Source organism: Bacteroidales bacterium, from assembly GCA_021648725.1.
Lineage (GTDB): Bacteria > Bacteroidota > Bacteroidia > Bacteroidales > JAADGE01 > JAADGE01.
This window is the reverse complement of record JAKISF010000004.1, coordinates 1-115,343: the sequence shown is the minus strand read 5'-3', so window position 1 is coordinate 115,343 and position 115,343 is coordinate 1. Positions and strand designations below refer to the sequence as shown.

Annotated in this window: 95 protein-coding genes (1 of these 95 running past the window's edge); 56 read left to right on the top strand and 39 right to left on the bottom strand. The window is 31.3% G+C overall.

Annotated features, from left to right (window positions below):
* Together L3J35_02885 and L3J35_02880 are read right to left on the bottom strand one after the other, a co-directional pair.
* Window positions 1–1,581, bottom strand: part of the annotated coding region (locus L3J35_02885) for a proprotein convertase P-domain-containing protein (GenBank protein ID MCF6365127.1) (this coding region is incomplete at its 3' end). 2,392 nt of the annotated region lie to the left of the window's left edge; 1,581 of its 3,973 annotated nt are in view.
* Between the two features lie 308 nt (window positions 1,582–1,889).
* Window positions 1,890–8,009, bottom strand: coding sequence for a T9SS type A sorting domain-containing protein (locus tag L3J35_02880; protein ID MCF6365126.1), 6,120 nt, complete (start codon window positions 8,007–8,009; stop codon window positions 1,890–1,892).
* Window positions 8,010–8,284: 275 nt separating this feature from the next.
* On the opposite strand from L3J35_02880, the gene L3J35_02875 reads away from it, so the two are divergent.
* From L3J35_02875 to L3J35_02865, 3 genes are all read left to right on the top strand, one after another.
* On the top strand, window positions 8,285–8,953 hold the full coding sequence (locus tag L3J35_02875; protein ID MCF6365125.1) for an ATP-binding cassette domain-containing protein: 669 nt from the start codon (window positions 8,285–8,287) through the stop codon (window positions 8,951–8,953).
* A 201-nt stretch (window positions 8,954–9,154) separates the two neighbouring features.
* Window positions 9,155–9,442, top strand: coding sequence for an integration host factor subunit beta (locus tag L3J35_02870; protein MCF6365124.1), 288 nt, complete (start codon window positions 9,155–9,157; stop codon window positions 9,440–9,442).
* A gap of 218 nt (window positions 9,443–9,660) precedes the next feature.
* Window positions 9,661–11,208: an Rne/Rng family ribonuclease gene (locus tag L3J35_02865; protein MCF6365123.1), complete on the top strand. Its 1,548-nt coding sequence runs from the start codon at window positions 9,661–9,663 to the stop codon at window positions 11,206–11,208.
* A 20-nt stretch (window positions 11,209–11,228) separates the two neighbouring features.
* Here L3J35_02865 and L3J35_02860 read toward each other — a convergent pair whose 3' ends face one another.
* From L3J35_02860 to L3J35_02850, 3 genes are read right to left on the bottom strand one after another with little or no spacing between them, the layout of a single operon-like run.
* Window positions 11,229–12,971, bottom strand: coding sequence for a T9SS type A sorting domain-containing protein (locus L3J35_02860; protein ID MCF6365122.1), 1,743 nt, complete (start codon window positions 12,969–12,971; stop codon window positions 11,229–11,231).
* A gap of 9 nt (window positions 12,972–12,980) precedes the next feature.
* Complete coding sequence (lpxB, locus tag L3J35_02855; protein ID MCF6365121.1) at window positions 12,981–14,090, bottom strand: lipid-A-disaccharide synthase; 1,110 nt, start codon at window positions 14,088–14,090, stop codon at window positions 12,981–12,983.
* A 10-nt stretch (window positions 14,091–14,100) separates the two neighbouring features.
* The gene (locus L3J35_02850; GenBank protein ID MCF6365120.1) at window positions 14,101–14,421 is read right to left on the bottom strand and encodes a hypothetical protein; all 321 of its coding nucleotides are present in this window, start codon (window positions 14,419–14,421) and stop codon (window positions 14,101–14,103) included.
* A 78-nt stretch (window positions 14,422–14,499) separates the two neighbouring features.
* On the opposite strand from L3J35_02850, the gene rlmB reads away from it, so the two are divergent.
* From rlmB to L3J35_02830, 4 genes are all read left to right on the top strand, one after another.
* Window positions 14,500–15,237 (top strand): 23S rRNA (guanosine(2251)-2'-O)-methyltransferase RlmB, encoded by a 738-nt coding sequence (rlmB, locus tag L3J35_02845; GenBank protein ID MCF6365119.1) that lies wholly within the window; start codon window positions 14,500–14,502, stop codon window positions 15,235–15,237.
* Window positions 15,238–15,263: 26 nt separating this feature from the next.
* Complete coding sequence (locus L3J35_02840; GenBank protein ID MCF6365118.1) at window positions 15,264–15,662, top strand: protease inhibitor I42 family protein; 399 nt, start codon at window positions 15,264–15,266, stop codon at window positions 15,660–15,662.
* A 49-nt stretch (window positions 15,663–15,711) separates the two neighbouring features.
* Entirely contained in the window at window positions 15,712–16,401 is a 690-nt protein-coding gene (locus tag L3J35_02835; GenBank protein ID MCF6365117.1) for a PKD domain-containing protein, read from the top strand.
* A gap of 358 nt (window positions 16,402–16,759) precedes the next feature.
* Complete coding sequence (locus tag L3J35_02830) at window positions 16,760–18,871, top strand: thioredoxin family protein (GenBank protein ID MCF6365116.1); 2,112 nt, start codon at window positions 16,760–16,762, stop codon at window positions 18,869–18,871.
* 34 nt (window positions 18,872–18,905) lie between these two features.
* Here the strand turns inward: L3J35_02830 and L3J35_02825 are convergent, their stop codons facing one another.
* Complete coding sequence (locus tag L3J35_02825) at window positions 18,906–19,313, bottom strand: acyl-CoA thioesterase (protein MCF6365115.1); 408 nt, start codon at window positions 19,311–19,313, stop codon at window positions 18,906–18,908.
* Between the two features lie 83 nt (window positions 19,314–19,396).
* On the opposite strand from L3J35_02825, the gene surE reads away from it, so the two are divergent.
* The 12 genes from surE (at window position 19,397) to L3J35_02765 (ending at window position 32,788) form a co-directional block, all read left to right on the top strand.
* Window positions 19,397–20,185, top strand: coding sequence for a 5'/3'-nucleotidase SurE (surE, locus tag L3J35_02820; protein MCF6365114.1), 789 nt, complete (start codon window positions 19,397–19,399; stop codon window positions 20,183–20,185).
* 5 nt (window positions 20,186–20,190) lie between these two features.
* Window positions 20,191–21,306: a glycosyltransferase gene (locus L3J35_02815; protein MCF6365113.1), complete on the top strand. Its 1,116-nt coding sequence runs from the start codon at window positions 20,191–20,193 to the stop codon at window positions 21,304–21,306.
* Window positions 21,307–21,309: 3 nt separating this feature from the next.
* Window positions 21,310–22,644 (top strand): polysaccharide deacetylase family protein, encoded by a 1,335-nt coding sequence (locus L3J35_02810; GenBank protein ID MCF6365112.1) that lies wholly within the window; start codon window positions 21,310–21,312, stop codon window positions 22,642–22,644.
* Between the two features lie 54 nt (window positions 22,645–22,698).
* Window positions 22,699–23,340: a PIG-L family deacetylase gene (locus tag L3J35_02805; GenBank protein ID MCF6365111.1), complete on the top strand. Its 642-nt coding sequence runs from the start codon at window positions 22,699–22,701 to the stop codon at window positions 23,338–23,340.
* Between the two features lie 20 nt (window positions 23,341–23,360).
* Window positions 23,361–24,263 carry a hypothetical protein gene (locus L3J35_02800; GenBank protein MCF6365110.1) on the top strand — a complete coding sequence of 301 codons (903 nt, stop codon included), beginning with the start codon at window positions 23,361–23,363 and terminating at the stop codon, window positions 24,261–24,263.
* A gap of 136 nt (window positions 24,264–24,399) precedes the next feature.
* Window positions 24,400–25,761, top strand: a complete 1,362-nt coding sequence (locus tag L3J35_02795) for an oligosaccharide flippase family protein (protein ID MCF6365109.1) — start codon at window positions 24,400–24,402, stop codon at window positions 25,759–25,761.
* 31 nt (window positions 25,762–25,792) lie between these two features.
* Window positions 25,793–27,088: an oligosaccharide repeat unit polymerase gene (locus tag L3J35_02790; GenBank protein MCF6365108.1), complete on the top strand. Its 1,296-nt coding sequence runs from the start codon at window positions 25,793–25,795 to the stop codon at window positions 27,086–27,088.
* A complete protein-coding gene (locus L3J35_02785; protein ID MCF6365107.1) occupies window positions 27,088–28,185 on the top strand; it encodes a glycosyltransferase in 1,098 nt (365 codons plus the stop codon). Before L3J35_02790 ends, L3J35_02785 begins: the two co-directional genes overlap by 1 nt.
* The gene (wecB, locus tag L3J35_02780) at window positions 28,181–29,251 is read left to right on the top strand and encodes a UDP-N-acetylglucosamine 2-epimerase (non-hydrolyzing) (GenBank protein MCF6365106.1); all 1,071 of its coding nucleotides are present in this window, start codon (window positions 28,181–28,183) and stop codon (window positions 29,249–29,251) included. Before L3J35_02785 ends, wecB begins: the two co-directional genes overlap by 5 nt.
* Window positions 29,252–29,259: 8 nt before the next feature.
* Entirely contained in the window at window positions 29,260–30,486 is a 1,227-nt protein-coding gene (locus tag L3J35_02775; protein ID MCF6365105.1) for a glycosyltransferase family 4 protein, read from the top strand.
* On the top strand, window positions 30,483–31,466 hold the full coding sequence (locus tag L3J35_02770; protein MCF6365104.1) for a glycosyltransferase family 4 protein: 984 nt from the start codon (window positions 30,483–30,485) through the stop codon (window positions 31,464–31,466). The genes L3J35_02775 and L3J35_02770 overlap by 4 nt, the downstream gene beginning before the upstream one ends.
* Window positions 31,466–32,788 (top strand): O-antigen ligase family protein, encoded by a 1,323-nt coding sequence (locus L3J35_02765; GenBank protein MCF6365103.1) that lies wholly within the window; start codon window positions 31,466–31,468, stop codon window positions 32,786–32,788. The genes L3J35_02770 and L3J35_02765 overlap by 1 nt, the downstream gene beginning before the upstream one ends.
* Here the strand turns inward: L3J35_02765 and L3J35_02760 are convergent.
* From L3J35_02760 to L3J35_02745, 4 genes are read right to left on the bottom strand one after another with little or no spacing between them, the layout of a single operon-like run.
* Entirely contained in the window at window positions 32,778–33,644 is an 867-nt protein-coding gene (locus tag L3J35_02760; protein MCF6365102.1) for a hypothetical protein, read from the bottom strand. The two genes, L3J35_02765 and L3J35_02760, sit on opposite strands and share 11 nt — an antisense overlap.
* A gap of 53 nt (window positions 33,645–33,697) precedes the next feature.
* On the bottom strand, window positions 33,698–34,906 hold the full coding sequence (locus tag L3J35_02755; protein ID MCF6365101.1) for a tetratricopeptide repeat protein: 1,209 nt from the start codon (window positions 34,904–34,906) through the stop codon (window positions 33,698–33,700).
* 11 nt (window positions 34,907–34,917) lie between these two features.
* A complete protein-coding gene (locus L3J35_02750) occupies window positions 34,918–37,551 on the bottom strand; it encodes a gliding motility-associated C-terminal domain-containing protein (GenBank protein MCF6365100.1) in 2,634 nt (877 codons plus the stop codon).
* Window positions 37,552–37,556: 5 nt separating this feature from the next.
* Window positions 37,557–38,066 (bottom strand): hypothetical protein, encoded by a 510-nt coding sequence (locus L3J35_02745; GenBank protein MCF6365099.1) that lies wholly within the window; start codon window positions 38,064–38,066, stop codon window positions 37,557–37,559.
* A 138-nt stretch (window positions 38,067–38,204) separates the two neighbouring features.
* Between L3J35_02745 and L3J35_02740 the strand changes: the two genes are divergently transcribed.
* Window positions 38,205–38,756, top strand: coding sequence for a 1-acyl-sn-glycerol-3-phosphate acyltransferase (locus tag L3J35_02740; GenBank protein MCF6365098.1), 552 nt, complete (start codon window positions 38,205–38,207; stop codon window positions 38,754–38,756).
* Between the two features lie 52 nt (window positions 38,757–38,808).
* Complete coding sequence (locus tag L3J35_02735; GenBank protein MCF6365097.1) at window positions 38,809–39,576, top strand: amidohydrolase; 768 nt, start codon at window positions 38,809–38,811, stop codon at window positions 39,574–39,576.
* A gap of 74 nt (window positions 39,577–39,650) precedes the next feature.
* Here the strand turns inward: L3J35_02735 and L3J35_02730 are convergent, their stop codons facing one another.
* The 5 genes from L3J35_02730 to L3J35_02710 form a co-directional block, all read right to left on the bottom strand.
* Entirely contained in the window at window positions 39,651–41,432 is a 1,782-nt protein-coding gene (locus tag L3J35_02730; GenBank protein MCF6365096.1) for an acyl-CoA dehydrogenase family protein, read from the bottom strand.
* A gap of 124 nt (window positions 41,433–41,556) precedes the next feature.
* The gene (locus L3J35_02725) at window positions 41,557–44,592 is read right to left on the bottom strand and encodes a carboxypeptidase regulatory-like domain-containing protein (protein MCF6365095.1); all 3,036 of its coding nucleotides are present in this window, start codon (window positions 44,590–44,592) and stop codon (window positions 41,557–41,559) included.
* Window positions 44,593–44,647: 55 nt separating this feature from the next.
* Complete coding sequence (locus L3J35_02720) at window positions 44,648–45,958, bottom strand: UDP-N-acetylmuramoyl-tripeptide--D-alanyl-D-alanine ligase (protein MCF6365094.1); 1,311 nt, start codon at window positions 45,956–45,958, stop codon at window positions 44,648–44,650.
* Window positions 45,959–46,030: 72 nt separating this feature from the next.
* Window positions 46,031–47,548 (bottom strand): SUMF1/EgtB/PvdO family nonheme iron enzyme, encoded by a 1,518-nt coding sequence (locus L3J35_02715; GenBank protein ID MCF6365093.1) that lies wholly within the window; start codon window positions 47,546–47,548, stop codon window positions 46,031–46,033.
* Window positions 47,549–47,690: 142 nt separating this feature from the next.
* A complete protein-coding gene (locus L3J35_02710; protein MCF6365092.1) occupies window positions 47,691–48,623 on the bottom strand; it encodes a PorP/SprF family type IX secretion system membrane protein in 933 nt (310 codons plus the stop codon).
* A 66-nt stretch (window positions 48,624–48,689) separates the two neighbouring features.
* Between L3J35_02710 and porU the strand changes: the two genes are divergently transcribed.
* Genes porU through L3J35_02695 form a run of 3 tightly spaced genes read left to right on the top strand, consistent with a single transcriptional unit; the run spans window position 48,690 to window position 54,081 of the window.
* Window positions 48,690–52,469 carry a type IX secretion system sortase PorU gene (gene porU / locus L3J35_02705; protein MCF6365091.1) on the top strand — a complete coding sequence of 1,260 codons (3,780 nt, stop codon included), beginning with the start codon at window positions 48,690–48,692 and terminating at the stop codon, window positions 52,467–52,469.
* A 32-nt stretch (window positions 52,470–52,501) separates the two neighbouring features.
* Window positions 52,502–53,236, top strand: a complete 735-nt coding sequence (locus L3J35_02700; protein MCF6365090.1) for a hypothetical protein — start codon at window positions 52,502–52,504, stop codon at window positions 53,234–53,236.
* A gap of 26 nt (window positions 53,237–53,262) precedes the next feature.
* A complete protein-coding gene (locus L3J35_02695) occupies window positions 53,263–54,081 on the top strand; it encodes a formylglycine-generating enzyme family protein (GenBank protein MCF6365089.1) in 819 nt (272 codons plus the stop codon).
* Between the two features lie 24 nt (window positions 54,082–54,105).
* Here L3J35_02695 and L3J35_02690 read toward each other — a convergent pair whose 3' ends face one another.
* The 9 genes from L3J35_02690 to L3J35_02650 form a co-directional block, all read right to left on the bottom strand.
* Window positions 54,106–54,720: a DUF5063 domain-containing protein gene (locus tag L3J35_02690; GenBank protein MCF6365088.1), complete on the bottom strand. Its 615-nt coding sequence runs from the start codon at window positions 54,718–54,720 to the stop codon at window positions 54,106–54,108.
* A gap of 10 nt (window positions 54,721–54,730) precedes the next feature.
* On the bottom strand, window positions 54,731–56,248 hold the full coding sequence (locus L3J35_02685; GenBank protein MCF6365087.1) for an MBOAT family protein: 1,518 nt from the start codon (window positions 56,246–56,248) through the stop codon (window positions 54,731–54,733).
* Between the two features lie 25 nt (window positions 56,249–56,273).
* A complete protein-coding gene (locus L3J35_02680; GenBank protein ID MCF6365086.1) occupies window positions 56,274–57,506 on the bottom strand; it encodes a GDSL-type esterase/lipase family protein in 1,233 nt (410 codons plus the stop codon).
* A 22-nt stretch (window positions 57,507–57,528) separates the two neighbouring features.
* Window positions 57,529–59,043, bottom strand: coding sequence for a GDSL-type esterase/lipase family protein (locus tag L3J35_02675; protein MCF6365085.1), 1,515 nt, complete (start codon window positions 59,041–59,043; stop codon window positions 57,529–57,531).
* 66 nt (window positions 59,044–59,109) lie between these two features.
* Entirely contained in the window at window positions 59,110–60,690 is a 1,581-nt protein-coding gene (locus L3J35_02670; protein MCF6365084.1) for a transglycosylase SLT domain-containing protein, read from the bottom strand.
* 87 nt (window positions 60,691–60,777) lie between these two features.
* Window positions 60,778–61,383, bottom strand: a complete 606-nt coding sequence (locus L3J35_02665) for a DUF5683 domain-containing protein (GenBank protein MCF6365083.1) — start codon at window positions 61,381–61,383, stop codon at window positions 60,778–60,780.
* A gap of 2 nt (window positions 61,384–61,385) precedes the next feature.
* Entirely contained in the window at window positions 61,386–62,273 is an 888-nt protein-coding gene (locus tag L3J35_02660; protein MCF6365082.1) for a ParB/RepB/Spo0J family partition protein, read from the bottom strand.
* Between the two features lie 10 nt (window positions 62,274–62,283).
* Window positions 62,284–63,057: an AAA family ATPase gene (locus L3J35_02655; GenBank protein MCF6365081.1), complete on the bottom strand. Its 774-nt coding sequence runs from the start codon at window positions 63,055–63,057 to the stop codon at window positions 62,284–62,286.
* Between the two features lie 167 nt (window positions 63,058–63,224).
* Window positions 63,225–63,887 (bottom strand): hypothetical protein, encoded by a 663-nt coding sequence (locus tag L3J35_02650; protein MCF6365080.1) that lies wholly within the window; start codon window positions 63,885–63,887, stop codon window positions 63,225–63,227.
* A gap of 166 nt (window positions 63,888–64,053) precedes the next feature.
* On the opposite strand from L3J35_02650, the gene L3J35_02645 reads away from it, so the two are divergent.
* The 7 genes from L3J35_02645 to mqnE all read left to right on the top strand — a co-directional run bounded on the left by L3J35_02645 (window position 64,054) and on the right by mqnE (window position 70,458).
* Window positions 64,054–65,478 carry a leucyl aminopeptidase gene (locus L3J35_02645; GenBank protein MCF6365079.1) on the top strand — a complete coding sequence of 475 codons (1,425 nt, stop codon included), beginning with the start codon at window positions 64,054–64,056 and terminating at the stop codon, window positions 65,476–65,478.
* Between the two features lie 27 nt (window positions 65,479–65,505).
* Window positions 65,506–66,567, top strand: coding sequence for a 4-hydroxythreonine-4-phosphate dehydrogenase PdxA (pdxA, locus tag L3J35_02640; protein MCF6365078.1), 1,062 nt, complete (start codon window positions 65,506–65,508; stop codon window positions 66,565–66,567).
* Window positions 66,568–66,601: 34 nt separating this feature from the next.
* Window positions 66,602–67,702, top strand: a complete 1,101-nt coding sequence (locus tag L3J35_02635) for a glycosyltransferase (GenBank protein ID MCF6365077.1) — start codon at window positions 66,602–66,604, stop codon at window positions 67,700–67,702.
* Window positions 67,693–68,313 (top strand): sigma-70 family RNA polymerase sigma factor, encoded by a 621-nt coding sequence (locus L3J35_02630; GenBank protein MCF6365076.1) that lies wholly within the window; start codon window positions 67,693–67,695, stop codon window positions 68,311–68,313. Before L3J35_02635 ends, L3J35_02630 begins: the two co-directional genes overlap by 10 nt.
* Window positions 68,297–68,929, top strand: coding sequence for a 16S rRNA (guanine(527)-N(7))-methyltransferase RsmG (rsmG, locus tag L3J35_02625; protein MCF6365075.1), 633 nt, complete (start codon window positions 68,297–68,299; stop codon window positions 68,927–68,929). Before L3J35_02630 ends, rsmG begins: the two co-directional genes overlap by 17 nt.
* Window positions 68,930–69,038: 109 nt before the next feature.
* Entirely contained in the window at window positions 69,039–69,197 is a 159-nt protein-coding gene (gene rpmH / locus L3J35_02620; protein ID MCF6365074.1) for a 50S ribosomal protein L34, read from the top strand.
* A 133-nt stretch (window positions 69,198–69,330) separates the two neighbouring features.
* A complete protein-coding gene (gene mqnE / locus L3J35_02615) occupies window positions 69,331–70,458 on the top strand; it encodes an aminofutalosine synthase MqnE (GenBank protein MCF6365073.1) in 1,128 nt (375 codons plus the stop codon).
* A gap of 115 nt (window positions 70,459–70,573) precedes the next feature.
* Here the strand turns inward: mqnE and L3J35_02610 are convergent, their stop codons facing one another.
* Complete coding sequence (locus tag L3J35_02610) at window positions 70,574–71,074, bottom strand: hypothetical protein (protein MCF6365072.1); 501 nt, start codon at window positions 71,072–71,074, stop codon at window positions 70,574–70,576.
* A 195-nt stretch (window positions 71,075–71,269) separates the two neighbouring features.
* Here L3J35_02610 and mreD point away from each other — a divergent pair, with 195 nt between their 5' ends.
* Genes mreD through rodA form a run of 3 tightly spaced genes read left to right on the top strand, consistent with a single transcriptional unit; the run spans window position 71,270 to window position 74,998 of the window.
* Window positions 71,270–71,782 carry a rod shape-determining protein MreD gene (gene mreD, locus L3J35_02605; GenBank protein MCF6365071.1) on the top strand — a complete coding sequence of 171 codons (513 nt, stop codon included), beginning with the start codon at window positions 71,270–71,272 and terminating at the stop codon, window positions 71,780–71,782.
* A complete protein-coding gene (gene mrdA, locus L3J35_02600; protein MCF6365070.1) occupies window positions 71,783–73,570 on the top strand; it encodes a penicillin-binding protein 2 in 1,788 nt (595 codons plus the stop codon). It begins immediately after the preceding gene.
* Between the two features lie 9 nt (window positions 73,571–73,579).
* Window positions 73,580–74,998: a rod shape-determining protein RodA gene (gene rodA, locus L3J35_02595; GenBank protein ID MCF6365069.1), complete on the top strand. Its 1,419-nt coding sequence runs from the start codon at window positions 73,580–73,582 to the stop codon at window positions 74,996–74,998.
* A gap of 65 nt (window positions 74,999–75,063) precedes the next feature.
* On the opposite strand, the gene L3J35_02590 is transcribed toward rodA, so the two are convergent.
* From L3J35_02590 to L3J35_02575, 4 genes are all read right to left on the bottom strand, one after another.
* A complete protein-coding gene (locus L3J35_02590) occupies window positions 75,064–75,444 on the bottom strand; it encodes a DUF1987 domain-containing protein (GenBank protein ID MCF6365068.1) in 381 nt (126 codons plus the stop codon).
* Window positions 75,445–75,492: 48 nt separating this feature from the next.
* The gene (locus L3J35_02585; protein MCF6365067.1) at window positions 75,493–76,044 is read right to left on the bottom strand and encodes a SiaB family protein kinase; all 552 of its coding nucleotides are present in this window, start codon (window positions 76,042–76,044) and stop codon (window positions 75,493–75,495) included.
* Between the two features lie 78 nt (window positions 76,045–76,122).
* The gene (locus tag L3J35_02580) at window positions 76,123–77,268 is read right to left on the bottom strand and encodes a class I SAM-dependent RNA methyltransferase (protein MCF6365066.1); all 1,146 of its coding nucleotides are present in this window, start codon (window positions 77,266–77,268) and stop codon (window positions 76,123–76,125) included.
* Window positions 77,258–78,052, bottom strand: coding sequence for an SDR family oxidoreductase (locus L3J35_02575; protein ID MCF6365065.1), 795 nt, complete (start codon window positions 78,050–78,052; stop codon window positions 77,258–77,260). The genes L3J35_02580 and L3J35_02575 overlap by 11 nt, the downstream gene beginning before the upstream one ends.
* 74 nt (window positions 78,053–78,126) lie before the next feature.
* Between L3J35_02575 and L3J35_02570 the strand changes: the two genes are divergently transcribed.
* Window positions 78,127–78,963 carry a formylglycine-generating enzyme family protein gene (locus L3J35_02570; protein ID MCF6365064.1) on the top strand — a complete coding sequence of 279 codons (837 nt, stop codon included), beginning with the start codon at window positions 78,127–78,129 and terminating at the stop codon, window positions 78,961–78,963.
* A 1-nt stretch (window position 78,964) separates the two neighbouring features.
* Here L3J35_02570 and L3J35_02565 read toward each other — a convergent pair whose 3' ends face one another.
* On the bottom strand, window positions 78,965–80,755 hold the full coding sequence (locus L3J35_02565) for a gliding motility-associated C-terminal domain-containing protein (protein ID MCF6365063.1): 1,791 nt from the start codon (window positions 80,753–80,755) through the stop codon (window positions 78,965–78,967).
* 257 nt (window positions 80,756–81,012) lie between these two features.
* Between L3J35_02565 and L3J35_02560 the strand changes: the two genes are divergently transcribed.
* From L3J35_02560 to L3J35_02495, 14 genes are all read left to right on the top strand, one after another.
* Window positions 81,013–81,297: a hypothetical protein gene (locus L3J35_02560; protein MCF6365062.1), complete on the top strand. Its 285-nt coding sequence runs from the start codon at window positions 81,013–81,015 to the stop codon at window positions 81,295–81,297.
* A 265-nt stretch (window positions 81,298–81,562) separates the two neighbouring features.
* Window positions 81,563–82,453, top strand: a complete 891-nt coding sequence (locus tag L3J35_02555; protein MCF6365061.1) for a WYL domain-containing protein — start codon at window positions 81,563–81,565, stop codon at window positions 82,451–82,453.
* 15 nt (window positions 82,454–82,468) lie between these two features.
* Window positions 82,469–83,773 (top strand): PD-(D/E)XK nuclease family protein, encoded by a 1,305-nt coding sequence (locus L3J35_02550; protein ID MCF6365060.1) that lies wholly within the window; start codon window positions 82,469–82,471, stop codon window positions 83,771–83,773.
* A gap of 141 nt (window positions 83,774–83,914) precedes the next feature.
* The gene (locus tag L3J35_02545) at window positions 83,915–84,148 is read left to right on the top strand and encodes an NINE protein (protein ID MCF6365059.1); all 234 of its coding nucleotides are present in this window, start codon (window positions 83,915–83,917) and stop codon (window positions 84,146–84,148) included.
* Between the two features lie 126 nt (window positions 84,149–84,274).
* A complete protein-coding gene (locus L3J35_02540; protein MCF6365058.1) occupies window positions 84,275–85,945 on the top strand; it encodes an AAA family ATPase in 1,671 nt (556 codons plus the stop codon).
* 128 nt (window positions 85,946–86,073) lie between these two features.
* Window positions 86,074–86,259, top strand: coding sequence for a hypothetical protein (locus tag L3J35_02535; protein ID MCF6365057.1), 186 nt, complete (start codon window positions 86,074–86,076; stop codon window positions 86,257–86,259).
* A gap of 57 nt (window positions 86,260–86,316) precedes the next feature.
* A complete protein-coding gene (locus L3J35_02530) occupies window positions 86,317–86,832 on the top strand; it encodes a phospholipase D family protein (protein MCF6365056.1) in 516 nt (171 codons plus the stop codon).
* Window positions 86,833–87,043: 211 nt separating this feature from the next.
* Window positions 87,044–89,356: an exodeoxyribonuclease V subunit gamma gene (locus tag L3J35_02525; GenBank protein ID MCF6365055.1), complete on the top strand. Its 2,313-nt coding sequence runs from the start codon at window positions 87,044–87,046 to the stop codon at window positions 89,354–89,356.
* 84 nt (window positions 89,357–89,440) lie between these two features.
* On the top strand, window positions 89,441–90,079 hold the full coding sequence (locus L3J35_02520; protein MCF6365054.1) for a DUF4290 domain-containing protein: 639 nt from the start codon (window positions 89,441–89,443) through the stop codon (window positions 90,077–90,079).
* Window positions 90,080–90,147: 68 nt separating this feature from the next.
* Window positions 90,148–91,452, top strand: a complete 1,305-nt coding sequence (gene murA / locus L3J35_02515; GenBank protein ID MCF6365053.1) for a UDP-N-acetylglucosamine 1-carboxyvinyltransferase — start codon at window positions 90,148–90,150, stop codon at window positions 91,450–91,452.
* Window positions 91,453–91,495: 43 nt separating this feature from the next.
* A complete protein-coding gene (locus tag L3J35_02510) occupies window positions 91,496–92,458 on the top strand; it encodes a helix-turn-helix domain-containing protein (GenBank protein MCF6365052.1) in 963 nt (320 codons plus the stop codon).
* A gap of 176 nt (window positions 92,459–92,634) precedes the next feature.
* A complete protein-coding gene (locus L3J35_02505; GenBank protein ID MCF6365051.1) occupies window positions 92,635–93,567 on the top strand; it encodes a hypothetical protein in 933 nt (310 codons plus the stop codon).
* Window positions 93,568–93,832: 265 nt separating this feature from the next.
* The gene (locus L3J35_02500) at window positions 93,833–95,881 is read left to right on the top strand and encodes an ATP-binding protein (GenBank protein ID MCF6365050.1); all 2,049 of its coding nucleotides are present in this window, start codon (window positions 93,833–93,835) and stop codon (window positions 95,879–95,881) included.
* 96 nt (window positions 95,882–95,977) lie between these two features.
* Window positions 95,978–97,588 (top strand): PQQ-binding-like beta-propeller repeat protein, encoded by a 1,611-nt coding sequence (locus L3J35_02495; protein ID MCF6365049.1) that lies wholly within the window; start codon window positions 95,978–95,980, stop codon window positions 97,586–97,588.
* A 38-nt stretch (window positions 97,589–97,626) separates the two neighbouring features.
* Here L3J35_02495 and L3J35_02490 read toward each other — a convergent pair whose 3' ends face one another.
* Window positions 97,627–98,706 carry a 3-oxoacyl-ACP synthase III family protein gene (locus tag L3J35_02490; protein MCF6365048.1) on the bottom strand — a complete coding sequence of 360 codons (1,080 nt, stop codon included), beginning with the start codon at window positions 98,704–98,706 and terminating at the stop codon, window positions 97,627–97,629.
* A 184-nt stretch (window positions 98,707–98,890) separates the two neighbouring features.
* Between L3J35_02490 and miaB the strand changes: the two genes are divergently transcribed.
* From miaB to L3J35_02475, 3 genes are all read left to right on the top strand, one after another.
* Window positions 98,891–100,285, top strand: coding sequence for a tRNA (N6-isopentenyl adenosine(37)-C2)-methylthiotransferase MiaB (gene miaB / locus L3J35_02485; protein ID MCF6365047.1), 1,395 nt, complete (start codon window positions 98,891–98,893; stop codon window positions 100,283–100,285).
* 5 nt (window positions 100,286–100,290) lie between these two features.
* A complete protein-coding gene (locus L3J35_02480) occupies window positions 100,291–101,385 on the top strand; it encodes a C1 family peptidase (protein ID MCF6365046.1) in 1,095 nt (364 codons plus the stop codon).
* A 159-nt stretch (window positions 101,386–101,544) separates the two neighbouring features.
* Complete coding sequence (locus L3J35_02475) at window positions 101,545–102,885, top strand: cyclic 2,3-diphosphoglycerate synthase (protein MCF6365045.1); 1,341 nt, start codon at window positions 101,545–101,547, stop codon at window positions 102,883–102,885.
* Window positions 102,886–102,994: 109 nt separating this feature from the next.
* Here the strand turns inward: L3J35_02475 and L3J35_02470 are convergent, their stop codons facing one another.
* The 6 genes from L3J35_02470 to L3J35_02445 form a co-directional block, all read right to left on the bottom strand.
* Window positions 102,995–103,801 (bottom strand): hypothetical protein, encoded by an 807-nt coding sequence (locus tag L3J35_02470; GenBank protein ID MCF6365044.1) that lies wholly within the window; start codon window positions 103,799–103,801, stop codon window positions 102,995–102,997.
* A gap of 202 nt (window positions 103,802–104,003) precedes the next feature.
* Window positions 104,004–104,282: a hypothetical protein gene (locus tag L3J35_02465; protein ID MCF6365043.1), complete on the bottom strand. Its 279-nt coding sequence runs from the start codon at window positions 104,280–104,282 to the stop codon at window positions 104,004–104,006.
* A complete protein-coding gene (locus L3J35_02460; GenBank protein MCF6365042.1) occupies window positions 104,279–104,488 on the bottom strand; it encodes a hypothetical protein in 210 nt (69 codons plus the stop codon). Before L3J35_02460 ends, L3J35_02465 begins: the two co-directional genes overlap by 4 nt.
* A gap of 160 nt (window positions 104,489–104,648) precedes the next feature.
* Window positions 104,649–105,497 (bottom strand): Bro-N domain-containing protein, encoded by an 849-nt coding sequence (locus tag L3J35_02455; GenBank protein MCF6365041.1) that lies wholly within the window; start codon window positions 105,495–105,497, stop codon window positions 104,649–104,651.
* A gap of 376 nt (window positions 105,498–105,873) precedes the next feature.
* A complete protein-coding gene (locus L3J35_02450; protein MCF6365040.1) occupies window positions 105,874–106,191 on the bottom strand; it encodes a nucleotidyltransferase domain-containing protein in 318 nt (105 codons plus the stop codon).
* Window positions 106,170–106,568, bottom strand: coding sequence for a HEPN domain-containing protein (locus L3J35_02445; GenBank protein MCF6365039.1), 399 nt, complete (start codon window positions 106,566–106,568; stop codon window positions 106,170–106,172). Before L3J35_02445 ends, L3J35_02450 begins: the two co-directional genes overlap by 22 nt.
* A gap of 195 nt (window positions 106,569–106,763) precedes the next feature.
* Here L3J35_02445 and hypA point away from each other — a divergent pair, with 195 nt between their 5' ends.
* From hypA to L3J35_02425, 4 genes are all read left to right on the top strand, one after another.
* Window positions 106,764–107,105: a hydrogenase maturation nickel metallochaperone HypA gene (hypA, locus tag L3J35_02440; protein ID MCF6365038.1), complete on the top strand. Its 342-nt coding sequence runs from the start codon at window positions 106,764–106,766 to the stop codon at window positions 107,103–107,105.
* Window positions 107,106–107,166: 61 nt separating this feature from the next.
* On the top strand, window positions 107,167–107,946 hold the full coding sequence (hypB, locus tag L3J35_02435; GenBank protein ID MCF6365037.1) for a hydrogenase nickel incorporation protein HypB: 780 nt from the start codon (window positions 107,167–107,169) through the stop codon (window positions 107,944–107,946).
* Between the two features lie 188 nt (window positions 107,947–108,134).
* On the top strand, window positions 108,135–108,707 hold the full coding sequence (locus tag L3J35_02430) for a YdcF family protein (GenBank protein ID MCF6365036.1): 573 nt from the start codon (window positions 108,135–108,137) through the stop codon (window positions 108,705–108,707).
* 226 nt (window positions 108,708–108,933) lie between these two features.
* Window positions 108,934–109,467 carry a hypothetical protein gene (locus L3J35_02425; protein MCF6365035.1) on the top strand — a complete coding sequence of 178 codons (534 nt, stop codon included), beginning with the start codon at window positions 108,934–108,936 and terminating at the stop codon, window positions 109,465–109,467.
* A 7-nt stretch (window positions 109,468–109,474) separates the two neighbouring features.
* Here L3J35_02425 and L3J35_02420 read toward each other — a convergent pair whose 3' ends face one another.
* Complete coding sequence (locus tag L3J35_02420; protein MCF6365034.1) at window positions 109,475–111,355, bottom strand: PAS domain S-box protein; 1,881 nt, start codon at window positions 111,353–111,355, stop codon at window positions 109,475–109,477.
* Window positions 111,356–114,994 (bottom strand): PAS domain S-box protein, encoded by a 3,639-nt coding sequence (locus L3J35_02415; protein ID MCF6365033.1) that lies wholly within the window; start codon window positions 114,992–114,994, stop codon window positions 111,356–111,358. It abuts the gene before it with no gap.
* Window positions 114,995–115,343 lie beyond the last annotated feature (349 nt).

The window sequence follows — 115,343 nt, the reverse complement described above, 5'->3', positions numbered from 1 at the left end:
GGTGTAACTAGCTGTCTGATAGATGTATTCTCCTGTGTGCCAAAAAGTAGTTCCATCAGGGTCAAGGCTCGTCTGGGCATAATCACCAACTCTGTTTAATGTTGTTTGATAGCCTGCACCGGGCATTGCAATAACTTCTGTAATCGGCAAAGTTCCGAGAGGGTCGCATGACAGTCGTCCTGCATATGCCAGACTCATATATACAGTTGAAGCAACATTTGTTTTGTTATATGCTAATGCAATGTGTCCGGCATCATTCATTGCAATACTTCCCATCCAAACATTATCTGTTCCGGGAGCATAAATACCTTGTTGATATATTGACCAATTGCCTGTTGTTTGGTCTTGGCGTAATTCACTCCAAAAAATACCTCTTTGGGTTGGTGTTACTTGCACAGCCCAATTAGTAACAACGGTATTATAGCCCGACCAAGTTTTCCATTGTGTCCGAAACATCATTGCTCCGCCGATACCGTCTAACAGTTGAGTAGTTCCGGGTTGTGCAACATCATCCCATCCCGGATCATAAGAAGCATCAAATGCACTTGTGTTTAAAGATGTATTTAAGTTTACAGCCATTGTAAGTGATCCCCAATTCATAGAAGCATCATATATGTTTACTGCATCAGAGGTTACACCTGTCCATCCGTCATCTTGGTAACAAAATATCGGACAAGGGCCGGTTGTAGGGAATGTGCCGTCTGAAGCATCCGCAGCTGCCGGGACAAAGAAACCACTTTGCGGAGGACTGAATGTTTGATAAACAGCTTCTGCCGTGCCGTCACCTCCCAGCATTTTTGTTCTGTTAAAAGCATAAATCTTTTGAGCAAAATTTGCTGTCATATAATAACCGTCATGCCAAGCTGCAAATTTCAGGTAGTCAGGAAAATCAGGCGATGTCCATTTGTATGTGTACCACGAACCTGTGGGGTCAGGAGTAACTGAAACTCCTATAAAAATGTCATTACCATTACCGCCACCGGCAAATTGTGCCATAAAAAATCTATCAGCGTCTTTGTCATACAGAATGATTGGGTCACCATCGCCTCCTGCGGGAGACCACAATGCACTTATTGCTCCCGTTCCCAGTACAGTTCCTGTTTTATCCCAAATTTGATAAGTGTCTCCGTTTATGGCTTGCATATAATGGTTCGGTCCGGCTGCTCCGGTTGGGTCATGAGGGCGAAATGAACCGCTATTCATCCCATCCCAATTTTGAATGGGAGCTTTTCCGAGAGTTTTTCCTTGTTCTGTTTGAATTATTGAAGGGTCATTACCGTATTTTGCATCACCGGCTCTTACCTCAGGTCTGAATGTTTGCACCGGCATATCTCTTTTATCCGGCCATTCCGTAAAAGGGTAGCTTTTTCTTTCCAGCATAGAAGCATCCGGAACCATCATTTCTCGTAAGGGTTTTGTAATGTTAAATTGAGAACATTGTATAACATGCGATTCTGTTCCCCATTTAATGTCTAATACACTATTATCTTCTTTCTTTGTTATTTCGGTAAGTTTTTTTTGTCCGAAACTTAAAGAAAACATAAGGGCGAAAAATAAAGTTAGTAAAGTAAGATGTTTCATAAGTAATAATTTAAATTATATGATTGTATGTTGTTTACATAAAAAATCTTTATGATTTGATAAGCCGGTTATTGTTTTTATAAATCACAGTTCTTATACATAGATAAGTTTATTTTGAAAATAGTTGCAATTTCCCGAAAAAACATTAAAAAAAGTTTTTTATTTTTTAATTTTGCTAAAATAGTAATTTATTTCTAACTTTTGTTGTTTTATACGACAAAAATGTTATTTGGTTGCATAAGGTGTGGTTATTATCAAAAAAAAATCCAAGAATTTTCTTGGATTTTTTTTAAATGAAATTATGTAATTTATTCAATAATAAGCTTTTTATTAATTATTGTATTATCGAACATTTTTACTTTAATAAAGTAAATTCCTTTTGATTGATTGTTCAAATCAATTTCAGATTTTATTGAATTTTTGAATAAATTTCGATAAACTGTTTTACCTGTTATATCAGAAATTTCAACTTTGTATGAATCTATTACTTTATTAAAACTTAAATAAAATATTCCGCTGTTAGGATTCGGATAAATATTAAACCCGAATTTATTATTCATATTAATATTTGATGAGTTTTTACTGAATAATAATTCAAAACGGTTATTGTCGGATGCATCTTTTACAAAATTAAGAACTGTATTATTTGTAAGTTCATATATTTCGCTTGTTAATTTATCTCTTAAACTTACACTTATATTATTAAAATTAAATTCTTTTACATTAATATTATATGTGTCGGCAGTAAATAAAAGTTTCAGAGGAACAACAACATCCGAATTTATTTCAGGTAATGTGTTTATTGAAAGTTCTGCTGAATTATTTGTTACCGAATACATTTGAAGCATATCCGTTTCATGAGAAAATAATTTATAAGCATCAAGTTTACTGTCATGTTCTTCCGTTGCATTTACATCAAATCTTATAATTGTTTCATCTGCCATATCATTTCCCGTAATTTCTAACTTCAAGTAGTCGGCAGGAACATCTTTTGATGATTTCCAGAAAGATTGAGCATTATGTACTAATGCCCCTGCGGGAATATTTAATGTTCCGCTTGCTAAGTCAGATTTTACAAAGAAACCTTGCATTGCAGGAATAAATTGTGTGCCTCCGTTAGCTCCAACACCGTTAACCCAACTTGCATATTGAGCATTTGTACCGTCGTAATAATAAACTGCATCATCAACATTAGTTCTTACAATGCCGGCATTAGCCCAATCAATTGCTGCAGTATAAGGATTAGAAATAAGTTGCCATCCGTCAAAAAGGTTATAGTCGCTTCCGTTTGCGGCAGTTGCACCGTTATCTGTATAATTTACTGCAATAGATCCTGTTACGGTATTGTCGTTCAATAATCCGGTATAAGACAAAGTCGTAGCATAATAATTAAACAGGTAACCTGTGTTAACTGCCATATTGCCGGATGTAAAAGCAGTCCAGCCGTTTGCAGGAGAGTCGTAAGTTGCTCCTGTCCAGTAATCATCTACACTTTCTGTGTAAGTATATAAATTACTTGTTACCGGGAATACTGAAACCGTAGCAGCTGCAACAGGTGAACCTACCATGTGCCACTGATTAACCGCAGCAGCAAGATAATTATTTACGGTTGCATCTACACCTCCTGATGTGTTATGAATTAAAGAACCTGTTCCGGTTGCATCGGAATTAATAACCAATCCTGTATTTCCGGCATTATTTGTAATTGCACCTGCAACGGTCATATATCCGTCGGGATCTATTGTAACGCTTGCTCCTATATCAATTGTTATGTTGTTACAAAGAGCTACGCTTCCTGTTCCGTCATTAATAATCGGTTGGGTTGTTACGTTGGGGATGGTAACATCATCAGTAGCTGTAGGTATTGTTCCGCTGTCCCAGTTTCCTGTTGTTTGCCAATCATCACTTACTGCACCTGTCCAGTTAATTGCTGTTGCTGCAGGTGTACCTGATAGGTTGATATCATCAATTGCCATGTCAGACGTAAAATCTCCTCCCGACAAAGTTCCTGTCCATCTTATAACAACGTTATTAGAACTGACATAAGGTGTTAAATTGATACTTTGCTGAAACCAAGCATCAGTTTGATCACCTGTAAGACTCCATAAATCTGCTGACCATGAAGCACCTCCGTCTGTTGAAACTTGAACAGACATTACTCCGGACATAGTTCCGAACATATGATACCAAAAAGTTAATGTTGCATCAGATAAAGAAGTTAAATCAAAAGTGGGAGAAGTAACATAACCAATTCCGGTACATGAGCCTGATGATTCAGTATATAAATAATTACCTCCTCCTGTGTGGTCTGATGCCGGACCGGTTCCTGTTGAAGCAGTCGGACCCGGAATTACTTCCCAGTCAATACCTGCTTCTATCACATTCGTCCAACATTCTTCAAGCGTAACTGAGTTGTCCGGGGTACAACCAGCAACCGGAATACTTGTTGCCCAAGTATCAAAACTTTGTGTGTACGGAAAAGCTGAAACAGTTCCGCAAAGCGTAGTAAATGTTTCTTCATTTCCGTAAGCTGTTCCGTATGTATTTGTTGCATAAGCTCTTACATAATAAGTAGTTATTCCTGATAAGCCGGTCATATTACTTACAAAAACTCCTGTTCCTGTTCCGTCAGAAGTAGTGTTATCTGCCGTAGTCGGAGTACCTGTTGTATTCCAACAAACACCTCTTACCGTAACAGCAGAACCGTTATCAGAAGTTACATTACCTCCGCTTGTTGCCGAAGAACCTGTAATTGCAGAAACAACATCGGTTGTTACAGTCGGAGGTCCGAGTGTTGTCGTATTTCCGGTTAATTCCGTAATATTATAGCAGTGGTCAACAGCATTATATGTGTAAACTGCAAAATAATAAGTAAGTCCGGAAGTTAATCCTGTTACAGTAACCGTTCCTGTTGTTCCGTCATAAACAACATAGTTTCCGACACCTATTTGAGTACCTGTAGGAAAAACAGAATTTGCCGTATAAGTTGTTCCTGATGTAGGATCTTGATTTACGGCACTACCTTCCCTTACTACAACTATTTCAGCATCACCGTTTCCGTTTGTCCATGAGGCAGTAATTGAATTGTTTGTAACACCTGAAAAAGTAAGATTTGTTGCCTGTGTTGTCGGCTGAGAACACGCACTTACACCGCTGATATTAAAATCATCAATTGCTATATCACCGTCATAAGCAGCACCGACTGTTGATGCTAATCTTATTTGTGCATCGCTGAAACCGTCGGCAGCTGATATATCTGCTACAACTTGAAACCAGGTTTGTCCTAAGTTTCCGCTTACGCTTGTTGCGGTAACACCGTTCCAAACTGCTGAAATGCCGTTGTTCCAAGTACCGTTGTAAAATAAGTCAATTTGTAAAGAACCGCAACTTGCACCGTTTAATTGATACCAAAATGATATTTGGTTACTTGTATAATTTGTAAGGTCAAAAACGGGACTTAACAGATTAACAGGGTCTCCGAGAGTTGCACCGGAAACTTCGGTATATAAATATTTACCTCCTCCTGTGTGGTCTCCGAGAGGACCTGTTCCGCCCGAAGGTGTTTGTCCTTGCGTTACGCTCCAATCAAGAGGACTTTCTCCTGTTTCGTTTGTCCAACATCCCTCTAAAACAACAGATTCTCCGTTGTATCCTATTACCGGTGTAAAATTGTCAAATGATTGCGTATAAGGTACATCATTATTCCAAACGCTGTATGTTTTGGTTTTTGTGTCATTATCTGCATTCGAATCCGTTGAACCGTTAGGGTTTGAAACCGTTGCAACAAAATCATGAGCCCCGTAAGTTAAAGCAATGGCAGGGAAAGTAATAGTTGTTGTTGCACCTTGTGCTAAACTGCCTGTCCAGTTTTGTGTAACAGGTCCGCCTCCGTCGAGTGTGTAGCTTACGGTTGCACTTGTAAGAGTTGTTGTTCCTATATTAGCAAGTGTTACTGTGGGTGTAATATTTCCGAGAGCACAATATTCATCAGCCGGAATAGTAATATAGCTTATTGAAGCATCAAGTACCGGTGGGTCGTAACAGTCTGAAGACCAAACACCTCGACCGTAAGTTGCTGCATAAATTCGTGTATTTGCGGGTGTTGCATCATAGTAAATTTCTAAATCCGTAATACTTACGAAAGGCATGCCTGTATTAAATAATTGCCACGGAGCCGTACCGAGCCTGACATAAATACCGGCATCTGTACCGACATAAACTTCGTGCTGTGTTGTGTTTTGTTCGTTTATTACTATGGAGCCGCAAGGAACTTCCGGTAAGCCGGCAGAAATATCTGTCCATGTAGTACCTCCGTCAAAGGTTTCATAAACATTATAGCTGTCAAAACCTCCGAAGCAAAGATAAACGTGGTTGTAATCGTTTTCGTCAATTGCAATGTCGGTTACCATATCTGCGGGTAAGCCTGCTATAAGAGTATAACCGCTTCCCGTACCTCCTCCGAGAGGTGATTTCCAGCATCCTGCAGGGCTTGCTGTCCAAATCATTATATTTGCACCGTCATTAAAGATGTCAAGGGTTTTAAGATAATCCGTTGCATCAAGGCTTTGCGAAAGGTTGTCCCACAAAGTGGAAGTTCCTCTGTATTGTTTGACCATATCATCTCCTATATAAACTTCACCTCCTTGCGGGTCTGCTTCTACGGGACCTGCCCAATCGGCAGCACCTGCATTTCTGATAACAGAAAATGTTCCGCCGTCATTTGTTGATTTATATACACGCATTTGGGCGTAAGTACCGTATTGTATATTATTATCTGTAGGATTAATGGCACAGCACATTCCGTCACCGCCTATAACCTGGTCGTAATCGGTAGAAGTTGTTTTTACAAGTTTTGTTCCGTTGTCTTGAAAACCTGAAATAACTTCATTGTTTACTGTTTGAGCAACACCTATATCATATAATTGTCCTGTTACTAAACCGTCTGTTACGGAAACCCAAGTATTGGTAACACCGTAATTATTATAATAGATACCTCCGTCATTAACATCAAAAAGCAGATTGTCTGAAGCTCTGAAATAAGCATTATGATGGTCGGCATGAATAACTTCCGGTGCACCTACCGAACTGTCCCAACCGGTATAAACGGAGAAAGAAGCTCCTCCGTCAGAAGAAATGTAACTGTTAACACCCCCTACATAAACAACATTTGCGTCTGTACTTGAAACAGCCAAGGCTACATCATACCAGCCTTGCCCTCCGTCAGCTGCAGTATTATTAGCACTCCACGCGTAAAGATTATTAGTGCCTTGGTTAAAGACTTCTGTCCAAGTAACACCTCCGTCACTTGAACGGAACAATGCTTCAAAAGCCATATTGTTATCACCGTCAGCCATTATTATATATGCAACATTTGTATTTGCCGGTGTAACAGCTACGTCCATTCTAAATTGTTGTCCTGTATAAGAAGCAGCATCATAAGTAACAGTCCAAGTTCCTCCTGCGTCTGTTGTTCTGTATGCCTGAGGTTCAAATCCGTATGTTGTAGCAATTAAATTAGTAGAAGATCCCGGAATAATTTCCATATCTATAAAGTTTCCGCCTTGTTTTAATGCCCAAGTTACACCTGCATCTGTACTTTTGTATATGCCGATAGATGTTGCTGCCCACATAATATTTTTGTCGGCAGAGTCAATAATTACACGACCTATTCTTATACCTGATTTTGCTTGAAATGTTAAGCCTGTTTCAAGCCAAGTAGCACCGCCGTCAGTAGTTTTTAATATTCCGATACTGGGGTCGTCTCCTGCATCTCTGTCACCTGTTGCTATAAAAATTGTAGGATTTGTTGTTACATTATAATCCGGCGGAATAGCAATGTCGCTCACTCCGATAACAGGATTGGCATCCGTAAGGCATGTCCAAGTAGCTCCGTTATCGGTTGTTTCCCAAAGTCCTCCTGCCGGGGCTCCTGCCCAATAGTGATTGTCATCAATAGGGTCAAATAAAGCACAATTTATTCGTCCTGTTCCGCTTTCTTGAATAGAGCCTCCGTCAATGGGGTCTAAAATTGCATCTCCTCTTGAAATCCAAGTTCCGCTTACGGATTTAACGCTTTTTGTTTTGTTAAAATCTTGCCAAACTTCCCAAGCCGATTTTTCGGGGAATTCTCCTGTTTTAGGATTAACTCTGGGTCGCCAATACCATTCCCAACGTTTGTATTGCGAATAACCGGGGACACCGAATTCTTTGTTTTCGGGGTCTTTATCGAAAGCACCTTTTTGATGGGTTAATTTGTAATTGTCACAATAGCTTTCAAAAGCTTTTTGATAATCAAATAGTGTGTAATACTCTCCCTTCTCTTTTTTATTTTGAGGAAGGTATTCTGTCCAAGGTTGGGCTGAGCCGATATTTATCATTCCCGTAAAAAAGAATAAAATTAATACGGCAGCAAAGATTTTTTTCTTCATGACTGTTTTAATTTGTTTAAATAATAAAAAAGTTAAATCAAAAACATACTGATTAATAAAGTATATCTTTTAAATACCCGGTAATTATATCCAAGAAATACAACAGGTATTTAACAATTATTTTTGGTGTGTGATGCAAATATATAATTTTATTTTTTAAAACAGTAACTTTATCATAAAAAAACAAGATTTCGTCAATTATATCATATTAGTTTTTGTACTAGAGTTATTGTTTTTTTAAAATAGTTTTTTATATTTACAAAACTTTTACAGAAATGGAAGAAACTATTTTAAGGCTAAAAAATTTATCTGTTTACAGAAAAAACAATAAAATTTTATCGGGAATTAATTTTTCTGCCGATAAAGGTGAATTTATTTATCTTACAGGTAAGGTGGGAAGCGGTAAGTCAAGTTTATTGAAAATTTTATATGCAGACGAAGAAATCAGAACCGGAGAAGTGAAAGTTGCAGGTTATGATTTAACAAAAATAAAACAGAATCAAATTCATTTATTAAGGAGGAAGTTGGGTATTGTTTTTCAAGATTATAAACTACTTACCGACAGAAATGTTTACGATAATTTAAAGTTTGTATTGGAAGCTTCCGGCGAAAAATCAAAAACATTAATTAATAAAAAAATAATAAATACATTAGAAACTGTAGGATTAAAAGGCAAAGAAAAAAGAATGCCCTTTGAATTATCCGGAGGAGAGCAACAAAGTGTAGGTATCGCAAGAGCATTGATAAACAGCCCATTGTTAATATTGGCAGATGAGCCTACCGGGAATTTAGATGAAAAAAGTTCTGAGAATATAATGCATCTTTTAACAGGTGCATCAAAAAAGGGAACTACCGTATTAATGGCAACCCATGATATGGCTTTGATAAAAAAATTCCCCTCAAAAATTTTTAATGTTGAAATAAACAGTTTTGGACATAATTGATTTTTAGGTTTTTAATATAAATTAAATAGTTTTAAATAAACTTTGCTGTAACTGTAAAGAGCAGTAAGTTAGAGTGTTGTATTTTTACACATAAAAAAATATAAAAAATTAAGGATAAGAATTTTATTTATAAAAAGAAATAGTTTATATTTGCAATTCTGAAAATGATGTTAATTAATTGATAACTAAAATATACTGAAAATGACAAAAGCGGACATAGTTAATGAAATATCAAAACAAACCGGTATAGAGAAAGTAGCTGTAAAAAAAACAGTTGAAGCATTTATGGAAAATATCAAAGATTCCTTAAAGAATAATAATAATGTATATTTGAGAGGTTTCGGCAGTTTTATTGTTAAGAAAAGAGCAGAGAAAACAGCAAGAAATATTTCCAAGAATACAACCATAATTATTCCGGAGCACTTTATTCCTGCGTTTAAGCCTGCAAAGTCGTTTGTCAGTGAAGTTAAAGAGAATGTAAAATCTTAACAAGTAAATCAACAGAATATAAATATTAACAGAACAAGTTATGCCCAGCGGAAAGAAACGAAAAAGAGCAAAGATGTCAACTCATAAGCGAAAAAAGCGGTTGAGAAAAAACAGACATAAGAAAAAGAAATAATTTTTCAGTCTGTACAAGATATAACGAAAAGAGCCGGCTTAGGCTCTTTTTGGTTTATAAAAAAAAATAATAAAGCGGAAGACACGTGAGTAATGAATTAATTATAAGTGTTTCTAAAAGAGACATATCAATAGCATATACAGAGAATAAAAGACTGTCGGAACTTCACAAAGAAAAAAGTTCAAATAAGTTTACCGTCGGAGATATTTTTTTAGCAAAAGTTAAAAAAGTTATGAACGGTTTGAATGCAGCTTTTGTAGATGTAGGATTTAAAAAAGATGCATTTTTACACTATTTTGATTTAGGTCCTCAATTTGATTCCCAGCAGAAATTTATTAATACAGCTTTAAATTCTAAAAGTTCAAATGTTAAACTTCAAGATTTTAAACTGCAAAAGGATATTAATAAATACGGAAAAATATCTGAAGTTTTAAAAGGCGGACAGATTGTATTGGTTCAAATTGCAAAAGAACCTATTTCAACAAAAGGACCGAGATTAAGTGCCGAAATATCTATTGCCGGTCGAAATTTAGTTTTAATTCCGTTTTCAAATACTGTTTCTATTTCCAAAAAAATAGTTGCAGAAGAAGAACGTAAAAGATTAAAACGATTAATACAAAGTATTAAACCCGAGAATTTCGGTGTAATTGTAAGAACTGTTGCAAAAAACAGAAGAGTAGCGGTGCTGGATGAAGAATTAAGAGAATTAGTGAAAAAATGGGAAGGTACCGTAAGTAAACTTCAAGAAATAAACCCGCCCTCGGTTGCAATGGGAGAGTTAAATAAACCCGCAGCTTTATTGAGAGACATTCTTAATAACTCATTTACAAGTATTTATGTTGACAGCGAATCTGTTTATTCTCAAATGAAAAATTACGTATCCGAGATATTCCCGGATAAAGAAAAGATTGTAAAATATTATGATAAGAGAACACCTATCTTTGATTATTTCGGAATAAGCAAACAAATTAAAGCAAGTTTCGGCAAAACCGTTACGATACAAAGCGGAGCTTATTTGATAATTGAAGAAACAGAAGCCTTAACGGTTGTTGACGTAAACAGCGGTAACAGATCCAAAAAAGCTTCCGACCAAGAAACCAATGCAGTTGAAGTTAATATGTTGGCAGCCGAAGAAATTGCAAGGCAGTTGAGGTTGAGAGATATAGGAGGAATTATTGTTGTCGATTTTATTGACATGCATTCCGGGGAGAACAAACAAAAGCTTTTTCAGTATATGAAAGAAGCTATGGCAACAGACAGAACAAAACACAGTATTTTACCTCTGAGTAAATTCGGCCTTATGCAAATTACCCGACAGCGTGTAAGACCTGCCACTGATATTGAAACAAAAGAAACTTGCCCGACTTGCGAAGGAACCGGAGAAATTACACCGAGTATTATTTTTGCCGATGAGGTTGAAAATCATTTGCAATATATGATAAGTAAATACAAAGGAGCTATTGAACTCCATGTTCATCCTTTTATTGCCGGATATTTGAGATACGGGTTTAAATCTAAACTCAGAAAATGGATTTTAAAGTACAAACGTAAAATAAAAATTGTTTCGGTTGTAACGTATAATTATTTAGAATACAGATTCTACAATAAAGAAGGAGACGAACTCAAGCCGTAATCAAAAAAAGATGACATTTTTTATTTAACAACTTTGTAAGTTCCGGTAAATGTTTTTGTTGAAATTTCAATGAAATAAATACCTGAATTAAATGAACTTAAATCTAACTTAAAGTTTTTACCTTTATTATTTTCGGAAGAAAAAATATTTTGCCCCGTAATATTAAATACCTGAATTTTATTTATCTCTGTATTGTTTCGGGTGTCAATAGTAAAAAGCCCCGACGAAGAAGGATTAGGGTAAATATTTATTCCTTCGAAATCTTTTAAATCACTTACATTTTCAATTGCATCTTCAATTATAAAGTCTGTAATTTTCGGAAAATGGTCTGAAGCAAGTTCACTGTCAGAAATTAATAAGCTATATTGAGAAAGCCGTTCAGGTAACATTTTTTTTGTGTTAACAATAAAAGTTTTTGATACTGAAGAGCCTTCATCAGAACTGATTGTATAATCTATTCGTCCGGGCCAATAACTTGAAGTATTATCAAGCCATGTTAATGCTGTTCTTTCGTCTGTGTGAAAACCGATTATGTCTGTTAAGTTTGTGTTGTCCCAGTCAGGGCTGATATCTTCCCCGAATTCATAGTTATTAAGAATATCTCCGGTTAATAATGTTTTTAATTGCCGGCTGCTTCCCACTAAGTTCAAATCTCCGCTTATAACAAAAGGTGTTCCGTATGGTAAAGTTATTCCTCCTCCGGAAGATTTAACATCTCTTATAAAACTGATAATTGCATCTGCTTGCGATTGCCTTGTATTATCGTCAGAGCAACATTTAAAATGTGAATTTATTACAAGTATATCACGAGGGTATGTATCAGGCAAGTCAACTAAGTTTGCCGTTATTCTGTTAATATATGTCGGGTCTATGGTATAATAATCCGGAATATTATATTTTGAACAAGTAATATTTCCTTCATCCGCTTTTATACATGTCCATTGACCTCCCGAAACAGGCAGCCATGAATTTAATAAATTTTGTGCCTGATATTTTGTAGTACTCCAACATTCGTTAAAAGTAATGATATCCGGATTTACGGCAGTAATTATTCTTTGAAAGGCTGCAACTCTTTGTGTATTACTGCTTATTAATCCGTCATAAAGAGTATTATAAGTCATTAAGCGTACGTCTGATTCATTATTTTTTTCAAACCCGATATAATTATATGTTTCAACAGGCGTTTCGTCAAAAGTATATGAGAAAATTGTTCCCGAATTAGGCATTTTATCTCCTCCGCTTATGTTTTCAATAAAGCAAATATCAATAACGGGGTTGTTGAATAAAAGATTTGTTCCGTCAGGCATTGCAAAACGATTTATTGCAAATTCAAAAGTGTCGGAGGTTACGGTCGGAAGTTCATAAAATCCTATGTCATAGTGTGATAAATAGCTGGTGCTTCCGTCAGGTGCATTATATATAAATGTTTTGTCTCCGAAATTTATTGCTAAATCGGCACCTATTCCGTTTACCGGATATCCTGTTGAAGCATTATTATCGGCATCAATTTCCAAATAAAGATTATTGTTATAATCCAATTCAATTTCTTCTGATAATGCTATTCGAATAAACAAATATGAGCTGTCGTTTGAAACCGAAAAAGACAGTAAATCAATATTGCTTCCGTCATTTTGCGTGTCTTCAAAAGATGCGGCACCGCCCCAGTCATTATATCTTCCGTCAATTGCTATCGGTAATGCTTGCGAAAACATATTTGTAAGCGATAGTATAGATATAAATGTAATTAATAATAAATTTCTCATATTTTCTGATTAATTTAAACTTTTAACTATTATTTCGGCAGTTCTTTCAGAAGCACCTTTGCCTCCGAGCTTTTTTCTCATTTCCTCAAAGTTTTTCAACATTGTGTTTTTATATACGTCATCGTTTAATAATAGTTCCAATTCTTTTGTAATATTTTCAACGGTCATGTCGTATTGAATAAACTCTTTTATAACTTCTTTCTGCATAACAAGATTAACCAGTGAAATATAATCAACTTTTACCAGTCTTTTTGCAATTTGATAAGAAATATGCTCTCCTTTGTAACACACTAATTCAGGGATGTTTAATATTGCAGTTTCTAAAGTTGCTGTTCCGGAAGTTACGATTGCAGCTTCCGAATGTTTTAATATTTCATAAGTGTCGTTATAAATAAGCTTTATGTTTTGCTTATTTATGTATTGTTCAAAAACGTTTTTTTCTAACGAAGTTGCAGCGGCAACAATAAATTGATAATCATTAAATTTTTCAGCAACTTTTAACATTATCGGAAAATTATGTTTTATTTCTTGTTTTCTGCTGCCGGGAAGTAAAGCAATTATTTTTTTATCACTTAATTTATATTTGTCTCTGAATTTCTTAATGTCTTTTGCAGAAGAATCAATTGCATCCATTACCGGATTGCCGACATATTCAACTTCGTAATTAAATTTTTTATAAAAGTCTTTTTCAAAAGGAAAAATAATGAAAAGCTTATCAATAAATTTTTTAATTTTATGAACTCTTGATTGTTTCCATGCCCAAATTTTAGGAGAAATATAATAATACGTTTTCAGTCCTTTTTTGTGTGTAAATTCGGCAATTCTTAAATTAAAACCCGGATAATCCGTTAAAATAACAACATCGGGATTAAATTCGGCTATATCTTTTTTAATGAATTTAATGTTTTTTAAAATGGCGGGAAGATGAAAAAAAACATCTAAGAAACCCATATAAGCAGTTTCTTTAAAATGTTTTACAAGTGTTCCGCCTTGTTTTTTCATTAAATCACCGCCGAGGTATCTGAACTCAGCATTTTTATCAAATCTTTTTATTGCTTTCATTAAATTTGATGCATGCAAATCTCCCGAAGCTTCTCCTACTGTTAAGTAATATTTCAATTTTTTATTATTAAGTTAATATTCCCCAAACAACAAGAATCCCTATCAATGCAACAACAGCAATTAAACCTTTAACGGCTTTCATCATTTTTTTATTCAGAAAAAGATAAAATAAGGGTAAAACTCCTATTGCTCCGCCTTTTAACGATAATAATATTCTGGATTTAAAAAACGGGTTTTTAAAAAAGCCTTTATAGTGATCCCATACAGTTAAATCCGGCTCTTTAATATTTGCATGAACTATAATTGTTGTAATTATAAATGCGGCAATAAGTCCTGAGATTATTCCGACAAAAAAATTATCAAGATTTGAATTTTGTTTAAGTATCATAATAATTACGGTTGAATTTTGTTCTTTACAAAGAAAAAACATGCTAAATTACTAAATTATTGTATTTTTGAAAGCTATATGGCAAAAGATAATTTTATATTCGGAACACGTGCGGTTATAGAGGCAGTAAATTCTGATAAACAAATTGAAAAGGTATTAGTTACGAGAAGTAATGATAATGAACTTCAAAAAGAACTTCTGCAAGTTTTAAAAAAACATAAAATATTATTTCAGTTTGTACCGATTCAGAAAATTAATAAAATAACACGAAAAAACCATCAAGGTGTTTTAGCTTTTATTTCTCCCGTTAATTTTTATAATATTGAAGAAATTGTTACAAGAGTTTTTGAAGAAGGCAGAACTCCTTTTGTAATTGTTTTAGACGGTGTAACCGATGTAAGGAATTTCGGAGCAATTGTAAGAACGGCAGAATGTGCCGGAGCAGATGCAGTTTTAGTTCCCGAAAAAGGTTCGGCACAAATTAATGCAGATGCAGTTAAAACATCGGCAGGAGCTTTACATAAAGTTCCTATATGCAGAACTCCGAGTCTGAGAAAAACACTTGAAAATCTTAAAAACAGCGGTTTAAAAGTTGTAACGGCAAGTGAAAAAGCAGAACACAATTATTATAAAACCGATTTTAAAGTTCCGTTATTAATTGTAGTAGGAGCTGAAGATGCAGGAGTTTCAAAATCAATTATCTCATTATCAGATGAGTTTGTAAAAATCCCTGTTCTCGGAGAAATAAAATCATTAAATGTTTCAGTTGCGGCATCTATTTTGATGTATGAAACTATAAAGCAAAGAATAAATTAAATGTTTATTAAATAAAAATAGAAACTATGACTAAAAAACTCATTATTCCGGTAATTGTTTTAATTGTATTATTTGCAATGCAATCTTGTGACAGTCAGAAGGTTGTACTGAAAGATGTGCCTGAAAGTAAATTAGATAATACATATACCGTGAATTTAAATGATACTTTAAAAATAAAATTATCATCAAATCCCAGCACAGGTTATAAGTGGAAAATTGCAAGTAAAATAAAACCGGGAATTATAAAAGAAATAAGTAATGAATTTGTAAAAGAAGAAAAAACTATGAACATGGTCGGCGGCGGCGGATATGATTTATGGACTTTTTCAACAAAAAAAACAGGAATACTTTTCTTACATTTCAAATATGAACGAGAAGACGGTAAAATTAAAAATGAAAAATATATAAAAATTGAAGTTAAATAGTAACAAGGAACTATTTTAACAATATTTATTAACTAAAAATCAACGTATTATGGAAAAAATAAAATTTATTATCCCTATTTTGCTGCTTACATTCAGCAGTTGTAACAGAACACCTCATTACAATGACGTAAATGCATGTTTTGTGGTAACCGGAGATATTCATTATATAAATGAACCCGTCAGTTTTGTTGATTGCTCTCAATATGCAGAAGAATATGAATGGAATTTCGGTGACGGAACAACTTCTAACCAAAGAAATGCTAACCATGTTTATACTTTACCCGGAACATATCAAGTTTCACTAACAGCAAACGGATATAATACAACGGAAACATTTACTGATGTTGTTACTGTGTTGAACGTAATAAATTCAACAGATTTAGACATTTTAATAAAATATGAAGGTACAAATGATCCTGTTTCCGGATGCGAGGTGCAACTTTACGGAGATTCAACTAATTGGCAAAACCTTACAAACCCTGTAAGCGAAGTACTAACAACCGGAAGTGACGGAATTGTAGTTTTTACAGATTTAAACCCCGCAACATATTTTATTGATGCATATAAAAGCGTTACCGGAGGTTATTACATGAATGTTGACGGTGAAACATCTCCTTTAGACGAAGCAGTTATTAACTATTATGATGTTTTCGTTCAATATTTTACCTCAAAAAGCGGAAGAAAACATCTTTCTGTTACTCGGCTCGTGAAATCTTCAAAAGAAGAGCGAGATAAATAAAAGCATTTTTTGAAATTACCAATACTTCTAAGGGAGGCATCAATATATGATGTCTCTTTTTTAATTAGATTATTGCAACAAAAATTTATTTTTAACGTTTAACTTTATCTGTTTGGTTTTTGTGTTTATTTTATACTGTCAAATTCTTGCTGATGATTTTAATAAGTAACATAAGTCACAAAAAAAATATTTTTATATTTGTTGCTTTGTTATAAAATGCAACTTCTTTTAAAAAAATATCTGGAAAATAATTATTGAAGGACAAGCATGCAATGATAAAACAGGAATGTGCTTTATGGTTTCCGGTAAACACGTTTTTATGATTAAATAATATTAAAAAATTTTATACAATTTTAAAATGAAGGTAAAAAATATAATTTTGGCATTAACAGCATTAATGTTTACAAGTATTAATGTTAATTCTCAAATATTACAACCGGTTAAATGGACATTTTACACAAAAGTTATAAATGAAACTGAAGTAAAACTTGTTGCTAAGGCTACAATAGACAAAACTTGGCATTTGTACGGACAATACTCCGAGCCTGCCGGCGGAATTCCCGCAGAATTTATTTTTAATGAAAGTTCATCATATAAAAAAACAGGTAAAGTTTTAGAATGGCCGAAGCCTCATAAAGAATATGATGATTTGATGGAGGCAAATATTCAAACTTTTGAAAAAGAAGCATACTTTACTCAAAAAGTTAAAGTTTTATCTGATAATGATTTTACCGTTACAGTTTCTTTTTTCGGTCAGGCCTGTACAGATGAAGGAATGTGTATTCCGCTGAATGAAGATTTTGAATTTAAAGTTCCGGGTCTTAATTCAATTAAAAAACAACTGCAAAAAGAAACAAAGGATGATACAATAACGGAAGAAGTTCCGGATACAAATAAAGTTGTTACGGAAGAAGTTGATACCAATAAAACAGCTTCTGATACAAGTGCGGTTGTTGCGGAAAGTAATGACACCGGTGAAATTAATTCGGCAACTGATAAAGGCGGATTTTGGGCATTATTTATTGCTGCATTGATTGCCGGATTTGCCGCAATTTTAACTCCTTGCGTTTTTCCGATGATACCCATGACGGTTTCATTTTTTATGCACGAGAAAAAATCAAAAGCAAAGAGTAGGGCAGAAGCAATGTTTTTCTCACTTTCTATTATATTTATATATACAATTATAGGTACGTTGGTTGCCGTAACACTCGGTCCTGAATTTGCCAACTGGTTAAGCACACATTGGATTCCTAATGTTCTCTTCTTTTTGGTATTTATGATTTTTGCCGCATCATTCTTTGGGATGTTTGAAATTGTATTGCCGAGCTGGATGACTAAAAGTTCTGAAAAACAAGTTGATAAAGGCGGATTTTTTGCTCCGTTTTTTATGGCATTTTCATTAGTTGTAATTTCATTTTCTTGTACAGGACCTCTTGTCGGAACTGTTTTGGTCGAATCTGCCGGCGGTGATGTGTTAAGACCCATAATCGGGATGCTCGGATTCGGACTTGCATTTGCAATTCCTTTCGGAATTTTTGCTTTCTTCCCGCATCTTATGAATAAAATGCCGCAATCAGGCGGTTGGCTAAATTCTGTTAAGGTTGTTCTCGGGTTTATTGAACTGGCATTAGGTCTTAAATTTTTAAGTATTGCCGATTTAACTTATCATTGGGGCTTACTGAACAGAGAGATTTATCTTGCTCTTTGGATAACTATTTTTACGTTAATGGGTTTCTACCTTCTCGGAAAAATAAAATTTTCGCATGATAGTGATTTGCCTTTCTTAAAAGTACCGAGATTAGTATTTGCTATCTTAACATTTTCTTTTGTTGTCTATATGATACCGGGATTATTCGGTGCACCTTTAAAAATTCTTTCCGGTTATTTGCCGCCCATGAGTACGCATGAATTTGATATCGCAAAAGTTGTAAGAATGAATTCTGAAGGCAGCGGCGGTTCAGCAACTGAAACATTTTCAGAAAGTAATTGTTTTGAACCGAAATACGGAGATGTGCATGAAATGCCTCACGGATTACTAGGGTATTTTGATTATGAACAAGCGTTAGCATGTGCAAAAGAACAAAATAAACCCGTAATGCTTGATTTTACAGGATATGCATGCGTAAATTGTCGAAAAATGGAAGATAATGTTTGGGGAACAGAGGCTGTTTTGCCTATTTTAAAAAATGATTATGTCATTGCATCTTTATATGTTGACGACAGAACTGAGTTAGATAAAAAAGATTGGGTAACGTCAAGTTATGACGGTAAAGTTAAAAAAACACTGGGTTCAAAATATGCCGATTTTCAAATTTCTCGTTTCGGAATGAATGCACAACCGGCATACATTATTTTAGATTATAACGGAAAAGTTTTAATTAAAGACCCATATTTTTATAATCCTGATCCTGTTGCTTTTTCACGCTTTTTAAGAGAAGGTATAAAGAAATTTAAAGAAAAGCACAAATAAAAATATGAAAAAGGGAGTAAATTTCTCCCTTTTTTTATTCAAAATAGACTTTAATCTTATTTGTAAACTCTTCCGGAGGGTTTGTCGGTCTGCCTGTTTTCATATCAACAAAAACTAAAGTTGTATTACCGGTATTTATAAGTTTGTTTTGTTCGTTAAAAACTTCGTATTCAAATTCCATTTTTTTTGTCGGCATTTTTTTAACTGTTACTTTAACAGTCAGTTCATCATCGTAATATGCAGGACGTAAGTATTTAACATTCATAGAAGCAACAGGCATCATAACGCCGTTTTTCTCCATTTGACTGTATGTCCAACCGATTTTGCGTATCATATCTGTTCTTGCAACTTCATAATATAACGGATAGTTTCCGTAATAAACATATCCCATTTGGTCGGTTTCTCCGTAGCGAACTCTTATTTTTGTTTCTGTCTGCAGCATTTTTTTCGGTTAAAAATCAAAATTTATAATTCATAACTTATAATTAATTTATCTTTGTGACAAATCTAATAAAAAGAAACAGAATGACAGAAAAAAGACCATATATATTAGTAACAAACGATGACGGAATAACAGCAAAAGGATTAAGAATATTGATTGAAACGGCAAAAAAGTTCGGAGATGTTTTGGTTGTTGCCCCGGATGCCCCGCAGTCTGCAAAATCGCATTCAATTACACAAGCAATACCTATAAAAATTGATAAAGTTATTGAAACAGAGCATTATGCAGAATATTCAACTTCCGGTACTCCGGTTGACTGCGTTAAAATTGCACTACATGAAATAGCACCAAACAGAAAATTCGACTTAATACTTTCCGGAATTAATCACGGAGCCAATACATCGGTAAGCGTTTTGTATTCAGGAACTATGGCAGCAGCAATTGAGGGAGCAATGCACGATATAAAATCCGTAGGTTTCTCGGTTGACAATCATGACCCGAATGCTGATTTTGAAGATGCGGTTCCGTATATTGAAAAAATTATTTCGGAACTTATAAGAAAGGAACTTCCCGAGGGTGTTTGTTTGAATGTCAATTTTCCTGATGTTACGAAAGTTAAAATTAAAGGAGTAAAAGCAATGAAAGGAGCAAACGGAGTTTGGGGTGAGAAATTTGTAAAAGCAAACGACCCTCACAAACGTAACTTTGTTTGGATAACCGGCAAGTTGACCAATAAAGATGAAGGCAAAACCGACAATGATATTTACCAAATTGATAACGGGTATGCAACTGTAACACCAATAAAACTTGAATTTAATTATTATGATTTTATTTCAGAACTCTCGGAATGGGATTTCAACTTAAGTAATTAACTTGAATGTTTGAAAAAAAACCGAAAATAATAATTTCCGTTACTAATGACCTTGTTACCGATAATCGGGTTCATAAAGTTGCAAGTTCATTAATTAAATTTGGTTTTGAGGTTTTGCTTGTCGGAAGGAAGTTGAAAAAAAGTTTGCCTGTTAACAGAGAATATCAAACAAAACGTTTTAAACTTATTTTCAACAAAGGAGTAATGTTTTATGCTTGTTACAATATTCGTTTATTTTTCTTTTTACTTTTTGTAAAAGCAGATATTTTTCTTTCAAATGATTTGGATACTTTGCCTGCAAATTATTTGGCTTTGAAATTCAGGAAGAAGAAGTTGGTTTACGACAGTCACGAATATTTTACCGAAGTGCCGGAACTTGTGAACCGACCGAAAATAAAACGAATTTGGGAAAATATTGAAAAACGCATCTTGCCGAAAATAAAACATTCTTATACCGTATGTAGCTCAATAGCAGAGATATACAATAAAAAATACGACATTAAAATGAAAGTTGTTCGTAATATTCCTAATTGTGAACTGTTATACAAGAAGGAAAAACATGAACTTTCTTTGAAAACCAAGAATAAAAAAGTTATTTTATATCAGGGAGCTGTAAATATCGGAAGAGGAATTGAACAAACAATAAAAGCAATGCAATTTATTGATGATGCTGTTTTTTTGATAATAGGAGAGGGAGATGTAGTTTTTGAAATACAACGGCTTTCTGATAAACTTAATTTAAATGATAAAGTTATTTTTCTCGGAAAAGTTCCGTTTTATTCTCTTTATAATTATACTAAAATTGCCGACATAGGAATTTCGCTTGAAGAAAATATAGGCTTGAATTATTACTATACATTGCCCAATAAGTTATTTGATTATATAAGAGCAAATGTACCTGTTCTTGCAAGTCGTTTGCCCGAAATTGAGAATGTCGTAAAAACTTATGATATCGGTTGTTTTATAGAAAATCATAACCCCGAACATATTGCCGAAAAGATAGATTTTATGCTAAATAATGTTGAGAAACGCAAAATTTGGAAAGAAAATTTGAAAAAAGCATCGACAGAATTATGCTGGGAGAATGAAGAAAAAGTTTTGAAGGAAATATTTGAGAATTGATAAATGAATTTGAAAATCAGAATACCGAACAACAATATTCAAGAAAGAAAATACATAGTTGATATTATCTTTTCGGAGTTTCTCGGTATTAACTATAAAATTGAAATTGTTGAATTAAACTCATATAAAATTTTATTTCAAAATAAAGAAATTGAAATAAAAGATGCGTTTTTCAACAATTTTCCCGAAGATTTATCCTACCTGAAAGAAAAAAACATTCCCTATAAGGTAATTTTTGCCGAAAACCGGTTCACTTCCGAAAAAAATATTCCTGTTATCTACGGAAATGAGAAAATTGAAATTTCAGAAAATAAAATAACTTGCGGAATTGATATTTTTGCATCTTCATTTTTTATGCTGACACGTTGGGAAGAGCATGTAATTTCAGAAAAAGATAAACACAACAGAGTTCCTGATGATTTACAACTTTCTGTTAAACATAGTTTTAATGAAAGACCTGTTGTGAATGAATATCTTGAAATGTTAAGAAATATGTTTTCTTATTTAGGTCTTAAATTTGAAAATAAACATAAATATCAAGTAAAAATTACGCACGATATTGATTTTTTTGCCAGATATGATACGTTTTCAAAACTTATAAAAGCAATCGGCGGTGATATTTTTAAACGAAAAAGTTTAAAAAAAGCAATAAACACATTAAAATCATATTCAAAAATTAAAAAAGGAACAGAAAAAGACCCTTATGATACGTTTGATTATTTGATGGATTTATCAGAAAAAGCAGGTTTAAATTCACATTTTTATTTTATTCCTGCAATCATTGGAGAAGAGGATGCACAATATAATATTACTGATACAGCTGTTGTTGAGACAATACACAACATCAAGGATCGAGGACATATTGTCGGAATTCACGGAGCATATCGTTCATATATAGACTCAAAGCTTTTTAATGAAGAGTTAAAACGTTTTCCGAAAAATATAAAAATTGAAGAAGGCAGACAACACTTTTTGCGTTTTGAAAATCCTGCAACTTGGCAAATGTATGAAGATGAAGGCTTAAGAACTGACAACACAATGGGCTTTATTAATAATATAGGTTTTCGTTCAGGAACTTGTTATGAATATTCATTATTTAATATTCTTACAAGAAAAAAACTAAACATAAAAGAGCAACCGTTAATTGTAATGGACCAGGCATTACTAAAAAAGTATCCTGACAAAAATGAGTTTTATAATAAAATTATTGTCTTAAAAGATACAGTTAAAAAATATAAAGGTACTTTTGTGCTTCTGTGGCATAATAATAATTTTAATGTTGCAGAGTGGGAAGATTTAAAAGATGTTTATGAAAACATAATATCTGAAATTAATTAATATGAAAGCAATTATTTTTGCAGGAGTTTTTAATTCACGATAATATTTTATAAAATGATAAGTAAATTTAGTAAAGTTTTGGTTTTGGCACCGCATACCGATGACGGAGAGTTAGGTGCAGGCGGAACTATTGCAAAATTAATTGAAAGCGGAGCCGAAGTATATTATGCTGCTTTTTCTACTGCCGAAGAGTCAGTTCCGGAAGGTTTACCTAAAGATATTTTGAAAACGGAAGTTAAAGATGCAACTAAAAAACTTGGTATTAAACCCGATAATTTATTGATTTTTAATTATCAAGTCAGAAAATTAAGCTATGTAAGGCAAGAAATTCTTGAAGATTTAATTAAAATAAGAAAAAAAGAAAAATTTGATTTGATTTTAATGCCCAGTTTAAACGATATTCATCAAGATCATACCACTATTGCAAATGAAGGGATGAGAGCTTTTAAAAATTCAACAATTTTGGGTTATGAATTAATTTGGAATAATTTGTCTTTTCATACAACTTCATTTGTAAAACTTCAAAAATATCATATTGAAGCAAAAGTTAATGCACTTAAATCATATAAATCACAAGAAGGAAGAGATTATATGTCTAAAGAATTTATATTTTCATTGGCTAAAACTCGCGGTGTGCAGATAGGAGCAGAATACGCAGAGGCATTTGAAGTAGTAAGATGGGTTATAGAAATGTAAAACTTTTAAGAATATAAATAATGGAATATCAATTAAAAGAAATTATTGATAAAATTGAAATAGTTGAATTTACGGGAAATCCTAAAACTATTATTAAGAATCTAATCAAATTAAATCCTGACAATGAAGATGCTGAGAATTTATTTTGGTGTAACGATAAAAATTTACTTAAACTTAATAATCTGAAAGCCGGAACCGTAATTGTCAGTAATAATTTTGATAAAAAAAATGTAAATACTGATTGTAATTATATTATAACCGAAAATCCCAGAAGAACTTTTATGCAGGTTGTAAAACTCTTTTTTTATGAAAAAGAAACTGCACAAATTGCTGCATCAACTAAAATTCATGATTCAGTAAAAATCGGAAAAAATGTTTTTATCGGTGAAAACGTTGTTATTGAGAAAAAATGCACGATTGGAGATAATACACGAATTAATCATAATACCGTAATTTTTAAAGATACAATTATAGGACATAATGTTGTTATCGGTTCAAATTGTACTGTAGGCGGAATAGGGTTCGGTTATGAAAAAGATAAAGAAGGCAAATTTGAATTAATACCTCATATCGGTAATGTAATTATTGAAAATAATGTTGAAATCGGAAATAATACATGTATTGATAAAGCGGTTTTGGGAAGTACAATTTTAAAAGAAAATAGTAAAATTGATAATTTGGTTCATATTGCACACGGAGTTACAGTAGGTGAAAACTCGGTTGTAATTGCCAATGCTATGGTTGCGGGAAGTGTTATGATAGGAAAAAATGTGTGGATAGCACCGTCTGCTTCTATTCTGAATCAATTAACAATTGAAGATAATTCGTTAGTAGGTATGGCGGCAAATGTTGTTAAGAAAGTTAACGAAAGAGAGGTTGTTGCAGGTAATCCGGCTAAGTTTATAAAAAAAGTAATTGAATAAAGTACCTTTCTTAACTAAACCCGAAAAACTCTTTTGTCGGGTAAGAACATTCCAAATTCTGAGGACAGACAGCATAAGTTTTATTATAAACGTTTTACCATTATAAAAAATTATAAAAAAATAACAGGATAAATAAATGGTAAAAAAGATTAAAGAATATATTAATAAATCAGAGTTTGTAAAAAATTCGCTTACCTTATTTACCGGTACTACTATTGCTCAAATAGTTCCGCTTGTTTTATCTCCTGTTTTATCTCGTATATATACACCTGAAGATTTTGGTGTTCTTGCGTTGTATATGAGTATTGCATCAATTCTTGCCGTTTTTGCAACAGGAAGATACGAAATGGCTATAGTATTACCAAAAAAGGACAGCGATGCAATAAATATATTTTCTTTAAGTATAGTAATTTCAGTCGGATTAGCATTGCTGATTTTAGCTTCTGTTCTTTTGTTTAATTCACAGATTGCTGATATTGCAGGAAACAAAAATATATCTTTTTATCTTTATTTCTTACCGTTAACGGTATTTTCTTTGGGTTTATTTAAAGCATTAAATTATTGGTTTAACAGAAGAAATCAATTTAAAAATATTGCAAAATCTAAAGTTATTGCAAGTTCAGGGAATTCTGCAATTGCAGTAAGTATCGGTTTTTTGAAAAAAGGAAGTCTCGGGTTAGTTTTCGGATGGATTTTTGGGCAATTGAGTTCAGCTTTATATATGCTCGGAATTTTGATTTCTAAAGAAAGAAGATATTTCAGTTATATTAAAAAAGAAAAAATAATTGCAGTTTTTAAACGATATAAAAAGTTTCCTTTATTTGATACTTGGTCTGAGTTGCTCAATGTTCTTTCAGTTCAATTTCCGATAATTATATTAATGCAATATTACGGGGATAATATTACCGGTCATTATTCTTTTGCTTATAAAGTTTTGCTGTTGCCTTTTTCTTTGTTGGCATTTTCAATGGGACAAGCATTTTTTAAAAAAGCAAATGAACTTAAAAATACAGGTAAAGATGTTTCGGCTTTTACTTTCGGGGTTTTTAAAAAACTTGTTCTTATTTCTTTTTTACCGCTTGCTGTTACAGGTATTTTCGGTGATTATATTTTTCCTTTTATATTCGGAAACGAATGGATAATTGCCGGAGAATATTCCAGAATTTTCAGCCTTTGGATTTTTATAATCTTTATATCCTCACCACTTACGAACTTATTTGCCGTTTATGAAAGACAAAGAACAAATTTAATTTTTAACTTTGTAATGTTTGTCAGCAGAATAGGATTGTTGATATTTATGTCTGAAAAAGGATATGATGATTATTCTTCAATTTTTGTTTATGTTGTTTCCGGTTTTGTTTTCCGATTTTTATATTTATTATTGATAATTAAAATTGCAAAAGTTAAAATATATAATGTTTTTACGGAAATATTTAAATATGTAATTCCTGCAATTTGTATATTAATATTAATTCGTGTTTTATTATTAAAAGTTTAAATTTAAGATATTATCAAAACAGAAATAATTAATGGATAGTTCTTCTGAAAAAATATCATTAAAACAACTTAAAATAATTGTTAAGAAAGATTTTATCATAACAATTTTATTACTTATTGCAGTTAGCTTTGTATTAGAATATTATTACAAATCTTATGTTGCACATTATTATCAAAATCTTGGCGTAGTTCTTAAATTAAATATAGTAAAATATGTTGAAAGCAAATTATGGTTTATTTTTCTTATTTTAACTTCTTATTTTTTATATAAAAGAAGTAAATTTATTTATGCTCTTTATATTTTTTTATTAGTTCTTGTTTTTATTCCCGGGCATATAATGTTCTCATATTCAGATGGTTCTCGCTTGGTGTTTTATTCTGTGATTACTTTCTTTATAATTTTTGCTGTTTTTTCAACAATAAAATTTAAGATAAAAACAATTTATTTAGGCGAAACCGAAAAATATTACTTTTTAATTTTCTTTTCTGTTATTCTTTTAATACCTGTTATTGCAGATTTTAAATTTAATATTAACACTAATGTTTTCAGCTTGAAAGATGTTTATGATGTAAGAGAAGTTTATAAAGAAAATACATCTTTTTTTACCTCATATTTTTTTAATTGGTTGGCAAAAATTGCAGTTCCGGTAATACTTGTTTTTAGTTTAATCAGAAAAAATTATTTATTTGTTCTTTTTTCATTGCTTGTATTAATATATCTTTTTCTTGTTTCAGGGCATAAGAGCGTTTATTTTACTCCTGTTGTTATTTTTTTCTATTATATATTCGGAAAAAAATATAACGATAAAATTAAATTAACACTTGGTTTTCTTTTGGCATTGTTAATTCTTGTGAGTATTCCGGATTATTTTTTAAACAACAATAATATGTTTAAATCAATATTTGTAAGGAGAGTTTTTTTTGTTCCGTCATTATTAAACGAATTTTATTTTGATTTCTATAAAGATTCACACTTATACTTGTCTCACAGTATATTCAGCAGTTTTGCAGATTACCGGTATGATATGTCTCCTGCCCATACAATTGCAGATGTGTATTTTCATAAACCATTGATGAATGCTAATAACGGTATTATAAGTGACGGATTTATGAACTTCGGTTTTTTAGGTGTGATTTTATATTCTCTTATTTTTTCTTTTATTTTTGCATTGCTTAATTCAATAAAGTTAAACCCTAAATATTTCGGGTTATTTATTTTTTATATGCTGACTTTTGTAAGTTCGGCACTTTTAACCGTAATTCTTACACACGGTTTCTTTCTTGTTTTAATATTTGCGTTTATTATTTTCCCCGAAAAAAAACTATAATGAAAAGAATTTGCCATATAACAACTGTTCATACGAGATATGATGTGAGAATATTCCATAAAGAATGTAAAAGTTTATCAAAATATTATAAAGTTTATTTAATAGTTGCTGACGGATTAGGAGATGAAGTTAAAGAAGAAATAAATATTATTGACATAGGTTTACGTCAATCATCAAGGTTGAAAAGAGCAAGAGTTGATTCTGCAAAAGCATTAAAAAAAGCAAAAGAGTTGGATTGCGATTTATACCATTTTCATGATTTTGAACTTATTAAAACCGGAGTAAAATTAAAAAAGAAAGGAAAAAAGGTAATTTATGATGCTCATGAAGATTTGCCCCGACAAATATACGGGAAGCCATATTTAAAAGAATTTTTAAAACCTGTTATTTCAAAAATTATTGAATGGCAAGAAAATAAAGCATCTAAAAAATTTAGCTATATATGTACGGCAACCCCGTATATTAGAAACAGATTTTTGAATATAAATAAAAATACAATTGATATAAATAATTATCCGATTATCGGTGAATTATTGAAAAATACCGGTAAAAAGTCCAATAATTTTTGTTATACAGGAGGTATTACCTCAGTAAGAGGTATTATTAATATTGTTAAAGCTATGAAAGATATAGAATCTTTATTAATATTAGCGGGTCCTTCCGGAAAAAGTTCATATATGTCAGAAATGAAAAATCTGGATGAGTGGAAAAAAGTAAATTATCTTGGTCTTGTAGACAGAACAGAATTAGGTGAAATCATGAGTAGCAGTCTTGCAGGAATTGTAACTTTTTTGCCTTTCCCAAATCATGTTAATGCACAACCTAATAAAATATTTGAATATATGTCTGCCGGAATACCTATAATAGCATCAAATTTCCAACTTTGGAAAGATATTATAGAAAAAAATAATTGCGGAATATGTGTTAACCCTGAAAATTCAAAAGAAATATCCAAAGCAATGCAATATATGAAAGATAATCTGGAAAAAGTTAAACAAATGGGTAAAAACGGGCAAAAAATGATTAAAGAAAAATACAACTGGAATATTGAAGAAAAAAAGTTATTTAATGTTTATAAAAAAGTTTTAAATGATTAAAATTATTACAATAATCGGAGCTCGCCCTCAATTTATAAAAGCAGCAGCAGTTAGCAGAGAGATACGTAAAAGGAATAATATTAAAGAAATAATAATTCATACAGGTCAGCATTTTGATAAAAATATGAGTGATGTTTTTTTTGAAGAGATGCATATTCCTAAACCTGATTATAATCTTGGTATTAACAGCATTTCCCATGGTGCTATGACAGGTAGAATGTTAGAGGAAACAGAAAAAATATTAGTGAAAGAGAAACCTGACTATATTCTTATTTACGGCGATACAAATTCTACTTTAGCAGGTGCATTAGCGGCTAAGAAATTGCATATAAAGGTTGCACATGTTGAAGCAGGTTTACGTTCTTATAATATGAAAATGCCGGAAGAAGTGAACAGAATACTTACTGACAGAATAAGCGATATTTTACTGTGTCCTACCGATAAAGCTGTTGAAAATCTTAATAATGAAGGATATAGTGATTTTGATTGTAAAATAGTTAAATCCGGAGATGTAATGTTAGATACTGCAATATTCTATTCTGATTTTGAGAAAAAACCGGATTTTAAAGTTCCTGAAAAATTTATAATTACAACAATTCACAGAGCCGAGAATACAGATTCAAGCAAAAGATTACAAAATATTTTTGACGCTTTAAATTATATTTCTCAAAAAATACCTGTTATTTTGCCTCTGCATCCGAGAACAAAAAAAATTACGGAAGCAAACAATGTTCAAATTTCCTCGAATATTAAAATTATAAAACCTGTAGGATACCTGGAAATAGTTTATTTACTTAAAAGATGTTCACTTGTAATGACAGACAGCGGAGGTATGCAAAAAGAAGCATTTTTCTTTAAAAAACCTTGTATTACTCTCAGAAACGAAACTGAGTGGACAGAATTAACGGAAAACGGTTATAACATAATTGCAGGTGCTGATACTAATGTAATTATAAATTCATATGAAGAAATTATTAATAAAAAAGGTGATTTCAGTAAAAAACTATACGGTAACGGAAACGCTGCCGAAATAATAGTTGATGAAATATTAAAAAATCAGAAATAAAAAATTTAATGAAAATATTAATAATAAATCATTATGCCGGTTCTCCGAAAATGGGGATGGCATACCGTCCTTATTATTTAGCAAAAGAGTGGATGAAAAAAGGGCATGAGGTTATGATATTATGTGCGAATTTTTCTCACCTTCGAAAAGAAAATCCGAGAATTGAAAATGATTTTGAAATAACGTATGAAGACGGTGTAAAATATTGTTGGGTTAAAACTCCTGCATATAAAGGAAACGGAGTTAAGCGAATTATTAATATGTTCACTTTTATTTTTAAACTTCGTTTCAATATAAAAAAAATTTTAAGTATTATTTCTCCCGATGTTGTTATTTCATCTTCAACTTACCCTCTTGATAATTACATTGCAGGTCGAATTTCTAAAAAAACAAAAGCTCAACATATTTTTGAGGTTCATGACCTTTGGCCTCTTTCTCCGATGGAATTAGGGAAGATGTCAAAATACCATCCGTTTATAATAATTATGCAAGTTGCGGAAAATTTTGCATATAAATATGCCGATAAAGTTGTTTCAATGCTTCCGGCAACAAAAGAACACATGAAAGAGCACGGTTTAGATTTGAAAAAATGGTATCATATACCTAACGGAATTGTTACAGAAGATTGGAAAAACCCAAAAGAAATTCCTGATTTTCATTCTGAAATATTAAGCAATCTTAAAAAAGAAGGGAAAAAAATTGTCGGATATGCAGGCGGTCATGCAATTTCAAATTCGTTAGATACTTTAATTGAAGCGGCAAAATTATTGAAAGATAATTCTGAAATTGTTTTTGTACTGGTCGGAGACGGACAAGAAAAGAAAAATTTGACAGAATTGGCAAAAGGCTTTAAAAATATCATTTTTTTGAATTCTATATCGAAACAATCAATACCTGATTTACTTCCGTTTTTTAATGTTGCCGTAATCGGAGCTGTTGACAGTTCTCTGTATCGTTTTGGTGTAAGCCCGAATAAACTGTTTGATTATATGGTCGCAAAAATTCCGGTTATACAATATATAAATTCCGGAAATGATATTGTTTTGGATGCAAATGCCGGGATTAGTATAGAATCAGGTAATCCTAAGGCAATTGCGGATGCTGTTCAAAAACTTTTAAATATGCCGGAAAAAGACTTAAAACAAATGGGAGAAAACGGAAAAGAGTATGTATTAAAAAATCATGATTATAAAGTGCTTGCCGAGAAATTTATTAATATAATTGAAAAGGAATGATGGTAAGCCTTTTAATTGCGGTTTTTATTTTTTCATTTCTGCTGACTTTTTTCGTTAAGAAATTTGCCGAAAAAAAATCTATAGTAGATATCCCGAACGAAAGAAGTTCGCATATTGCACCCACACCTCGCGGCGGCGGTATTGCAATAGTTATTGTATGGTTTTTGGGCATAACATATTTATTCTTTAGCGAAAACATCAAATCTGATTTATATTTTGCACTTCTCGGAGGAATTCCTTTAATGATTATAGGTATTATTGATGATATTATAAATGTTAAGCCTGTAATCAGGTTGTCGGTTCAATCTTTTTCTGCAATTTTGGCTTTGTATTTTCTCGGCGGATTAACTATTGTTGATTTCGGGTGTTTCATTTTTTCAAATATTTACCTGAACAGCATTTTTATTTTTATAGTAATTCTCTGGTTTATAAATCTTTTTAATTTTATTGACGGAATTGACGGATACTTATCAACGGGAGTAATAATGTTTTGTATAGTTTTGTTTGTTCTCACAAATAATTATACCGTATTAGTTTTAGCATCTGCCGTAGCGGGTTTTTTAATTTGGAATCGGCAACCTGCAAAAATTTTCATGGGAGATGTCGGAAGTACATTATTAGGATTTAACTTTATTGTTTTTGCCGTTTATTTTCAGAATACTGAAAAACTATCTGTTTTTATTCCTATTATTTTAAGTTCTATTTTTTGGTTTGATGCAACTTTAACATTATACCGCAGATGGAGGAATAATGAAAAATTAAGTTTGCCGCATAAAAAACATGCTTACCAGAGATTGGTACAGGCAGGTTTCAGCCATCAAAAAGTTGTTTTGTTATTTGTTTTATTAAATTTGATAATAACAGGAATTGTTTTTTTAACCGATATTTTATTTCCGGAATATATATTAGCAGGGTTAACGATAACCGTTATTATTTTGTTTTTTGCGGTTAAATTTGTTGATAATAAAAAACCGTTTTAATGATTTTTCAAAAGCCTGTAAAATATTATATAAAGTATTCGGCAGTTTTTTTTGCTTTGGCTGTTTCTTTCTGGATTCCTATGTATAGGTGGGTATTGTCTTATTTTATAGGAGGATGGATTTTGTTCAGTATAATAAATGCTTTTTTTTCGGCAAAAAAGAAGTTTAAATATAATAGTGAAAATATATTTTTTCTTATCATTCAACTTCTATTGTTTACATTAATCATTATAAGTTATTTTACAAGTGAAAATAAAGAAAAAGCCGGTAATGATATTGTTCAGAAGATGTCTTTATTAATATTTCCTGTATTGTTCTTTTTTTCGGGTAATCCTCATAAAAAGTATAAAGAAGTATTTTTAAAGTTATTTGTTATTTCTGCTTTGTTTGTTTCTGTTTTGTCTTTGGTTGTTGCATTTTATAATTCGGCAGATATAACAGAAGGGAAATTATTATTTGACGCATCCGTTCTCGGTAAAAAAGGATTTACGGAATCAATAACTCACGGCGGTAATTATTTCTTTTATTCTAATTTGTCAGTGTTTCATCATCCGGCATATTTCAGTATGTATATTGTTTTTTCTGTTTCAATATTATTTTATTTTAAAGATAATTCGATATGGTTTAATCGTTCAAATCATAAAATATTATATCATATATCAATTCTTTTTTTGTTATTAACGGTTTTTCTTTTGTCGTCAAGAGCAGGTATTCTTTCGGCAGTTTTGTTAATAGCTTTCAGAATTATTTTTGTAAGTTACAGAAGCAGGAAATATTTATTATTGGCAGGTTATAGTATTGTATTTATTATATCTGTTTTTTATGTGTCAAAGCATGAAAGGGTAGCATCTTCGATTAATGATGTTAAGTATTTATTGCACGAAAATGTATCACAGACAAAGCCTCCGGCAAGAGTAGGTTTATGGAAAACAGCAATAAAAGTTACAAAAGATAATTTTTGGCTTGGAGCAGGAATCGGTGATATAAAAAAAGTGTTTTCGGAAGAATATAAAAAATATGATTTTGCCGAACCTGACAAAATAGGCTATAATGCTCATAACCAGTTTTTAGATACTTTTATGACCATTGGCGTTTTTGCTTTTATATTATTAACAGGCATTTTTGTTGCCGGATTTATCAGAGCTTTTAGGAAAAGACAGTTACTTTTTATTATATTTTTAAGCTTGACTTTTTTTAACTTCTTATTTGAATCAATGTTTAATACAATAGCCGGAGTTGTATTTTTCTTTTATTTCTTTAATTATTTTGTTTTTATTTATAATACAGAGAAAGAAAAAACAACAAATACTATTATTTCTTGATATATTGTTTTGCTTTTTTGTTAATTATAAGGAAGAATATAATAAATAAAGCTATAAAAACGAAAATGGCTACATTAATTATCAAAGCAGATTTAATACTTTTTTTAGTAGGTTTAGGTAAATAAAACCCTTCAATAATTTGTGTTTGTTTAGTTCCGGACAGTTCTTTGATAAGTTTTTCTTTTAAAGAGCTGAGCATAATGTTTTCTGCAAAAAAGGAGTTTTGTTTATATATGAAAATATCTTTTACATTGCCGCTTCTCATAAATTTTGTTTGTAAACTGTCAAGTTCGTTTATTTTAATATCAATTTTTGCAATTACTTGTTTTAAGAATATGGAATCTGATTTATTCTTTTCATTAATATAACTGTTGTTATTGATATAGTTAATTATTCCGTTTGATAAATATTTGTAAACGTCTTTATTTGTTGATACAGCATTTATTGTTACAAGATTACTTATTGCTTCGCCTTTTTTATTATTATAACTTGCAGTTATTGAACTTATTTTTTTTACTTGTTCTTCTGTTAATTCCATTCGTTTTGACAAGGCTTTCAAGTTTCCGTTTTTTCTTAGTTCGTTAGCTGAACTTATTATTTTTACGATTAATTCTCCGGGGTTTTTTTGAAATCTGTTTTGAAACTCCCTGAATGTAAAAGTGTACATAAAATCATTTTCCGATTTTGTTTTAAGCACCATTGATGAAATATATGTTGCTTTTCGCGACTTTGATTTTATTACGGTAAAAATTACTCCGATACTGATTGCAATAATCAAAACCCAAATATATTTTTTAAGGTATAAATATACTTTAATAAGAAGTTCAATTAAATCTATTTCGTTTTTATTTGACATTTTAATTAAATTTTGAGGCAAAGTAAATGAAATTTTATAGAAAATTTATTTTTTTATTTGCAATATTTCACAATATAATCACTAGCTTTATAATATCCCAACTCTGTTGCTTTATGAAAATCTGCACATGCATCTTCATTATTAAAAGCTTTAAGGTTTGCAATTCCTTTTTTGTAATAAACTTCGGGAAGTTTCGGGTTTAAATCCAATGCCATTGAATAATCTGATACTGCGTTCTCATACATTGAAACTGCCATATAAGTATCTGCTCTGCCAATAAAATATTCTGCTTTCGGTGTATTATTTTTTAAACATAAGTTGAATTTTTCTAAGGCTTCAATATATTTTCGTTTATTATATAAGATTGCTCCTGCAAGATTTAATGCTTCGGCATTATCGGGATAATATTTTAAAAATTGGTTTATTGTATTTTGTGCTTCATCGTATTTTTTTGTATTGATTTCAATTTTTGTTTTTAATAATAAAATGTCAGTTTCAAGAGGATTATTTTTAATTGCAAGATTGCAGTAGTTTATAGCTTTGTTGTATTTTTTTATTGTAAAATATGCAAGAGCTGCTTTCTTATTATATTGATAACTTTTCTTTTTTATTTCAGAAGCTAAACTGTATTCTTTTGCAGCATTTTTATATTCACCCTTATGAATAAAAATATCGCCTCTCATTGCAAGTGCTTTATGTCTTCTTTTATTTTTATGTAAAAGATAATCTGTAATATCAAATGCTTCTGTATATTTTTCTTTAGAAATCAAATATTTTGCTTCATCTAATCTTTTTTCATAGTTAGTATAGTGTTCCCCTTTCCATAAATTAATCCATGATTTTGAATTTTCGATATTTGAAAATGCCGGATTAAGTTTAATTTCAGATTGCAGAATTTTGCTATTAGTTTTTAAATATAATTTTAAATATTCAACTGCTGAAACTTCACTGTTCAGCAATGCATAACATTCGGCAATTTTATAAGAAGCAATTTTGTTGTTTAACTTCATTGCTTTTTTATATTGGTTTGCTGCTTCTGTATATTTATTTTGTTTGAAAAAAGTTTCTCCGAGTAACATATATGCTGTTTGGTCTCGGTTGTTTTCTTTAATAAGATTATTCAGTTTAGTTTTTGCGTCTTCAAATCTTTTATAATAAATGTCAGATTTTACTTCTTTGTATAAATCGATATTACTTTCTTGAGAATAAGAAACACTAAATAATAACAGCAGAAGAATTGATATAATGAGTTGTTTTTTCATTTTTCTGTAAATTATTCTTTACTTGTATTGCCTGTATTACCGAATATTCTTATAAAACCCGCAAGATTACGAACGACAATTCCTGATAATCTTTTTTCATAAACATCACAAACATAGTAATACACTCCGTCAGAAACCGGTTTTTTGGTCTTAAAATCAATTCCGTTCCAATTTATATCAGGGTCTTCTGTTTCAAAAACCGGACTTCCCCAACGGTTATAAATAGTCATATCAATTTTTTCAACAAATTTATAAGGATACGGAATGAATAAATCATTTATTCCGTCGGCATTTGGTGAAAACATATTAGGCAGTTCATAATAATTACAATTGTCAATGCAAATTCTTATAAGTTTGTCAGGTTCAATGTAGTTTCCTGCTGAGTCTTGTGCCGAAACAACATAGCAAGCTCCTAATGAATTTTCCGGAGAATGAATATAATTTCTTACGGTATTATCTTTTACGGTATCTATTAATTGAAAAGGACTGTCAATTGAATCAGAATAGAAAATTAGAAAATTGTCAATATCTTGCGAACAACTTAAATCAACAGCCCAAGTTAAATAATTTTGAAATAAATCACAATCAGATTCAAGAATCAGACTAACCGGACAAGGCGGGGTTGTATCTTGCGGTGTCAGGCAAATTTCTTGTGAATAGTTTATCAGAGGTTTCGGTATAAAACTTAAATCGTATTCTCCTATGCTTTTTACAAGATACCAATAGCTTGAATCATTTTTTAAGTTGTAATCTGTGTATTGTGCAGATGATACGGTTGTAATTGAATCATAAGTTAGTGAATTTGTATTGCACTCATTATCAGACTTTTTTCTGTAAATTACATATTCTTTATTTGTCCAAGGAGTATTGTCGTTAATATTTATTGTCATTCTTCTGTCGCCGGGAGTTCCTTCTAAAAATAGTGATGAACTGTATGAAGGACTTCCGACTTGTTCCCAATTACTTACGTTTTGGCTGAACAGGGTAACTTTATATGATTTTGCAAAATCCTTTGTGTTAATAATTGTATCAATATAACTTGTATCCGTAATTCCGAGAATTTCAACAGGGTTTGAGAAATTTTCCCAAATTTGTGTGTTGTTAGATTCCAGAACATATTTGTAAGGTCCCGGGAAAGCACCCGTATCAAATTCAGTAGGTTGCATCCAAGTGATATGAATGCTGCCGTCTTGATTATGAGTGTATGAAACACTTGTCTCTGTGATAATCGGAGCTGCTTTTATTAGTTCGGTGCAAGCTTCATTTGACACATAACTTTCTGCCCCGTCTTCAAAAAAAGCTGTAATTCTGTAACAATATTCATAACCTTGCGGTAAACCGATTCCGTTGTTATTATCGTTAAAACTTATAATATTTGAACCCGCAACGAAGGCGATTAAAGAGTAGCCGGAAGCTGCGGGAATACCGGTTTCGCAATTTGCCGGTATATATGGGAAACTGCTGTGTTTTCGGTATATGCGGAATCCTGTTGCATTAGTACAGGTATAATTATCCCATGTTAATAAAACGGAGTTACTTTCAGGCGAAACAATTAAATTTTGAGGTGCAGGAGCAACAACTTCAATGTTTGCGGTTTCATAATCTGTTAAACCGACTTCCGGATTTAAATCTTTTGCTCTGAAAAGAACATTATAAGGTTGTTTCCTGATATGCTCACATATTGTATTCCAGTTAAATGTTCCTGTAACAGGGCTTGAGCCGGTAATCTCGGGAAAAGTTGCCGGGCTGTTTGTAAATTCAAACGGACCGCCTGATGCCGAAAGTATAATGTCATCATTATCGGGGTCGGAAGCAATAACATTGAAATTAATATTATCCCCGGCAGTTATGCAAAAATCAGGTAAATCTTGAATAACGGGAGGCAGGTTATCAGTTTCTTCAACTTCAATTTGCATATCTCTGATTATACTCCCTATTTTTATTCCGTTTCTCCATTCTTCAATTTCTATTGCAACATTATATTCGCCTATCTGAACGGGAGTATTCCAAACAAAATCTCCCGTAATCGGGTCAACATATAATTCATTGCTCGCAATAGGATATGTATAACCCGGAATAGGGACACCGTTATCTCCGAGGCAAACTGTTAATTTATAAGATATGCTGTCTCCGTCGGGGTCATAAGCATTCGGGTTATGTATAAAGATTTGATTAAGAGCTGCCTTGTCAATAGGAGGATTTAACATTACCGGTGTGTTGTTATATCCGATATTGGGGTCTATTTTTAAAATTGTTCTTATTGTAAAAACAACAGTAACAGATTCCGGGATATTAATTATTCCTTCATTTCTGTTAGGGTCTGACATAACGATTACATAAGTGCCCACACCCGGGAAAGTATGTGTGCCTGTATAAGTGTTTTTTTGGATGTCTTCGGGTAAATATTCTATCGAAATCCTTTGTATATCTGAAGATGTATCATCTCCCCACTGCATTGTTAATACATCACGAGATTCGTTTGCTTGGCTCGGAGTGTAGGTATATGTAATAAGTGTTATTTTATATGTATTGCCTGAAATATGCTCATAAGTAATTTCACCTGCTCTGTTGTGTGTTGCAAAAGCATTAATTGTTATTAGCAACACTACAATAATTGAGATTATATATTTAAAAATTTGATGCATGGCTTCTACTTAATCAAGAATTCAAAGTTAGTTTTATTTTTTCCAAATTTATAGGCTTCTTGGGTATTTTTAAAAGTAAAAATAAATAAATTTTTTTGGTCATTATATAAATCATTCAAGATTGTGTTTGAAATACTTACTTTTCTTCCTGAATTATATTTGACTTTATAATATAACCATGTAGAATTTTCATCTTTATTTACTTTTTTTACAAAAACATCTGTATTAAATAAGTTCTTTTTATTTACCTTAAAAATGAAGTTCTTTTTGATATACTTGTTAATATATTTGTTACAATCTTTTGTTTCGTTTGTTTTGCCGAGGTTTATTGTTGTATTAAAATTTTTGTTTACAATTTTCTCAAAGTCGTCAGTAAACAACTTTATTGAAATTAAAAAAGTTTTTTCAGAATCTTTGTAATCAATATTAACTATTGATATATGCACAGGATGTAAGTTTGAAATTTTAAATGAACTTAACAATAAAGTGAAAAATATTGCGGCAATTGTTTTCATCAAATTGGGATATAATTATTTGCTTAACGAATCAGATTTTATCTTAGTATTAAATTGTCAGAAAGTTATGAATTTGAATTATCTCAAAATTACAATTATTTATTAAAAAAGCTATATTTGTCCTTTAAAAAAAGTATAATGGCATCATTTAAGAGATTTACGGCTAAAACATTTTTTAAAATTGTCAGGTGGAAAGTTGTAGGAGATATTCCTGACGTTCCGAAATATGTTATGGTTATTGCTCCGCATACCAGTTTCCTTGATGTAATTTACGGGAAAATGTATAATTGGTTAGTAGATATGAAAGCAACAATTATGATAAAAGAAGAATTTTTCTTTTTTCCGATGGGTGCATTGCTGAGACATTGGGGAGGTATTCCTATAAACAGAAAATATCCGGGAGGTATTATTGCTCAGATGACAGAGGAATTTAATAAATCAGAGAAAATGATTTTGTCAATTACTCCGGAAGGTACACGCTCACCAAACCCTGATTGGAAAACCGGCTTTTACAGAATTGCAGTGTCTGCAAATGTTCCTATATATTTAACTTTGATTGATTTTAAATCGAAAACATTAGGATTTCTCGGAGAACATAAAATAACGGGAGATATGAAATCAGATATTAATGCAATAAAGGAACGATACAGAGGCATGGAGGGATACAGAAAGGGCAAATTTGTTATTTAATATTTAACCTGCGGAAATAAAACCTGTTATATATTATAGATAATGATAAAAAATGAATGTAACAATTATACAATCAAATTTGATTTGGGAAGGTGTTGAAGCTAATTTAAAACACTTTTCCGAAAAAATTAATTCTGTAACTGAAGAAACCGATTTAATTGTTCTTCCGGAAATGTTTGCAACAGGTTTTTCTATGAAACCTAAAAAATTTGCAAAATATGATAATCACCAAATATATTGGCTTTCAGAACACGCAAAAAATAAAAATGCCGTAATTACAGGCAGTATTATTTCTGAAGAAAACGGTAATTTTTTTAACAGCTTAATTTGGATGCAAGCTGACGGAAACTACTTTCAATACAATAAGCGACATTTATTTACATTTGCCGGCGAAGATAAATACTACTCGGCAGGCAAAAAATCAATAATAACAAATATAAATAATTGGAAACTTAAACCGTTGATTTGTTACGATTTAAGATTTCCTGTTTGGAGCAGAAATAAACAGGATTACGATGTTTTAATTTATATTGCAAATTGGCCCGAACGCAGGAATGATGCTTGGAAAACCTTGCTTAAAGCACGAGCAATTGAAAATCAATGCTATGTTGTAGGAGTAAACAGAGTAGGCGAGGACGGAAGCGGAATTTATCATTCGGGAGATTCTGCTGTTATTGACCCCAAAGGGAATATTATAAGTAAGACTAAAGCACACCATGAATCTGTTGAAACTATTTCTTTGGATTTCGAAGAGTTAGATTCTTTCAGAAAGAAATTTCCTGTTGCAAATGATGCCGATAAGTTTGATCTTTATATTTGATAAACCTTATTGTGGTTTAATGATATAAAAAAATGCCGGTTAAACCCGGCATTAATATTTTTATTAACAACTACTTAGAATGTGTATTTATTATCATCAATAAGTTTGTCGGCAATTCTTCTTCTTGCATCTTTTACATTTACGCCTTTAACTTTGGTAAAACATCTTAAGGCTTTAATATATTTGCATTGGTCTGCTTCGTCAACAAATGAATAGATTGCTTCAAGTCCGTTTTTATATACAACATGTGACGAGTCAAATAAATAAACATCCAAAATATCTTTGTAAATACTTCCTTTTTCTCCTTTTAAATCTTGTAATTTTTGAACTCTTAAATATAAAGATTCGGCAACATAAGATTCCATAATAATATCAGAGAAATTGAATAATATTTCTTGTTCACGCGAAAGTTTACGTCCGAATTTATTTTGAGCAGCATCAATTAACATTAAAAATGCAGCTTTAAAATTTGCAACAGTCATTTTTGCATCTTCAAAATACTCTCCTTTAAATTGAGGGCTTTCAGGAATTTTATCTAATGAAGCCGTTATTTTTGCAGCTTCTTCAAAAATAGGGATTTCACCTTTTTGTCCTTTTTTAATTAAAGTATCGGCTGTAACATTTCTGTTAATCTCATTAGTTCCTTCAAAAATTCTGTTAATTCTGGAATCTCTGTAACCTCTTTCAATTGGCGTTTCGGCTGAATATCCCATGCCTCCGTGAATTTGAACACCCTCATCTACAACATAATCTAACATTTCAGAACCGAAAACTTTTATTAGTGCTGCTTCAATTGCAAATTCTCTTTGTGCTTCAACATTTGCTTGTCCTTTTTCCATTCCGTTTGCAATATTTCTTTTTACCGCATCATCAACATTTTTGCTCATACGGTAAACTGCAGCTTCGTTTGCAAATGTTTTTATAACTTGTTGAGCAAGCTTATATTTTATTGCACCGAAGTTAGAAATAAGAGTTTTAAATTGTTTCCTTTCATTAGAGTATTGAACAGATTGATTTATGGCGATTTTTGCAGCACCTATAACATTTGCTCCGAGTTTAATTCTTCCGAGGTTTAAAATATTTAAGGCAATTCTGAAACCGTCACCTCTGTTTCCGAGAAGATTTTCAACGGGAACTTCGCAATCGTTAAAGAAAATTTGGACTGTTGAAGAGCCTTTAATACCCATTTTATGTTCTTCCGTATTAAAAGTAATACCAGGATAATCTCTTTCTACAATAAATGCACTAAGAATTCTGTCATCATCAATTTTTGCAAATACTGTAAGAACATCAGCAAACCCTCCGTTGGTTATCCACATTTTGGACCCGTTAAGAATGTAGTGTGTTCCGGCTTCGTTAAGTACAGCTTTTGTTTTACCGGAATTTGCATCGGAACCTGCTCCCGGCTCAGTTAAACAATATGCTCCGAGCAATTCGCCGGTTGCCAATCCGGGTAAATATTTTTGTTTTTGCTCTTCGTTACCGTAATACATAATAGGTAAAGTTCCTATTCCTGTATCGGCAGAATAAGCAACAGAAAATGCATAACCGGCACCGAGAACATCAGCAACAAGCATAGAAGTTGTGAAATCTTGTCCGAAACCCATATATTCTTCCGGTATTGAAATTCCTAACAAACCTAATTCTCCGGCTTTTTTTAGAATTGAGGGCATTAAACCTTCTTCGTGAGCATCTAATTTGTCCAAATTAGGAATAACTTCTGCGTCTAAAAAATCTTGACATGATTGAGCAATCATTCTGGGTTCTTCTCCGAATTCTTCGGGAATAAATATTTCATTTGCCGTAGTTTCTCTGACGATGAATTCTCCGCCTTTTATTGCATCTTTTTTATCCATATTCAAATCTTTTTATATAATTAATTAAATAAGTCGGCTAAAATAAATAAATTTTCGACCGAAGCAAAAAAAAAGCTTTTAAACAACTATGCTTAAAAGCTTTATAATTTGACCGAAAAGTCAGTTATCTTATTAAAATTATTTTTTCAGATTTAGATGTTCCGGAATAAATAAGTTTGCAAAAATACAAACCGTTTGAAAGCGATTTGTTGTTTGCATCTGTTCCGTTCCATGTAACTTTATGAAGCCCGGCATTAAGGGTTTCATTAACTAATATTTTTATTAATTGACCGTTATAAGAATAAATTCCTAAGAATACAGAAGAACTTTCTTTTACTGAAAATTCAAAAGTTGTAAATTCATTAAACGGATTCGGCGAGATTTTTATGCTTGATAAAGATAATAAAACATCAACAGATACAGATGTTAAAGGAATATTCATTATAACATCTTGATTGTTTACGTCTAATTGTCCGCTGAATGTACTATAATTATTTTTTGTAATTGTGTATGCTAAATTATTACCCGGCAAAACATTGGTGAAAACTGCTTGTCCGTTTATGTCTGTTAAAATATCTTCTGTATTAAAGTTTATATTTGCATTTTCAATCGGATTTGTGCCGTCGGTAATATTAAACGTAACTGTGTATGATGTTTCTGACATTGAAACATTTTCAATAACATCATTGTCAACAACGGAAATAAAACCGTCATAAGTATTAAATCCTGATTTTGTGATTGAGTAAGGACTGTTACTTACAACATTTATGTTTGTGAAAACTGCTTGTCCGATTATATCAGTATTAACAGATTGTGAATTGAAATTGACAACAGCATTTTCAATCGGATTTGTACCGTCATCAACATTAAATGTAACTGTATATGTTACAGTTACTGTCAGAGTAACTGATTGTATAACATCTCCGTCAATAATTGTTACCGTACCGTTTTCTGTATTGTAGCCTGTTTTTGAAACAGTCCAAGGTAAATTAGAACCCGGGTTAACATTTGAAAAAATTGCTTGTCCGCTTGCATCTGTAGATATGTTTTGAGAATTAAAATTGACATTTGCACTTTGAATGGGGTTTGTTCCGTCGGTAACGTTAAATGTTACTGTATATGTTGCAGCCTGCTGGTATTCAGGGAATTCTATGAAATCAACCCAAGCACAATCACTTCCGTTTGCAGCAGAAGCATCTTTGGAATACTCCCAAGTGAAAGTATGTATTCCGGTTGATACAGCATAAGAATTTTGGCTCCAGGCAAGTTCGCCGGACCAACTTCCTTGTTCTGTTCCGTCAATATAGAATTTTAAAAAATCCCAGTTGGATTCGGAAGATACTTTTTTATAGAAACTGATATTCCCGGCAGTTGTAATATTTAGCTCTGTTTGCATAACAGAAGTTTGGTTGTCTGTAATTGCACCTGATTTCATTGAATAGATTCCGTCATAGGCTTCAGGAGTTACTCTTGTCCATGGTAAATTACCGCTGAAAGTGAATATTGAAGGAACATCGGTTTCAAAACTTATTGCATTACTGATTGACAGACTAAAATCAATTACAGTTGTTGTAGAAATATCAATAGTTTTGGTTACGGAAGTATAACCGGTTAGTGTGGCTTTAATATCATAAATATCTTCAGGTACATTATTAATAGTGTAGGTTCCGTCGGCAGCAGTATATACAGGAGTAACAGTTGTGTTAAGTATTTCAATTTTTACACCTTGCAAAGGGTTGCCTGTTCCGTTTTCGGTAACGGTTCCTGAAATATTTACATTTGCAGCTTGCAACAAAACAACATCATTAATAACTGTTGTTTTCCAAGCGGTAACAGTAATGGTGTGCACTTGAGAAATATATCCGAATGAAGAATATGTAACATCATAAGTTCCGGGAGCAATAAGCCTGTAGTAGTCACCATTTGCAGGGTCTGTAGCTACCCATGAGTTATCTTTATCATGTGCCGTTATTTCAATTTTAGCATCAAGCGGGTCGCCGTTGATGTTTTTTACTGTTCCGTTAATTCCGTAATTTGCTTCTTTGATGTAGTCTAACAGTGCTTGTTTGTTGTAGTTCCAATATGCAGGCAGTAAATCTGTTGACAGCAATTTGACAGACGATAATTCTACTGTAACTTCTTTGCAGTGTTGAAAATAAGTCATATAATCTTGTCTTCCTCCTGTAATAACATACCAATCTCCTCCTTCGGTTACTCCGTCGGCATAAGTATCTGTCATATAACTTGAGTTAATAAGTCGTGTAGTTTGAACATAATTTGTGCAAATCTGTTCAAACCAATTTGCATCAACATTTGCATTATCTGCAGTAGTCCATGTATCCCAAGGGTAGTTCATTACTTCTGCTCCGCCGTGAAAATTTGCAGACATAACAAAATGATGTGCAGAAACAAAGTCCATCATATCTTGTGTTTCTTGGCTGTAAGGTGTATTTGCTCCTATTCTCGGATCGGGAAAATCTCTGTTCGGGTCTTGTCCGTTTGCAAGGCTTCTTACTGCACTTGCAACGGTAGTATTTCCTCCGTTATATGTTCCGTCCGGATTTGCAGCAGGATTTATATATAATTCAAAATTATTTATAATATTTGTTACCTCTGTATTTGTTCCGTAGTTAGATAATAAATAATCGGCTAATCTTAAGGTTAAAACAAAACCTGTAATTTCATCACCGTGCATACTTGATGTATAGAAAAATTCAGGTTCTTGTTCGTGTGTTGCAACATTATCAGATATCTTCAGTACTAAAACTAATCGTCCGTTTTGGCTGTAACCGATTGTATCTAAATCACATAAAGCAGGAAAGTTTGTTTGGAAATCTTGCATCATTTGAACATATACGTCATAAGTAGGATATCTGTCCCAATTTGCCATTTCTGCTACGGTAGTTGCCATATTAATTACTTTGCCTTGTGAAGGGTGGGGCAATATTTCATATTTATAACCTAAAGATTTGAATTTTTCAAATTGTTTTGGATTTGCATAGGCAGTAACTTCACCGTTTTTATAATTATCAATTGAGATAACTTCAGTTAATACTTTTAGCTCTTCTTTTGAACTTACTTTGAATTTAAAGATATATTCTTGTGAGGATGCTGTGAAAGCAAAAAATAACAGTGTCAGTATAAGTAGGTTTTTCTTCATTTCATTTTAATTTAAATACAAGTATAAGATTGCTTAGTAAGACTTTGGTTGCACATTAATGTGCATTAATATATTTTATGGTTTCTTCTAATTTCATGCCTCTGGAACCTTTAATTAAAAACCAAGATTTATTAAACTTAATATTTGAAAGGTTATTTATTAATTCGTCAGTTGTTTGAAATGATTCTATGTTTTCATTTTGATATTTTTCCGAATAAACGGAACGGAAAATATTCCCGACTATATATATACGTGTTTTATTGTTTTTTTGTTTAAGTTTTACCAACTTTTTTAAAATATTTGTGTGTTCTTCTTGTGCATATTCTCCGAGCTCGAACATATCTCCTAAAATAAGAACTTTATTTTCTTGCTTAATATTTATAAAATTATCAATTGCCAAAGACATACTTGTAGGGTTAGCGTTGTATGCATCAAGTATAATATTTAAGGAGTCTTTTTTTATTATTTGAGATCTGTTATTTTCAGGAATATAATTTTCGATTGCTTGTTTTATCTTATTTATCTCAATTTTAAAATATTTTCCGATACAAGCAGCAGCTAAAATGTTTTCAAAATTAAAGCTGCCTATAAGCTTTGATTTAATTTTTACATTATCAATTATTATATTTACAAAAGGGTCAGAAGCTATTAGTTTCCCTTTGCAAAAAACATTTTTATTTGTGCCGTAATTTACGGTTTTTTGCGAGGCAAGCAGGTTTGTTAAAAGTTTATTATCTTCATTTAAAAAAATTATTCCTTTATTCTTTTCGATTGATTGATACAGTTCTTTTTTTGTATTAATAAGCCCGTTGAATGACCCGAAACCTTTGAGGTGTGCTTTTCCTATATTTGTTATTAAACCGTAATCCGGAACAGCAATATTACAAAGAGTTTCAATCTCTCCGGGGTGATTTGCTCCCATTTCAACAACTCCTATTTTTGTTGTTTTGTCGAATGAAAGTAATGTAAGAGGCACTCCTATATGATTATTGAAGTTTCCGGTCGTAGATTTAACTTTATATTTTTTCAGCAGAACATGTGTTATTAACTCTTTGGTTGTTGTTTTTCCGTTCGTTCCCGTAATGGCAATAATCGGAATTTTTAATTTTTTTCTGTGAAATGCTGCTAATTCTTGGAGAGATATTAAACTGTTTTCAACAACAATACATTTTTTTTTATTTAGATATTTTGTATTATCGGTTATTGCAAAAGATGCTCCTTTTTGAATTGCAAGATTTACATATTGACTTCCGTCAAAATTATCTCCTTTTAAAGCCCAAAATATATCTCCGTTTTTAATTGTTCTGCTGTCGGTTGATATATTCGGGTTATTTAAGAAGATATTATAAAGTTCCGAGATTTTCATTATAATTTTAAAAATGCGAATATAAAAAAAAGACCTCAAATAGAGGTCTTTTATTATATTTAGTTTAATTTTTTAATTCCCGCCGGGGCTTCCGAGTCTAATCATAGAGCATCTGAAACCTAAATCATCTCTAGCTTCTTTTTCATCAAGAAATCTTCTGTTTCCGGGTATTAACCAATATGCTCTGTCTCTCCATCCGCCGCCTTTATAAACTCTGGATTTATCAGTTACCATAGAACTCATTCCTACACCGTTTTCATTACCTTGTTTATACATTCTTGAAGATCCGGGGTCGTCTTCTCTTAACCAATCGCCGTCAACAACGCTTGATTGGACATCACCGTCTTTATAATTAACATTATATGCTCTTTGGTAATTATGTCTTCCCATACTTTCCTCATCAGTCATTAATCGATATTTCATTTGTCCGAGGCTGTCTTTTGCAACATAATTTCCGTCTGCATCTTTTTCTTTTACCATAAATATATTACCTCTGAAAGGGTTAAAATCATCAACATCTTGCGATGAGTTTGCTCTATATACATCTCTTACCCATTCGTTTACGTTTCCTGCCATACAAAATAACCCAAAATCATTCGGCCAATAAGAATCAACCGGTACTGTTATAGACCCGTTATCATTTAGTGCACCTGCAACACCCATCATGTCTCCTCTTCCTCTTTTAAAGTTTGCCATAAAGCGACCTAATTCGTTTTTGGTGTCTCTTCTTAGATAATGTCCGTTCCAAGGATACAATCTGTGTGACCATATTCTTTCGGGAGAATCTTTTGAATTTCCTAATAGAGCTAAAGCTGCATATTCCCATTCAGCTTCTGTAGGTAATTGATATTTCGGTAATAAAATTCCGTCTTCCATTTTTACTCTTCTTTCTCCGTCTCCGCTTAAGCTTGGTAAACCACGTTCAACTCCTATATCATACTGTCCTGCAAAATATGCTTCGGTATTAAAGTTTTCTGCACCGTTTTGATCGTCAGGAGTAAAGCGAAGGATTCCTTCGTCAACTAAAATTTGTTCGTTAACACGGTCGGTTCGCCAGTCGCAATATTTGTTTGCTTGTATCCAATTTATTCCGACAACCGGATATGTATAATACATAGGTGATCTGAAATAATACTCTACAAACGGTTCATTATATGCTAACTTTCTTCTCCAAGCTAAAGTATCAGGTAATGCGTCTTGATATATTTGAGGCATATCAATAAACACTTTATTCAGCCAATAAAGATATTCTAAATAGTCAACATTTTTTACTTCTGTTTCGTCCATATAAAATGAGGATACAGTAGATCTTCTGGGAAGATTATTCCATGAATACATTATGTCCTGTTCTACTCGTCCCATTTGAAAAGCACCGCCTTCAATAAAAACAAGACCGGGACCGGTTTTTTGTTCATTAAAAGTTGATACTTCAAATCCTCCGTTTTCAGTATTATTATACATCCAACCTGTAGTTGTTGAGTGGGTTCCGAGACCTACTCGTCCTGTTGAACTGCTGCCGCCGCCGCATGAACTAAAAATTAAAGCCATACCTACAAAAGCTGCAATCGGAAATAAAAATTTCATTTTCATCTGTTTTTTTTTTATTTTTTTCAATAATCAGACGGAATTTGCATAGAGAACTGATTTTTTATATTTTGAAAATCAGCACAATATCTATACTCCTTACATTTAATAACCTGTTTTTAATTAATTTTTCAATTCACAAATATAACTAAATATTTGAACAAAATATTGTGTTTTTAATATTTCTTTTTTTTCTGCACTTAAATTTATATCTTATAGATAGTTGATTTCCTCCTGTCGGAAGAGAAATGTATTTTGTCATTAACATATCGTAAGTGTATGATATTCTTATGTTTTTGTAATTCAGCCCTAATGTAAATATGCTCGAAACTGAGTTAAATAATAAATTGTGTTTTATAAAAATTCTTGTTAAAAAAATGTTATTAATTATATTAAATCCATATATAATTTGATGAGAGTTGTTTTGATAATTATAAATAAATTCCGGTGTAAATATATTAAAATATTTCTGATTAGTTCTTTTTCTTACAGAAAAAACCTTGCCAATATGAATTGTATATCCGGTATTTATTATTCCGGGATTATTTTTTTTGAATATTTTATCAATATGATGTAAAGATAATCCAAACCTGTATTTGTCTGAGATGTATGTGCTTCCTATTGAGAAGTCATAATCTTTATAGGTTTTAAAGAAAGTTTCTCCCGATGTTTCATAAATAACACCGTTAACAGGGTCAATTTGATTATTAAATATTAAGTTATCCGTATTTATGTTTTGTTGGATGTAACTTATTTGAATAGCTGTATTCAGTATCTTTTTATTGCCTATATTGAGTTTGTAAGTGTAAATTAAATCAGTTTTCAGATTATTAATTGCGTTGTTTCCTTGCCTGAAATCTGATATAATAAAACCGATACCGCTGTTATATTTTTTAAAGTATTGATTATATGAAGAACTGTACAAGTCATTAAAAAATGTTTTACGGTAAGTTAAGTTAATTTCAGCACATTCATTAAGACCTGAATATGCAGGGTTAAATAATATTTTTTCAGAATAAGGATCAGAGAAAGTAATTTCTTGAGCGTTTACGGAATAAAAAAGAGCTAAAAATATACTCAATAGTATAAAACAGCGTTTTACAAAAATATAATAATTGCCTTTTTTTGACAAAACAAACATCTGAAAATGATTATAAAGAATATAAAATTAGTGATATTATTAATAATACCTTTTGTTATTGTTAATAATTCTGTGTTTTCTCAAACTTTTTCCGAAAAAATTAACTGGAAAAAGAATAAGCAAATAATCGACTCAACTAACAGCTATACTTTACTTGATTTTGATAATATATTATATGATAAAAATATGTTGCCTTATTACGGAAACAAAATAAATATTGATAAATACTACAACGGAAACTATAGCTATTCTTTAAAACCTGAAAACATTAAATTTATTGCTTTGTCAAACGAGGAATTAACAGGTGTAAAATATCTTGAAAAGTTATCAAATGATTTTGAATTTAAGTCAAAAATGTTTTTTGCAAGAGGAGTACCTTATATAAAGTATAATTTTTCTGCTGTCAGAAAAAATAAAACAACAGGGTTGTATGAAAAAATAGTCGGCTTTGATTTGAAAGTTGTAAAGCAAACATTAAAATATAATAAAGCCAAAAAAATATATGCCGATAATTCAATATTGAGTTCGGGAACATGGAAGCGAATAAAAATACAGGAAAGCGGAATCTATAAATTAACATACGATGAGTTGCAAAATATAGGTATTACTAATCCTGAAAATGTAAGAATATTCGGAAATGCAACAGGATGGTTACCGATGATTGCCGGAGACGAACGCCCGGATGATTTGGTTGAAAACGACATTTTAAAAGAAAATAATTCGGTTATTTTTTATGCACAAGGACCTGATCGTTGGGACTATAATGAATCGGAAAACATTTTTGAACCCGTAAATCATTATTATTCAGATTACTCTTATTATTTTTTAACTTCGGATGTAAATACCGGATATAATAATACTATAAAAATAGAAAATCAATCTTCTTTGCCGGAAACACATAATGTAAACAGTTATTCATCTTATGCCGTGCATGAGAAGGATTTATATAATATTGCCGAAACCGGCAGAAGATTATACGGAGAATCTTTTGATATAGACAATAGTCAGAGTTTTACATTATTATTACCTAACTTGCTTAATAATCAGAATGCAAAAATTAATGTTTTTGCAGCTTCGACATCTTCAAGTTCATATTTTGACGTAAGTGTAAACGGTACATCTCAAAATATTAATTTCAGTAATTTTTTTGATTATGATTTAGCCGACAGATCATCAACCGTATTTGATTTTAATACCGGAAATTCTGATAATATTACGGTTAATATTAATTTTAGCAGTACTTCCCCTGCAACACAATCTTGGTTAGATTATTTTTTCATTAACGCTGAAAGTGAGTTGAGATTTACAAGCGGGCAGATGTCGTTTCGAAGTTCCGAAACATACGGAGCGGGAAATGTTACAAGATATAATATAAGTAATGCCGGAAGTTCCGTTACTATTTGGGATATTACAGATAAAACTAAACCGAGAAGGGTAAATGCCACAGTACAAGGTAATTCTCAAAGTTTTAAACTTGAAAGCTCAAATTTAAAAGAATTTACAGCTTTTGATAAAACCGTTTTTTTGAAACCAGACTTAAATGATGTTAAAGATGTTGAAAATCAAAACCTGCATGCAACTTCAGGCAATACAGACATGATAATTATTTCTTATCCGGATTTTTTACCGCAAGCAAATGAATTAAAAGATTTGCATGAAACAATGGATAATATGTCGATAAAAGTTGTAACACAACAGCAGGTTTATAATGAGTTTTCATCAGGAGCTCCCGATTTTTCAGCAATAAGAGATTATGTAAAAATGGTATATGACAAATCGCCCGAACATAAATTAAAATATCTGTTGTTGTTTGGTGACGGCTCTTATGATAACAAATCCGGCGAAGGAATAAACGGAAATTTTATGATAACCTATCAACAAGAGTTTTCCGAAGGTCTCGGAAATTCTGATGTAACCGATGATTTTTTTGGTTATTTGGATGATAATGAGGGGGATGTCGGAACAAGACCTGAAGGTCTTTTGGATATCGGCATAGGACGTATTCCTGTTACTTCCGTTCAAGAGGCAAGTGAACATATTGCAAAAATTAAACGATATGTCAATGCTGAAACTTTCAGTGATTGGAGAAACCAATTATGTTTTATTGCTGATGACGAGGATGCAAATATTCATATGATACAAACTGAGGCACTAACAAATTATGTCGATACTGCTTTTCCCGTATTTAATATTGAAAAAATATATTTTGATGCATATACCCAATATACCGAATCCGGCGGTGAAAGATACCCTGATGTTAACAAGGCAATTACAAACAGAATACAAAAAGGAACTTTGTTGGTAAATTATGTCGGGCACGGAGGTGAAAACGGTCTTGCCCATGAAAGAATTGTTACCATAAGCGAAATTAATGACTGGAAGAATTTTGATAAATTACCGTTATTTGTAACAGCTACTTGTGAGTTTACAAGATTTGACGATTATAAGTTCACATCAGCAGGAGAAAGAGTGTTTTTAAACCCCGAAGGCGGAGCAATTGCCCTGTTCACAACAGCAAGAATTGCTTGGATAAGCTCAAACGGTCAATTAACAAAAGAACTGTATAAGAATATGTTCGGAAGTTTTGAGTCCGGTGAAAGATATTGTCTCGGAGATATTATCAGAATAACAAAAGTTAATCAAGACCATGATAACAACTTAATTTTCTTTTTAATGGGAGATCCTGCACTGCATCTCGGATTTGCAGCAGAAAATAAAGTAATTACAAAAACAATAAACGGACATCCCGTTTCTGAAATTGATACTTTAAAAGCTCTAAGTCTTGCATCTTTTTCAGGCGAATTACAAGATAAAAACGGTAATAAACTCACTAATTTTAACGGTATAGTTTATCCGACAGTTTACGACAAAATAAGAACAGTTACAACTCAAGATAATAACGGAATAGGTGCATACACTTATGAAACAAGAGATAATACAGTTTATAAAGGTGCCGCAAGTATTACAAACGGAGATTTCGACTTTGAATTTATTGTCCCGAAAGATATTGCCCTCAATGTTGATACCGGAAAAGTAAGTTATTATGCTCATAACGGTACAATTGATGCAAAAGGTTATTCGTTTGATTTTTTGGCAGGCGATATTTCCGATGATTATGAAGAAGATAATACAGGACCCGAAATCAGTTTATATATGAATGACGAAAATTTTGTTTCGGGCGGAATGACAGATGTTAATCCGAGAATTTATGCAAAACTTTTTGATGAACACGGAATAAACACCGCTTCCGGAGGAATAGGACATGATATTACGGGCATTTTGGATGACGACATTCAAAATATTATTGTAATGAATGATGATTACAGAGCCGATGAAGATACATATAAAAGCGGTTCGCTCGAACATTTCTTATTTAATTTGGAACAGGGAGAGCACACACTAAAGTTTAAAGCTTGGGATGTTTATAATAATTCTTCTGAAGAATATATTGAATTTTTGGTTATTGAAGCAGGTAATTTAACAATTGACAGATTACTTAATTATCCCAATCCGTTTACCACGCACACCGATTTTTATTTTGAACACAATCAAGCCGGAACCGACATTGACGTTCTGATACAAATTTTTACCGTTTCCGGAAAGTTAGTAAAAACAATCGAATCAAGCTTTTTGGCTGACGGATACAGAGCAGGACCTTATCCTTGGGACGGAACCGACGATTTCGGTAACAGAATAGGAAGAGGAGTTTATGTTTACAGAGTAAAACTTCGTTCATCAACCGGAGATATTGCCGAAAAATATGAAAAATTACTTATACTTAAGTAGAAAGTCAATAGTTAAAAGTAGAAAGTTAAAAGTTGGAAACAATAAATGAATTTACAGATTTTCTTGATTTGATTATTTCTGAAAATAATTTGAATTTATCCGTAAAAGAAAAGTTCATTTTTTTACCTTATGAAAAATACCCAAAAGCCGACAAAACAAACAACAAATTTATTGTATATGAAGATTGGTGGATTAAAAATCCTGAAATAGTAAAAAGCAAGATTATTTCAATTTTAAAATTAAGCACGAGAGTTTATGCAAGGGAATGCACAGTTAAGAAAATTGACAAACCTGTTGCAAATTTATTTCTTAAAGAAAATCATTTATACGGCTCCGTAAAATCCAAAGTAAAATACGGCTTATTTTACAAAAATCGCTTGTACGGTATAATCACTTTTGCGGGGCAAAGACGATTTCAAAACGGAAGTCGTTCTGTTGAATTACTAAGATTTTGCAATAAAAATTACTGTACCGTTGTAGGAGGATTTGATAAACTTTTATCTGCATATATTAAAGATTATCAGCCCGATACTGTAATGACCTATATTGATTTAGATTGGGGCGGGGGAGAAGCATTTAAAAACTTAGGTTTTGTAAGCAAAGAAAAAAAAGAGCCGATGATGTTTTATGTAAATAAACAAACAGGAGAAAGAATTTCCCAAAAATATTTTAATGATATTAAGGAACAGAATAAATATGAAAAAGTTTTTAATAAAGGAAGTTTAAAAATGATAAAAAATAATTTTAAGGCAAGGAATTTGTATTAATTACATAAAATTGACAGAATCATAACATGAATAAGCTTTTTAGAACAGGATTAATTATTATTTCAATACTGATTACAGGTATAAGTTTTTCTCAAAAGGAAATAAAAATGGTTTCCGTAAAAGGCGGAACTTTTGAAATGGGTTCCGATAATGATTTGTTTAAAGACGAAAGCCCAAAGCATGAAGTTACCTTAAGTGACTTTTATATTTCTCAATATGAAATAGGTTACGATGATTATTCTGCTTTTTGCAATGTTGCAGGATACAGTGAACCATACGGAATGACTGAATTTCCTGCATCAAATATAACTTGGCAAAGAGCTGTAATGATGTGTAATTGGTTGAGCAGAAGAGACGGTTTCGATAAAGCCTACGATATTGAAAGAAACAAAAAAGAAGGTATTTTTAAGGTAACTTGTAATTTTAATTCGAACGGTTACAGATTACCTACAGAAGCTGAGTGGGAGTATGCCGCAAAAGGCGGGCATCGCTCAAAAGATTACAGATTCAGCGGAAGTAATAGCCCTTTTTTAGTTGCCTGGTTCAGTGATACTTATAAAGGGCTTGAGCATAAATCAGGGGAACTGCTGCCTAACGAACTCGGTTTATATGATATGACCGGGAATATTGCAGAATGGTGTTGGGATTATTACGGTGAGAATTATTATGCAAAATCTGATTCAATAAATCCCAAAGGACTTGATGTGGGTTCTAAGCGTGTTTTCAGAGGCGGTTCCAGAAGAGATAAAATGATACATATTGAAATTACGAGACGCTCATTTTTGGAAGAAGATAAAAAGAATTTGTATGTCGGTTTCAGGGTTGTAAGAACTAAAACAGACTAACGGAAACAAGAAGGAACAAAAAATTTAATTTTCAAAAATCTCATCAAGCCAATTTTTTGAATCGCCTTTTTGAATTTCAGTTTTATCTTTATTTTCTTCGGTTGCTAAATCAATGTTCCCGTATAATAAATTATGAAATTCTTTCAGAACAATAATAATTCGAGAACCCCATATTTGCTCAAAATTATTTTTACATTCCCAAAGCCCTTCAGTTATTGCTTCTTCGTTTCCGAATTGGTATAATTGCGTAAAATCTTTTAAATCTTGGTAAGTATCCGTTAAACATTCCGATAAACTTATATTTACCGGACTATCGGGTGTTGCAGGTTCAATTAAATCATTAAATGTTTCAAGGCTGCCGAGTTTTGTCGAAATTCCGGTATCAATAAAATGCCAATCGGCTTCCGTTATAAAGGTTTCAGTTTCGGCATTTATTATGTTTTTCGGTTTTGGTAAAATAACAGCTTTTAAATGAAGTAAAGTCAATAATTTATATGCTTGTTCAATAAACTGTTCTCGTGTAAGAACGTTTAAACTTTCAATAAGCAAACAATATTCATTTGCAACGGTAACAAATTCAATAACTTCTTTTGTGTAAATAAGTTTGTCGGGTAAGTTGTTATTTTCGTCAGAAGGCATCTTAAATCATTTAAAATTGAAAATATATAAAGGGCTGTAAATCAGCAGTTCGAGCTTGCCAAATTAGTAATACCGCTAAAACAACAACGGTTGCTTTTGCCCATTGCGGCGAATTTATAAAAATGTTTTTATAAACGTTTTTTACTTTAACCGGCAACCAGTGAATAATCATTGCAACAAGCATTACTCCAAAAATATTTTTATATGCAATAATAACTTCTCCTATTTGCGAAAATTTAAATGCAGTTGTAATTTGGTGCATAATGCTGTTTGCAGCTTGCATAGTTTCGGCTCTGAACCAAATACGTGTTACCGTTATAAAATTAAAGGTTAAAAATATGGCATAAAATCGTACTGCCCAAGTTTTGCTGTCTTTAAACGGACTTATTTGTCTCCAATATTTATAAACAACCAGCCCAATTCCGTTTAAACCGCCCCAAATAACAAATTGCCAACTTGCTCCGTGCCACAATCCTCCGAGCAACATAGTCAGCATTAAATTAAAATTTGTTCTTACTTTACCTCTGCGGTTACCTCCCAGCGGAATGTATAAATAATCTTTGAGCCAAGTTGATAATGAAATATGCCAACGTTTCCAAAATTCGCCTGTATGCAAAGCTTTGTAGGGCGAATTAAAGTTAACGGGTAAGCGAAATCCCATCAGCAGAGCAACACCGATTGCAACATCGGTATAACCGGAAAAATCGGCATAAACTTGCAAAGAATATCCGTAAAGTGCCATAAGATTTTCAAAACCTCCGTATGTTGTAGGGTTGCTGAAAACACGGTCAACAAAATTTACGGCAATATAATCGGCAACTACAAGTTTTTTCAGTAAGCCGTTTAAAATCATAAAAATTGCAATTCCGAATTCGGCTTTTGTAATGCTGTATTTTTTATACAATTGCGGAATAAATTCAGCTGCTCTTACAATTGGGCCCGCAACTAATTGCGGGAAAAATGAAACATAAAATCCGAAATCTATTATGCTGTTAACCGGTTTTAGTTTTTTTCGGTAAATATCAATCGAGTAACTTATGGTTTGAAATGTAAAGAATGATATACCTACCGGAAGAATAATTTTATCAATCGTAAAATGTGTTCCGGCAAATTGATTTGTCCATTTTGCCAGCAAATCAACCGGTTCAAGCTGCATTCCGAAAAGGTAATTAATGCTTTCCGTAAAGAAACCTGAATATTTATAATAAACTAGAACAGAAAGGTTTACCGTTACGCTTAAAGCAACCAAAAGTTTTCTCCTCAGCTTAACATCTGATTTGTAAATAGCTTTTCCTATAAAAAAATCGACAATTGTTGAAAATATTAATAAAAGAAAAAATATTCCGCTTGTTTTGTAATAGAAAAATAAACTTACAAGAAATAAATAAGCATTTCGAGGCTTTTCTTTCTTATAAACAATAGAATATAATGCCAATACAACAGCAAAAAATGCCCAAAAATAGAAGCGTGTAAAGATTAAAGGAGCATCTTTATTAAAGAGGAAAATATTTCTTAAAAAGTCATCCATAAATTAACGGCTGCAAATATAAAAACTATAATTTATTAATATAATCAATGTGATTACCGTAAGCTTTCAAAATTGCACTAAAAAGCAAATCGCCTTTAATTTGATAACCTTTTTTTGTGAAATGAATTAAATCATTTTGCATAAGTTTTTCTTTATGCCAAAGAAAAGCTGAGTTATAACCTCCCATGATTTTATAGAAATCCCAAACTCCGCAACCGAGTTCTTCGGCAAGTTTATACATAACATCTTCGGCTTTTGCCGTATTTTCGTTAGGGTTCTTTCTTCGATAATAGCTGTCGTTTGGCACTGTAAATAAAATTGCAGTTTCAGGAGAGGCTTTTTTAATGCTTTTAATAAGTTGCATGTAATTATTTTTATAATAATCGGGGCGGAAATTTGTAGTATATGTGTCGTTTGTTCCGAGTGACAGAATAACTAAATCGGGTTTAAGAACTTCTGTTTGCTGTTCCAGTAAGTTACATTTTAAAAAGGAAGGTACGCTTGCTCCGTTAATTCCGACATCGTTATATACAACCCCGGGATTATCATTTTCTAAATAAATACCGTATAATGTAAAATTATTTTGAATCGTATCTGTTTGAACAAATTTCAGTTTAATTGTTTGTAAATAATCTTCGGTAATTATTTCGGTATATCCTTTTTCAGGAAATTCGTTAATTTCATATAAACAATTTATTTCAACAGGTTCAATTTTATAAGTTGCTTCGTTTATTTTATTAAAAACAATAATTTTATTAAAATCATAATGAATATAATCTTCTTTAAACTTAATTGAAATACTTGTATTTTTTTCGGTTGTTGAGGCTGATATTCCGGTAATGCCTAAATTGCATTGTTTTTTTTCTACATTTCTGCATGTTTCCCAATTGCCGGTGTATGATATTGAATAGTTTTTCGGTCCGTTTGTTTTTGCCATTCTGAAAGGAAATAATAAGCCTCTTCCGCCGTTTAATCCCGGAAAAAATGTTTGCATTTTCTTTCGTACAACTTCTGTGTATCTTCCGGCTTGAATATGTGAACCTCCTATGTGAATTACATTAATTTTTCCTTCTCCTGTTTTAATAACTTTATCAAGTTTTGAGAATAAGTTTCCAAATTGAGAGCTGTCGCCCGGGAAATCAATTTTATTTTTGTCGTATCTTATAAAGTTGTAACTTTTATAAGAATAATCTTGGGCATTTACAGAAAATATAAATCCAAAGATAAAATATAACAATATGGCAGTTTTAATTCTCATTATTTTACAGGCTTCTTCTTAATTACCTCTTTCTCAAATATCGGTTATATTCATACATAAATGCATTATAGAACATTTTAGCAATATAACGGGCACCTTGCGGAGTGAAATGTATAAAATCTTTTTCTCCCAAAGGCGGGTCGTGAAAAACCCATGAAGGCATTGAGTTTTCTCCTCCCATTGCTTCATACATATCCCAATAGGCACAGTTGTTTTCAAAACTTGCTTGTTTTAAAGCATCTCTGATGAGAGGAATATTCGGGTATGTAACATAAATATCGTCTTCTTTTTTTGACATATCGGCAAGACCGATTACAAGAATTGTCATATCGGGAGCAATGTTTTTAATTGTTCGTAACTGGCGAGAAAAACTTTTTCTGTACCAACCGTATTTTTCTCTTTGTCCGGGTACTATGTTTCCTCCGAATTGTAAAATTAGAAGTTTAGTATTAAGTTGTGAATACATTCGGCTCAGCATATTCAAATCCATTCGTGTAAAAAACAATCCTCCCGAACCTCGCATACCGATGTTATCAACATTTATTCCTGAATATCCTTCTAAAGAAAAACCGTAAATATCGGGGCTGTCTTCGGCATCAAATTCAAATTTTAAATTTTCGGGTGCAGTTTCAAATGTCCAAGTTTTAACAGAATAGTCGCTTGTGGAATCTAATACATCTTCGGCAATTTGCTGTTCATCGGCAAAAACTTTTACGGTAAAAGGAGATTTATTATTACCGTAGAACATTTTGCATCGTTGATATTTTTTTGTGGGTTTAAAAGAATACGGTGATTGCGAAATTGTCAGTTCTGCATGTTGTATTATTTTGGCGGCAAGCTTTTCGTTTTTAACAATTGTATCCGGTATATCTGCGAGAATCGGAGTAAATCGAGCAAAATTTCCCAGCATACCGTATTTTCTGTGTTTTACGGTTGTGTCTTTTCTTCCGTAAACTGTGTATCTTTTCCAATCTCCGCTTTTGCTGTGAATCATGGGTGATTTAAAATCATAAGCTTTAACGGCAGGGACAAAACCTGCACCGAAACCTCCGAATTGTGTTTGTAATTTATATCTGAAATAATCTGTAATCCTGTCTGTTTCTATCTGAGAGTCACCATAGTGCATTATTCTTACAATTTTGTTTTCATTTTTTACGTTTGCAAGAATCTCAAAAAAACGATTAAGACTTGAATGTGTTGCATCCGGAAATTCTATATACCTCACAACCGAATCTATACGAATAGGAACAGGCTCATAATACACGTAATGAGAATCAACCATTACGGAATCGTATTTATTTTCTTCAATAATTTCAAATGCTGAGCTGTCAACTTCGTCATCAATATTTGTAACATCTAAAATATCACTTATATCAACTTTTTCTTGCGAAGAAGGGTTAATGAGTTCTTCAAAAGAAATAAATTTAACGGTAAAATTATCGGTTATTTTAATTCCGTCGGCAGGAATAATTATTGTTAATAACAAAAGGATAAAAAATATTGATGTTATAAATATTAATATCTTTTTAGGATTCATTGTGCTTAGATTCATAAGAAACCGGCAGCAAAAAAACTTTTTACTGCCAATTTTATTGAGAAGATTTTATTTGTTTTTGATAATAATTTCTTGACCGATTTTTAATGAGCGTAAATCACCATCAGTAAAACCGTTAATTTTTTTAATATTATCGGCAGATACTCCCGGATATTTTTTTGCAATTGTCCAAAGGTTATCGCCTGATTTAATTTTGTATGTGATATGTTTGCTTTTATCCGGCTTAGTGAATGTTTTTTTAACTTTTGAATTGCTATTGCTGTTAGACGGGATATTAGTTTCATCCTTTTTCTTCCTGGACATTGAATTTACTTTCTGATAATGTGAAAATTTACTTGCATTTACCCAAACTTCAATTTTTTGTCCTATTTGGAGTTTATTGCTTTTAATACCGTTCCAATATTGTAAATCTCTGCTTGAAACATCATACCATTCGGCAATATTACTGTATGTATCGCCTGCTTTTATGGTATAAAATAGTTTTTTCTTTCCTTTTTTGCTCGGCGGTGTGTAATTATAACTGTAATTTTTATACGGTCTGTCATCTTTTGACGGTTCAATAATAGTAACTTGATCTGTTAAGTATAAACTGTCTTTATATTTGTATATTTCGTCTTCCGAAGTTAAAAAATCACTTACTTTATCAAAAGGAAGTCTTAAGGGATATGCTTTGTAATGTCCCGGAATAATTTGTTTTTTATATTGAGGATTCAATAAAGTTAATTCATCAAAATCTATTTTCAGAAACTCGGAAACTTGTTTAAGATGCAATTTTTTATTAATCATTACTGTATCTGTAACAATTGTCATGTCAATTTTTTTCGGTACGATGTTGTGTTCTGCATAATAATTTGTTGTGTAAAGTGCTGCAATATAGGCAGGTATATAGCCTCTTGTTTCTTTAGGAAGATAAGGATATATTTCCCAGAAGTTAGTTTTTCCGCCCGAACGTCTTATTGCTTTTTTTACATTTCCTGCTCCGCTGTTATATGCAGCAATTGAAAGTGTCCAATCTCCGAAAATTTTATACATATCTCTGAGGTATCTTGCGGCTGCATCGGTTGATTTTAAAATATCCATTCTTTCGTCAACATAAGAATTAATTTCTAAGCCGTACATTTTTCCGGTCGGGTACATAAATTGCCACAGCCCGACAGCTCCGGAACGAGATCTTGCTCTGGGGTTTAATCCTGATTCGATAATTGACATGTATTTTAATTCAAGCGGAAGGTCGTATTTATCAAAAACTTGTTCAAAAAACGGTAAGTAGTATTCTGTCATTCCTAAAAGATTTCTTCTGAAAGATGTATTTTTTGTGTAAAATTCAATCCACCTTTTAACTTTATCGTTATATGCAATAGGAATCAAAGTCGGTAAGTTGAAAAGTCTTTTAATATAAACCGAATCTGCTGTTTCTTCAGTAATAAATGCAGGGTTGGTTTTTACGGTAGTGTTGTCATTATTATTTTGACTTCTTTTAACATACCAGTTATTGACCAATAAATCAAGGTATTCTGTTTGTTGTGCAAGTGCATCAAAATCTTCGGGTTCTTCTGTATTGGTTTTTTTTTGTGCATCGGCAACTATAAAAAGAACTGAAAGAAGTATTGAAAGAAATAAAGTTTTCATATATTTTTTTTAGAATATAAATATTGTATCAATAATGCAAAGTTTGTTCCGGAACATAAATAATGTTCTTAATATTACAATTTTACGTTAAAACCTTAATCTAAAAGTTAAACCGACAGTATTTTTATTTTTTATTGTGTATAACGGAATAACTTCCGGTTGTATTGTTAAAGATAAATCATCACTTACGTCAAAATCTGCAAGATGTGCATAAACGGTTGCATCAATAATATTCAGAGCATAAACGGCTAAAAAAACTAAAGCTGACAGGTCTCTGTTTCTTCTGTATTTGTCTTTGTATTGGGTTATTGTTGTTTCATCAATTTCAAGAGTAAAAATTGTTAATTCAGATTCAGTAATCTCACCGTTTGTTAGTTTTTGGCGTTCAACTAATCCGTCCAGGTATTTCTGATATTGTTTGTTAAAATAATTGAATGAGAAAGCAGTTGTACCTAAAGCACTGTAAAAAAGCGGTATTTTCCAATATTGGTTATTGTATCCTTGTCCTGCACCCGGTAATATTGCCGAAAAAATTATGGCTGTTGTCGGGTTATGCTTTTTTTCGGGTTTAATTATATCAGAAATAACTACTGTGTCGGTTGTGAGTTCAATTAATGATGTATCTTGTTGTGCATTAGTTTGAATAAAGAAATTTGCAAATAAAAAAAGAAAGAAAAAAAACTTAGTTTCCATTATTATTTAATATTAGAAATGATTTTTTGTATTTCTTTAAATGCTTCGTCGGATGTAAACGGTATGCTAATACTTCCTCTTCCCGCATTATTTCTTTTTATTGTTACATTACTTTTAAAAATATCGGAAAGTTCATCTTTAAATTTTACAAATTCTTTGGGTAATTTAGTTTTTGTTGTCTTACTTGTTTGTTTTTTTACAGGATAATTAATTTCTCTTATTAAATTTTCAGTTTCCCTGACCGAAAGTTTGTTACTTATTATTTTCTCATAAGTTTCAACTTGTTTTTCCCCATCTTCAATATTAACTAATGCTCTGGCATGTCCCATTGATATTAGTTTTTTCTGAATACCAAATTGAATTTCGGCAGGAAGTTTAAGAAGACGTAAATAATTTGTAATCGTAGATCTTTTTTTTCCTACTCTGTCGCCAAGCTTATCTTGGGTTAAATTACATTCATCCATTAATCTTTGGTATGAAACAGCAATTTCAACTGCATTTAAATCTTCTCTTTGAATATTTTCAATTAATGCCATTTCAAGCATTCCTTGATCATCGGCTTTTCTTATAAATGCAATTATGTTTTTTAGTCCTGCATCTTTTGATGCTCTTAACCTTCTTTCACCGGAAATAAGTTGGAAGTTTCCGTTTTCTAATTTTCTTACGGTTATCGGTTGAATTATTCCGTGTTTTTTTATGGAAGATTTAAGTTCTTCTAATGTTTCCGGGTCAAATTCTTGACGAGGTTGGAACGGATTTAATTCAACTTTGTTTATGTCAATTTCTGCAACTGCTCCTGTTGAAACAGCTTCATCAACACTTCTTTTTTCAAATCTTGAGTTATCAATTAATGCTCCTAAACCTTTTCCTAAGGGACTTTTTTTTGCCATATTTTTTTTCTTAGTTTGCTGTTTTGTTTCTTTCCAGTAGTTCTCTTGCTAAATTTAAATAATTTATTGAACCTTTTGAGTTTGCATCATATTGTATTGCAGGCATACCGTAACTCGGAGCTTCGCTTAGCTTAATGTTTCGTTGAATTATTGTGTCAAAAACCATGCTTTCAAAATGTTTTTTTACTTCTTCGGCAACATGGTTAGATAAACGAAGTCTTGCATCATACATTGTTAAAAGAAAACCTTCAATGCTTAACTCTTTATTTATATTCTTTTGAATCATTTGGATTGTATTCAACAGTTTACCGAGCCCTTCTAATGCAAAATATTCACATTGAACGGGTATAATTACGGAATCTGAGGCAGTAAGAGAGTTTAATGTTAAAAGACCTAATGAAGGGGAGCAGTCAACTAATATATAATCATAATCATCTTTTATTTCTTTTAATACTTTGTCAAGTATGTATTCTCTGTCCTCTTCTTCCAGCATTTCAATTTCTGCTCCGACCAAATCAATATGAGACGGTAATAAATATAAATTTTCTATCTGTGTTTTTAGTATTACGTCTTTTGCTGAAGCTCCTCCAATAAAGCAATCATATATGCCTTGTTCAATTTCATTCAAATCAAAACCGGTTCCTGATGTTGCATTTGCTTGCGGGTCAACATCAACTATTAAGGTTTTTTTTTCTAAAACAGCAAGACTTGCAGCTAAATTAATTGCAGTAGTAGTTTTTCCTACTCCGCCCTTCTGATTTGCTAAAGCTATAATTTTTGACATTATTTGTTTTTTTGAATATTTGTTTTAAAGAATAATCATGCAAAAATATAACTTTTATTAATATTAAACGGTTTTTTATTGTTTCTTTTATTAACAGCAATTAACAGGTTTTAATTAATTGTTAAAATAAGACCGAATAGTCGTGATTTACAAATAAGTACGATGGGTTAGTTGTTAGGAATGCTGTCACCTTCCGGTTCTTCGTAATAAACTCCTGCACTTTGAATATATCTGTTTTGCCAGTCTCTGTTTCTGACTTCTTTCAATAAATTAAATACATTTTCTCCGACAAAAAAGTCGCTTAACTCTTGAATCCCGAAAGTTCTCAGAATTTGCATTTGAGCTTCGGAAGGAAGCCAAGTAATTTTTATATCAGGATGTTTTGCCCAACCTTTTTCATTATTTTTTTCCGGATTATAATAAGGGAACTCAGAATATTTTAAACGCCATAGATTATTAAGAATTGCTTCAGTTTTTTTTATAGTATAGCGAGTAATTTCGCTGTTGCCAATTTTTTTCACATTAGCGGGTATTTCAAAAATGTTATATTTTTCTATTAAATTTTCTTTTTCGGGATTAGCAGGTGAGGTTTCAAAACCGGCAGCTTGTCTTATCCAACTGTCTGCTGTTAAAAAAAATATATCTTCACGATGTTTTGCATCTTTTTTCATAACGGCACATTGAATAAGGCTTCCGTTTAGATTAGGCATTAATCTTATTGCAAAGAAATATTCTTTTTCAGAATTGTCATCTTCTCCGAAAGTGTGATTCTGAGAGAAAATTACAAGCACACTTATATTGAATAAAAATATGAGAAGAATTTTTTTCATTTGTCGGTTGAATATTATTTAAACTTATTAAACACAAAATACGTGCAAAAGTTTGCAATATATCATTTTGCCTTGTTGCAGCAGATGTTTAATTAAAATTTGTTTTTACTGATACATATTTACTTATTTTTATAATTTTACGTTTTATTTTATACATTTATTATATATGAAGATTAATTTTTTAACAAAAGAGAGTATAAAACCGTCAGGAACTGTTGTTTTTGCCGGTGAAAATGTAGATTTTACCGAATTTTCAATTAATGAAAAAGAACAAGCTTATATTTCCGGAGAATCAGAAAAAGAAATAATTGAGTTGAATAACTTCAGTCGCTTTTTTTATTTTATTAACCCGAATGATAAAATAATAAGTTGCGATATAGAAAAGATAAGAAATGTCGGCAGCAAACTTACAAGCATATTTAATAAAAATAAAATTGATTCAGTTACTATTATTGATTCCGGACATAGTTACGAAAAGATTTTAGCTCTTGCCGAAGGAATGGCATTAAGCAATTATAAATTTTTGAAGTACTTTAAAGATGCAGAAAAGAAAGTTTCAACGTTTAAAGAAATTAACATTGTTTCTGAAAACATAAGTTCTGAGCAAATTTTTGAATTGCAAACAATTGTAAATGCTTTATTTTATGCGAGAGATCTCGGAAATGAACCTTATTCCGGTTTAAATTCTGTTGATTTATCCGAAAAAATTAAAGAATTAGGAAAAGAAGCAGGTTTTGTTGTTGAAGTGTTTAAAAAAAAGGAAATTGAAGCGAACAAAATGGGCGGAATACTTGCTGTTAATCAAGGCAGTAATATTTCTCCGACTTTTTCTGTATTAAAATGGGAACCGAAAAATGCCGTAAATTCAAAACCTTATGTTTTAGTCGGAAAAGGATTAGTTTATGATTCAGGAGGCTATAGTTTAAAACCCACAAAGAATTCAATGGATTTAATGAAGTTGGATATGGCAGGTGCAGCATCGGTTATAGGTGCAATGTATGCTGTTGCAAAAAATAATTTACCTGTAAGTGTTATTGCATTAATACCTTCAACGGATAATATGGTAAATTCGGATGCTTATGTTCCCGGAGATGTTATAAAGATGCACAACGGGTTATTTGTAGAAGTTTTAAATACAGATGCTGAAGGAAGATTGATTCTGGCAGATGCTTTAAGTTACGCCCAAAGTCTTAATCCTGGGCTTGTTGTGGATGTTGCTACATTGACCGGTTCTGCTGCAGTTGCAGTAGGTACGGAAGCTGCAGTAATTATGGGAACGGCTTCGGACGATATTTTCAATAAACTTATATTAAGCGGAGAAAATGTTTACGAAAGAGTTGTGAAATTTCCTTTTTGGGATGAATACAAAGAGATGTTGAAATCAAACATCGCAGATATAAAAAATGTAGGAGGCAAAGAAGCCGGAGCAATAACTGCCGGAAAATTTTTAGAATATTTTACTGATTATCCTTGGATACATATTGATATTGCAGGACCTTCAATATTAAGTAAAAAAAGTTCATACAGAACAGAAGGAGGCAGCGGCTTCGGCGTAAGATTACTATATGACTTCCTGAAGAATATTAAATAAAACATTTTTCAAAAAAAAGATGAAATAATGGAAACAGTTGAAAATAAAATAAAAGTAGGAATAACCCACGGAGATATTAACGGTATTGGTTATGAAATAATTATAAAAACACTTATTGATAAAAGAATAAATGATTTTTGTATCCCTATTGTTTACGGTTCTCCTAAATTAGCAGCTTATCACAGAAAAGCTGTTAATATTGAAAATTTCAGTTTAAATATTATTAAAAGTCCTGAGGGTGCAAACCCTAAAAGACCCAATATTATAAATTGTGTAAACGAAGAAACACGAATTGAACTGGGAAAATCAACTTCCGAATCGGGTGAAGCAGCATATTTGGCATTAGAAAAAGCAGTAAATGATTTGATTGAGCATAAAATAGATGTTTTGTTAACCGCCCCGATTAATAAAAAAAGTATAAAATCTGAAAAATTTAATTTTCCGGGGCATACAGAATATTTACAAAATAAAACAAATACTGATGAGGTTTTAATGCTGATGCTCGGTGAAAAAATGAAAATCGGAGTTGTAACCGGTCATGTACCTGTTAGAGATATTTCGTCTTTAATTACAGAAGAAAATATTTTAAAGAAATTAAGAATTTTAAATAAATCTTTACTTGAAGATTTTACAATAAGAAAAGCAAAAATTGCTGTCTTGGGATTAAATCCGCATGCCGGAGACGACGGTGTAATCGGAAGTGAAGAAAAAGAAATTATTATACCTGCAATTAATAAAGCTCGTGACGAAGGCATTATGGCTGTGGGACCTTATCCTGCCGACGGCTTTTTCGGTTCGGGAGCATATTTGAAGTTTGATGCTGTGTTGGCAATGTATCATGATCAAGGTTTAGCACCGTTTAAAGCGATTGATTTTGAGAACGGTGTAAATTATACTGCCGGTTTGCCGGTTATAAGAACTTCTCCCATTCACGGAACTGCATTTGAAATTGCAGGAGAAGGTATTGCTTCGGCAGATTCTTTCAGAAAAGCATTATTTACCGGAATTGAAATTTTTAAAAACAGAAAAATGTACAAAGAAACTTCAAAAAATAAACTTTCCGGGAAAGGCGAAAATCAAAATATCTAAAAATAACCGAACTGAAATATTGTAAATAAATAAAGTGCTTGAGAAAATTATCATACTTGTTTTTTGGATTTCTTTCGGCATTCAAATATTTTATTTTGCATTTTTTTATTTGCGTGTTTTTATTAAACCAAAAATCAGCTTAAATAATAATAGTGAAAAACCTGTATCCGTAATTATTTGTGCTAAAAATGAGCATAATAATTTAAAAGAATTTTTACCAAAAGTTCTTAATCAAAAATACCCGGTTTTTGAAGTAGTTGTTGTAAATGACGGTTCATCAGATATGTCTTCGGAATTATTAAATTCGTTTTCAGATGAATATGAGCATCTGAAAATAATTGAAATCAAGTCTGAAAGCTCAGGAAAAAAAAATGCAGTAAAAAAAGGTATCGAAGCAGCAAAATACGAATATTTGCTTTTTACTGATGCTGACTGTTATCCCGAAACCGATTTGTGGATTGAAACAATGATGCTTCCGTTTTCAGAAGACAAAGATATTGTACTTGGTTACGGTGCATATAAAGAGACTGAAGGCTTTCTGAACAAAATGATAAGATTTGAAACATTGTTTATTGCATTAAAATACATGTCTTTTGCAAAAGCAGGATTCCCGTATATGGGAGTAGGACGAAATTTAGCATACAGGAAATCAATTTTTTTTAATAATAACGGATTTGAATCCCATAAACACATTATGTCGGGTGATGATGACTTATTAATTAATGAAACTGCAAACAATAAAAACACTTCGATTGTGTGTGAATATGAGGGAATTACTAAGTCAATTCCGAAAAAAACATTAAAAGAATTTATTATTCAGAAACGGAGGCACTTATCAACAGGTTTTAAGTATAAAACAGCACATAAGTTTTTATTAGGAACGGAATATTTGTCATCAGTATTTTTTTTTCCGGCTTTCATTATTGCTTTGATTGTTAAAGTTCCTTTTGAAATAGTTGTTATTCCGTATATATTAAAGATTTTTTTTCAAACTGTTATCTTTTCATTTTTTTATGATATGTTTAAAGAAAAGAAGAATTTAATTTTTATTCCTATATTTGATGCTTTAATTCCGATAATAAATTTTCTTGCGATTAGCAGCAATTTTTTTGTTAAAAATAAAGAATGGAAATAGGACGTAACTTTTCAGATAAGGCAAAAAGAGACTTTCTTTTAATAGAGAAAGCAAAAAGCGGAGACCAATCTGCTTTTGCCGAATTGTTAGGTTATTACCGAGAATCTTTATATTATTTATTACTTAAAATGGTAAATTCAAAAGAAGATGCTGAGGATTTAACAATTGAAACATTTGAAAAAGCATTTCGAAAAATTAATACATATAAACCTGTTTATGCCTTCAGCACTTGGTTGTTTCGTATTGCTACAAACCACGGAATTGATTTTATGCGTACAGCCGAAAAAAAAGTAAATAATGTATATATAGACAAAGGTTTTAATTATGATAATGATTTCCATAAACCGATTGTAATTGCTGAAAAATCATTAAACCCCGAAGAAGAGATTGTAAGCAACCAACAAAAGAAAATTTTAAAAAGTATTGTTCAAAAATTACCGCCTGATTACAGAAGAATAATTGTTCTCAGATATTTTGAGGAGTTTACATACGGTGAGATTTCCGACAAACTTGATTTGCCCCTCGGAACAGTAAAAGCAAGGCTTCATCGCTCACGAGAACTATTATTAAGTACCTTGAAAAAACATAATATCCATGATATTAAATTCTGACATTGAAATTGTTAAAACATATTTTCCGGAAATATCTTCTTTGCAAAACTCTCAATTTCTTAAATTATCCGAATTATACGAATATTGGAATAACAAAATAAATGTTATCTCAAGAAAAGATATTGAAAACCTTACTATAAGGCATATTTTGCATTCATTAGCAATTGCAAAAGTTAAATCATTTAAAAAAAACATTCATGTATTAGATGTGGGAACAGGAGGTGGGTTTCCCGGAATTCCTTTGGCAATAATGTTTCCCGAAACAAAATTTACTTTAATTGATTCTATTGCAAAAAAGGTTAAAGTAACTCAAGAAATTGCAGATGCATTAGGATTGAGAAATATAAAAACCAAACAAATTAAAAGCACTCAATTAAAAGCTTCGTTTGATTATATCACGGGCAGAGCAGTAACAGCCTTTCCTGCGTTTTATAGTTCGGTAAAACATCTTTTTAAAAAAGGAAAGTCTGAAAAAGCAATAATCTATTTAAAAGGCGGTAATTTTAACGATGAAATCAAGGTATTTAATAAAATTCAAGTATTTGAAATAAGTGACTTTTTTAATAATCAATTCTTTGAAACAAAGAAAGTTATTTATTTGCCCATAAATTATTGATAAAAAAATCTACAATATTTTGTAAAGAATAAAAAATTAATACCTTTGCAAGCCGAAATTAAATAAGAAATCAATCAAGCCTTTCACTAGGTAATAAAAATAAAGAAAGATGAAAAGAACGTTTCAACCTTCAAACAGAAAAAGAAAAAATAAGCACGGTTTCAGAGAAAGAATGGCAACTGTGGGAGGTAAAAATATTTTAAACAGAAGAAGAAGAAAAGGGAGAAAGAAATTATCCGTTTCAAGCGAACTAAAGCATAAAGCATAAATTACATAATTCAGGTTTTTTTATTCTTATGTAAAAAATCTGCAAAATATACCCTCGATATTATCAATCGAGGGTTTTTTTATTTATTATTGTGTTACGATTCTTATTTAGAATAAATATATATAAGCAAAAAATGATAAATAATATAAATACACTAATAAGCAATAGTAACATAAGTAACAGCCTTAAAAAAATTACTGAAAAAGTTATAAATAATATTCGAATTTCTGATAAAGACGGGTTGTTATTATTTCAAGAAGCAGAACTCGGATTTCTGGGAATGCTTGCTAATTATGTTCGAGAGCAAAAACACGGCGGTAAAACTTATTTCAATAAAAATTTTCATATAGAACCTACAAATATTTGTATTTATAATTGCAAATTTTGTTCTTATGTGCGAAAAATAGGGCAGGAAGGTGCTTGGGAATTCAGTATTGATGATATTTTAAAAACCGTAGAAAGTTACAAAGGCAAAGGTGTTACCGAAGTGCATATTGTAGGAGGCGTACATCCTAACAGAGATTTGCATTATTACGGCGGAATGATGCAAAAAATCAAACAAATTATTCCTGAAATTCACATAAAGGGGTTTACGGCGGTTGAACTTGAATTTATGATTAAAAAAGCAAATATGCCGCTTAATGAAGGTTTGAGGAAATTAAAAGAATACGGATTAGACTCAATACCGGGAGGAGGAGCTGAAATTTTTCATCCGGATGTAAGAAAAGAAGTTTGCGACGAAAAAGCATCAACAAGTATGTGGCTTACAATTCACGAAACAGCTCATAAAGTTGGTATTCCGTCTAATGCAACAATATTATACGGGCATGTTGAAAATTATTCTCACAGAATTCACCATCTTTCAAAACTTAGAGAATTACAAGACAAAACCGGCGGGTTTAATACTTTTATTCCGCTGAAATACAGAAAAGAGAATAATAATTTGTCACATATCGGTGAAGTTACTTCAATTGAAGATTTAAAGAATTTTGCAGTTTCCCGAATTTATCTTGATAACTTCCCGCATATAAAAGCATATTGGCCTATGCTCGGGAAAAATATCACACAACTGTCTCTTTCATACGGTGTTGATGATGTTGACGGGACAATAGACGATTCAACAAAAATTTATTCAATGGCAGGTGCAGAAGATAAGAATCCTAAAATGTCAACACAGGATTTGGTTAAACTTATAAAGCAAGTTAAACGAATTCCTGTTGAAAGAGATACAGTTTATAATGTGATAAAAATGTATGATTAATTAGAGAGCTTCATAAAATATGAATTTTTCCGGAAATCCTCTTGTTATGATTGGCAGATTTACTTAGGAAACACACCTCCCTGCAATTTCTTTGCATATTTTATTATGTATATTTTTAAAAATGAAAACCTAATCTTATTGCTCCCCACGGAAGAAATGGCGAATCTCTTTTTACCGAATATGTAGCAGCGGCTTCAATCGCAAATGTAAATCCTCTGTCGCCGGAATATTGAATGCCTACGGGCGAATATAAATGTAACCGCCTTTCCGTGGTTTCTTCAAATAATCTGATAACAGGTACACTTGCTGCATATAAGCCGGTGTACGGTGTCCAGTTTTTATTTGTATTTCCGAAGAGATAATACTTAACACCTCCGTAATAACCTGCAATACCAGCACCAATTTCTGCATTTAAGTAAGGTTTTATAAAATAGTCTGCCGAAAATGAAAGAACGTATGCCGGACTTCCGATTAAAAAATTTATTCCGAAACGATTTTGCAGCCTGGGATTATCTTCTCCTCCTGTTTTTGAATTTACCTCCGATTGAGATTGTGCAACAAAACCTGCAAATAAAAAGAATAGTGTTGTTAAAAATAAAAAGCTAATTTTTTTCATGTTAATTAAGGTTAATTAATATATTCTTTTATCAAATATAAATCAAATTTTGTTAAGGGTAAAAAAAATCGGTATTTATTTTAAAGTAGCGGAATTTAAAAAATGGTTAGGATAATAATTAAAAATAATTTATTTAAATAACGATAAATAACTTTTATCTTTGAGCTGTTTATAAATTTATTAAATTATTGACTCTTGACTTTAAATGTACTTCTGAAATATATCGGAAAGTTTGTTTTTCTTGTGTTATTGCAAGTTCTTGTGTTAAATAATATTAATTTAACCGAATATGGAATAACCCCATATTTTTATATACTTCTTATTCTTTTATTGCCTTTCGGAATACCGGACTGGGCATTACTATTATTTGCATTTTTCTTGGGTTTATTTATTGATATGTTTTCAGATACGGGAGGTGTACATGCGTCAGCAACAGTTTTTATTGCTTTTTTAAGACCTTTTGTGTTAAAAATGCTAAGCGGAAGAGACGGTTATGCTCCAGAAACTTCTCCGCGAATTTCATGGTACGGTTTTAACTGGTTTTTTAAATATACCGTAATACTTGTAATAATCCACCATCTTATATTTTTTTTAGTTTTGGAATTTAGTTTTGCTCACTTTTTAATAACATTACTTAAAGTTTTTATTACAGGCTTTTTTTCGACTATTTTAATAATTATAAGTCAATATTTAGTATTTAGAAAATAATTGAAAACTAAAATTTTCATAATAGGTCTTATTATCATAACAACTGCAGTTGTTTTCATTGCGAAGTTATTTTTTATTCAAGTAGTTGATATAACTTATAAAGTTTCGGCAGATAATAATACTTTACGATATGTAACACAATATCCGTCAAGAGGAAAGATATTTGACCGGAACGGAAAAGTGCTGGTAAGCAATAAGGTATATTATGACTTAAAAGTTGTTCCTAAAAGTTTATTGTCGTTTGATACTGCTGAGTTTTGTTCTCTTACAGATATAAAAAAAGATGAGTTTATAATTTCGATAAAACAAAATAAGAACTCTTACCGACCTATTGTAGTAAAAAAGCAAATTGAAAACAGTGAATATGCTTTAATTCAGGAACAGTTATATAAGTTTCCCGGGTTTTATGTTGAAAAAAGAACATTAAGAGAATACCGCAAGTTAATTGCGGCACATCTTTTAGGCTATACAGCAGAGGTTAGTGTTGAAGAACTTAAAAGCGATAATTATTATAAATCAGGTGATTACATAGGTAAAAGTGGAATAGAAAAAGTATATGAAAAGGTTTTACGAGGAAAAAAAGGTGTAAAAATATATATTGTTGATGTTCACGGAAAAGTTCAAGGTCATTATAAAAACGGAAAGTATGATGAAGAAGCTATTGCAGGCAAAAATTTAGTTTCGACAATTGACAGTGAGTTGCAAGAGTACGGAGAACAATTATTGCAAAATAAAATAGGCAGTATTGTTGCCATTGAACCCGAAACAGGAGAAATTCTAACTTTAGTTTCAAGCCCGGGCTACACTCCTGATTTATTTGTGGGAAGAAAACTTTCTGAAAATTACGGAAAAATTGAAAAACAAAAAGGGAAACCACTTTTTAACAGAGCATTAAGATCGATGTATCCTCCCGGCTCAACTTTTAAGTTAGTAAATGCACTTATTGCTTTGCAACAAGAAGTAATTAATTCAAGAACCGTATTTGTAACATACGGCTATGATGCCGGAACACATATAGTAGGAGATCATATAAGCGGAGCAATAACATTTCAAAAAGCAATACAATTTTCCAGTAATGCGTATTTTTGTAATGTGTATAAAAGAATGATTACAAATAAGATATATCCTAATTATGCAACTGCATACGAAGCTTGGAAAACTTATGTCGAGTCTTTCGGATTAGGAATAAACCTAAAAACAGATTTAGGCTTTGAAAAAAGCGGAATTTTGTATTCTCATTCTTACTTTGACAGATATTACGGAAAAGGAAGGTGGAATTACAATACAATAATATCATTAGCAATAGGTCAAGGAGAATTGGGGTTTACACCGCTTCAAACAGCGAATATGATTTCGGCAATTGCTAACAGAGGTTATTATATTACTCCGCACATTATTAAAGAAATTGAGGAAGACACTATTGATAATAAGTTTAAAATAAAACATTATACAAAAGTTGATGAGAAGTATTTTAAACCTGTTATTGATGCTGCCGAAAAAGTAGTTTCGGAAGGAACGGGTTATTCTGCTTATACATACGGACTTGATATTTGCGGAAAAACCGGAACGGTACAAAATCCTCACGGAGCCGACCATTCAATTTTTATAGCATTTGCCCCTAAAGATAATCCTAAAATAGCAATTTCGGTTTATGTTGAGAATGCAGGTTTCGGTTCAACGTGGGCTGCTCCTATTGCAGGATTAATGATTGAGAAATATTTAACGGATACAATTACAAAACCTTGGCAAGAAAAAAGAATTTTGAATGCCGATTTTATGAAAAAATAAGAATATTTTATGGCTGTAAATTCAAAAATAGTACAAAATATTGATTTGCTGAGTATTGTTATATATTTAGTTTTAGTTATTATGGGCTGGATGAATATTTATTCATCTGTTTATGACGGTTCATCTTTTGATTTTAGTTCAAGATACGGAAAGCAGTTGATAATGATTATTATTAATATTATACTTTTAATAGGTATTTTATTTTTAAACGGTCAAATTATTCCGACATCTTCTTATTTTGTTTATGCCTTAATGATTTTTGCTCTTATTGCAGTTTTGTTTTTGGGAGATAAAACCGGAGGTTCACGTTCTTGGTTCAAAATCGGAAGTTTTAAATTACAACCGGCTGAGTTTGCTAAACTGGCTACTGCTCTTGTTGTTGCAAAAGTTGCCGGCAGAGAAAACTTTAAGTTAACCGGAAATGCAAAAAACTTTTTTACAATTGCTGCTTATATTATTTTTCCTGCATTTTTAATTCTTATGCAAGGTGATGCCGGTTCGGCACTTGTGTTTTTAGCCTTTATTTTTGTACTTTACAGGCAAGGTTTGTCATTTTATTGGCTTTTAATAATTTTCATTGAAATATTAGTATTTACAGCCTTCTTTTTTGTTGATATTTATCTGATATTTATAGTATTATCTGTTGTTTCATTATTTGCATACAGATTAGTAACAGGAAATAAAAAGGAAACCGTTATTGCTTTTTTTATTATGGTGCTAATTGTTTTTGCAGAATTAGCCGTTGTTGCTTTTTTAAAAATAGATGTTCAATTACATATACTGATTTCAATTTCTATACTCATTGTTATAGGTCTTGCAATTATCAAGTCGCTGAGAAAAAGAACATTAAAACCTTTGCTTATTCCTGCTTTGTTGTTATTTTATATAATTTCTGCTTACTCTGTCGAGTATGTTTTTAATAATGTATTACGAAGCCACCAGCAAGACAGGATAACCGTATTATTTTATCCGGAAAAAGATATAACTGGAGTCGGTTATCAAACCCATCAGTCAAAAATAGCAATAGGTTCCGGCGGTTTTTCGGGAAAAGGATATTTAAAAGGAACCCAAACAAAATATGATTTTGTGCCTGAACAAGATACTGATTATATATTTTGTACCGTAGGTGAAGAGTGGGGTTTTGTTGGTTCTTCATCAGTAATAATTCTTTTTACATTTTTGATATTGCGAATAATATTTTTAGCAGAAAGACAAAAATCAATTTTCAGCAGAATTTTTGGTTACTCGTTAGCAGGAGTTTTGTTTTTCCATTATTCAGTTAATATTGCGATGACAATAGGTTTGGCACCGGTTATAGGAATTCCTTTGCCCTTTTTCAGTTACGGAGGCTCTTCTTTATTTGCTTTCTCAATTTTCTTATTTGTGTTTTTAAGGCTTGATGCTGAACGAAATCTGTTGTTTATATAAACCAAAAGAGGAAAAATAAAATATTTTTCCTCTTTTTAATAAAGTCTATATATTACTAAAAAGTATTATTCTTCCATTTCAATCATTTTAAATGGGATTTTCAAGATAGATTGGTAGTCTTCTCCGGCTTCCAACATATCTTCATCGTCTTCCTCATAATACCAATTAATAATCACATTATTATCATCTTTGTATATAGATTCAAGTTTTTTAAATACATCAAGAATACATTTTGACGAACTTGTATTAAAATATTCAAGTTTAATATTAACCTCTGTTGATTCTTGCGGACTTTTTCCGTATTCATCTAACCAATCAACAAGAGGTTTGTAAAATTCAATTGAATTTTCAGGAATTGATTTTCCTTCAATTTGCATTTTACCTGTTTCTGCATTAAAAGTTACATCAGGTGTTTTTCGTGTTCTTTCAATTTTTATAGACTCCATAATTAATTTTATTGTTTTTCTTATTTGACAAATTTAATAATCATAATCCTAAATTGCAATTCTTAAGCTAAAAAAAATGTAATCTTTATCAAAATTATAAAATTTATAAGTTAAATTATTCCCTGTTCGCTTTACTAAATCAATCATTCCTAAACCTCCGCCGCCTTTTTCTGAGAACTCTTCATTGTTTAATATCAACTTATATAATACTTTAACTTCATCTTTTGATAAAAAATTTAACTGATCTATTCTTTCTTTTAAAACCCTTATATTGCTTTTCTTAATGAAATTACCTGTAATAATTTGGTATTTATCAGATGTTTTTGTATTTAAAACAAAAGCTATATTCTTTTCTATATTTGTTCCGTTTACTTTGTTAACCTCAGGTTTATCAGAATGGTGATAAAGGTTTTGCAATGTTTCGACTGCAATATAATAAACTCGTTTAAAAATCTTCGTTTTTTCACCTTTTTCCAAAAGAATATCTTCTATCTCATCTAAAATATCACTAATCTTATTTTCTGAGATTACTCCCATATATGAGAAAAGTGCATTTTCTCCTGAGTTTTTTTTATACCAATCGGATAAATCAAATGACATTAATAAATGCTTGGTGTTATACAAAATTTTAACAAATATATAAAAAAAAACAAAGACACAAAATAATGAATTATAAAGCTAATAAATTTCATATTTTAAAAGCTTGCATTCAATTTTTCCGTTATACAAATTAATTTTTTGCGAAGGTTTAAGCCCTATATGTTTAACGGCTTCCGGGTTGCCGGAAAAAATATAACCTGTCCAGCCTTTAAACCCTTGTTTAAGCGTATCTCCGGTTTCTTTGTATAATTTATTTATATTATTAGATTTTATTCTGATATCATAAGGCGGATTTGTAATAATTAGTCCTTTTTTATCTTCAAATCTTGAGTTAATAAAATCTTTTGTTTGGATGTTAATAAAATGTCTTAAGCCGGCATTTGATATATTTCTTCTTGCAATTGTAATAGCTTTATCATTAATATCAGTTCCTATTATTTTAAAAGGAATTTCCTTTTTTATTTGTTTCTCTGCTTCTCGTTTTATCGAGTTCCATACTTTATAATCATAATCAGCAAATTTTTGGAAACCGAATTTTTTTCTTAAAAAACCGGAAGGAATATTCATGAAAATTCGTGCAGCTTCTATCAGAATAGTTCCCGAACCGCACATCGGGTCATAAAAATATTCAATCTCTTTATAATCAGACATCATAACCATTCCCGCAGCTAATATTTCATTTAAGGGAGCAATGTCTGTATCTCCTCTGTACCCTCTTTTAAATAATGCTTCTCCTGATGTGTCTATTGATAAAGTGCAATAATCTCCTTTTATGTGAAGATGAATTTTTTTGTCAGGATTTTTTGTGTCAACTGAAGGGCGTTCTTTATATTTATCCGTAAAATAATCAACAATTGCATCTTTTACTTTTAATCCTGCAAAGTGAGAATGTTTATGAAAACTTGAATGAACGGTATTACTAATTACAAATGTTTCCTTTAAGGTCAGAAACTTTTCCCAACTTATTTTTTTTGCTTTTTCGTAAAGAATATCTGAACTTTGTGCTTTGAAACTGTCAATTTTTAATAAAACATTTAAAGCTGTTCTTAATAAATAGTTTGCCTTATAAATTACTTTTAAATTACCTTTAAAACTCACTGCTCGTTTCAATATAGTAATTTCACTTGCTCCGATTTTTTTTAATTCGGATGCCAATATTTTTTCTAAACCGTGAAATGTTTTTGCCGTAAGTTCAAAAATATGTTCTTCTTGTTTATCTGACATCTCGTTTTCGTATTATTTTTGAAAATAATTTAGGAGAAAAACGCTTAATATATACACCTAAAATCTCTTTCCCGCCGCTTATTACTTCATGTTTTCCTTTTTTTATTGCTTTTAAAGCTAATTGTGCAAAATCATCGGGCGAAGTTCCTTTTGCAGCTCCCGGATCGTTAATGTTTTGGGAAGAGCCGTCTTCCGTAAGAGCATTTATTGCAATTTTAGTATTGATATATGCAGGGCAAAATAATGTTATTTTGATATTGTCCTCATATACCTCAGCTCTTAAAGTGTCAAAAAAACCGTGCAATGCGTGTTTTGATGCTGCGTAAGCAGTACGTAACGGGATTTCAAATTTTCCGGCTAAACTGCTCATTGCTGCAATATGACCTGATTTATTCTTAATCATTTCCGGCAATAATGCTTTGGTTAACAGTACTGTTCCGAAATAATTAATGTCCATAATTCTTTTGTCAACTTCAGGTATCGTATCTTTCGCTAATGAACGTTGGCTCACACCTCCGATGTTGAAAAGAATGTCAACTTTTTTAAATTTCTCAATTACGGTTTTAACCAAACCGGGAAATTTATCATGTTCCCTGAGATTAAAGGGCAAAATAAATATATTTTCGGGTTCAAATTTGCAGTTATTTTTAACTCGTTTCAATTCTTCAGGTTCATGCGAAGAAATAATAAGTTTTGCTCTCTCATTATTAAAAGCATAAACCATAGCTTCTCCGACACCGGAAGATGCTCCGGTAATCCAAACTATCTTATCTTTAAAGAACATTATTCAAATATTTATTAGTTTTGCGTGCAAACTTAGTTAAAACTTTTAAATTATTTTGTTAATACATGAAAACGATGAACCATATAATTATTCTTTTTTGCTTACTTTTAAGTAACAGTTTTTCCTCATTTTCACAAAATGTCTTTTCCGATACGGCTTTGGTTTATATTGAAGGAGGAACTTTTTATATCGGATGTAATAATTATGATGAGGATGAAAAAAACGGGAAAAAAATAAAAATTTCCGATTTTTTTATAAGTAAGTTTGAAATAAGTAATCGGCAATATTGTGATTTTTTAAATTCTGCAAAAATAAATTCAAATAAGTTGCCTTCTTATATAAAGATAAGCAAAAACCGAAAAGATAATATTGCAATTTTTAAAGAAGACGGTATTTTTTATGTAAAAGATGGTTTAGAAGATTATCCTGTTGTTTTTGTAAGTTGGTTCGGAGCGAATGCTTTTTGTGATTTCTACAATTTAAGATTGCCTACTGAGGCAGAATGGGAGTTTGCAGCCAAATCTAAAAAGCATTCTGTTTTTAAGAAATGTAAAATATTTTCAGGAAGTAATAATGTTGATGAGGTTGGTTGGTATAAAAATAATTCCGGCAATAAAGTTCATAAACAAGGTTTAAAGAAAGCAAATAAATTCGGATTATTTGATATGTCGGGTAATGTTGATGAATGGTGTGAGGATTGGTATGTTGCTGATTACTATAATAATATGCCTTCTGAAAATCCTTCCGGACCTAAAAAAGCAAATTTCAAAGTTTACAGAGGCGGTTCATGGTATAATACCGAGAAAATGCTGAGAGTAACAAACAGAAGAGCTGCAAATCCTGTTTCCCGGAAAGCTACGATAGGTTTTCGTGTCGTAAAAGATATTGCTGTTTTTTGTCCTGTCAAATAGTTTACCTGAATAAATGAATTGTTCCCGTAGTTTCAGTTGAAATTATGGTTTCGTCATTATTATCAACTTTTTTTATTTTGTCCGGGTTTCTCACACCTTTATATATTATTCCGTCTTTACCTGTTGCTTTTATTACATAAAAATAAACCCCCGGTGATGCTTTTATACCTAACAAGTTTTTACCGTCCCATCCTTCATTAATAATTTCATCCATGCTGTTTGTGTGGTAAACTCTGTCTCCCCATCTGTTATAAATTGTCATTTGAAATTCTTCCATTCCGGCTAAGCTTTCCTTCGGTATCTTAAATGTTTTATTTATTTCGTCATTGCTGTCCGGGCTGAACATATTCGGTATATTACTTAATTTTGAAGGTTCAACCGTTACTTCAATTGTTACGGTATCAGTATCTGTACATCCGTTCTTATCTGTTGCATACAGTATAACTTCATATTCTCCTTTTTCAATATATTTGTGAGAAACTGTGTCAGTTGTTCTGTAGGCAGTTTCTTTATCTCCGAAGTCCCAATCTCTTTCAAATGCCCAACTTGTTTTATCCGTAAAAACTATAGTGTCATTTTCTTGAACCGTTGAGGCTGCATCAATAACAACTTCTTCAACTAAAAGGTTTATAAATGTATCTTGCGGACATCCCCAATTTGTAATAACATGGTAATTATATTTTTTTGTTCCGTAAGAATCCGGGGAAGCTGACGAATTTGAAATTATTGTATCACCCGATGTAATTACTGAGCTTGCATTTATGTTATTCCCCGACCAATATGTTCCGTACAAAATATTATTAACTATATTATATTGAACCAAAGTATCTTTGAATTTCCAAACATCAGGTAAAATATCTTTTCTGAAAACAATATTCCACGAAAAAATAAACCCACTGTCAAGTTCTTGGTTATCATCAATTTCAATAGTCCAATCTCCGTTTAACGAACATCCGATTAAATTATCAAAACTTTCATCGGGCAAATATGAACTTGAAGGAATTATAGCATCTGTTGTATTGCTGTTCATTGTTGCTGTTCCTGAAACCTGAGACCAATAATAAAAATAAGCTTCATTTAACACAGTATCTCCGAGAAGTGCATGATTTGCAGGTGCATAATCTTTTAAAATAACCGAATTTCCGTTTTCGCACAAAAGTTTAATTTGCAAATCGCCCATATCGGCATGTAAAATGTTTATTCCTATCGAATCAATGTATCCGCTTTTATAAACTGAATCTAAACCGAATTCATCAAAGTTTAAAACAGATGTATAACCGTCGTTAAATTCAAAAAAATCATAAGGGTTTTCAATTATTTCATAAACAGGCCCATCTTCCCAAAGTTCAGGATATGCTTTTCCTGTTATGGGTGCTGTACTGCTTATACAAATGCCGTCTTGTTCCTCGGGTAAATTTACTTTTGTTCCTTCATAATTCGGTCTCATTGCTACTTTCAAAGGTAAAATTGCAAATCCCTCATTTGCACCTTTTGTAACCTTTAATTTAATTCTGTAACCTCCGCCTTCCGAAAAAATATAAGTAACAGAGTCAACATCAGTCCCGAAAGGTTTTATGCCGTTGTCAAAATCCCAAAAATATTCGGCTCCCGTAACAGGGCTTCCGCCGTCGGTAACTATTGCTTCAAAAATTATGAGAGAATCTCTGCAAGCACTAAGTGTGTCACCATCAGAAGGATATATCGGAACAATATTACTTGTAATTGAGATATCTAATTGAGAAAAACTGAAAAGCGGAAATAAAATGAATGTTAAAATTAAATGTTTTTTCACACCGTAAAATTTATGCAAAAGTAATAAATCCTGCAAAACAAAAAACTTATGTTTTGTTAAAATTGAATTGCTTATTTCGTTACATATATTTTGTAAACAGAAAAAAACAAAAAATATTTTAAACAAATAATAAAAATATAAACTTCAAATTTCTGTTGTTGCTACTTTTCGGAAAAGTTCTTAATTAATATTCGTTACGACATATTTTGGCTTTCTCGAACTATATTTTTGTTGAAAATAAATAAAAACAAACAGCTATGACAAATCAAAACAACAAAACAAAAAGAAGAAAAGGAAAAGGATGGATTGTATTTTTTATTTTCGTTATCGGTGCAACATTACCTTTTCATTATGTGCCGGAATCATTAATGGTATTCCCGAAAAACAATCTGACATTCAGTAATACAATTATCTTGCAAAAAGATATTGATAACTTACTCAGAAGATATAATAATGCAAGTCGTTATGAGAAACTTGCAATGAAAGAAGAACCTTTATTCAGAAAACTAACCGAAAAAGGAATTATTTACGAACAAAAATAAGAGTACCTATACTTTGCCGAAGTTTCATTAAAGATTTGCAATTAATTTTGATATAACGACATATTTTGTCGTTATATTTTCGTATCTTTGAAAAAACAAAATATTAAACACCCGTAATAAACAAGTTTAACACAAAGAAGCATGACTAACAGAATCACAATTACTTGCATACAAATTATGTGTTCCTATGTGCAGAGCAACACAAATATAATAAATAACGAACAGTGTTCAACTTGCACAATATTAATTGCAAAATTTTAGATACATGAAATCAAAATACTTTCTTCGGTATCAGTTTATAATTGAAAAACTTCAAAGAGTTAAAGCAATTTATGAAGAAATTGAGCAGTTTCTTACAGATAAATTCGAAATGCTCGGATACGAATTTAACTATTCTTTAAGAACTTTTCAAAGAGATAAAAATGATATTGAGAATATTTTCGGTATTGAAATAAAATACGACCGTTCCGAAAAAGTTTATTTTATTAATGAAAACGAAATGAGCGAATCGGCAAAAATTTTATCCGATGCTTTCACTTTGTCCGCCTCTTTGCAACTTTACGATAATTTTTCGGAATTTATAAGTTTGGAAAAAAATAATTTCGGAAAACGGGGAATGTTTTATGATATTGCCGAAGCCGTTAAAAATCAAAACCTTATAAAATTGTGGTATCAAAAATTTTATGAAAAAGAACATACGGAATACCGGCTTGAACCTCTTGCTTTAAAAGAATTTGAAAAACGTTGGTATTTAATTGCCCGAAAAATGCCTGCCGCCGAATTAAGAACTTTTTCTTTCGATAGAATTATTCATTATGAAATTTTAAAATCTAAATTTAAAGAACGGAATTTTAATCTAACCGAATATTTTAAAAATTTTTACGGTATTATAACAGATGAAACAACACCTTTTGAAGAAGTGATTTTATCTTTCGATGCTTTCCAAGGTAATTATATAAAGTCTCTGCCTTTGCACGGCAGTCAAGAAATTATAAAAAATACCGAAGATGAACTCGTTATAAAACTGAAACTCCATATCACTTTCGATTTCAAGCAAAAATTATTATCTTTCGGAAGTAGTATGAAAGTTTTAAAGCCGGATTTTTTGAGAGATAAGATAAAAAATGAGTTTTTGAAGGCAATTGATGAATACTAAATTAATAATTAAAATATGGAAAAAGAACAAATACAAAACATTAAAAACTTATTGCAAAAAGTATCGGCAATAAGTAAAAAATATGAAGAAATTGCAAAAATAACCGGTGAAAATTTTAATATCTTTCAGGTTATGAATATGCAATCTGATGAAGTTAATTTGCATTCTGCATTTATTGCAGAATTACTTAACCCAAAAGGAATGCACGGACAAGGAGATGTTTTTTTGAAACTTTTTATTGAGCAATTTAAAATAGAAAACTTTAATACGGAAAATGCAGTTGCCGAAGCTGAAAAATATATAGGTGCAATTAATGAAGATTATACGGAAGGAGGCAGAATAGATATTATTATTAAAGGTAATGAAGGTAAAAAGATTATTATTGAAAATAAAATATATGCAGAAGATCAAGAAAATCAGTTGTTAAGATATTATAATTATGCTCCTGATGCATATATATATTATTTAACACTATATGGTGAAGAGCCTTCTGTTTATTCAATAGGAAACGGTTCTTTTAAAAAAGAAAATGTAAAATTATTATCATATTCTGATGATATAAAAAAATGGCTTGAAAAATGTAAAAAAGAAGCGGTAAATTTTCCCGGTTTAAGAGAAACAATTACACAATATATTAACATCATTAAATATTTAACAGGGCAAACTATGAATAAAACTATGAATAAAGAAATGGTTGAGTTAATATTGAAAGATGCGGATAATTTAAAGAGTGCAGTAAAAATCAACCAAGTAATTTTGGATGCTAAAATTGAACTTCAAAAAAGATTTTGGATAAGTTTAAAAGAAAAAATTGAAGAGTTTATGCATGATAACCAAAATATCATTTTAAAAATTAATGAGACTAATATAACTGGTGAAAATATAAAAAGATTTTACACTTCCGGTGGTGAAAAATACTTCTATCAAGGAATTAGTCTTATTATTAATAAAATTGATGATAAACACTATATAAAACTAAATATAGTAAACATATACAAATATCCGACATTATCTATAGCAATTGTCAATAAAGAAGGAAAAGAAGACCATGATGAAAAAAATGACTTTTCTGACTATTTGCAATATTTCAAGGATGTGTTTAAAAAAGAATATAGCGAGAAGTTTCAATCCGGAAAAGAAAATGTATTATCCGGATGGATTTATACAAAGTTTAAACATAATTTTAAAGATTTTAATTCAGAAGATGTTTTTAACATGACAAATGAAAAGTATTTAAAAGAAAAAGTTGATGAATTTTGGAAAGAAATAAAAGAGATAATAATAGAGTTTCAAGAAAGTATAAAAAAAATATCAAATTAAATTTTTCAGATTACTCAATTCTTAAATTAGGGTATTTCAGAAAAAGCAAAAAAATATTTTTAAATTTTCACAACGCTGCCTTTCGGCATAAGCACTTCATAATTTTGTATAAAATATTTATCAATTAAAAATACAAAAGTTATGAAGTCAAAAACAATTGCTTATTTAGTGTGGTTTTTTCTCGGAATTTTTTCCACTCACAGATTTTATCTCGGCAAATACGGAAGCGGAATAATTTATTTACTGACATTACAACTCGCAGGTATCGGTTGGATTGTTGATTTATTCCTGCTCGGGAGTATGGTCGAACAATTCAATACAAAATCGGAACTTAAAACAATACGAAAGGTAACAATTGCAAATGCAGGGAAATAAAGTTGTGTTTCCCAAACCGAAGCTTTGCCGGTGTTTAAAACTTCGATAATTTTTTTTAGCGTAATTTATTAACGACATATTCCGGCAGAGACTATGCTTATTTTTACATCATAAAATAAAATTACGATGAAAATAAGTGTTAAAATAAAAAACAAAGTTTTACAAGGCATTAATACGATTTACGAAAAATCTAAAAAATGCAAACTGGAAGAAAGTTTTTTTAATTCAGTTGATACGGAATTGCAACTGATTGCCGAATATTTAAAAATAAATAAAAGTCAAGCATTTTTATATTCGGTTGTATTCTCAAAGAACTACAAAGGCACAACTGTTGATTTCACTAATTTGATAAAATATTTTAAATGTAGTCCCGTACAATTATTGTATATGAGTAAAGATTTTGACTTCCTTACCGAAAAAGGATATTTTAAAATTGAAAGTTCAAGATATAGAAGTGCACTTAAACGTTCGAATTATCAATATTATATTAATGAAACTATACCGGAAGCACTTTTAAACTCAAAACCTTTACCTGTATTAAATAATAACAAATTTGATGACATATATAAACTTTTAAATTATATTTATGATATAGGTAAGAAAAAAGAAAATAACGAAATAAATCTTTTTTTGTTAAGACATAAAATTTTAAAAGTAATTAATAACAATTTGGAACACCCTCTTATAAAATGGCTTGACTCTCAACCTTTAAAAATATATGATAAGTTTATTGTATTATATCTTATTTGGAAAAAACTTAATGGAAATGAAAATGTTTATTTATCCAAAACTTTTGAAGTTATATATGACGATCCATTAGAAAGAATAAAAGAAATACAAAAGATAATAGGTAAAAACCACGAACTGATAAAGCTTAAATTAATTAAAATTGAAGGAGAAGATTACATGGATTACGCAAAGGTTGAATTATCTGATAATGCAATAAAAATTATAAAAAAACACAATATAGAGCTTTACACTCCTAAAATTGAAAAAGAATACATCATAAAACCGAGGAAAATACCCGAAAAACAATTATTTTATAATCAAAATGAAAAAGAACATATTGAAATGTTGAATAATATTTTGGAAAATAAAAATATGAGTAAAATAAAAAGGCGGTTAAAAAGTAAAAACTTGCCGACAGGAATAACCGTTTTGTTTTTCGGTGCACCCGGAACTGGAAAGACGGAAACCGTATATCAGTCGGCAAAAAAAACGGGCAGAGAAATTATGCAAGTTGATATAAGTAACACAAAATCAATGTGGTTCGGTCAAAGCGAGAAGAAAATGAAAGAAATATTTACCGAATACAAAGAACTGTTAAAAGAAAGTAAGAAAATACCTGTTTTGCTTTTCAATGAAGCCGATGCAATTATATCAAAACGGCAAAATAACTCGATAGGAAATACTGTTCAAACTGAAAATACAATACAAAATATAATATTACAAGAATTGGAAACTTTTGAAGGTATTTTTATTGCCACTACAAATTTACCCGAAAATTTTGATTCTGCTTTTGAAAGAAGATTTCTTTTTAAAATTGAATTTAAAAAGCCTGATAACGATACAAAATTAAAGATTTGGAAATCGAAGCTAAAGGGTCTGACAAAAGAAGAATATGACCTTTTAAATACAAAGTTTGATTTAACAGGAGGTCAAATTGATAATATAGTAAGAAAAATAAACATGTATGAAGTATTAAACGGCAGATTACCGTCTTTAACTAAAATTACTGAATTTTGCGAAACTGAAAAATTATCAAATAAAGATACAGCTCAAATAGGGTTTAAATAAAAATAAAACTCAAACTTTGCCGAAGCCCAAAACTTCGGCAGAGTTTTTTAAATAATTCTTTACAGCGACACCTTCCGGCTTCGGCAAAGTTTAATTTTGTCTGAAATAATTTTCTAAATTAATATTCTATGAACACATTAAACCGAATAAAATTACTTTACTTTAAATCAAAAGCCGAAAAATTCAAAGCAAAAAAAACAAAATACAGAAAAAAAAATAACTTCGACAAAGCGGCAAAATACAGAAAAACAGAACGAAAATATCTCGAAAAAATAAGCAGAATTTTGGGAAAAGGTAATAATTTTACGTTATAACCCAATATTATTGCCTTTTTTCTTTGTTATAACCGAAAAATATACTATTTTCATAACGTGAGCACAAAATTTATAACAAACCGGCAACACTACGAAGAAGTAATCTTGGAAATTGCAAAAGCACGAAAATTTGTTTGGATAGGAACTGCCGACATAAAAGACCTGCACGTAAAACACAAAGGAAGCCTTGTTTCGTTTTTGTCGGTTTTAAACGAACTTATAAAAAAGAATGTTGCAATCAGATTACTTCATGCAAAAGAACCCGGTATAAATTTTCGCAAAAGTTTTGATAAATATCCGCGACTGTGGGACCTGATGGAACGGCAACTTTGTCCGCGCGTTCATTTTAAGCACATAATTATAGACGGGAAATTTGCTTATACCGGTTCGGCAAATCTTACCGGAGCAGGGCTCGGAATGAAAAGCGAAAATCGCAGAAATTTCGAAGCCGGAATAATAACGACAAATCCTGATTTTATTGACGAAATTATGATGCAATTTGACGAAGTTTGGATAGGGAAATTTTGTAAAATTTGCGGTCGCAGAGATTTTTGCGGTGACCCTGTTGTTTAAAAAATGAACAATAAAAATGCTGTGAAATTCGACAGACTTTTTAATTTTTAAAAACTATTTATAAAAAAAATCAAAAAAATACTGCAATTTACGTTTGCCTTTTTATTTTTGTGCATTCCTATTAGCAAATAATTTTTCTTCCGAAAAAAATACTGCACGGAAACATATTTAATAAACTTGCAAGATTAAAAATCAGATTATTACATTAACTGTGAATGACTATCTAAACCAACTTAACGAAGCTCAAAAAAAAGCTGTCGTAAATTATAAAGGACCTTCCTTAATCATTGCCGGTGCAGGTTCCGGAAAAACTCGAGTTCTTACATACCGTATTGCACACTTACTTGCAAACGGAGTAAAACCTTGGCGTATTTTAGCACTTACTTTTACAAATAAAGCAGCAAAAGAAATGAAAGAACGTATTGCAACTTTAATAGGAGAGGAGCATGTTCGTTCATTATGGATGGGAACTTTTCATTCAATTTTTGCAAAATTTTTAAGAAAAGAGGCTGAAGCACTCGGTTACCCTTCAAGTTTTACGATTTACGATAATGTTGATACAAAAAGTATTCTAAGAACAATTATAAAAGAACTACAATTAGACGATAAAGTTTATAAAGCAAATTCAGTTTACGGAAGAATCTCTAATGCGAAAAATAATTTGGTAACTGCAAATGCTTACGAAAATAATCAACAAGCAAGAATATCCGATGAAAAATCAAGAAAACCTGAACTATACAGAATTTATAAAATTTATGCCGAACGCTGTAAAAAATCCGGTGCAATGGATTTTGACGATTTACTTTTAAACACAAACATCCTTTTTAAGCAAAGACCCGATATTTTAGAAAAATACCAAAATAAATTTGACTATATTTTGGTTGACGAGTATCAAGATACAAATTTTTCACAATATCTGATTATTAAGAAATTAGCCGAACAGCATAAAAACATTTGTGTTGTAGGTGATGATGCTCAAAGTATTTATTCGTTCAGAGGTGCAAAAATTGAGAATATTTTAAAATTTCAAGAAGAATACAAAGAGCACAAACTTTTTAAACTCGAACAAAACTATCGTTCAACTAAAAATATTGTTGATGCTGCAAATTCCGTAATTGAAAAAAATAAAGACAGAATAAAAAAAGAAGTTTTCTCAAAAAACGAAGACGGAAATAAAATAAAACTTATCGAAGCGTTAACCGACAACGAAGAAGGCTTTGTAGTTGTTAATAAAATCTCGGAGTCAACAATTATCGATAAAACAAAATACCTCGACCATGCAATTCTTTACAGAACAAATGCACAATCACGTATCTTTGAAGAAGCTTTAAGAAAAAGAAACATACCTTATAAAATTTACGGCGGAACATCTTTTTACCAACGAAAAGAAATTAAAGATTTGTTGGCATATTTTAAATTAACGGTTAACAAAAAAGATGATGAGGCTTTTAAACGAATTATAAATTACCCGAAAAGAGGAATCGGAAAAACAAGCATTGAAAGGCTTGAATATTATGCAAGAGAAAACGACATTCCTATGTGGGAAGCAATGAAACTCGTCAGGTCGGTTGATATGAAACTTAATTCAAGAGCTGTTAACCAAATGATTGCATTCGCAGATTTAATTGCAGGTTTTACTGCAAAACTTCCCGAAAAAGATGCTTATGCTCTTGCAAAAGAAATTGCCGGTACAAGCGGAATATTAAAAGATTTATTTGTAGATAAGGCACCCGAAGCAATTGCAAGACATGAAAATGTGCAAGAATTATTAAACGGTATCAGAGAGTTTGCCGACAGTGAAAATACAGCAGACGAAAACTTTTTGGATAATTATTTAGAATCTGTTGCATTGCTCACAAACGAAGATAACGAAAAAGAAGAAGATAAAAACAAAGTTGCATTAATGACAATTCATTCTGCCAAAGGTCTGGAATTCAGGAATGTATATATTGTCGGAACGGAAGAAAAATTATTCCCTTCCGAAATAGCAGCATTTTCACCCAAAGAAGTTGAAGAAGAAAGAAGGTTGTTTTATGTTGCACTTACAAGAGCTGAAAAAGAATTAATAATAAGTTATTCGAGGCAAAGATATCGATGGGGGCAACTGCACGATTGCACTCCTAGCAGATTTATAAAAGATGTAAACCCTTCTTTTATTGAATTTCATTCCGCATTTGAAGATTCTGTTGAAGATATTAAAACAAATTCACCCCAACAAACAACTTTATTCCGAGGAAGAAAAAAATATCCGAAAAAAACTGTCAGCTTTAATAAAAAAACGGAAAGTATTGCAAGTACTAATTTTAATAAAAACCTTTCAAAAATTAATAATATAACAACAGCACCGGCAACCGATATCGAAAAAATAAAAGCCGGAGTTAAAGTAAAACATGCACGTTTCGGAAACGGAACCGTAATAAGTGTTGAAGGCGAGTTTCCTAATACTAAAGCAGTAATTAATTTTAATTCGGCAGGAACAAAAAACCTTTTATTAAAGTTTGCAAAATTGCACATCTTAAATTAATCACTACAAACACACATAAGAGAAAAGTAAGCATAAATCATAAATTGTAAACTTTTTTATTAATTTTGATAATTATTTAAAAATATGGAATATAACACAGCATCAGAGAAATTAATTTTGCACGAATACGGGCGAAATATTCAAAAATTAGTCAAGCAAGCAGTTCAAATTGAAGATGAAAAAGAACGCGAGAAATTTGTAAATAATATCATTTATTTAATGGGTAAAATGTACCCCTATCTTCGAGATTTAAGAGACTTTAAACATAAATTATGGGATCATCTTGTAATAATGTCTGATTTTAAACTTAAAGAAGACTCTCCTTATCCGGTTCCTGCAACTTCAACTTTTGACGGAGAACCTGAAAAAATTCCCTACGGAATAAAAAATTTCAGATATAAGCATTTCGGCAAAAATATTTTAGATATGCTTAATTATGCTGCCGATTTAGAAGACGGAGAAGAAAAAACTCTATTAACTGCCTTATTGGCAAATCACATGAAAAAATTGTATTTAACATGGAGTAAAGATATTGTTGCAGATGACTTTATTTTTCAAAAAATTACGGAATTAACCAACGGCAAATTAGTTGTTAATAAAGACCTGGTTTTAAGTGATTCCGGAAGTTTGGTAAATAAACAGCAACAACAACGCAAAAGAAAAAAAGATTCTAAATACAGCGGGAAAAAGGATAATAAATATTCTAAAAGAAGGTCGTATTAACCTTTTTTATTCTCTTGCAATGTTTTACATTAATTTGCACGTAATAATTTTTTAAAACTTATTGAAGAATGTCATCTTTCAGAATAAAAGGCGAAATAAAATTAAGCGGAGAATTAATACCCCAGGGAGCAAAAAATGAAGCATTACAAATTCTTTGTGCCGTTTTGCTTACACCCGAAGAAGTTACAATCAAAAACATACCCGATATATTAGATGTAAATAACCTGATAAAACTTCTGAATAAAATGGGAGTTCAGGTAACAAGACTTAATAGTACTGATTATATTTTTAAAGCAGAAAATATAAATACTGATTATTTGCTGACGGAAGAATATAAAAAACAAGGTGCAAGATTACGAGGTTCCGTTATGATTCTGGGACCTTTATTGGCTCGTTTCAAAAAAGCATTCATACCGGCTCCCGGCGGAGATAAAATAGGCAGAAGAAGATTAGATACACATTTTTTGGGCTTTAAAAAGTTAGGTGCAAAATTTAATTATGACGGAAATAACGGTGTTTACTCCGTTGAAGGCGAGGAACTTAAAGGAGCATATATGCTTTTGGATGAAGCTTCGGTTACGGGAACGGCAAATATTCTTATGGCATCTGTTTTTGCAGAAGGAAAAACAACAATTTACAATGCTGCCTGCGAGCCATATTTGCAGCAGTTAAGTAAAATGTTGAATAGTATGGGGGCAAAAATTTCCGGAATAGGCTCAAATATGCTTATTATTGAAGGCGTAAAATCCCTCGGAGGATGCACACATGAAATTATGCCCGATATGATTGAAGTCGGTAGTTTTATCGGCTTGGCAGCTATGACATCTTCTGAAATCACTATAAAAAATGTAAATATTAATGACCTCGGAATGATACCGCAAGCATTTCGAAAACTCGGTATTAAAGTCGAACAAGTTAAAAATGATATTAATATTCCAGCACAAGAAAATTATGAAATAGAAACTTTTATCGACGGTTCAATAATGACTATTGCAGATGCTCCCTGGCCCGGTTTAACACCCGATATTTTAAGTGTTATTCTGGTAACTGCAACACAAGCAAAAGGCAGTGTTTTAATCCATCAAAAAATGTTTGAAAGTCGTTTGTTTTTTGTTGATAAGTTAATTGATATGGGTGCAAAAATTATTTTATGCGACCCGCACAGAGCAACCGTAATAGGCTTAAACAGAGAACAATGCCTGAGAGCTTCAACTATGACTTCTCCTGATATAAGAGCAGGAATAGCATTACTTATTGCGGCAATGTCTGCCGAAGGAACAAGCACAATACATAATATTGAACAAATAGACAGAGGTTATCAAAACATTGATACAAGATTAAACGCACTCGGAGCACAAATTGAACGAATTTAATATCGGTAATATGTCCAAAGAAAATTCTTTACAAATAAATTTTTTGAACAGAATTAAGGAATTGATTCCTTCTGCAAATTCTTTTGCCGATGAACTTGCCGATGTTTTGGACATCAGTACAGACAGTATTTACCGGCGAATAAGAGGAGAAACCTTGTTGAGTATTAATGAAATTTATAAACTTTGTACACATTATAATATTTCATTCGATTTATTTACACACCAAACAAAAAATATAGCGTTTAATTACGAACCGATGGGAAACTTTACCGGTTTCAGAACCTATCTGACTTCAATATTAAACGATATGTTGCAAATAGAACGTTCTGAAAATAAGCAAATTATATATGCAGCGATTGATGTTCCCATTTTTCATCATTTTAATTACCCCGAATTATCTGCTTTTAAAATGTTCTATTGGATGAAAGCAGTTGTTAATGCTCCTTCTTTAATCGATAAACAATTTTCGGTTGAACATATAAGTCCTGAATTTGCCGATCTCGGAAAGCAAATATTTGAAGTTTATTGCAAAATTCCGTCAGTTGAAATTTGGACGGACGAAACAATAAACGGATTAATAAAACAAATTGAATTTTACTGGGATTCAGGTAATTTTGCAAAACAAGAGGATGCTTTAAGGGTTTGTGAGCAAGCACAAAATGAAATTGACACGCTAAGTAAACAAGCAGAAATAGGAAACAAAAATGTTAAACTTACAGGTGCAGAAGGAAACTTTAGTTTGTATTACAGCCAAATTGAAATAGGAAATAATTGCATCTACACAAAAAAAGCAGACATCGAGTCTATTTATTTAAGTGTACATACTTTTAACAAAATAATAAGCGGTAACCCCGGCTTTGTTGAAGATACAAAAGTTTGGCTGGATAATTTAATAAAAAAGTCAAATTTGATAAGCGGTGTTTCTCAAATACATCGTTATAAATTTTTTAAACGTGCTTCCGATAAATTAGAACGTTTAGTAAATAAAATTACAGAGAATAAATAACCTCTTTTCTAAAATTCTTTTTTCTTACTGTAGTCACATTAAAACTAAGTGATTATATGCTTGCATTTTTGTAGTTTGAATAAAAAAATATCTGAATAATATATTTGGTTTGTGGAATTTTCAATTTTTATCATCTGGATAAAACAAACGATAAGGAAATTTTAAAACTATTTATTATGGAAAACAACACACAAAAATTAACCGCAAAAAGAACATTAGGAATTTATTTAACATTTGTTATTGCTTTTATTTTGCTTTTTTTCTTTTTTATGGGAGAAATGAAAGCACAAGTTTATAACAAATGTGCAGCTCAAAATACAATATACGGAGAGTCTGTTGATGAAGCTACAGGTGGAGTAAGAAGAGTAAAAGTTGAATCAGATAAACACGGTAATGCAGACGGAAATCAATATGATTTAGCTATTGACGGTGCTTTCCAAGGAGAAACAATTGTTGTATTACACTTATACACCGGAGAAGGATTCGATTTCTCATTGCCAAAAGCTGCTTTAAAAGAAAAAGGTTTCTCCGTTTACAGATATATTAATAACCCGCCTTCGGCTGAGGAACTTGAAAAATCGCTTGATAAAGCTTGTCAGTTATGGATTATTTCAAGCTATACTCAAAAATTAAATGCTGACCATCTGAAAGTAATTAAGAAGTTTTTCGACAGCGGCAAAGGTGTTTATATCTGGGGAGATAATGAACCTTATTATGCAGATGCAAATTATGTTTCAGATTATTTAATAGGTGTTAAAATGTTGGGAAATTTACCCGGAAACGAAGTTGTAGGACTTAATAATAAAAAGAAAATGACAGGGCTTACACCGGGACATCTTATTACAACAGGTTTGGAATATGTTTATGAAGGTATAACTATTGCAACTTTACAAGACAAACAACAAGTTTTACAGCCGTTAATATATGGACATGAAAGCAACTTAGTAACAGCAACTTACGAGAAAGACGGAAAAAGATTAATTCTTGACGGCGGTTTTACTCGCTTATACATTTCGTGGGATCATGCAGGAACAGGAAGATATGTGAAAAATGCAGCAGCATGGTTGGTAAATTATGAAAAATTTGCCGAAAAAGCAGACGGTATTTAAAAAAGTTTTTAAAAAGTATGGAAATTATATTATAAAAACATCTATAAAGAAATGAGTTTTGAATTATTAACCTAAACCTTAAAGTTCATTTTACCTTCAACATTATTAATTGAAAAAAACTACACAATTAAGCTGCTCTTTTTATGAGCAGCTTTTTTTATTTCAGGTTGAGGTTTATCATTAAATAATTAAAAATTATTTAATGATAAAAGAACTTTTTTCTTATATTTGAAGAATATTGCTTCAAAAAGTTTAAGTTTTTTTAATGAAATTACTTAAAAAATATAAAACTTATATATTTATACTTGCCGGTATTTTATTGTTTTCTTGTAATACAAAAAAAAGTAAAGATTATATTGCCGAAAAAGGAATAATTGATATAACTGAGCATAACTTTAAAACCGACGGAATAATACAACTTAACGGAGAATGGGAATTTTATTACAGAGAATTATTTAGTCCGGATGACTTTAAAAACAAAAGCAATTTACTTAAAAAAGAATTTATACATGTCCCTAAATCATGGACAAAGCAATCAGGAAATAAATATTCGGAAAATGCCTATGCAACTTATCGCTTAATTATTCTTGCAAAAGATACAATAACTCCGGTTGTTATTGCAAACCAAAGAATTTTTACTGCCTGTAAAGTTTGGTTAAACGGTAAATTGCTGAATGAAGTCGGAAAAATTGCAAAAACAAAATCAGAGTATAAACCTGATTTAGAATTACTGTTGACTATTCCTCTTTACCTTAAAAAAGAAAATGAATTAATTATACAAGCTTCAAATTTTAACGACAGAAGAGCCGGAATTATAAACCCTGTTCGTATAGGTGAAGTTGAAACACTATTTTCTCTGAAAATTATTGAACTTATTATTATAATTTCCGTTATAAGCATTATTTTCATTATAGGAATTTACCATTTTATTCTGTTTTTATATCGAAGGACAGATTATTCAAACATAATTTTTTCAATTCTTGCATTATTAGTAGTTATTCTCGGAATTGTCGGTAATGATACAATGCTCAAGAATATTGTTAATCCCGGGTTTAATACAATTACCAGATTATTTCACCTTGTAATTTCACTTTATCCGGCTCTTATTTCTTTGTTTTTTTATGTGCTGTTTAAAAAAGAGGTTAATAAACGGCTGTTAATTCTCATTCTAATATTTTCCGGATTTTTATTGATATCCAGCTTGTTTTTTGATATAAGTTGGGTGCGGAAACATATTATGATGAAAATAATATTCATTTTCATTGTATCTGTATATTTTATTTTTTACTCTTTACCGAGAGCAATTATTCATAAACGGCAAGGTGCAATATGGGCATTTATAGGAATGATATTGTTATTTATTGCAAACATGAATGATAATTTATTTGCACTTGGCTACTTGCAGACCGGATATTTCGGGATATACGGCTTTGCTGCATATATTATTTTTCAATCTTTAAATATTGCCGAAAGGTTCTCCGCTTCATTTAAAAAGAATAAAAGACTTACAAAAGAACTTAAAAGCCAAAACACAGAATATTTAATACTGAATAAAGAATATAAACGACAAAATTCAGAACTTGTAGTTGCAAAAGAAAGAGCAGAAAAAGCAGATAAATTAAAATCTTCCTTTCTCGCAAACATGTCTCATGAAATCAGAACCCCTATGAATGCAATTTTGGGATTTTCAAATTTGCTGAATAAAAAAGATTTAGATAAAGAAAAAAGAAAAGAACTGACATCATATATTATTAAAAGCGGAGACAGTCTTTTTCGACTAATTAATGATATAATTGATGTTTCAAAAATTGAAGCGGGGCAGTTAGAAATTAATAAAGGAAAATGTTGCATTGATGATGTTTTTGACGAGTTAATTGAAATATACGATAAAAAACAAACGGCTGAGCTTAGCGGTAATGTAAATCTTAACTTTATTAAAAATAAAAACAAGGAACTTAATTTATATACAGATAAAGTAAGATTAAAGCAAGTATTAATTAATTTAATTGACAATGCTTTAAAGTTTACCGAAAAAGGCTTTATTGAAGTCTCTTTTACAGAAGAACTGATTGACGAAAAACAATTTTTGGTTTTTAAAGTAAAAGATACAGGAATAGGGATGACCGAAAAGCAACAAAAACAAATTTTCAGCAGGTTTACTAAATTAGAAAATGAAGGAGAAAAATTATATCGAGGCGCCGGTCTCGGGCTTTCAATTTCAAAAAATATCGTAAACCTGTTAGGCGGAAAAATATGGATAAAATCAGATGTAAATAAAGGCTCTGAATTTTATTTCAGCATTCCCTTGAACTAAACCCCTGTTTATTTATTCAAAGAAAAAAATACTTTCATTTTATATGGAAACAGATGTCTGTTTTCATCTTATTTGTGTACCTATAATTAAAATACTATGAAAACAATAAAATTTGCTTTCCCTTCTGTATTGATAATTGCTTTGATTTATTTTTTATCATTTATTTCTAAACCTGTTGAAGCCAAAATTACGGAAGATGAAGTTATAATTAAAGTTCATAATGACAGTATTGACTCTTTAATAATTGATGTTACCGAGCAATATATAAAACTTAATTCTGATAAAAAATATAAGCCGAGTAATTCATTCAGACCCGGACATGTAAGTGCAACACAAATTAGTAATTATTTGAAAAAAACAGATTACGGTTATGTAATAAATCTCGGAAAAAATACAAATATTCCGACACCGGCTGTTAAAAACGGCGTTGTGTATGTAAGCGGAGGTTTCGGAAGTAAACAATATTATGCATTTGATGCAAAAAGCGGTCAAAATATTTGGGCTGTTAACTTAGATGATGACGGACCGTCTTCTCCTGCAATAAGAGACAGCATAATTGTTTTTAATACAGAATCATGCACAATTTTTGCGTGTAATATAAAAACAGGTGAGCAAATTTGGTCTTGGTGGATGGGAGATCCTTTAATGTCAATGCCGACAATTGCAGGCAATATAGTTTTTTCGGCATACCCTTCCGGTATGAATGCAAAATTAAACATTCAAAGTCAAGGTATAAACTTTAATCAAAAAAACGAGATTATTACTACCGGCAACTCGCAACTAATAAACGATACAACAATTTCAATAAATACCTCCCATGTTTTTGTAGCTTTCGACTTACATACAGGCGAAATTATTTGGCAAAACAGAATTGACGGTGATGTTATGTCTGCACCGGTTGCAAAAGACGAATTTGTTTATGTTACAACCTTTCCGGGAACATTATTTAAGTTTAATCAAAAAACAGGCGAAATTATTTCTGTAAAAGCAATGCGAGCAACATCTGCACCTATGATTGTTGACGGAAATATTTTTATAAGCAAACGTTCCGATTCGGAAGGAGAAAATGTCAGCGAAGGTATTGTTTCGTTTAATTTTGAAAAAGAAAATTCATTAAAAGAACATCATAAAAAATATGCACCATATTTAGATAAAACAGTTCAAGAAAGAACCGAGTTAAAAACTGCTTCTGTTGCCGATGATGCAGGAAACGGATTTGCAGGCGGTGCTCCTTCTAACTCAGGTTGGTATGCTGCAAATGAGAATGTCGGACAATCAAATGTTTCATCTTTGCAATCTTTTCAAGGTTCAAGAACTTTAAACCGAGACGGAAAAAACTACAATACAATGGGAGATGTATTAATTTGTACTGATTCAAGAACAGGAAAAGTTATTTGGGAACATGAAATTTCGGGAGATATGACTAAATCCGGAGGTTTTATGGGAACACCTCCTTTGTCGGTTTCTGATTATATAATTATTGCAACTTATTCGGGGAAAGTTATCATTTCGGATAAAAACACAGGCAAAGAAATAGAAACTTACGATATTAAAGAACCTATTCGTTATCAGCCTGTTGCAGATAAAGGCTGGATATTCGTAACTTCGGCAAACGGTAAATTACATGCGATTAATACAGGTAATAAAAAAATTACCGGATGGTCGCATTGGGGGGCAAATGCCGGAAGAACAAATGAATCCGATTAAACGCAAGATAAATCTTATATCGAACTCAGGGTTTAAAATTATTGCTTATAAACGAATGAATTAATATTCATTCCGGCACCGACTGATGCAAATAATAAAATATCTCCTTTGTTAATACTATGTTTCGGATATTTGTTTTTTAAAATACTGTTGTATAATGTAGGAATTGTTGCAACTGAACTATTTCCTAAGTTAGTTATACTCATAGGCATTATATCTTTCGGCATTTCATTTTTCTTTTTATATAAATGATAAAACCGTTCTACTATAGCCAAATCCATTTTTTCATTTGCTTGATGAATTAATATTTTTTTTAAATCAGATAATTCATACCCTGTTTCGTCAAAAGATTTTTTCATAGCTTGCGGAACATTGGATAATGCGTATTCATATATCTTTCGTCCGTGCATTTTAATGTATTTATCACTTTGGTCAATATTAGGGTTATTTGATTTCCCCCCGAATAAATAATATACCTCTTTTATTGTATCTGATTGCATTGAAAAAGATAATAAGCCCGCTTTCTCATTGCTTTCGACAGCTTCGATTATAACAGCACCTGCACCGTCAGCATAAATCATTGAATCCCTGTCATATTTATCAGAAACTCTTGATAATGTTTCCGAACCGATTACTAAAAAACGTTTTCCGATTTTTGCTTTAATAAATGCGTGAGCCTGTATTATTCCTTGTATCCACCCCGGACATCCAAATAAGATATCATAAGCAACACACGAAGGATTATTAATTCCGATATTATATTTTACACGTGAGGCAATGCTCGGTACAGTATCAGGTTGAACTGAGCCGTGGTGCAAATCTCCGTAATTTTGAGCTAATATAATTTGATCGATAGTCTCTTTATCAATTCCTGCATCATCAATCGCTTTTTGTGCCGCTAAACTTGCAATGTCAGAATTTATTTGATCTTCTTTAACATAACGCCTTTCTTCGATACCGGTAATTTCGTTTACTTTTTTGGTAATTAATTTACCGGGGGCAATTATTTTCTCTTGTTTTTCATCGTAAAAATCTTGATTAACAAAATCTTTATTCTTTTTTACGACTTTCGGTATATAACTTCCGGTTCCCGTAATAACTGTATTGATATATTTCATATTCATTAATCTCTGAAAATAAGCCCGCAAAGTTGCTATTATTATTTAACAAAAACAACAATTAATTTCCTTTAACATATAATAACATTTAACATAATTGTCAAAATATTAATATTATTATATAGAATAGTGATAAGATTTTTTATTTTTGGCAATTCAAAAATATGAAAGATAATATAAACGGATGGAGATTGTTAATTTAAAGAATTATAAAACATCAGAACAAAGGTTAAAACAGGCAAACTTAAAAGGAGATGCCGGCAAATTATATATTGAAACCTACGGATGCCAGATGAATGTTGCCGACAGCGAATTGGTTGTTTCAATTATGATTGATAACGGTTTTGCAATAACTGATGATGAAAAAGACGCAGATATTATTTTTATTAATACATGTGCAGTAAGAGATAATGCCGAAAAAAAAATAAGAAACAGATTAATTGCATTAAATTCTTTAAAGAAAAAAAAACCGGGTTTAATAGTCGGTATCTTAGGTTGTATGGCTGAGCGTTTGAAAGAAAAATTGGTGCAGGAAGAGCAAATACTTGATATTGTTGCCGGACCTGATGCATACAGAAACTTGCCTAATTTAATTAAAGAAGTTGAAACCGGCAGCAAAGCAATTAACGTTCTTCTTTCAAGAGAAGAAACTTATGCCGAAATAAGCCCTGTAAGACGAGACAAAAACAGAGTGTCTGCATTTATTTCAATAACAAGAGGTTGCGACAATATGTGTGCTTTCTGTGTCGTTCCGTTTACAAGAGGGCGGGAGAGAAGCAGAGCCCCGAAAGATATTTTAAAAGAATTAAAGCAAGTTATTTTTGAAGGATATAAAGAAGTTACTTTGCTCGGGCAAAATGTTGATAAATACAACTGGAATAAAGGAGAAGTTAATTTTGCAGCTTTGCTGAAAATGACGGCAGAAGTTGATTCCGATATAAGAATAAGATTTGCAACTTCATATCCGCAAGATTTTAATGATGAGGTTATTAAAACAATGTCAGAACACAAAAATATTTGTAAATATATACACTTGCCTGTTCAATCCGGAAGCAACAATATGCTTGAAAAGATGAAAAGAGGATATACTCGCGAATGGTATTTAAACAGAATTGAAGCAATCCGCAAAATTATTCCCGATTGTGCAATTTCAACCGATATGATTTCCGGTTATTGCGGCGAAACCGAAGAAGACCATCAAGATACATTAAAACTAATGAAAGAAGTTGCTTATGATTTTGCATATATGTTTAAATATTCTGAGAGACCCAATACCTATGCAGCAAGAAATTATAAAGATGATGTTGGTGAAGAAACAAAGAAAAGAAGATTGAGCGAAGTTATTGAATTACAACGTAATTTATCATTAGAAAGCAACAAAAGAGATATTGGCAAAATCTTTGAGGTATTGGTTGAAGGAGTTTCAAAAAAATCTGAAGAATTTTACTTCGGAAGAAACTCTCAAAATAAAGTAATTGTTTTTCCTAAAGGAAAATCAAAAATCGGAGATTATATTAATGCAAAAGTATTATCTTGCACTTCGGCTACACTAATCGGAGAAATTATTAAAGAAAAATAATAAAAATGAAACAAACACTAATCTTACTTATTGCCGGAATTTTCAGTTTAACTAATGTATATTCCCAAAAACATCCTGATTTTACGATAATTAAACAAATTAAAACATCACCTGTTGATAATCAGCAGGGTACAGGCACCTGCTGGTCTTATGCAACAACTTCTTTTATTGAAACGGAAGCATTAAGAATGGGAAAAAAGGAATACAATCTTTCCGAAATGTATTTTGTTTACTATGCTTATCTTAATAAAGCCGAAGATTACACCAAATTTCACGGAAAAGCTAATTTTTCGGAAGGCGGTCAGGCACATGATGTGTTAAATGTTATTAAAAATTACGGATTAGTTCCCGAGTCTGCATATTTAGGACGAGAATATGATTTGCCCTACCATTATCATGTTGATATGGTTAAAAACTTAGAATCAATTGTTATAAATGCAGCAAAAAATGAAAAAGTTTTGGGTGCAGCCTGGTACATGGCATTTAAAGGCGTGTTAGACAGTTATATGGGTGCAGTTCCCGTAAATTTCAAAGTAGGAGATAAAGAATACAACCCTAAATCTTTTAATGAATCCGAAATAGGATTTAAAATTGAAGATTATATTGAATTTACTTCATATTCTCATCATCCGTATTATGAAGAGTTTGATTTGGAAATTCCGGATAATTGGTCGCATGACAGATACTACAATGTTACCATTGATGAATTAATGCAGATTATGGATTATGCTATTGAAAAAGGTTATTCGGTAGATTGGGACGGAGACGTATCAGAAGACGGTTTTGATAACGAAACCGGAAAAGCTGACTTATCGGAGAAAGATATTAAAAAAGTTCAAGACGAAGGTTTTCAAAGATACAGACAAATTACTTTTGAAAATTATAAAACTACTGATGATCATTTAATGCACATAACAGGAACTGCAAAAGATAAAGACGGACGATTGTATTATATTACTAAAAACTCTTGGGGAAATTATAATGATTACGGAGGCTATCTGTTTATGTCAAAAGACTATGTGAAAGTTAAAACAATTGCGATTATGATACATAAAGATGCCGTACCTGCTGATATTGCAAAAAAATGCGGCATTAAATAAGAATTTATATGAACAAAATTTAAAGACTGTCTTTTTAGGACAGTCTTTTTTTATTCATAAAAACAATGTTAAAGAACAGCATCATTTGTTTTATTGCTCAAATATTTTAATTTTGTTTCCGTTCACAAAAACATTTTAATAATTTAAAGTATAACACAAATGGCAAAGAAAAATGTAATTATTATTGGTGCCGCCGGTCGTGATTTTCACAACTTTAACACCTATTATCGCGGTAATGAAGATTATAATGTAGTTGCTTTTACAGCCGCTCAAATTCCTGATATTGACGGAAGAAAATACCCTGCAGAACTTGCAGGTGATTTATATCCGCAAGGAATCCCGATTTATGCAGAGGAAGATTTAGAAAAATTAATCAAAGAACATAATGTTGACGATTGCGTTTTTTCATACAGCGATGTTACTTATATGAAAGTGATGGCAATGAGTGCAATTGTTAATGCCGCAGGTGCAAACTTTCACTTATTAGGACCTGATGACACAATGGTAAAAAGTACTAAACCGGTTATCTCTGTTGTTGCTACAAGAACCGGTTGCGGTAAAAGCCAAACTTCACGTAAAGTAATTGAGTATTTGATGGGTATGGGATTAAAAGTAATCGCTGTTCGCCATCCTATGCCTTACGGTAACTTAATCGCTCAAAGAGTTCAACGTTTTGCTGTTGTTGAAGATTTGAAAAAACATAAATGTACCATTGAGGAAATGGAAGAATACGAACCGCATGTTGTTCGCGGAAATGTAATTTATGCAGGTGTTGATTATGAAGCAATTGTAAGAGCTGCCGAAAAAGATCCTGACGGATGCGATGTTATTCTTTGGGACGGCGGAAATAATGATTTCTCATTTTATAAACCTGACTTAACCATTACAGTTGCCGATCCGCACAGACCGGGAGATGAATTGTCATATTACCCCGGAGAAGTAAACTTAAGACTTGCTGATGCCATTGTTATTAATAAAATGGATTCTGCATCTCCCGAAGGTATTCAAACCGTAAGAGAAAGTATTGCGAAAGTAAATCCGAAAGCGGTTGTAATTGACGGAGCATCTCCATTAAGAGTTGAAAACTACGAAGTCATTAAAGGCAAAAGAGTTTTAGTTGTTGAAGACGGACCTACTTTAACGCACGGTGGAATGAAACTCGGAGCAGGAACTGTTGCAGCACTTAAATTCGGAGCAGGTAAAATTGTTGACCCGAGACCTTTCGTAGTCGGTAAATTAGCTGAAACTTTTGAAATTTATCCGAATATCGGTGAATTAATGCCGGCAATGGGTTACAGTGATGAACAATTAAAAGATCTTGAAACTTCAATTAACAATACCGATTGTGATGTTGTTGTTATCGGAACGCCTATTGATTTAACCCGTATTATTAACATCAAAAAGCCGACTGCAAGAGTATTTTATGACCTTCAAGAAATCGGAAAACCTGATTTAGACGGTTTATTAACTGATTTTGTTAAGAAACATAATTTGAAGTAAAGCAAATACAAATAATTGAAAAATGCCGTACTGATGTACGGCATTTTTTGTAATGTATTGAAAACTATAATTGGGATTAACGGATTACTAAACGGCGTTTTAATGTAGTTCAGGTTTTGTTAGCTACTCCCTTTTTAGGTTTTAAAATCATTATATCAAATGGCCCTCCAACATTCTTTACAGTTCCCCAATTTGAATAAACAGCTCCAATAAAATCTAACTTGAACTTGTAAAGATTCTTAATTGTATCTTCATTTTTTTCTTTATTGGTTTTGAAGTTGGGATGTGAAAATATTTCGTCAAAGGTTTCATCAAGTTTTTTCCAAGCGGATACATGGATTTTAATATCTCCATTTCTATATGTTTGAGTCCCGACAAATTGTATGGAATTCCATTCTTTTTTATCCCACTTGAATTCCCCAGGAAAATCTCGCCCCAGAAAATCGTCTGCTACATTTCCAAATTTCCAAGTGATGTTAGTGTATTTATTCTTCTCTGGGTTCCATTGGCAATTGGAAAAATGGAAAAATTCAGGAAGCGAATTTTCATTAAACCCTGACAAATGGAAACCTGATGCTTCATTTCTTAAATGGTCAGTATGCATATATTTGTTTAATCTATCTCTTAATCTTTCAGAAAATTCGAGGAGTGTTTTACAGTCTGAATTGTGGCGAATAAAATTAGGTATCCAAGAAGAAAGTAATTCGTAATTTTGCGATTTATTTTTGGCAATAGCATTCCCCCAAAAGGAAACACATGAATTTAGATATTCAATTTTAAATAATTTTTTCCCAGAGTTATACTTTTTCTTTGGATTTAATTCCTTTCTATATGTTAACCTTCTGTCAGCACATGCAACGATATATGCTTCCTTTTGATTTCTTTTAATATGAATGTCATTAATTATTAAAGTCATTTAATCTTATATTTGGTTTCACCTAAACATGTATAAACCAATGTACACCCCTTTCTATTGCGATTATTTCGATTATACCTGCAAGGCTATTTTGAGCATCGAATATATTGTTTTTAATTCAATTAATCAAATTTCATTGATCTAGAAAATGATAAAAACATTAGAGGAAATAAGATTCCAGCAATTTTTGAAGATTAAAATATTAATAGACATCCCCTCTGAAACCTATTGTCATAACCGATGCAATTATTATCTCGTTTTGTTCTAATTGAAAAACAATACGTATGTTTCCTTTTCGAATTCTGTAATATCCCTTATAATTACCTCGCATCATTTTTAAATCAATATTAATATCTTCCGATAATATAATTCTTCGCAAAGAAAATATTACAAGTTCACTAACTTCCTTTTGACTGATAACAGATTGATTTTTCTTCAGAAATTTATCCGACTTTTTGGAATAGTTTATTTTTACCGTCACAGTTTTGTAGTTTCACTGTTAACAATCTCATTTGTATCGGGGTCTTGTAGTTCTTTTTCAATTTCTTTTTGTTCTTCTTCAGAAACAAAATCAATATTAGAAGGTTCCGGATATTTCTTTTTTATGGTAATATTCAATTTTAAAAGCAATTTTCTTAAAAAATCAGCTTCTTTTTTGTCTTTTGCTTGTATAATAATTGTTTCCATAGTTAAAAATAGTGTTTTCTGTATTGCTAATGATACAAAGTTACAAAATTATTTCAGAATAGTTACATACTTATTTTTTCCTTTTTAATAAAAATACATCCGGATACTGACATATATCATAGCCGGTAATATTTAATATTGGTTTTGGTAACTTTCTTGATTATTCTTCAATACTCTCATCTCTATCATCTTTTTTTAGCTGTAATTCTTTGGCATTTTTAGAAGACACAATTGATCTACCTGTTTGTTTCTCAATTTCTAATCGTGCTTTTTTCGCAGCATTACCTCCTTTTTGGGCTACATCTTTATTCTCTTCTATACCTTTTGGTTTTTTTGCTTTCGATATTTCAGTAACCGATGCTTCTGCCAACATATTTAAAACTAATTCTAAATTAGTCATATTATCTCGCAAGTTTTCTTTTTTAAGTCCTTTTAATTTTTTGTATGATTTTATATCTCTATCTGCCCAAGCTTTTGTTATTTCGTTGGTTAATATCGCATACTCTAAACCTTCTTTCATTCCTCTTTCCTGCCACTCATCAGTTAGTTCTTTTCTAACCTCAATACTTTTTAAACGTTGATTTATCCATTCTTTAGAGTATCCTTTTTTAAGGTAAATTTCCATTGCTCTGTCAAAAGCTAACTCCGGATCTTCTGTTTCTTCAATTCTTTCATAACCCACTTTTGCCAGCCAAAGTTTAAAAGGCTCAGCCTTTGGTGACGGAATAGATTGAATTAAACGAAGAAGTTGCTCTGTATCTGCAACATCTGTTTTGTAAAATTTCCCGTCTGCAGATTGCATTTTCAGTTGACTACAATTTGTAGCCAACTCACTACCCTCCTTTTTAAGTCTGGTCTTTAATACACTCCAATATTTTCTTGGATTTAAACTTTCAGTCAAAATTCCGACTATATCAATAATTGAGAAATACCATTTTTCATTATCTTCATCCCAATGTACACGTACTCTTTGGTCTTGAAATAATCTTATTGCATTTTCTTTTGTCATATAATATTTTCAGAGTAGTATTCAAGTCCAAAGATAATCTTTTTCGGTTATTTTTTTCTAAATGAATGACATATAATAATGACAATAATTTAAAACAATCATAAAATATATCCGGATACTGACATATATCATAGCCTATAAGTTTTTTTTGGCTTACTTTTGAACAAAAGATAAGAAGCATGCACGAGATGTCAATTGTAGCAAGCATTGTTGAAATTGCCGAAAGCGAGGCAAAGAAAGCAAATGCAAATAAGATAACATAATTAGAAATGGATATAGGAACTGTTGCAGGTATTTAATCGGATGCTCTGAACTTATGATAGTTGTTTAGCACTTCAAAAGTGTAAACAACTTTTTTTATGGTTTATGTAGATTATTAAGCAACGTTTATATTTATTGTTTTACCGTATTTTTTAATTTCATTTACCAAAGGATTTCCTTCATTAAAATCACTTTCTTTTATCGGGTGGGGTTCAATTCTGTTGTCAATTTTTCTTCGCAACTTCATTAATTCAAGTTGAATATTCATAAGGTTATCATAATCTTTCAGTATTACTGCTATATCAATATCACTGTCAATATGATACGAACCTTTTGCGTAAGAGCCGAAAAGAACTATACTGACGCAGTCGTATTTTTCTGCAACTTTTGTTGCAAATTCATTTACGATATTTATAATTTCAGTCTTATCCATTCTCTTATTTCATTAATTCGTTCAATCCAAAGTTTTGTAAATTCTTTTGTACATTGCTTATAGAATTCACGTTTAAAATCGTCATATCTTGCATTAATATTAAATAATGAGATTGCATCTAACCAATCTTTATACTCTTCTGTTAGTTCAAGTTCACATTTTTCAGCAATTCTTAATAAATTATGGATTGGCGGCGAGTGTTTCTTTTTAACTTTAACAAAGTATGCTTTTAATAATTTCTCTGTAGAAATATGACCTAAAAATAATGCCCAATGATAAGTTTTAGATTTAAACAAGGAGTTCACAGCATCAAAATCTTCATCAGATGTTTTTATCCAATGGCTTACTATTTTTCCAATATCTATTTCGTTACTCATTAAACAATTTGTTTTTACAAATATACGAAATATTTAATTTATCTTTACTATTAACATGTGTTCAATATAAACGAAATTATTTTTGAATAGTCACATGATAATCTTTCCCCGGTTTATAAAAATATATCCGGATACTGACATATATCATTTCCGGTAAGTTTTTTTTGACTTAACTTTGAACAAAAGATAATAGGTATGCACGAGATGTCAATTGTGGCAAGTATTGTTGATATTGCTGAAAGTGAAGCAAAGAAAGCAAATGCAAATAAGATTACAGAATTAGAAATGGATATAGGAACAGTTTCAGGCATTGAATTGGATGCTTTGAACTTTGCATTCGACAGCATAAAACCAAGAACAATGCTGAAAGATGCCGAAATAAAAATTAATATCATTCAGGCAAAATCAAAATGTGTAGATTGCAAGCATGAATTTAAAACCGAAAATGTTTATACCTTGTGTCCCGAATGCGATTCATACAAAACAGAAATATTACAAGGCAAAGAGATGAAAGTAAAATCAATTTTAGTAGATTAAAATAATCAACAGTCAATAACCTGCACTGAGCAAAGTCGAAGTGCAAATAAACATTTTTATTATGTGTACAACTTGCGGTTGCGAAGGCGACGGAAACAAAATAACAATGACGGTATTCGGTGAAAAAGCCGAAACAAATGCACATGAGCACAATCATTCTTACGGGCATCACCACCACGAGCACAGTCATTCTCATCAAATAAATTTGGAAACGGATATTTTAAGTCAAAACAATCTTCTGGCAGAACGAAACAGAGGTTATTTTGAAGCAAAAAATATCTTTACGATTAATATGATGAGTTCTCCGGGTTCGGGAAAAACAACTTTGCTTGAAAGAACAATCAAAGATATAAAAGATAAAGTTCAATTATACATCATTGAAGGCGACCAACAAACGATGAATGATGCTGAGCGAATAGGCAAAGCCGGAGCACCTGTTATTCAGGTCAATACCGGAAACGGTTGCCATTTGGATGCGGATATGATTAATAAGGCTGTTAAAAAGTTAGATGTTAAAGATAACTCAATTGTCTTTATTGAGAATGTGGGGAATTTAGTTTGTCCGTCATTATTTGATTTGGGAGAAGCCAAACGGCTTGTGATTATGAGCACAACCGAAGGCGAAGATAAGCCGATAAAATATCCGACCATGTTTGAAAATGCTGATATCTGCATCATTAATAAAATAGATCTTCTGCCTTATGTAAATTTTGATATGAAAGCAGCAAAAAACTACGCTCTTCGGGTAAATCATCATTTAGAATTTATTGAAGTTTCTGCAACGACAGGCGAGGGAATGGATAAGTGGTATGAGGCATTATTGAAAATGCAAAAAGCATAAATATCTTCGCAAGTTACGGTGTGAATAAATCGGTAAACTACAGGAAATATTTACTGTTTTCTCAAATAATTCATACCGTAACTATTATTCTTCTATTTTTGCAGATAAATTAAACAGATTTGAAAAGATTTATTCAAAAAATAAAAAGAATATCAGCAATAATAATATTGTCGATTTTTACTTTATTTATTGTTTCCGAAAATATTTTTAAAGCTCAAAAGAAGTTATGTTATAATGATATTGATGAAATACCGAAAAATAAAGTCGGTTTATTGCTCGGTACTTCAAAATATATCGGTAAAAGTTTAAATTACTACTATAAATATAGAATTGATGCTGCTGTTGAACTCTACAAAAAAGGCAAAATAAAATACATACTTGTCAGCGGAGATAACTCGGCAGCAAGTTATAACGAACCGCAAACATTTAAAGATGATTTGGTAAAAAGAGGAATTCCTGCCAAACGTATTTATTTAGATTATGCCGGTTTCAGAACTTTTGATTCGGTTATTCGAAGCAAAGAAGTATTCGGACAAGAAAGCATTACATTTATTTCGCAACAGTTTCATAATGAGCGAGCTATATTTATTGCGAAACATAACGGAATAAATGCCGTAGGGTATAATGCAAAAGACCTTCACGGAAGAAACGGTTTAAAAACACGAATCAGAGAAAGGTTTGCTCGTATAAAAGCAATACTTGATGTTTTTATTCTTTGTACAAAACCGAAATTTTTAGGCGAGAAAATTATTATTGAATAATTTCGTCAAAGTAAATTGCTGTTTTTTTTAAAAAACAAAACGAAAAACAAGACTTTCCCAAGTTATTAACAATTTTTCGTCAAATTGTTAATAAAAAGCATGTTTTAAAAAATAATAAAATGATAAAATAGTATTTATTTTGGTTTATGTGATTTTTACTGTCTTTTATGCGTTTATCATTTCTGTTGCTCATAATAACATAACAAATTTTAAAATACTTTTTTTGATGAAAACCGGAATTCTTTTTTTTATCTCGCTTTTTTTTACGTTTAATAATATTTTCGGACAGGATATTGCTGATATTCAGACTGAACCGGAGTTGCTTCAAACATGGACAGAATTTAAAAAAGCTGTTAAAAATTCAGATAAAAGTTCTTTAAAGAATATTTGTACTGATTCGGTTAAGTTTTCTATGCAAATGGGAGATTTGAAGTTGTTAGCTTCTGCAGCCGATGAGTTACCTTCTGCAAACGATAAAAAAGTTATTATTGATTTTGATAATTTTTTCTATCTGAAATTTGATGAATTTTATACTTATGAAATGCCTCAAATTTTTGACGATAATGTTATGGCAAGGCTTGATGATGAAAGCAAAATGCGGATTATAAGATCTAATGAGCCTGATGCCGACTTTAAATTTTTTATTACCGTTACCGATTCTGACCCTGAAGACGGTTTTGTATCAGGCAACGAAATAGTATTGCGTTTTAAAAAAACAGGAGGTAATTTTCTTTTTTCAGGAATAGATACAATTCAGTAATAAAGCTTTAGTTTTTTATAAATTCAGTTTTATAAGGTATAGTTAAATAAAAAGTTGAACCTTTGCCTTTTTCGGATGTCAGCGTAATTTTGCCTCCTATTAATTCGGCATTTTCTTTTGCAATGGATAAGCCTAAGCCTAAGCCTCCCGCTTGTTTTGAAATAGTTTCTTCTTCTTGCGAAAAACGTTCAAAAATTTGTTCTTGTTTTTCAGAGTCAATTCCTATTCCGGTATCTTTTACAAAAATTTGAATTTGATTGTGGTTTAAGGAGTAGCCGAACTCAATATAACCTTCATTTGTAAATTTTAAAGCATTTTCAAGCAAATTACTAAGAATTTTACTTAATTTAGAGTCATCGGTTATAATGAAACTTTCTTTGTCGGGAAGTCCTTTTTTGAAATATAACGGAATTTTGATTTCTTTGGCTTTAATACTGAAAATAGAAAACAGTTCTAACAATAAATCGTTTAAACAAATTTTTGATTCATTTGTTTTTACTTGTTTTGTTCCGAGTTTTGAAATTTCAAGTATATCATCAATAATACGCATTAATTGTTTTCCGCTGTTTTGAATAATGTTGATGTAGTTTTTTAATTTTTGGTATGACAGATCAGGATTGTCGAGAAGTTGTGAGAAGCCAATTATTCCGTTCATCGGAGTTCTGATTTCGTGCGACATATTATTTATAAACTCGGTTTTTAACCTGTCGCTTTCTTCTGCTCTTTCTTTTGCTGAAATGAGTTTATCTTCAGCTTTTTTTCTTTCGGTAATATCAACAAAGCTTGTAATTATCTTATCTACTTTGCCGTTCTCAGTAATGGGAGTTTTTGTTGTTTTTGTATGTATAGTATTAGTTCCTATTCTTGTAACTTCTTGTACTTTAAGCTCTTTACCTGTCTTAAAAACTTTTTTGTATTCTTTTATTACTCTTTCAAAAGGAAGATCAAAAGCTTTATATACTTTTTTACCTATGATATCTGTTGAGAGGCTAAGACTTTTTAAGAGTTTAAAAAATGCTGCATTTGCAAAAATTATTTTATAATCTTTATCTATTATGTGTAAAGGCTCACTTAATGAATTTACGGTTTTTTGATAAAACATTTCCGCTTTTTTTCTTTCGGTAATATCTCTTACTATGCCTTCAACACCTATATAATTCCCTTTGTCGTTCAATATTATATTGGCGGTAGTTTCAACATAAATTTCTTTTCCGTTTTCACTTGTCAGCATTGTACGGTAGTTTTCTACTTTGCCGAATTTTTTAAGCAAAGAGACAAATTTATTTCGTTCGTCTTCTGTTTTATACAAAATATTGAGCGAACGCCCTATTACTTCATCGAGGTTTTTGTAACCGAATATTTTAAGCCCCGAGGGACTGAGCATTGTTAGATTTCCGAATTGGTCGGCTCGATAATAAATATCTATAAGATTGTCAATAATATTTTTATATTTTTCTTCACTTTCTTTAAGGTCTTTTTTTGTTTTTTTATGTTCTGTTATGTCATTTCCTGCACTTAAAAGAGATATGATTTTACCTTTTTTATTTTTAGTTGTTGTGTTATGCCATAAAATTAATCTTTCTTCACCTGTTTTTGTTAAAACAGGATTTTTATAAAAATCAATATTATCTATTTTTCCGTTAAATAATTTTTTGAAGGCAGGTAATATTTCGTTTTTTGTTTTTTCAGGAATGAAGTTGTCAAACCAGTTTTTCCCTATTATCTCGTTTTCTTTACTCCCTAAAAGTTTGCAAGCTTTTTTATTTGCAAGAATAATATTTCCGTCAGAGTCGAGTTCAATAATAATTTCTTCAGATAAATCTAATAGAATTTTTAATTTATTTTCTTTACAGCAAGTTTTATTATTGCTTTTTTGACTTTGTTTCATTTAATTAAGATATTTATTAATAATCGAAATTAATGTTTCTTGTTTAATCGGTTTTGATATATAGTCATCACATCCGGCAGCTTTTGCTTTATTTTTATGCTCGGGAGTAGAATATGCAGTTTGAGCAACGACAGGAATGTCGGGATGTATTTCTTTTATTAGTTTTGTTGCTTCATAGCCGTTCATTACAGGCATTTTAATGTCCATAAGAATTAAGTCGATATCTGTTTTAGCTTTGCAAATTTCAACAGCATCTTTACCTGTTTTGGCGTGTATTATTTTACAGTTAATATCAAATGTTTCTATTAATGTTTCAATGTATAAAAAATTTATTTCTTCATCTTCAACAATTAATATTTTGTTTGATTTTAAATCTTTGGGTTTCTTTTTTTTCTGTTCAATTTCATCTGTTGTAACAGTTACGGGTTTATAAGGAATTGTAACTAAAAAAACAGAGCCTTTACCTTTTTCAGATTTTACGGTAATTTTTCCGCCCAGAAGTTCTGCATTTTCTTTTGCAATAGATAAACCTAAGCCTAAACCTCCGACTATAGCGGATATTCCTTCGTCTTCTTGTGAGAATCTTTCAAATATTGTTTTTTGTTTCTCAGGTTTAATGCCTATTCCTGTGTCTTTTACATATATTTCAATTTTGTTGTTAATAATATTGTAGCCGAATTCAATATAACCCGTATTGGTAAACTTTAGTGCATTTTCTAATAAATTACTGAGTATTTTATTTAGTTTTGATTCATCGGTAGTTATTGTACTTTTTTTGTCCGAGAGCCCTTTAATTAAATATAATGGTGTTTTGTTTTCTTTTGCTTTTATATCAAATATCGAGAACAGCTCATAAAGTAAATCATTTAAACATAGTTTATGTTCTGTTGCTTTAATTTGCTTGGTTCCGAGTTTTGAAATTTCCAATATATCATCAATAATTCTCATTAGTTGATGCCCGCTGTTTTGAATAATACTGATATAGTTTTTGAGTTTTTCTGCTGTTAAGTTCGGAGTATTAAGCAGTTCGGAGAAACCCATTATTCCGTTCATGGGTGTTCTGATTTCATGCGACATATTATTAATGAAATCGGTTTTTAATCTGTCACTTTCTTCGGCTTTTTCTTTTGCTTTAATAAGTTCTTTATTTTTTGTGTCTAATTTATTGTAGGCATCTTTAAGTTCTGAAATGTCTGTAACCATTGCAAAAGAACCGATTCTTTCTTTCTCTGAATTGTAAATAGGTGTTGTTTTGAATAAGCAGGGAGTAACTTTTCCGGAACTTGATAAAAGTTCAATTTCATAATTTGAAGAAATTCCTTTTGCTCTCTTTTTTAATTGCTCTTTAAAAATTAGAGAATTTTTTTCATCAACGAAATTGAATATTGATTTGTCAATGACTTCTTTTTCGGTAAGACCTAAAATTTTGCACATTTCTTTGTTTACATCAAGAGTAATTGAGTTTGTGTCAATAATCCACAGACCTTCGTTAGCCGTGTTCAGGATATTACTGAGGTATATTTCGTTTTCTTTTATTGTTTCGTGTGCAAGTGACAGTTGTTTTTTTGTTTTTTTCTCAGCTGTAATATCTTCTTTAATTGCAATGAAGTTAACTATTTTGCCGTCGTTATTTTTTAAAGGTGTAATTCTTACTTTTTCCCAAAACAGTTCCCCTTTTTTTGTTATATTATGAAACTTACCTTCCCACTCTTTTCCGTTAGTAATAGTTTTCCACATTTTTTCATAATATTCTTTTTCTTGTGTTCCTGCTTTAAGAAAGTTTATGTTTTTTCCGAGTGTTTCTTTTTTAGAATATCCGGTTAATTCAGAGAATTTGGGATTTGTGTATTCAATCAATCCTTCGGTATCGGTAATGACGATAGAATTTGCACTTTGTTCTACTGCCATCTTTAATTTAATTAGTTCTTTTTCTGTTTTTTTTCTGTATGTTATATCTCTGTCAACACCTCTGTAGCCGAGTAAGTTGTTGTTTGAATCAAAGAAGGGAACACCTCTGGTTTCAAGAATAATTTCATTTCCTTTTTTGTGGATGTTAATATTTTCGATTTTATTTATCGGTTTTCCTTGTTTAATAATATCTGTAAATATTTTATTAATTCTTGTTTTTTCATATTCGGGCATAAAGTCGAAAGGTGTTTTTCCGAGGATTTCATTTTTTGTGTAGCCTAATATAGAAAATGCATTTGGACTTGAATATGTATATACTCCGTTTCTGTCAATTTCCCATATCCAATCATTAACTGTTTCAACAATTGTTTTAAATTTAGTTTCGCTTTCTAATTTGGCTGCTTCTGCTTTTTTTCTTTCGGTAATATCTCTTATTGCACTAAATCTTAGTTTTTTGTTTTTATGGTAGTATGTAATTCCTTGAATTTCGGCATGGAATTTTGTTCCGTCTCTTTTTATTGCAATAACTTCATAGGGTTTTTTATAATCGTTCTTAATATTGTTAATAACAATTTGCTTGCTTTCTTCATCAAAAATTTCAGTTGCAAATAGTCCTACTGCTTCTTCATCAGAATATCCGAACATTTTTGAGGCGGTTTGGTTTTGTTCTATGCAATATCCGTTTTCTGAAATAAATATTGCTTCAAAGCTTGCATTTGAGAGTAATTTATAGCGTTGTTCACTTTTTTTAGCTTTTTCAACGGCTTTAATAAGTTCGTCATTTTGGGTTTTATATTCTTCGTTTAATGCTGCATATTCTTCATTTTGTTTTTTTATTTTTAAGTCGGTTTCTCTTTGTTCTGTAATATCCGTAAAAAATCCGATATTATATTTTACATTATTTATAACATAGGAGGTTGTGTTAATGTTTGTGTAAATAATTGAGCCGTCTTTTCTTAGGCAAGGCAAATTTGGGGCTAATGTTTTTTCTTTTTTTGCCTGAGCTTCAAATTCTGCAATTACACTATTTAATGATTCTTTAGGATGAATATTATTAACACTCATCTTTTTTAATTCATTTTCGGTATATCCAAGCAATTTACATATTGCCGGGTTTGCAAATTGGAATTTTCTTGTTTTAACATCTGCTACTAAAATACCTATTGAGGCATTATTGAAAAGAACCGAAAACTTTTTTTCATTTTCTTCGGCTTTTTCTTTTGCTTCTTTTAGTATTTTATTTTGTACTTTGTATTCTGCACTTAATGATATAAATTCTTCAATTCGGGTTTTTAGGTTTTCTTCTGCTTTTTTTCTTGTCGAGATGTCAAAAACAGTAGTAAACAAATGAAGTTTGTTGTTAACTTTAAGCGGAGATGCATAAATTTCGACATCTTTAATAGTGCCGCCTGCTAATTTATGTTTAAATTGTAACAGGTTTGACTTTTTTGAGATTGCTTCTTTCATCAGCTTATCAATCTCATCGGCAGATAAAGTATTTAAATCATATATTGATTTTTTAAGTAAATCTTCTTTTTTATATCCGTAAAAGTTAATTGCAGCATCATTTGCATTTATAATTTGTTTTGTTGAAGTATCAACTTCGAGCATTACAGCTTTATTGTTTTTAAAAAAGCTGTTAAATTTTGTGTCATATTCATTATCGGATAATTTTTTGAGAAGAAGTTTATTTTCTTTTTCCAATTCTGAGTATGTCGGTTTTTTTTTCATTTTTTTGTGAAAATCATGGTTTTGCCAGTGGTCTCTTTTTAATATACAGTAAATATAGTATTTTTTTTTTGCTTTAGCAAATTTGGTTAGTTCGGATATTTTTGACAGAGTAAAGATTATTTCAAATAAAAAAAGAGGTTTCTCGTAAAAGAAACATCTTCGTACTCTGAGCAATAGATACTGACTTTAAAATTTTAATAAAATATACTATCTTTAAATCATTTACTTAGGGCTTGCTGAAAAACGCTAATATATTTATTTTTCAGTCATTTATAAGATTATTTACATATACAAGTGCAAGGTTTTTAATTCATTTCGCCCTATTTCCCTGCACTTGTGTAAAATATTT

What these genes read in the sequence shown, in the direction of transcription:
- L3J35_02450 (MCF6365040.1), bottom strand. Translation starts at nt 106,191, where the DNA reads ATGGATAAGACTGAAATTATAAATATCGTAAATGAATTTGCAACAAAA.
- L3J35_02825 (MCF6365115.1), bottom strand. Translation starts at nt 19,313, where the DNA reads ATGCTGCAGACAGAAACAAAAATAAGAGTTCGCTACGGAGAAACCGAC.
- L3J35_02470 (MCF6365044.1), bottom strand. Translation starts at nt 103,801, where the DNA reads ATGACTTTAATAATTAATGACATTCATATTAAAAGAAATCAAAAGGAA.
- rsmG (MCF6365075.1), top strand. Translation starts at nt 68,297, where the DNA reads ATGATATTAAATTCTGACATTGAAATTGTTAAAACATATTTTCCGGAA.
- L3J35_02770 (MCF6365104.1), top strand. Translation starts at nt 30,483, where the DNA reads ATGATGGTAAGCCTTTTAATTGCGGTTTTTATTTTTTCATTTCTGCTG.
- L3J35_02645 (MCF6365079.1), top strand. Translation starts at nt 64,054, where the DNA reads ATGAAGATTAATTTTTTAACAAAAGAGAGTATAAAACCGTCAGGAACT.
- L3J35_02775 (MCF6365105.1), top strand. Translation starts at nt 29,260, where the DNA reads ATGAAAATATTAATAATAAATCATTATGCCGGTTCTCCGAAAATGGGG.
- L3J35_02850 (MCF6365120.1), bottom strand. Translation starts at nt 14,421, where the DNA reads ATGATACTTAAACAAAATTCAAATCTTGATAATTTTTTTGTCGGAATA.
- L3J35_02460 (MCF6365042.1), bottom strand. Translation starts at nt 104,488, where the DNA reads ATGGAAACAATTATTATACAAGCAAAAGACAAAAAAGAAGCTGATTTT.
- L3J35_02810 (MCF6365112.1), top strand. Translation starts at nt 21,310, where the DNA reads ATGAATTTGAAAATCAGAATACCGAACAACAATATTCAAGAAAGAAAA.
- L3J35_02585 (MCF6365067.1), bottom strand. Translation starts at nt 76,044, where the DNA reads ATGTCATTTGATTTATCCGATTGGTATAAAAAAAACTCAGGAGAAAAT.
- L3J35_02630 (MCF6365076.1), top strand. Translation starts at nt 67,693, where the DNA reads ATGGAAATAGGACGTAACTTTTCAGATAAGGCAAAAAGAGACTTTCTT.
- L3J35_02480 (MCF6365046.1), top strand. Translation starts at nt 100,291, where the DNA reads ATGAAACAAACACTAATCTTACTTATTGCCGGAATTTTCAGTTTAACT.
- L3J35_02755 (MCF6365101.1), bottom strand. Translation starts at nt 34,906, where the DNA reads ATGAAAAAACAACTCATTATATCAATTCTTCTGCTGTTATTATTTAGT.
- L3J35_02870 (MCF6365124.1), top strand. Translation starts at nt 9,155, where the DNA reads ATGACAAAAGCGGACATAGTTAATGAAATATCAAAACAAACCGGTATA.
- L3J35_02505 (MCF6365051.1), top strand. Translation starts at nt 92,635, where the DNA reads ATGGAAAACAACACACAAAAATTAACCGCAAAAAGAACATTAGGAATT.
- L3J35_02730 (MCF6365096.1), bottom strand. Translation starts at nt 41,432, where the DNA reads ATGGATAAAAAAGATGCAATAAAAGGCGGAGAATTCATCGTCAGAGAA.
- L3J35_02590 (MCF6365068.1), bottom strand. Translation starts at nt 75,444, where the DNA reads ATGGAGTCTATAAAAATTGAAAGAACACGAAAAACACCTGATGTAACT.
- L3J35_02720 (MCF6365094.1), bottom strand. Translation starts at nt 45,958, where the DNA reads ATGAAAATCTCGGAACTTTATAATATCTTCTTAAATAACCCGAATATA.
- L3J35_02785 (MCF6365107.1), top strand. Translation starts at nt 27,088, where the DNA reads ATGAAAAGAATTTGCCATATAACAACTGTTCATACGAGATATGATGTG.
- L3J35_02690 (MCF6365088.1), bottom strand. Translation starts at nt 54,720, where the DNA reads ATGCCTTCTGACGAAAATAACAACTTACCCGACAAACTTATTTACACA.
- L3J35_02675 (MCF6365085.1), bottom strand. Translation starts at nt 59,043, where the DNA reads ATGAATCCTAAAAAGATATTAATATTTATAACATCAATATTTTTTATC.
- L3J35_02655 (MCF6365081.1), bottom strand. Translation starts at nt 63,057, where the DNA reads ATGTCAAAAATTATAGCTTTAGCAAATCAGAAGGGCGGAGTAGGAAAA.
- L3J35_02745 (MCF6365099.1), bottom strand. Translation starts at nt 38,066, where the DNA reads ATGAAAACAATTGCCGCAATATTTTTCACTTTATTGTTAAGTTCATTT.
- L3J35_02455 (MCF6365041.1), bottom strand. Translation starts at nt 105,497, where the DNA reads ATGACAAAAGAAAATGCAATAAGATTATTTCAAGACCAAAGAGTACGT.
- L3J35_02500 (MCF6365050.1), top strand. Translation starts at nt 93,833, where the DNA reads ATGAAATTACTTAAAAAATATAAAACTTATATATTTATACTTGCCGGT.
- L3J35_02765 (MCF6365103.1), top strand. Translation starts at nt 31,466, where the DNA reads ATGATTTTTCAAAAGCCTGTAAAATATTATATAAAGTATTCGGCAGTT.
- L3J35_02670 (MCF6365084.1), bottom strand. Translation starts at nt 60,690, where the DNA reads ATGAAAACTTTATTTCTTTCAATACTTCTTTCAGTTCTTTTTATAGTT.
- L3J35_02650 (MCF6365080.1), bottom strand. Translation starts at nt 63,887, where the DNA reads ATGAAAAAAATTCTTCTCATATTTTTATTCAATATAAGTGTGCTTGTA.
- hypA (MCF6365038.1), top strand. Translation starts at nt 106,764, where the DNA reads ATGCACGAGATGTCAATTGTGGCAAGTATTGTTGATATTGCTGAAAGT.
- L3J35_02540 (MCF6365058.1), top strand. Translation starts at nt 84,275, where the DNA reads ATGAAAATAAGTGTTAAAATAAAAAACAAAGTTTTACAAGGCATTAAT.
- L3J35_02570 (MCF6365064.1), top strand. Translation starts at nt 78,127, where the DNA reads ATGAACCATATAATTATTCTTTTTTGCTTACTTTTAAGTAACAGTTTT.
- L3J35_02555 (MCF6365061.1), top strand. Translation starts at nt 81,563, where the DNA reads ATGAAATCAAAATACTTTCTTCGGTATCAGTTTATAATTGAAAAACTT.
- L3J35_02795 (MCF6365109.1), top strand. Translation starts at nt 24,400, where the DNA reads ATGGTAAAAAAGATTAAAGAATATATTAATAAATCAGAGTTTGTAAAA.
- miaB (MCF6365047.1), top strand. Translation starts at nt 98,891, where the DNA reads ATGGAGATTGTTAATTTAAAGAATTATAAAACATCAGAACAAAGGTTA.
- surE (MCF6365114.1), top strand. Translation starts at nt 19,397, where the DNA reads ATGACAGAAAAAAGACCATATATATTAGTAACAAACGATGACGGAATA.
- hypB (MCF6365037.1), top strand. Translation starts at nt 107,167, where the DNA reads ATGTGTACAACTTGCGGTTGCGAAGGCGACGGAAACAAAATAACAATG.
- L3J35_02545 (MCF6365059.1), top strand. Translation starts at nt 83,915, where the DNA reads ATGAAGTCAAAAACAATTGCTTATTTAGTGTGGTTTTTTCTCGGAATT.
- L3J35_02725 (MCF6365095.1), bottom strand. Translation starts at nt 44,592, where the DNA reads ATGAAGAAAAACCTACTTATACTGACACTGTTATTTTTTGCTTTCACA.
- L3J35_02840 (MCF6365118.1), top strand. Translation starts at nt 15,264, where the DNA reads ATGACTAAAAAACTCATTATTCCGGTAATTGTTTTAATTGTATTATTT.
- L3J35_02875 (MCF6365125.1), top strand. Translation starts at nt 8,285, where the DNA reads ATGGAAGAAACTATTTTAAGGCTAAAAAATTTATCTGTTTACAGAAAA.
- L3J35_02660 (MCF6365082.1), bottom strand. Translation starts at nt 62,273, where the DNA reads ATGGCAAAAAAAAGTCCCTTAGGAAAAGGTTTAGGAGCATTAATTGAT.
- L3J35_02550 (MCF6365060.1), top strand. Translation starts at nt 82,469, where the DNA reads ATGGAAAAAGAACAAATACAAAACATTAAAAACTTATTGCAAAAAGTA.
- L3J35_02695 (MCF6365089.1), top strand. Translation starts at nt 53,263, where the DNA reads ATGAATAAGCTTTTTAGAACAGGATTAATTATTATTTCAATACTGATT.
- L3J35_02750 (MCF6365100.1), bottom strand. Translation starts at nt 37,551, where the DNA reads ATGCATCAAATTTTTAAATATATAATCTCAATTATTGTAGTGTTGCTA.
- L3J35_02445 (MCF6365039.1), bottom strand. Translation starts at nt 106,568, where the DNA reads ATGAGTAACGAAATAGATATTGGAAAAATAGTAAGCCATTGGATAAAA.
- L3J35_02835 (MCF6365117.1), top strand. Translation starts at nt 15,712, where the DNA reads ATGGAAAAAATAAAATTTATTATCCCTATTTTGCTGCTTACATTCAGC.
- L3J35_02665 (MCF6365083.1), bottom strand. Translation starts at nt 61,383, where the DNA reads ATGGAAACTAAGTTTTTTTTCTTTCTTTTTTTATTTGCAAATTTCTTT.
- L3J35_02815 (MCF6365113.1), top strand. Translation starts at nt 20,191, where the DNA reads ATGTTTGAAAAAAAACCGAAAATAATAATTTCCGTTACTAATGACCTT.
- L3J35_02520 (MCF6365054.1), top strand. Translation starts at nt 89,441, where the DNA reads ATGGAATATAACACAGCATCAGAGAAATTAATTTTGCACGAATACGGG.
- L3J35_02490 (MCF6365048.1), bottom strand. Translation starts at nt 98,706, where the DNA reads ATGAAATATATCAATACAGTTATTACGGGAACCGGAAGTTATATACCG.
- pdxA (MCF6365078.1), top strand. Translation starts at nt 65,506, where the DNA reads ATGGAAACAGTTGAAAATAAAATAAAAGTAGGAATAACCCACGGAGAT.
- L3J35_02425 (MCF6365035.1), top strand. Translation starts at nt 108,934, where the DNA reads ATGAAAACCGGAATTCTTTTTTTTATCTCGCTTTTTTTTACGTTTAAT.
- L3J35_02420 (MCF6365034.1), bottom strand. Translation starts at nt 111,355, where the DNA reads ATGAAACAAAGTCAAAAAAGCAATAATAAAACTTGCTGTAAAGAAAAT.
- L3J35_02760 (MCF6365102.1), bottom strand. Translation starts at nt 33,644, where the DNA reads ATGTCAAATAAAAACGAAATAGATTTAATTGAACTTCTTATTAAAGTA.
- L3J35_02860 (MCF6365122.1), bottom strand. Translation starts at nt 12,971, where the DNA reads ATGAGAAATTTATTATTAATTACATTTATATCTATACTATCGCTTACA.
- L3J35_02495 (MCF6365049.1), top strand. Translation starts at nt 95,978, where the DNA reads ATGAAAACAATAAAATTTGCTTTCCCTTCTGTATTGATAATTGCTTTG.
- L3J35_02800 (MCF6365110.1), top strand. Translation starts at nt 23,361, where the DNA reads ATGGAATATCAATTAAAAGAAATTATTGATAAAATTGAAATAGTTGAA.
- L3J35_02535 (MCF6365057.1), top strand. Translation starts at nt 86,074, where the DNA reads ATGAACACATTAAACCGAATAAAATTACTTTACTTTAAATCAAAAGCC.
- rlmB (MCF6365119.1), top strand. Translation starts at nt 14,500, where the DNA reads ATGGCAAAAGATAATTTTATATTCGGAACACGTGCGGTTATAGAGGCA.
- rpmH (MCF6365074.1), top strand. Translation starts at nt 69,039, where the DNA reads ATGAAAAGAACGTTTCAACCTTCAAACAGAAAAAGAAAAAATAAGCAC.
- L3J35_02610 (MCF6365072.1), bottom strand. Translation starts at nt 71,074, where the DNA reads ATGAAAAAAATTAGCTTTTTATTTTTAACAACACTATTCTTTTTATTT.
- rodA (MCF6365069.1), top strand. Translation starts at nt 73,580, where the DNA reads ATGGCTGTAAATTCAAAAATAGTACAAAATATTGATTTGCTGAGTATT.
- L3J35_02560 (MCF6365062.1), top strand. Translation starts at nt 81,013, where the DNA reads ATGACAAATCAAAACAACAAAACAAAAAGAAGAAAAGGAAAAGGATGG.
- mqnE (MCF6365073.1), top strand. Translation starts at nt 69,331, where the DNA reads ATGATAAATAATATAAATACACTAATAAGCAATAGTAACATAAGTAAC.
- L3J35_02680 (MCF6365086.1), bottom strand. Translation starts at nt 57,506, where the DNA reads ATGAGAATTAAAACTGCCATATTGTTATATTTTATCTTTGGATTTATA.
- L3J35_02805 (MCF6365111.1), top strand. Translation starts at nt 22,699, where the DNA reads ATGATAAGTAAATTTAGTAAAGTTTTGGTTTTGGCACCGCATACCGAT.
- L3J35_02575 (MCF6365065.1), bottom strand. Translation starts at nt 78,052, where the DNA reads ATGTTCTTTAAAGATAAGATAGTTTGGATTACCGGAGCATCTTCCGGT.
- L3J35_02735 (MCF6365097.1), top strand. Translation starts at nt 38,809, where the DNA reads ATGAATGTAACAATTATACAATCAAATTTGATTTGGGAAGGTGTTGAA.
- porU (MCF6365091.1), top strand. Translation starts at nt 48,690, where the DNA reads ATGATTATAAAGAATATAAAATTAGTGATATTATTAATAATACCTTTT.
- L3J35_02790 (MCF6365108.1), top strand. Translation starts at nt 25,793, where the DNA reads ATGGATAGTTCTTCTGAAAAAATATCATTAAAACAACTTAAAATAATT.
- L3J35_02830 (MCF6365116.1), top strand. Translation starts at nt 16,760, where the DNA reads ATGAAGGTAAAAAATATAATTTTGGCATTAACAGCATTAATGTTTACA.
- L3J35_02580 (MCF6365066.1), bottom strand. Translation starts at nt 77,268, where the DNA reads ATGTCAGATAAACAAGAAGAACATATTTTTGAACTTACGGCAAAAACA.
- L3J35_02685 (MCF6365087.1), bottom strand. Translation starts at nt 56,248, where the DNA reads ATGGATGACTTTTTAAGAAATATTTTCCTCTTTAATAAAGATGCTCCT.
- L3J35_02475 (MCF6365045.1), top strand. Translation starts at nt 101,545, where the DNA reads ATGGCAAAGAAAAATGTAATTATTATTGGTGCCGCCGGTCGTGATTTT.
- L3J35_02880 (MCF6365126.1), bottom strand. Translation starts at nt 8,009, where the DNA reads ATGAAGAAAAAAATCTTTGCTGCCGTATTAATTTTATTCTTTTTTACG.
- L3J35_02715 (MCF6365093.1), bottom strand. Translation starts at nt 47,548, where the DNA reads ATGAAAATGAAATTTTTATTTCCGATTGCAGCTTTTGTAGGTATGGCT.
- L3J35_02415 (MCF6365033.1), bottom strand. Translation starts at nt 114,994, where the DNA reads ATGAAAAAAAAACCGACATACTCAGAATTGGAAAAAGAAAATAAACTT.
- murA (MCF6365053.1), top strand. Translation starts at nt 90,148, where the DNA reads ATGTCATCTTTCAGAATAAAAGGCGAAATAAAATTAAGCGGAGAATTA.
- L3J35_02740 (MCF6365098.1), top strand. Translation starts at nt 38,205, where the DNA reads ATGGCATCATTTAAGAGATTTACGGCTAAAACATTTTTTAAAATTGTC.